At 65.2% G+C, this 113248-nt stretch carries 111 protein-coding genes, 3 tRNA genes and 1 pseudogene (1 of these 115 cut by a window edge); 84 read left to right on the top strand and 31 right to left on the bottom strand.

What is annotated here, in order from left to right:
- Positions 1 to 618 carry the 3' portion of a homoserine O-acetyltransferase MetX gene (gene metX / locus QFZ30_RS13560; RefSeq protein WP_307077019.1) on the top strand. It extends 498 nt beyond the left edge of the window, so the window shows 618 of its 1116 coding nt (coding positions 499–1116); the start codon falls outside the window, past its left edge; it ends in the stop codon at positions 616 to 618.
- A gap of 26 nt (positions 619 to 644) precedes the next feature.
- Here metX and QFZ30_RS13555 read toward each other — a convergent pair whose 3' ends face one another.
- Genes QFZ30_RS13555 through QFZ30_RS13545 form a run of 3 tightly spaced genes read right to left on the bottom strand, consistent with a single transcriptional unit; the run spans position 645 to position 3156 of the window.
- Positions 645 to 1115 (bottom strand): hypothetical protein, encoded by a 471-nt coding sequence (locus tag QFZ30_RS13555; RefSeq protein ID WP_307077017.1) that lies wholly within the window; start codon positions 1113 to 1115, stop codon positions 645 to 647.
- 13 nt (positions 1116 to 1128) lie between these two features.
- Positions 1129 to 2265, bottom strand: coding sequence for a winged helix DNA-binding domain-containing protein (locus QFZ30_RS13550; RefSeq protein WP_307077015.1), 1137 nt, complete (start codon positions 2263 to 2265; stop codon positions 1129 to 1131).
- A 39-nt stretch (positions 2266 to 2304) separates the two neighbouring features.
- The gene (locus QFZ30_RS13545; protein WP_373462894.1) at positions 2305 to 3156 is read right to left on the bottom strand and encodes an SGNH/GDSL hydrolase family protein; all 852 of its coding nucleotides are present in this window, start codon (positions 3154 to 3156) and stop codon (positions 2305 to 2307) included.
- Positions 3157 to 3250: 94 nt separating this feature from the next.
- Here QFZ30_RS13545 and QFZ30_RS13540 point away from each other — a divergent pair, with 94 nt between their 5' ends.
- A complete protein-coding gene (locus QFZ30_RS13540; RefSeq protein WP_307077011.1) occupies positions 3251 to 3901 on the top strand; it encodes an alpha/beta hydrolase in 651 nt (216 codons plus the stop codon).
- Position 3902: 1 nt separating this feature from the next.
- Here the strand turns inward: QFZ30_RS13540 and QFZ30_RS13535 are convergent, their stop codons facing one another.
- Complete coding sequence (locus QFZ30_RS13535; protein ID WP_307077009.1) at positions 3903 to 4139, bottom strand: RNA-binding S4 domain-containing protein; 237 nt, start codon at positions 4137 to 4139, stop codon at positions 3903 to 3905.
- 33 nt (positions 4140 to 4172) lie between these two features.
- Between QFZ30_RS13535 and QFZ30_RS13530 the strand changes: the two genes are divergently transcribed.
- From QFZ30_RS13530 to QFZ30_RS13520, 3 genes are all read left to right on the top strand, one after another.
- On the top strand, positions 4173 to 5168 hold the full coding sequence (locus QFZ30_RS13530) for a DMT family transporter (RefSeq protein ID WP_307077007.1): 996 nt from the start codon (positions 4173 to 4175) through the stop codon (positions 5166 to 5168).
- 131 nt (positions 5169 to 5299) lie between these two features.
- Complete coding sequence (locus tag QFZ30_RS13525) at positions 5300 to 6685, top strand: glycine--tRNA ligase (protein WP_307077006.1); 1386 nt, start codon at positions 5300 to 5302, stop codon at positions 6683 to 6685.
- Between the two features lie 2 nt (positions 6686 to 6687).
- Positions 6688 to 7722, top strand: a complete 1035-nt coding sequence (locus tag QFZ30_RS13520; protein WP_307077003.1) for a GNAT family N-acetyltransferase — start codon at positions 6688 to 6690, stop codon at positions 7720 to 7722.
- 66 nt (positions 7723 to 7788) lie between these two features.
- On the opposite strand, the gene QFZ30_RS13515 is transcribed toward QFZ30_RS13520, so the two are convergent.
- Both QFZ30_RS13515 and QFZ30_RS13510 read right to left on the bottom strand, forming a co-directional pair.
- The gene (locus tag QFZ30_RS13515; RefSeq protein WP_307080255.1) at positions 7789 to 8613 is read right to left on the bottom strand and encodes a lysophospholipid acyltransferase family protein; all 825 of its coding nucleotides are present in this window, start codon (positions 8611 to 8613) and stop codon (positions 7789 to 7791) included.
- 53 nt (positions 8614 to 8666) lie between these two features.
- Positions 8667 to 9455 carry an alpha/beta hydrolase gene (locus QFZ30_RS13510; protein WP_307077001.1) on the bottom strand — a complete coding sequence of 263 codons (789 nt, stop codon included), beginning with the start codon at positions 9453 to 9455 and terminating at the stop codon, positions 8667 to 8669.
- 54 nt (positions 9456 to 9509) lie between these two features.
- Between QFZ30_RS13510 and QFZ30_RS13505 the strand changes: the two genes are divergently transcribed.
- From QFZ30_RS13505 to QFZ30_RS13480, 6 genes are all read left to right on the top strand, one after another.
- Positions 9510 to 10970: a YibE/F family protein gene (locus QFZ30_RS13505; protein WP_307076999.1), complete on the top strand. Its 1461-nt coding sequence runs from the start codon at positions 9510 to 9512 to the stop codon at positions 10968 to 10970.
- 76 nt (positions 10971 to 11046) lie between these two features.
- Positions 11047 to 12225 carry a tRNA dihydrouridine synthase DusB gene (gene dusB / locus QFZ30_RS13500; protein WP_307076997.1) on the top strand — a complete coding sequence of 393 codons (1179 nt, stop codon included), beginning with the start codon at positions 11047 to 11049 and terminating at the stop codon, positions 12223 to 12225.
- Positions 12218 to 13507 (top strand): deoxyguanosinetriphosphate triphosphohydrolase, encoded by a 1290-nt coding sequence (locus tag QFZ30_RS13495; protein WP_307076995.1) that lies wholly within the window; start codon positions 12218 to 12220, stop codon positions 13505 to 13507. The genes dusB and QFZ30_RS13495 overlap by 8 nt, the downstream gene beginning before the upstream one ends.
- Positions 13508 to 13574: 67 nt before the next feature.
- Positions 13575 to 15491: a DNA primase gene (gene dnaG, locus QFZ30_RS13490; RefSeq protein ID WP_307076993.1), complete on the top strand. Its 1917-nt coding sequence runs from the start codon at positions 13575 to 13577 to the stop codon at positions 15489 to 15491.
- 77 nt (positions 15492 to 15568) lie between these two features.
- Positions 15569 to 15641, top strand: a tRNA-Asn gene (locus QFZ30_RS13485).
- Positions 15642 to 15766: 125 nt separating this feature from the next.
- Positions 15767 to 15839 (top strand) — tRNA-Asn (locus QFZ30_RS13480).
- Between the two features lie 87 nt (positions 15840 to 15926).
- Here QFZ30_RS13480 and QFZ30_RS13475 read toward each other — a convergent pair.
- The 3 genes from QFZ30_RS13475 to QFZ30_RS13465 all read right to left on the bottom strand — a co-directional run bounded on the left by QFZ30_RS13475 (position 15927) and on the right by QFZ30_RS13465 (position 17889).
- Positions 15927 to 16334: a hypothetical protein gene (locus QFZ30_RS13475; protein WP_307076991.1), complete on the bottom strand. Its 408-nt coding sequence runs from the start codon at positions 16332 to 16334 to the stop codon at positions 15927 to 15929.
- A gap of 99 nt (positions 16335 to 16433) precedes the next feature.
- Positions 16434 to 16613, bottom strand: a complete 180-nt coding sequence (locus QFZ30_RS13470; protein WP_307076989.1) for a hypothetical protein — start codon at positions 16611 to 16613, stop codon at positions 16434 to 16436.
- Positions 16614 to 16665: 52 nt separating this feature from the next.
- On the bottom strand, positions 16666 to 17889 hold the full coding sequence (locus QFZ30_RS13465) for a multidrug effflux MFS transporter (protein WP_307076987.1): 1224 nt from the start codon (positions 17887 to 17889) through the stop codon (positions 16666 to 16668).
- 178 nt (positions 17890 to 18067) lie between these two features.
- Between QFZ30_RS13465 and QFZ30_RS13460 the strand changes: the two genes are divergently transcribed.
- The 6 genes from QFZ30_RS13460 (at position 18068) to QFZ30_RS13435 (ending at position 23385) form a co-directional block, all read left to right on the top strand.
- The gene (locus tag QFZ30_RS13460) at positions 18068 to 18922 is read left to right on the top strand and encodes a phage holin family protein (RefSeq protein WP_307076985.1); all 855 of its coding nucleotides are present in this window, start codon (positions 18068 to 18070) and stop codon (positions 18920 to 18922) included.
- Between the two features lie 112 nt (positions 18923 to 19034).
- A complete protein-coding gene (locus tag QFZ30_RS13455) occupies positions 19035 to 19658 on the top strand; it encodes a CDP-alcohol phosphatidyltransferase family protein (protein WP_307076983.1) in 624 nt (207 codons plus the stop codon).
- Positions 19658 to 20566, top strand: a complete 909-nt coding sequence (locus QFZ30_RS13450; protein ID WP_307076981.1) for a DMT family transporter — start codon at positions 19658 to 19660, stop codon at positions 20564 to 20566. Before QFZ30_RS13455 ends, QFZ30_RS13450 begins: the two co-directional genes overlap by 1 nt.
- 109 nt (positions 20567 to 20675) lie before the next feature.
- Positions 20676 to 21872, top strand: coding sequence for a glycosyltransferase (locus QFZ30_RS13445; RefSeq protein WP_307076980.1), 1197 nt, complete (start codon positions 20676 to 20678; stop codon positions 21870 to 21872).
- A 79-nt stretch (positions 21873 to 21951) separates the two neighbouring features.
- A tRNA-Ile gene (locus QFZ30_RS13440) sits at positions 21952 to 22025 on the top strand.
- 169 nt (positions 22026 to 22194) lie between these two features.
- Positions 22195 to 23385 (top strand): acyl-CoA dehydrogenase family protein, encoded by a 1191-nt coding sequence (locus QFZ30_RS13435; protein WP_307076978.1) that lies wholly within the window; start codon positions 22195 to 22197, stop codon positions 23383 to 23385.
- A gap of 34 nt (positions 23386 to 23419) precedes the next feature.
- Here the strand turns inward: QFZ30_RS13435 and QFZ30_RS13430 are convergent, their stop codons facing one another.
- Positions 23420 to 23989: a M23 family metallopeptidase gene (locus QFZ30_RS13430; protein WP_307076976.1), complete on the bottom strand. Its 570-nt coding sequence runs from the start codon at positions 23987 to 23989 to the stop codon at positions 23420 to 23422.
- A 403-nt stretch (positions 23990 to 24392) separates the two neighbouring features.
- On the opposite strand from QFZ30_RS13430, the gene rpsB reads away from it, so the two are divergent.
- The 6 genes from rpsB (at position 24393) to QFZ30_RS13400 (ending at position 29425) form a co-directional block, all read left to right on the top strand.
- Positions 24393 to 25310, top strand: coding sequence for a 30S ribosomal protein S2 (gene rpsB / locus QFZ30_RS13425; protein ID WP_307076974.1), 918 nt, complete (start codon positions 24393 to 24395; stop codon positions 25308 to 25310).
- A 127-nt stretch (positions 25311 to 25437) separates the two neighbouring features.
- The gene (gene tsf / locus QFZ30_RS13420; protein ID WP_307076972.1) at positions 25438 to 26274 is read left to right on the top strand and encodes a translation elongation factor Ts; all 837 of its coding nucleotides are present in this window, start codon (positions 25438 to 25440) and stop codon (positions 26272 to 26274) included.
- Between the two features lie 126 nt (positions 26275 to 26400).
- Positions 26401 to 27138: a UMP kinase gene (gene pyrH, locus QFZ30_RS13415; protein ID WP_307076970.1), complete on the top strand. Its 738-nt coding sequence runs from the start codon at positions 26401 to 26403 to the stop codon at positions 27136 to 27138.
- Between the two features lie 134 nt (positions 27139 to 27272).
- Positions 27273 to 27830, top strand: a complete 558-nt coding sequence (gene frr / locus QFZ30_RS13410) for a ribosome recycling factor (RefSeq protein ID WP_307076969.1) — start codon at positions 27273 to 27275, stop codon at positions 27828 to 27830.
- Entirely contained in the window at positions 27830 to 28753 is a 924-nt protein-coding gene (locus QFZ30_RS13405; RefSeq protein WP_307076967.1) for a phosphatidate cytidylyltransferase, read from the top strand. The genes frr and QFZ30_RS13405 overlap by 1 nt, the downstream gene beginning before the upstream one ends.
- An 87-nt stretch (positions 28754 to 28840) precedes the next feature.
- Positions 28841 to 29425: a DivIVA domain-containing protein gene (locus QFZ30_RS13400; RefSeq protein WP_307076965.1), complete on the top strand. Its 585-nt coding sequence runs from the start codon at positions 28841 to 28843 to the stop codon at positions 29423 to 29425.
- Positions 29426 to 29465: 40 nt separating this feature from the next.
- On the opposite strand, the gene QFZ30_RS13395 is transcribed toward QFZ30_RS13400, so the two are convergent.
- The 4 genes and pseudogenes from QFZ30_RS13395 to QFZ30_RS13380 all read right to left on the bottom strand — a co-directional run bounded on the left by QFZ30_RS13395 (position 29466) and on the right by QFZ30_RS13380 (position 33270).
- Positions 29466 to 30932 carry a sodium/solute symporter gene (locus QFZ30_RS13395; protein WP_307076963.1) on the bottom strand — a complete coding sequence of 489 codons (1467 nt, stop codon included), beginning with the start codon at positions 30930 to 30932 and terminating at the stop codon, positions 29466 to 29468.
- A 7-nt stretch (positions 30933 to 30939) separates the two neighbouring features.
- Complete coding sequence (locus QFZ30_RS13390) at positions 30940 to 31290, bottom strand: hypothetical protein (RefSeq protein ID WP_307076961.1); 351 nt, start codon at positions 31288 to 31290, stop codon at positions 30940 to 30942.
- Positions 31287 to 32006: a LytR/AlgR family response regulator transcription factor gene (locus QFZ30_RS13385; protein ID WP_307076959.1), complete on the bottom strand. Its 720-nt coding sequence runs from the start codon at positions 32004 to 32006 to the stop codon at positions 31287 to 31289. Before QFZ30_RS13385 ends, QFZ30_RS13390 begins: the two co-directional genes overlap by 4 nt.
- Positions 32007 to 32045: 39 nt before the next feature.
- Positions 32046 to 33270, bottom strand: a pseudogene (locus QFZ30_RS13380) (sensor histidine kinase).
- 172 nt (positions 33271 to 33442) lie between these two features.
- On the opposite strand from QFZ30_RS13380, the gene QFZ30_RS13375 reads away from it, so the two are divergent.
- Positions 33443 to 33823: a DUF485 domain-containing protein gene (locus QFZ30_RS13375; protein WP_307080253.1), complete on the top strand. Its 381-nt coding sequence runs from the start codon at positions 33443 to 33445 to the stop codon at positions 33821 to 33823.
- The gene (locus tag QFZ30_RS13370) at positions 33820 to 35436 is read left to right on the top strand and encodes a solute symporter family protein (RefSeq protein WP_307076957.1); all 1617 of its coding nucleotides are present in this window, start codon (positions 33820 to 33822) and stop codon (positions 35434 to 35436) included. The genes QFZ30_RS13375 and QFZ30_RS13370 overlap by 4 nt, the downstream gene beginning before the upstream one ends.
- Before the next feature lie 111 nt (positions 35437 to 35547).
- Here the strand turns inward: QFZ30_RS13370 and QFZ30_RS13365 are convergent, their stop codons facing one another.
- From QFZ30_RS13365 to QFZ30_RS13350, 4 genes are all read right to left on the bottom strand, one after another.
- Entirely contained in the window at positions 35548 to 36165 is a 618-nt protein-coding gene (locus QFZ30_RS13365; protein WP_307076955.1) for a hypothetical protein, read from the bottom strand.
- Between the two features lie 33 nt (positions 36166 to 36198).
- Positions 36199 to 36603, bottom strand: a complete 405-nt coding sequence (locus QFZ30_RS13360) for a DUF4383 domain-containing protein (protein ID WP_307076953.1) — start codon at positions 36601 to 36603, stop codon at positions 36199 to 36201.
- Between the two features lie 119 nt (positions 36604 to 36722).
- Complete coding sequence (locus QFZ30_RS13355; protein ID WP_307076952.1) at positions 36723 to 37424, bottom strand: hypothetical protein; 702 nt, start codon at positions 37422 to 37424, stop codon at positions 36723 to 36725.
- Positions 37425 to 37582: 158 nt separating this feature from the next.
- Complete coding sequence (locus tag QFZ30_RS13350) at positions 37583 to 38056, bottom strand: Lrp/AsnC family transcriptional regulator (protein ID WP_307076950.1); 474 nt, start codon at positions 38054 to 38056, stop codon at positions 37583 to 37585.
- A gap of 195 nt (positions 38057 to 38251) precedes the next feature.
- On the opposite strand from QFZ30_RS13350, the gene pdhA reads away from it, so the two are divergent.
- From pdhA to QFZ30_RS13335, 3 genes are read left to right on the top strand one after another with little or no spacing between them, the layout of a single operon-like run.
- Complete coding sequence (gene pdhA, locus QFZ30_RS13345) at positions 38252 to 39430, top strand: pyruvate dehydrogenase (acetyl-transferring) E1 component subunit alpha (protein ID WP_307076949.1); 1179 nt, start codon at positions 38252 to 38254, stop codon at positions 39428 to 39430.
- A complete protein-coding gene (locus QFZ30_RS13340) occupies positions 39430 to 40440 on the top strand; it encodes an alpha-ketoacid dehydrogenase subunit beta (protein WP_307076947.1) in 1011 nt (336 codons plus the stop codon). Before pdhA ends, QFZ30_RS13340 begins: the two co-directional genes overlap by 1 nt.
- The gene (locus QFZ30_RS13335) at positions 40437 to 41915 is read left to right on the top strand and encodes a dihydrolipoamide acetyltransferase family protein (RefSeq protein WP_307076945.1); all 1479 of its coding nucleotides are present in this window, start codon (positions 40437 to 40439) and stop codon (positions 41913 to 41915) included. The genes QFZ30_RS13340 and QFZ30_RS13335 overlap by 4 nt, the downstream gene beginning before the upstream one ends.
- An 81-nt stretch (positions 41916 to 41996) precedes the next feature.
- Here the strand turns inward: QFZ30_RS13335 and QFZ30_RS13330 are convergent, their stop codons facing one another.
- Positions 41997 to 42659 carry an SACE_7040 family transcriptional regulator gene (locus QFZ30_RS13330; RefSeq protein ID WP_307076943.1) on the bottom strand — a complete coding sequence of 221 codons (663 nt, stop codon included), beginning with the start codon at positions 42657 to 42659 and terminating at the stop codon, positions 41997 to 41999.
- Positions 42660 to 42804: 145 nt separating this feature from the next.
- On the opposite strand from QFZ30_RS13330, the gene QFZ30_RS13325 reads away from it, so the two are divergent.
- From QFZ30_RS13325 to QFZ30_RS13295, 7 genes are read left to right on the top strand one after another with little or no spacing between them, the layout of a single operon-like run.
- A complete protein-coding gene (locus tag QFZ30_RS13325; protein ID WP_307076941.1) occupies positions 42805 to 44412 on the top strand; it encodes a carboxyl transferase domain-containing protein in 1608 nt (535 codons plus the stop codon).
- A 7-nt stretch (positions 44413 to 44419) separates the two neighbouring features.
- Positions 44420 to 46687 carry an ATP-binding protein gene (locus QFZ30_RS13320; RefSeq protein WP_307076939.1) on the top strand — a complete coding sequence of 756 codons (2268 nt, stop codon included), beginning with the start codon at positions 44420 to 44422 and terminating at the stop codon, positions 46685 to 46687.
- Positions 46674 to 47837, top strand: a complete 1164-nt coding sequence (locus tag QFZ30_RS13315) for an acyl-CoA dehydrogenase family protein (RefSeq protein ID WP_307076937.1) — start codon at positions 46674 to 46676, stop codon at positions 47835 to 47837. The genes QFZ30_RS13320 and QFZ30_RS13315 overlap by 14 nt, the downstream gene beginning before the upstream one ends.
- A gap of 20 nt (positions 47838 to 47857) precedes the next feature.
- Positions 47858 to 48670: a CoA transferase subunit A gene (locus QFZ30_RS13310; protein WP_307076934.1), complete on the top strand. Its 813-nt coding sequence runs from the start codon at positions 47858 to 47860 to the stop codon at positions 48668 to 48670.
- Positions 48671 to 48672: 2 nt separating this feature from the next.
- Positions 48673 to 49434, top strand: a complete 762-nt coding sequence (locus tag QFZ30_RS13305; RefSeq protein WP_307076932.1) for a CoA transferase subunit B — start codon at positions 48673 to 48675, stop codon at positions 49432 to 49434.
- The gene (locus QFZ30_RS13300) at positions 49431 to 50015 is read left to right on the top strand and encodes a MaoC family dehydratase (RefSeq protein WP_307076930.1); all 585 of its coding nucleotides are present in this window, start codon (positions 49431 to 49433) and stop codon (positions 50013 to 50015) included. Before QFZ30_RS13305 ends, QFZ30_RS13300 begins: the two co-directional genes overlap by 4 nt.
- Positions 50012 to 50851: an HpcH/HpaI aldolase/citrate lyase family protein gene (locus QFZ30_RS13295; RefSeq protein WP_307076929.1), complete on the top strand. Its 840-nt coding sequence runs from the start codon at positions 50012 to 50014 to the stop codon at positions 50849 to 50851. The genes QFZ30_RS13300 and QFZ30_RS13295 overlap by 4 nt, the downstream gene beginning before the upstream one ends.
- A gap of 29 nt (positions 50852 to 50880) precedes the next feature.
- On the opposite strand, the gene QFZ30_RS13290 is transcribed toward QFZ30_RS13295, so the two are convergent.
- Positions 50881 to 52347 carry a lipase maturation factor family protein gene (locus tag QFZ30_RS13290; RefSeq protein WP_307076927.1) on the bottom strand — a complete coding sequence of 489 codons (1467 nt, stop codon included), beginning with the start codon at positions 52345 to 52347 and terminating at the stop codon, positions 50881 to 50883.
- Between the two features lie 47 nt (positions 52348 to 52394).
- On the opposite strand from QFZ30_RS13290, the gene QFZ30_RS13285 reads away from it, so the two are divergent.
- From QFZ30_RS13285 to QFZ30_RS13230, 12 genes are all read left to right on the top strand, one after another.
- A complete protein-coding gene (locus QFZ30_RS13285; RefSeq protein WP_307076926.1) occupies positions 52395 to 53141 on the top strand; it encodes a sulfite exporter TauE/SafE family protein in 747 nt (248 codons plus the stop codon).
- 46 nt (positions 53142 to 53187) lie between these two features.
- Complete coding sequence (gene dxr / locus QFZ30_RS13280) at positions 53188 to 54372, top strand: 1-deoxy-D-xylulose-5-phosphate reductoisomerase (RefSeq protein WP_307076924.1); 1185 nt, start codon at positions 53188 to 53190, stop codon at positions 54370 to 54372.
- Positions 54373 to 54392: 20 nt separating this feature from the next.
- The gene (locus QFZ30_RS13275; RefSeq protein WP_307076922.1) at positions 54393 to 55724 is read left to right on the top strand and encodes a M50 family metallopeptidase; all 1332 of its coding nucleotides are present in this window, start codon (positions 54393 to 54395) and stop codon (positions 55722 to 55724) included.
- Positions 55725 to 55834: 110 nt separating this feature from the next.
- Positions 55835 to 56542, top strand: a complete 708-nt coding sequence (locus QFZ30_RS13270; RefSeq protein WP_307076920.1) for a MarR family transcriptional regulator — start codon at positions 55835 to 55837, stop codon at positions 56540 to 56542.
- Positions 56539 to 57075, top strand: coding sequence for a hypothetical protein (locus QFZ30_RS13265; RefSeq protein ID WP_307076918.1), 537 nt, complete (start codon positions 56539 to 56541; stop codon positions 57073 to 57075). The genes QFZ30_RS13270 and QFZ30_RS13265 overlap by 4 nt, the downstream gene beginning before the upstream one ends.
- A gap of 116 nt (positions 57076 to 57191) precedes the next feature.
- Positions 57192 to 57551 (top strand): hypothetical protein, encoded by a 360-nt coding sequence (locus QFZ30_RS13260; protein WP_307076916.1) that lies wholly within the window; start codon positions 57192 to 57194, stop codon positions 57549 to 57551.
- A 100-nt stretch (positions 57552 to 57651) separates the two neighbouring features.
- Positions 57652 to 57945 (top strand): YciI family protein, encoded by a 294-nt coding sequence (locus tag QFZ30_RS13255; protein WP_307076914.1) that lies wholly within the window; start codon positions 57652 to 57654, stop codon positions 57943 to 57945.
- Between the two features lie 39 nt (positions 57946 to 57984).
- The gene (ispG, locus tag QFZ30_RS13250; RefSeq protein WP_307076912.1) at positions 57985 to 59151 is read left to right on the top strand and encodes a flavodoxin-dependent (E)-4-hydroxy-3-methylbut-2-enyl-diphosphate synthase; all 1167 of its coding nucleotides are present in this window, start codon (positions 57985 to 57987) and stop codon (positions 59149 to 59151) included.
- Positions 59114 to 60004 carry a GNAT family N-acetyltransferase gene (locus QFZ30_RS13245; protein ID WP_307080251.1) on the top strand — a complete coding sequence of 297 codons (891 nt, stop codon included), beginning with the start codon at positions 59114 to 59116 and terminating at the stop codon, positions 60002 to 60004. The genes ispG and QFZ30_RS13245 overlap by 38 nt, the downstream gene beginning before the upstream one ends.
- A 404-nt stretch (positions 60005 to 60408) precedes the next feature.
- Positions 60409 to 62220 carry a proline--tRNA ligase gene (locus tag QFZ30_RS13240; RefSeq protein WP_307076910.1) on the top strand — a complete coding sequence of 604 codons (1812 nt, stop codon included), beginning with the start codon at positions 60409 to 60411 and terminating at the stop codon, positions 62218 to 62220.
- Between the two features lie 9 nt (positions 62221 to 62229).
- Positions 62230 to 63060: a sulfite exporter TauE/SafE family protein gene (locus QFZ30_RS13235; protein ID WP_307076908.1), complete on the top strand. Its 831-nt coding sequence runs from the start codon at positions 62230 to 62232 to the stop codon at positions 63058 to 63060.
- Positions 63061 to 63069: 9 nt separating this feature from the next.
- A complete protein-coding gene (locus QFZ30_RS13230) occupies positions 63070 to 64455 on the top strand; it encodes a pyridoxal phosphate-dependent decarboxylase family protein (RefSeq protein WP_307076906.1) in 1386 nt (461 codons plus the stop codon).
- A 14-nt stretch (positions 64456 to 64469) separates the two neighbouring features.
- Here QFZ30_RS13230 and QFZ30_RS13225 read toward each other — a convergent pair whose 3' ends face one another.
- The 3 genes from QFZ30_RS13225 to QFZ30_RS13215 form a co-directional block, all read right to left on the bottom strand.
- Positions 64470 to 65510: an aminoglycoside phosphotransferase family protein gene (locus QFZ30_RS13225; RefSeq protein WP_307076904.1), complete on the bottom strand. Its 1041-nt coding sequence runs from the start codon at positions 65508 to 65510 to the stop codon at positions 64470 to 64472.
- 72 nt (positions 65511 to 65582) lie between these two features.
- Positions 65583 to 66359, bottom strand: a complete 777-nt coding sequence (locus QFZ30_RS13220; protein WP_307080249.1) for a VIT1/CCC1 transporter family protein — start codon at positions 66357 to 66359, stop codon at positions 65583 to 65585.
- Positions 66360 to 66494: 135 nt separating this feature from the next.
- On the bottom strand, positions 66495 to 67613 hold the full coding sequence (locus QFZ30_RS13215; RefSeq protein ID WP_307076902.1) for a DUF4439 domain-containing protein: 1119 nt from the start codon (positions 67611 to 67613) through the stop codon (positions 66495 to 66497).
- A gap of 106 nt (positions 67614 to 67719) precedes the next feature.
- Between QFZ30_RS13215 and rimP the strand changes: the two genes are divergently transcribed.
- The 5 genes from rimP to rbfA all read left to right on the top strand — a co-directional run bounded on the left by rimP (position 67720) and on the right by rbfA (position 73696).
- Entirely contained in the window at positions 67720 to 68337 is a 618-nt protein-coding gene (gene rimP / locus QFZ30_RS13210) for a ribosome maturation factor RimP (protein WP_307076900.1), read from the top strand.
- Complete coding sequence (gene nusA / locus QFZ30_RS13205) at positions 68337 to 69317, top strand: transcription termination factor NusA (protein ID WP_307076898.1); 981 nt, start codon at positions 68337 to 68339, stop codon at positions 69315 to 69317. The genes rimP and nusA overlap by 1 nt, the downstream gene beginning before the upstream one ends.
- A 189-nt stretch (positions 69318 to 69506) precedes the next feature.
- Positions 69507 to 69872, top strand: coding sequence for a YlxR family protein (locus QFZ30_RS13200; protein ID WP_307076896.1), 366 nt, complete (start codon positions 69507 to 69509; stop codon positions 69870 to 69872).
- Between the two features lie 152 nt (positions 69873 to 70024).
- Positions 70025 to 72952: a translation initiation factor IF-2 gene (gene infB / locus QFZ30_RS13195; RefSeq protein ID WP_307076894.1), complete on the top strand. Its 2928-nt coding sequence runs from the start codon at positions 70025 to 70027 to the stop codon at positions 72950 to 72952.
- A gap of 234 nt (positions 72953 to 73186) precedes the next feature.
- On the top strand, positions 73187 to 73696 hold the full coding sequence (gene rbfA, locus QFZ30_RS13190) for a 30S ribosome-binding factor RbfA (protein WP_307076892.1): 510 nt from the start codon (positions 73187 to 73189) through the stop codon (positions 73694 to 73696).
- Between the two features lie 80 nt (positions 73697 to 73776).
- Here rbfA and QFZ30_RS13185 read toward each other — a convergent pair whose 3' ends face one another.
- A complete protein-coding gene (locus QFZ30_RS13185; protein ID WP_307076890.1) occupies positions 73777 to 74901 on the bottom strand; it encodes a ScyD/ScyE family protein in 1125 nt (374 codons plus the stop codon).
- Between the two features lie 172 nt (positions 74902 to 75073).
- Between QFZ30_RS13185 and QFZ30_RS13180 the strand changes: the two genes are divergently transcribed.
- On the top strand, positions 75074 to 75559 hold the full coding sequence (locus tag QFZ30_RS13180) for a nucleoside deaminase (RefSeq protein ID WP_307076888.1): 486 nt from the start codon (positions 75074 to 75076) through the stop codon (positions 75557 to 75559).
- An 8-nt stretch (positions 75560 to 75567) separates the two neighbouring features.
- Here the strand turns inward: QFZ30_RS13180 and QFZ30_RS13175 are convergent, their stop codons facing one another.
- Positions 75568 to 76740, bottom strand: a complete 1173-nt coding sequence (locus QFZ30_RS13175; protein ID WP_307076886.1) for a pyridoxal phosphate-dependent aminotransferase — start codon at positions 76738 to 76740, stop codon at positions 75568 to 75570.
- A 78-nt stretch (positions 76741 to 76818) separates the two neighbouring features.
- Here QFZ30_RS13175 and truB point away from each other — a divergent pair, with 78 nt between their 5' ends.
- The 11 genes from truB (at position 76819) to QFZ30_RS13120 (ending at position 88098) form a co-directional block, all read left to right on the top strand.
- Positions 76819 to 77742 (top strand): tRNA pseudouridine(55) synthase TruB, encoded by a 924-nt coding sequence (gene truB, locus QFZ30_RS13170; protein ID WP_307076884.1) that lies wholly within the window; start codon positions 76819 to 76821, stop codon positions 77740 to 77742.
- Positions 77743 to 77744: 2 nt separating this feature from the next.
- Positions 77745 to 78098 (top strand): hypothetical protein, encoded by a 354-nt coding sequence (locus tag QFZ30_RS13165; RefSeq protein ID WP_307076882.1) that lies wholly within the window; start codon positions 77745 to 77747, stop codon positions 78096 to 78098.
- 33 nt (positions 78099 to 78131) lie between these two features.
- On the top strand, positions 78132 to 78596 hold the full coding sequence (locus tag QFZ30_RS13160) for a hypothetical protein (protein ID WP_307076880.1): 465 nt from the start codon (positions 78132 to 78134) through the stop codon (positions 78594 to 78596).
- 96 nt (positions 78597 to 78692) lie between these two features.
- Positions 78693 to 79676: a bifunctional riboflavin kinase/FAD synthetase gene (locus QFZ30_RS13155; RefSeq protein ID WP_307076878.1), complete on the top strand. Its 984-nt coding sequence runs from the start codon at positions 78693 to 78695 to the stop codon at positions 79674 to 79676.
- Positions 79677 to 79713: 37 nt separating this feature from the next.
- Complete coding sequence (gene kynA / locus QFZ30_RS13150; protein WP_307076876.1) at positions 79714 to 80568, top strand: tryptophan 2,3-dioxygenase; 855 nt, start codon at positions 79714 to 79716, stop codon at positions 80566 to 80568.
- Positions 80569 to 80588: 20 nt separating this feature from the next.
- Positions 80589 to 81824, top strand: coding sequence for a kynureninase (gene kynU / locus QFZ30_RS13145; RefSeq protein WP_307076874.1), 1236 nt, complete (start codon positions 80589 to 80591; stop codon positions 81822 to 81824).
- A gap of 278 nt (positions 81825 to 82102) precedes the next feature.
- On the top strand, positions 82103 to 83065 hold the full coding sequence (locus tag QFZ30_RS13140; RefSeq protein WP_307076872.1) for a glycosyltransferase: 963 nt from the start codon (positions 82103 to 82105) through the stop codon (positions 83063 to 83065).
- A 299-nt stretch (positions 83066 to 83364) separates the two neighbouring features.
- Positions 83365 to 83634, top strand: coding sequence for a 30S ribosomal protein S15 (gene rpsO, locus QFZ30_RS13135; protein WP_307076870.1), 270 nt, complete (start codon positions 83365 to 83367; stop codon positions 83632 to 83634).
- A 247-nt stretch (positions 83635 to 83881) separates the two neighbouring features.
- On the top strand, positions 83882 to 86146 hold the full coding sequence (locus QFZ30_RS13130; protein WP_307080247.1) for a polyribonucleotide nucleotidyltransferase: 2265 nt from the start codon (positions 83882 to 83884) through the stop codon (positions 86144 to 86146).
- Between the two features lie 125 nt (positions 86147 to 86271).
- A complete protein-coding gene (locus QFZ30_RS13125; RefSeq protein ID WP_307076869.1) occupies positions 86272 to 87615 on the top strand; it encodes a M16 family metallopeptidase in 1344 nt (447 codons plus the stop codon).
- A 21-nt stretch (positions 87616 to 87636) separates the two neighbouring features.
- A complete protein-coding gene (locus QFZ30_RS13120; RefSeq protein WP_307076866.1) occupies positions 87637 to 88098 on the top strand; it encodes a DUF1579 family protein in 462 nt (153 codons plus the stop codon).
- Between the two features lie 98 nt (positions 88099 to 88196).
- Here the strand turns inward: QFZ30_RS13120 and QFZ30_RS13115 are convergent, their stop codons facing one another.
- The gene (locus tag QFZ30_RS13115; protein ID WP_307076865.1) at positions 88197 to 88478 is read right to left on the bottom strand and encodes a hypothetical protein; all 282 of its coding nucleotides are present in this window, start codon (positions 88476 to 88478) and stop codon (positions 88197 to 88199) included.
- A gap of 166 nt (positions 88479 to 88644) precedes the next feature.
- Between QFZ30_RS13115 and QFZ30_RS13110 the strand changes: the two genes are divergently transcribed.
- Positions 88645 to 89829, top strand: a complete 1185-nt coding sequence (locus tag QFZ30_RS13110; RefSeq protein WP_307076863.1) for a helix-turn-helix transcriptional regulator — start codon at positions 88645 to 88647, stop codon at positions 89827 to 89829.
- Positions 89830 to 89925: 96 nt separating this feature from the next.
- Here QFZ30_RS13110 and QFZ30_RS13105 read toward each other — a convergent pair whose 3' ends face one another.
- The 3 genes from QFZ30_RS13105 to moaA all read right to left on the bottom strand — a co-directional run bounded on the left by QFZ30_RS13105 (position 89926) and on the right by moaA (position 92902).
- Positions 89926 to 91419 carry an HNH endonuclease signature motif containing protein gene (locus QFZ30_RS13105; protein WP_307076861.1) on the bottom strand — a complete coding sequence of 498 codons (1494 nt, stop codon included), beginning with the start codon at positions 91417 to 91419 and terminating at the stop codon, positions 89926 to 89928.
- Between the two features lie 90 nt (positions 91420 to 91509).
- On the bottom strand, positions 91510 to 91776 hold the full coding sequence (locus QFZ30_RS13100) for a MoaD/ThiS family protein (RefSeq protein WP_307076859.1): 267 nt from the start codon (positions 91774 to 91776) through the stop codon (positions 91510 to 91512).
- Between the two features lie 4 nt (positions 91777 to 91780).
- The gene (moaA, locus tag QFZ30_RS13095) at positions 91781 to 92902 is read right to left on the bottom strand and encodes a GTP 3',8-cyclase MoaA (RefSeq protein WP_307076857.1); all 1122 of its coding nucleotides are present in this window, start codon (positions 92900 to 92902) and stop codon (positions 91781 to 91783) included.
- A gap of 132 nt (positions 92903 to 93034) precedes the next feature.
- On the opposite strand from moaA, the gene QFZ30_RS13090 reads away from it, so the two are divergent.
- The 9 genes from QFZ30_RS13090 (at position 93035) to QFZ30_RS13050 (ending at position 100796) form a co-directional block, all read left to right on the top strand.
- Entirely contained in the window at positions 93035 to 93844 is an 810-nt protein-coding gene (locus QFZ30_RS13090) for a response regulator transcription factor (protein ID WP_307076854.1), read from the top strand.
- Positions 93831 to 95042: a sensor histidine kinase gene (locus QFZ30_RS13085; protein WP_307076852.1), complete on the top strand. Its 1212-nt coding sequence runs from the start codon at positions 93831 to 93833 to the stop codon at positions 95040 to 95042. Before QFZ30_RS13090 ends, QFZ30_RS13085 begins: the two co-directional genes overlap by 14 nt.
- Before the next feature lie 73 nt (positions 95043 to 95115).
- Positions 95116 to 96645: a molybdopterin-dependent oxidoreductase gene (locus QFZ30_RS13080; protein ID WP_307080245.1), complete on the top strand. Its 1530-nt coding sequence runs from the start codon at positions 95116 to 95118 to the stop codon at positions 96643 to 96645.
- Positions 96645 to 97949, top strand: a complete 1305-nt coding sequence (locus QFZ30_RS13075; RefSeq protein WP_307076850.1) for a molybdopterin molybdotransferase MoeA — start codon at positions 96645 to 96647, stop codon at positions 97947 to 97949. The genes QFZ30_RS13080 and QFZ30_RS13075 overlap by 1 nt, the downstream gene beginning before the upstream one ends.
- On the top strand, positions 97937 to 98431 hold the full coding sequence (gene moaC, locus QFZ30_RS13070; protein WP_307076849.1) for a cyclic pyranopterin monophosphate synthase MoaC: 495 nt from the start codon (positions 97937 to 97939) through the stop codon (positions 98429 to 98431). Before QFZ30_RS13075 ends, moaC begins: the two co-directional genes overlap by 13 nt.
- Positions 98428 to 98964 (top strand): MogA/MoaB family molybdenum cofactor biosynthesis protein, encoded by a 537-nt coding sequence (locus QFZ30_RS13065; RefSeq protein WP_307076847.1) that lies wholly within the window; start codon positions 98428 to 98430, stop codon positions 98962 to 98964. The genes moaC and QFZ30_RS13065 overlap by 4 nt, the downstream gene beginning before the upstream one ends.
- Positions 98954 to 99430 (top strand): molybdenum cofactor biosynthesis protein MoaE, encoded by a 477-nt coding sequence (locus tag QFZ30_RS13060; protein ID WP_307076845.1) that lies wholly within the window; start codon positions 98954 to 98956, stop codon positions 99428 to 99430. The genes QFZ30_RS13065 and QFZ30_RS13060 overlap by 11 nt, the downstream gene beginning before the upstream one ends.
- Positions 99431 to 99542: 112 nt before the next feature.
- Entirely contained in the window at positions 99543 to 100313 is a 771-nt protein-coding gene (dapB, locus tag QFZ30_RS13055) for a 4-hydroxy-tetrahydrodipicolinate reductase (RefSeq protein ID WP_307076843.1), read from the top strand.
- Between the two features lie 3 nt (positions 100314 to 100316).
- Positions 100317 to 100796 (top strand): hypothetical protein, encoded by a 480-nt coding sequence (locus QFZ30_RS13050; protein WP_307076841.1) that lies wholly within the window; start codon positions 100317 to 100319, stop codon positions 100794 to 100796.
- Here QFZ30_RS13050 and QFZ30_RS13045 read toward each other — a convergent pair.
- Positions 100793 to 102031 (bottom strand): heparan-alpha-glucosaminide N-acetyltransferase domain-containing protein, encoded by a 1239-nt coding sequence (locus tag QFZ30_RS13045; protein WP_307076839.1) that lies wholly within the window; start codon positions 102029 to 102031, stop codon positions 100793 to 100795. The two genes, QFZ30_RS13050 and QFZ30_RS13045, sit on opposite strands and share 4 nt — an antisense overlap.
- Positions 102032 to 102143: 112 nt before the next feature.
- Here QFZ30_RS13045 and QFZ30_RS13040 point away from each other — a divergent pair, with 112 nt between their 5' ends.
- The 8 genes from QFZ30_RS13040 to QFZ30_RS13005 all read left to right on the top strand — a co-directional run bounded on the left by QFZ30_RS13040 (position 102144) and on the right by QFZ30_RS13005 (position 111130).
- Positions 102144 to 102671, top strand: a complete 528-nt coding sequence (locus QFZ30_RS13040) for a hypothetical protein (RefSeq protein ID WP_307076837.1) — start codon at positions 102144 to 102146, stop codon at positions 102669 to 102671.
- 31 nt (positions 102672 to 102702) lie between these two features.
- The gene (locus tag QFZ30_RS13035; protein ID WP_307076835.1) at positions 102703 to 103449 is read left to right on the top strand and encodes a carbon-nitrogen hydrolase family protein; all 747 of its coding nucleotides are present in this window, start codon (positions 102703 to 102705) and stop codon (positions 103447 to 103449) included.
- Between the two features lie 153 nt (positions 103450 to 103602).
- On the top strand, positions 103603 to 104511 hold the full coding sequence (gene dapA, locus QFZ30_RS13030; protein ID WP_307076832.1) for a 4-hydroxy-tetrahydrodipicolinate synthase: 909 nt from the start codon (positions 103603 to 103605) through the stop codon (positions 104509 to 104511).
- Between the two features lie 58 nt (positions 104512 to 104569).
- Positions 104570 to 106261 carry a ribonuclease J gene (locus QFZ30_RS13025; RefSeq protein ID WP_307076830.1) on the top strand — a complete coding sequence of 564 codons (1692 nt, stop codon included), beginning with the start codon at positions 104570 to 104572 and terminating at the stop codon, positions 106259 to 106261.
- A 164-nt stretch (positions 106262 to 106425) separates the two neighbouring features.
- A complete protein-coding gene (locus QFZ30_RS13020) occupies positions 106426 to 109356 on the top strand; it encodes an FtsK/SpoIIIE family DNA translocase (protein WP_307076828.1) in 2931 nt (976 codons plus the stop codon).
- 9 nt (positions 109357 to 109365) lie between these two features.
- Positions 109366 to 110001 (top strand): CDP-diacylglycerol--glycerol-3-phosphate 3-phosphatidyltransferase, encoded by a 636-nt coding sequence (pgsA, locus tag QFZ30_RS13015; protein ID WP_307076826.1) that lies wholly within the window; start codon positions 109366 to 109368, stop codon positions 109999 to 110001.
- A gap of 44 nt (positions 110002 to 110045) precedes the next feature.
- Entirely contained in the window at positions 110046 to 110525 is a 480-nt protein-coding gene (locus QFZ30_RS13010; protein ID WP_307076824.1) for a CinA family protein, read from the top strand.
- 152 nt (positions 110526 to 110677) lie between these two features.
- Entirely contained in the window at positions 110678 to 111130 is a 453-nt protein-coding gene (locus tag QFZ30_RS13005; RefSeq protein WP_307076821.1) for a helix-turn-helix domain-containing protein, read from the top strand.
- Between the two features lie 74 nt (positions 111131 to 111204).
- Here QFZ30_RS13005 and QFZ30_RS13000 read toward each other — a convergent pair whose 3' ends face one another.
- On the bottom strand, positions 111205 to 111732 hold the full coding sequence (locus QFZ30_RS13000) for a MarR family winged helix-turn-helix transcriptional regulator (protein WP_307076819.1): 528 nt from the start codon (positions 111730 to 111732) through the stop codon (positions 111205 to 111207).
- 41 nt (positions 111733 to 111773) lie between these two features.
- On the opposite strand from QFZ30_RS13000, the gene QFZ30_RS12995 reads away from it, so the two are divergent.
- On the top strand, positions 111774 to 111998 hold the full coding sequence (locus QFZ30_RS12995) for a DUF3046 domain-containing protein (protein WP_307076817.1): 225 nt from the start codon (positions 111774 to 111776) through the stop codon (positions 111996 to 111998).
- Positions 111999 to 112189: 191 nt separating this feature from the next.
- Entirely contained in the window at positions 112190 to 113245 is a 1056-nt protein-coding gene (gene recA / locus QFZ30_RS12990) for a recombinase RecA (RefSeq protein ID WP_131132453.1), read from the top strand.
- The last annotated feature ends 3 nt before the right edge of the window (positions 113246 to 113248 follow it).

Genomic DNA, 113248 nt, shown 5'->3' with positions numbered 1-113248 from the left:
CCGGAGCGGGTACAGCGGTGTGCCGTGATTTCGATCGGAGCCGCGAGCACCGCCGAACAGATCGCTTTCGCGCAGGCACAGACTCTGGCCATCCGCCAGGATGCCAATTTCAACGACGGCGACTACTACGGCGGTCCCTTCCCGGAGGGCGGCCTGGCGCTGGCACGGCGTATCGCCCACATCACGTATCGCTCCGCCCAGGAATTCGACGGCCGCTTCGGCCGGTCAGCCCAGGCCCCGGAAACGCCATTCCAGGCGGCAGCGCTGGGGGACCGCGGCCGCTACCAGGTGGAAAGCTACCTTGACCACCAGGGCAACAAACTGGTCCGGCGGTTTGACGCCAACAGCTACATTGCCATCACCGAGGCCCTTATGAGCCACGACGTCTGCCGGAACCGGGGTTCACTGCGTGAGAGCCTTGGCCTCGCCTCAGCCCGGTTCTTTGTGGCTGCCGTGGACAGCGACCGGCTGTACTTCCCGTCCCAGTCAAGGGAGTTGGCGGCTGCCCTGCCCGGAGAGGTTGACGTGCACCTTATTGAAGCGCCCATCGGCCACGACGGCTTCCTCACCGAGATCGGCCAGCTCGGCAGCCAGCTCCGGAATGCGTTCCTGGTCTGACCGTCGATATCCGCAGGTCCAGGTGGTCAGCCGTTCATGATGTCTGAGCGCCGCTTCATGTACTCATCCATGGCCAGCTCGCCGTTGCTGTACTGCTGGTCCAGTTCGGCCAGCTTGCGGGCCCGGTAGCCCTGCGGGGCTGACGGCGGCGGGGGAGTCGCCGGGGCGGCCGGCTGCTGCTGTGGTTCCGCGTCCTGCTGAGGCAGCGGTTGCCCATACGGCGGAAACTGCTCGTTCAGCGGTGGCAGGGGATGGCTGGGCGGCAACGGCTGGGGCCTGTCGAGCTGGCGGAAGCCGCCGCTCATGTAGTCCTGCTGCGTGTAGCCGTCGCGGGGCTGGCTGTTCTGCGGGCCTGGCCCCGCACCCGGAAACTGGTCCGGGTAGCGGCCGGAAAAACTCTGTTCCTGGTTCCGGCGGTTGACGGATTTCCGGTACATCCGCATCGCCATGGGAATCACGAACGACAAAACGATGATCCAGAAAAACAGATTGTTCACGGTGCCGTGCCTCTCATATGTGTGCTTCCAGCTTAGCCCCGGACTGCACACGCACGGCCGGCGTTCCCAGGAAGGCCGCGTATCCTGCCACCGCAGTGTCCACCGCAGCATTGAACTGCTGAGCGGATGCGGACAGGCGGACATCCACTTCGCAGCGGCCGGGCAGCAGGGTATGCCGCCACGATCCGATCATCCGTCCGTCCAGCAGCACCACATGTATGGGGGCGTCAGCCGCGGGGAAGGCCGGTGCCCTGCCTCCCATATAGTGCCTGGTGGCGGAGTATCCCATGATGTATTCGTCGTAGCACTGGACCAGGTCGATTCGGGGCCGCGCCTGTCCGGCGGCCTCGCCTGTGTCCGCCCCAGGCCTGAAGTACAACGCGACGCCGTCAATCACCGTGGTGGCCAGTACAGCCGGATCGGCGTCCAAGGCATGCTGCAGGCCTTGCCGGACATCAGCCATGGTCAGGCCCGACCAGTCGGCACAGTCCTTGACGGTGGCCGGACCGCGGCTGGTGAAGTAGCGGCGGGTCAGTTCGGCGAGGGCTTCCGCCCGGGTCAAGGGCACCGCAGGCCCGGCCGGCACGCGCTCGTCGAAGAGGGCGTAGGTCTGCTTCAGCGCTCCGCCTGCACTCCGCACGGGAGAGCCGCTGGCAAGGGCCCCGCTGATCTCCGCATTCATGATCAGGTACGCCAGTTCCAGCCCTTTCGCCGCGAAACCGGCATCCTGCAGGGTGGCCGCGAGCTGCTCCCTGGTCAGATGGTTCCCGCCGCTGACAGCCTCAGCCAGGACCTGCCCGCCCCGGAGGGCCGTTGCCGCGTCAATACCCGTCCGCCGGTACATCCCTGCGTTTCCCTGGTGAAGCCGGGGTGCGGACAGCGCCATCAGCCAGCGCAGATCATCCCGGTGGACAAAATGCCAGGTGGGCCTGAGGATATGGGTGCGCAGGATCCGCCCGTCGGCTACAGCCTGTTCCACATCGGCCGCGGTGGCGGACGGTGCCCGCTGGGCCAGAGTCCAGCGGGCATACGGAAATTCCTGCGCCTGCACGGCCAGCAGGTTCCGGAGGGCATCCTCAGGGGAAGCCGCCGCCGGCTCCCGAAGCATCTGGCCGCCAAGCCGCAGCCGTACCACCTCATCCGGATCCATCCCGGGGACCATGTACTTCCGCTGCCTCGGAGGCTCGAGCTAGCGGCGGCCGGCGTCGGTGGTGCCCAGCGGACCTTCGCCGGATCCCAACGGGACCCCGGGGCCAAACACAGGTCCCGCCGTCGGGCGTTTTGCCGTGATCCCGTCACCGGACGAGCGGTGGCGCAACCGCCGTACCACCCAGGGGACGAAGTATTCACGCGCCCACACCAGGTCACCGGTGCGGGCTTCACGCCAGGTCCGTGGCGGCAGCGGCTTGGGCAGCAGCGGTTCGAGGGTGTGTTGGACGTTAAGGGAGTCAAGGACCATGGCGGCGATGGTGTGGTGGCCCAGGGGCGAAAAATGCAGCCGGTCCTCGTCCCACATCTGCGGATCGTTAAGCTGCCGGAGGGACCACATGTCGGCGATGACGGCGTCGTGGCGGGCCGCAACGGTCCGCAGGTTCTCGTTGTAGATGGCCACTTTGCTGCGGATCCGGCCAAGGACAGACGATCCCGTGTCCGGTCCGTTGAACAGCACCACGGTGGCGCCGCCCATGCCCAGGATCTGGACCACCGAATCGAGTTTTTCCGCCAGGGTATCGGGATCGCCGCCGGGACGGATGAGGTCGTTGCCGCCGGCGGAAAGCGTCACCAGGTCCGGCTTCAGGGCCAGGCACGGGGCGAGCTGCTGGTCCACGATCTGCTGGAGGAGCCTGCCGCGGACGGCCAGGTTGGCGTAGGCGAAATCGCTGTGGCCGCGGCCCAGTTCCTCGGCTACCCGGTCCGCCCAACCGCGGTAGCCGCCTGGGCTTGAAGGCTCGGGATCGCCGATACCTTCCGTGAAGGAATCTCCCAGGGCCACGTACCGGCTCCAGGGGTGGGATTCCACGGTGGCCGCGGGATTCTGCATCGCTCTTGCTTCACTCACGGTCCTATCCTGCCTTCCGCCTCTCAGCTACGCCACCGTAAGTTGTTACCGCGGGGTAACTGTAAGAATGTAAACCATGACTGACGCCAAAGTATTTCCCGCCCCCGTAATATTGTGGTCCCAGCCGGAGGACCAGCGTGCCGGAAAGCCGCTGCTGGTGCTGCTGCACGGCTACGGCGCCAACGAACAGGACCTCCTGAGCCTGGCGGACCTGCTTCCCGGAGATTTTGCCGTGGCCTCGGTCCGGGCGCCGCTGGCCATGGGGGAGGGTTTTACCTGGTTCCCGCTGACAGCGTCCATCGACTACTCACTCGACGCAGTCAAGAAGGCAACCGACTACGTGCTCGACTGGATCGACACCATCAAGGCCGGCCACTCTTCGGTGACGCTGCTCGGCTTTTCCATGGGAATGGCCATGGCCACCACGCTCCTCCGGCAGCGCCCCGCGGACTTTGCCGCCGTCGTCGGGCTTTCCGGCTTCGTGGTGGATGCCGGCGACGATCCCACGTTCCGCGACGGTGAGCTGGATGGCTCCGTCCCGCTGTTCTGGGGCCGGGACCAGCAGGATCCGGTGATCACGCCGGACAAAATCGACTTCACCATGGGCTGGGTCCGCAAACACGTCAAGCTCACCAAGGTGCTTTATACCGGCATGTGGCACGGCATTAACCAGCAGGAGATCGGGCACGTGTCCGAGTTCCTCACGCATGAGGTGCTGAAGAAGTAAGTCAGGAGGCTTCCGGCGCCACTACCCGGACGGTCTGACCGTTGACGGTGACAGTATCGCCGCTGTGCAGCTGGCGCCCACGGCGGTCATCGATCTCGCCGTTGACTTTGACGAGCCCGTTCTTGATGAGCTCCGCGGCTTCCACGCCGTCCTCCACGAGGTTGGCGAGCTTCAGGAGCTGGCCAAGGCGGATCATGCTGTCGCGGATGGGGATCTCTTCAATGTCCTGGTTGCTCATACAAGCAATGATGCCTGACATAAGGTGAATTCAATGACCCACACCGCACGCTTGCCGCTGCTCGCCGGGCTCCCGCTGGCGGTAGGGGCAGGGCTTGCTATCCCGGTGCAGGGGCGGATCAACGGTGCGCTCGGTGCCCGGCTCAATGACGGGATCGCGGCGGCGGTGGTCAGTTTCAGCACGGGCCTGGTGCTGATGATCCTGATCTCGCTGGTGCTGCCCAGGGGACGCGCCGGTCTGGCCAGGATCGTTCCCGCGGTCCGCAGCCGCGCCTTTCCCCGTGTGTACGTCCTGGCTGGCGGGATCGGGGCACTGTTTGTCTTTGCGCAGTCCTTCACCGTAGGCCTCCTGGGCGTGGCCCTGTTCACTGTGGCCACGGTGACAGGCCAGACCATGAGCGGCCTGCTGGTGGACCGGCTGGGAATCGGACCGGCCGGCAAGAAGTCCGTGACCGGCATCAGGGTCATCGGCTGCGTCCTGACCATTGCTGCTGTGGCGTGGGCGGTCTCGCCGAGGTTCGCAGCGCCCGGCGGCGCGTCCGCCGGAGGGCCGGAGACGCTGCTCGTTCCACTCCTGCTGCCCGTCCTGGCCGGGTTCCTCATGAGTTTCCAGCAGGCCATGAACGGAACCGCCACGGTGACTTACGGCACGCCGATCGCGGCCACTCTGATGAATTTTGTGGCCGGTACCGTGGTGCTGTGGATCGCGTGGGGCATCAAAGTTGCCGTCGCCGGCGCTGGGAACGCGTTGCCGGTGGACTGGTGGTACTACCTCGGCGGTCCCATGGGCTGTGTGTTCATCGGCCTGGGCGCGCTGCTGGTCCGCAGCCTGGGCGTCCTGGTCACCGGGCTGGGCATGATTGCCGGGCAGCTCCTGGGTTCGCTGGGCCTTGACCTGCTGGTTCCCGCCCCGGGCACGGTGGTGGCCCCGGCCACAGTGCTTGGCACACTGCTGACCCTGGCCGCGATTGTGCTGGCCACCCTGCCGTGGCCCCGGGGCGCCTTCCGGAGGCAGCGGCCGGTAGGCTAGGACACGCAGCTTTCTGCATCTATTCCTTCGCCCGCCCCGCCCGGCAACCAAAGGTGCAAACACCACTGGTGCCGTGGGGCCAGATAACCGCGGACCGCACCCAGCGGCCCTGTAGAAATTGGAGTTCCACCATGGCAGCAAAATCCGTTCTCGACCAGGTCATTTCCCTTTCCAAGCGGAGGGGCTTCGTGTTCCAGGCCGGTGAGATCTACGGTGGTTCGCGTTCTGCCTGGGACTACGGACCCCTGGGTGCCGAACTGAAGGAAAACATCAAGCGCCAGTGGTGGCAGTCCGTGGTGCGCGGGCGCGAAGACGTAGTGGGCCTTGACTCCTCCGTCATCCTGCCCCGCCAGGTATGGGAAGCCTCCGGCCACGTCGACGTCTTCTCTGATCCGCTCGTGGAATGCCTGTCCTGTCACAAGCGCTACCGTGCAGACCATCTTGAAGAAGAGTACGAGGAAAAGAAGGGCCGTCCGGCCGAAAACGGCCTGAAGGACATTGCCTGCGCCAACTGCGGTACCCGCGGTGAATGGACCGAACCCCAGGAGTTCTCCGGACTCCTGAAGACCTTCCTGGGCCCCGTGGCCAGCGACGAAGGCCTGCACTACCTCCGGCCGGAGACCGCCCAGGGTATCTTCGTGAACTTCAGCAACGTCCTCACCACCTCCCGGAAGAAGCCGCCGTTCGGCATCGGCCAGATCGGCAAGTCGTTCCGCAACGAAATCACGCCTGGAAACTTCATCTTCCGCACCCGCGAATTCGAGCAGATGGAGATGGAGTTCTTTGTGGAGCCGGGCACGGACGAAGAGTGGCACCAGTACTGGATGAAGGAGCGGATGTCCTGGTACACGGGCCTGGGCATCCGCGAGGAAAACCTGCGCTTCTTCGAGCACCCGCTGGACAAGCTCAGCCACTATTCCAAGGGCACCACGGACATCGAGTACCGCTTCGGGTTCCAGGGTTCGGAGTGGGGGGAGCTTGAGGGCATCGCCAACCGCACCGACTTTGACCTTTCCACCCACGCCAAAGCCTCCGGCCAGGACCTGAGCTACTTCAACCAGGCCACCAACGAGCGCTACACCCCGTACGTCATCGAGCCGGCCGCCGGCCTGACCCGCTCGTTCATGGCCTTCCTTGTTGACGCCTACACCGAGGATGAGGCGCCCAACGCCAAGGGCGGCGTGGACGTGCGCACCGTGCTGAAGCTTGACCCGCGCCTGGCGCCGGTCAAGGCAGCGGTGCTGCCGCTGAGCCGCAACGAGGACCTCTCGCCCAAGGCCAAGGATCTCGGCGCCCAGCTGCGCAAGAATTGGAACATCGACTTCGACGACGCCGGCGCAATCGGCCGCCGCTACCGCCGCCAGGACGAGATCGGCACCCCCTTCTGCATCACCGTGGACTTCGACACCCTGGACGACCAGGCCGTGACCATCCGTGAGCGCGACACCATGACCCAGGAACGTGTTTCGCTGGACAAGGTGGAAGGCTACCTGGCCGCACGCCTGATTGGGGCGTAACGGTGGCCATTGAATACCGGGAATGGCGTGAGGGCGATGACCTGACGCTGCTGGAGATCTGGGGAGATCCGGAGACGTTCCAGGCCAGCCAGTTCCGCGGTGCCCTGACCGTCTCGTCGGCAGGCACCGACGGGACGCCGTGGCGCCGCTGCATCGTGGCCGAGGATGTCCTGGACGGTGTTGGCATTCCTGTGGCGGCAGGAGTGGTCTATGAAGCATCGCTGCATCCGGAGAGGCTCTGGACGTACATCGAAGTGGCGCGGGACCACCGGCGCTCCGGCATCGGTGCCACGCTCCTGACCATGCTGCGCCGCGAAGCCGAACAGTCGCCGTCGGGCGTTGCCAGGCTCCGGGCAAAGGTACAGCCGGGCACCCCCGGCGCTGCCTTTGCCGAAGCGTTCGGGCTGTCGCCCATCCAGCGGTCCCGGCTGGTTGTTGTGGAGCCCGGCGCCCTGAAGCTGCCGGTTTTCCCCGCTAAGGACGACGGCGGGAGGCCGGCGAACGACGAGAACGCAGGCTCGGATGTGGTGATGGACCTCGCCACCGGCTCCGTTGAGCTGACCGACGTGGTGGGACGGTACTACACGTCCATCCACGGCTGGGATTCTCCTGGTGTGCTCTCCATGGGACAGGTGCAGAAACTGTTCCTGGACGACCTGACCGGCGCCCACGGTGCCATCGTGCTGCGCGCCGAGCCGGAGTCCGCGTTCGGCGCCGGCGTCGCCCCCACCAAGAAGGGCCGGATCCGTGCGTTCGCCGTCAGCTACGCGGAAGCGGCGCAGGATCCGTTGGCCCAGGATGTTCCGGCTGACTCCAAGGCCCCGGCCACTGATGTGTTCCTGGGGCACGAACCGGCGCTCACCTCCGATGATGCCGCGGAGGCTGTCCGCGACCTGCTGTCCCTCATCGCATATCAGCACCCGGTCATGCTGGAACTGGACGATTCCATGACGGCGCTGCGCGCCGCCGTCGAGCCTTTACTCGAAACCGGCAAGGCACACCTGGCAGGTGCCGAAACGCTGATCGTCTCGGACTGACCCAACCCATCCAACTGACTCGCACTTAACGCACTCAAAACGCGGAATGACGACGTTAAGTGCCAGTCAGTTGGAGCGGGGACCACGACGGCGGCCCTTGGCTGCGTCTTCAGCGTCCAGCCTGCGCCGCTCGGATTCAGTCGGGGCGCCGCCGCCCAGGTCGGCCGGCACCCACCACGCTCCGGGTTCCGCTGGCACCGGGAAGTCCCCAATGCAGGCATCGATTCCGGCCTGCAGCCGCACCCGGAGCTCCGCGGTGGCCGCCTCCGGGTCCACGTCAGGCGGGAACCGCATCGCCTCGCCCACCTGGACCCTCACCGGGGCGCGCCAGGCCCGGCGGAGCGAGAAGCCGTGGCCACGGGTCAGCAGCCGGTGGGCGCCCCACACGGACACCGGAATGACCGGAACCCCGGCTTCGGCGGCCATTCGGACGGCCCCCGTTTTGCATTCCCGGACCTTGAAGCTCCGGCTGACACCTGCTTCCGGCAACACAGCGAGGTATTCACCCGCCCGCAACTTTGCCACCGCCGCATCATAGGCCTCCGTGCGGGATGTGAAGCCCACCACCACGTTCCCGGTGCCGCGGATGGCCGGGCCCGCAAGCCAATGGTCCGCCGCACCTTGGTGGATCATGAACCGCATCTGCGCCCGCGCGTGTTTCCACACCTCAAGTTCCGCAAAGGCGAAATCGAGGTAGCCAAAGTGCGTGATGGCAATGATGGCGCCGCTGCCCGGCGTTGCTGCGCGCGAGGTCCCCTTCCGGGGACCCGGCACGGGGAGGTTCTCAAGCCCGGAGGTAACGACCCGAATCCGGAACACCCACCGGAGGAACTGGCCGGTCCGGAGGATCAACCGGTAGAAACGGTCACTGGGCCCGGGATTCCACGGCAGGCCGCGGCTCCTTTTTGTGGATGACGTGAGTCCCTGGTGGCGACGGAAAGGGCTCACAGGGTCACCTGTATGGCGGACTCGGGCAACAGCTCATCAAAGGAACGGGATGAAGGCAGGACTGCTCCGGTCGTTTCACTGAAAGCCTTCATCACAAAGCCGGTGGCGAGTGCATGCCACAGCCGCACCCGGCGGATCATAAAGTGCCCGGCCCCCTTGAGGGACACATACTGCATGGACGCTGCATCATCGGCGGCGCGGCGGGCGAATTTGAGGGACTCCGAGGGACTGGTCCAGCGGTCGCCGGTACCATGCACAATCAGGACCTTCCGGCCGGCAACCCGTGAGGCAGGCGTAGCCGCGTTGAGCCACGGGGCCAGCGCCACCACCGCATCCACCTGCGGATCATCGGCAGCGCAGACGGCCGTCAGCCCTCCCATCGAATGCCCCAACAGATAGAGGGGAACGCCGGGGTGTTGCTCATGGATCCGCTTCAGGGCCCACCGGGCATCCTGTAGCGGGGTCATGTCCTGACCGTTCCAGCCGCGGACGCTGTTCCGCAGGGACCAGACGGCCAGCCCGTGGTTCTTCCCGGCCCGGTGCAGGTGCCTGGCGAACGGGACCATCCTGGCCGGGCTCAGGTGGCGGGCCTCCACGCGCTCATAGCTGTTGGACCGGCCGCCGTGCAGCACCAGCGCCACCCCCAGCGTGGGGCCGGAGGCCTTCAGCACCGTGAGCACCGCCTGTTGCAGGGGCCCGGACGCGCCTCCGCCGGCGCGGGGCTTGCCGTTCCCCTCAGTCCTGCCCTTGGCCACGCCGGGCTCGCCGGGGTCCTGATGCTCCATTTATCAACCCTATGGTGCCCGAAGTAGAGTTCAAGTCATGAGGTTTAACTGCTGATGGGGTCCGGTCACTCCCACGCTTCCATGGGCCATTCAGAGCTGACGTCGCAGGCAGTTGCTGCCCGGCGGAGGGCCAACCGCATCCTCGCTGCCGTGTTGGTTCCGTTGACGCTGCTCACCCTCGTCGCCATGGCCATGCTGTGGCCTTCCGGAACGAAGGAAGGCATCTCCCTCGCCAATCCTTACTCTGCAGCACCCGGCGTGACGTTCGACACCGGAAAAATCCAGAGCGTAGCGGTGGAAAGCTGCATGCAGGGTTCCAACGCGTCGGGCCCAACGTCGGACACCGGTCAGCAGGCCCAGCAGGATCCGGGCCAGCAGGGGTCTGACTGCACGTTCGCCTTCACCGAGCCGGACCAGGGCGGCAGTCCGGTCAAGGTGGTCATCAATCCGGATGTGGCCAAGTCCCACGGCGTGAAGGTGGGGGACCAGATCCGGTACCTGAACCTGTCCAACGCCCAGGGAGCGTCGGCTTCCCAGGGGTCCCCGGCCTACATTTTTGTGGACTTTGTACGGACCATGCCTATTGTGTTCCTGGCGCTGCTCTACGCCTTCGTGGTCATCGCTGTGGCACGCTGGCGCGGGTTCCGGGCACTGGTCGGGCTGGTGGGGGCCTACTTTGTCCTGGTGAGCTTTATGCTGCCGGGCCTGGTGGAGGGGAAGCCGCCGCTGCTGCTGGCATTGGTGGGCTCCACGGTGATCATGATCGGGGTCCTGTACTTTGCCCATGGCTTCTCGGCCAGGACCTCCACCGCGCTCCTGGGCACCATGTTTGGTCTGGGCATCACCGCACTGTTGGCGGCGTGGGCCACGGACGCCGCCAACCTTGCCGGCGTGGGGAGCCATGACGCCACGACCCTGATCAATACCTCCGACAGCATTTCCATCAGCGGCGTGATCCTCTGCGGCCTTATCATCTCCGGACTCGGTGTCCTCAACGACGTCACCATCACACAGTCATCGGCTGTCTGGGAACTTTACGAGCTGGCCCCCGGCACCAGCGCCCGCAAACTCTTCACCTCCGCCATGCGGATCGGCCGCGACCACATCGCCTCCACGGTCTACACCATCGCGTTCGCCTACGCCGGCGCGGCCCTGCCCATCCTTATCATCGTGATGCTGTACAACCGTCCGCTGGGGGAAACACTGACCAGCGCGGAGCTGTCCGAGGAAGTCATCCGGACCCTGGTGGGCTCCATCGGACTGGTCCTTGCCATTCCCGTCACCACCCTGATTGCCGTGCTGGTGGTCAAGGCCACCGGCATCCGCACTGCCGGACTTCCGGAAGGCGGGGCTCCCGGTGACCAGGGCACCGTCACCCACCCAGTGAACCCCGACTACGTCGACGATACCGGCGCGCTCGCCGCGGCCGCGGCCAGCAGCCGTTCCAGGCACACGCCCCCGGAAGGTTCCGAAGCGGCCGACACACGCCGGGGCCGCCGGGCAGACCGCGGCTGACGGATACTCCCAAGACTGCAGGGAGGCGGCAAGAGCGGCGGTGCGACGATTTGCCCGGCTTTGCGACAATGGACAGGTGACTGTTGTAGCAACGCCTCCCGCCCCCAAGCTGGAACTCCCGCCCCTGAAGCTGGGTCCCATCACGGTGGACACCCCCGTGATCCTCGCCCCCATGGCCGGCATCACCAATTCCGCCTTTCGTCGTTTGTGCCGTGAGTACGGCGGCGGCCTGTATGTGGCGGAGATGGTCACTTCCCGCGCCCTGGTGGAACGCACCCCGGAGTCCCTACGCATCATCTCGCACGACGACGACGAAAAAGTCCGCTCTGTCCAGCTGTACGGGGTGGACCCGGTAACGGTGGGCCAGGCCGTGCGGATGCTCGTTGAGGAGAACCGGGCGGACCATATCGACCTGAACTTCGGCTGCCCCGTACCCAAAGTCACCCGGCGCGGCGGCGGCTCGGCTCTGCCCTGGAAGATCGACCTTTTCACCTCCATCGTCCAGACGGCGGTCAAGGAAGCATCCAAGGGCAACGTGCCACTCACCATCAAGATGCGCAAGGGCATCGATGAAGACCACCTGACATACCTCGACGCCGGCCGGATCGCCCGCGATTCCGGAGTGGCCGCCGTCGCACTCCACGGCCGCACAGCGGCACAGTTCTATTCCGGGCAGGCCGACTGGGCAGCCATCGCCCGCCTGCGCGAAGCACTCCCGGACATCCCGGTCCTGGGCAACGGCGACATCTGGTCCGCGGAGGATGCAGTCCGGATGGTCCGCGAGACCGGGGTGGATGGCGTAGTGGTGGGCCGCGGCTGCCAGGGCCGCCCGTGGCTGTTCGGGGACCTGATGGCTGCCTTCGAAGGCAGCGATGAGCGCCACAAGCCGGCCCTGCGCCAGGTTGCCGAAGGCGTCTACCGCCATGCCCAGCTCATGATCGAAACCTTTGGCGACGAAGGCAAGGCGCTCCGCGAAATCCGCAAGCATATGGCGTGGTACTTCAAGGGCTACGTCGTTGGCAGCGAACTGCGCACCAGGCTTGCCATGGTGACCAGCCTGGAAGTGCTGCGCGACACCCTGGACCATTTGGACCTGGACTCCCCGTATCCCGGCGTGGACGCCGAGGGACCGCGGGGCCGTGCAGGATCTCCCAAGAAGCCAGCGTTGCCCAAGGACTGGCTGAATGACCGTGTGATGGACGCCGAGCAGTCACGGGACATCTCGGCCGCGGAGCTGGACGTTTCCGGTGGCTGAGACCCGCACCACAGCACCGGCCCTGCCCGGTTACGAGCCCCACGATTCCGCCCGCTGGGTGGAGGAACCGCCCAAGAGCAACTACCGCTCCGATTTTGAGCGCGACCGCGCCAGGGTGCTGCATTCCTCCGCCCTGCGGCGACTCGGCGCCAAGACCCAGGTGGTGGCACCGGACACGGACGACTTCGTCCGGACCCGTCTGACCCACAGCCTGGAGGTGGCGCAGGTGGGCCGCGAACTGGGCCGTGCCCTGGGCTGCGACCCCGACGTGGTGGATACTGCCTGCCTGAGCCATGACCTGGGGCATCCTCCCTTCGGGCACAACGGCGAGTCCGCGCTCAACGAGGTGGCACACGCCATCGGCGGGTTCGAGGGGAACGCCCAGACCCTGCGGCTTCTCACGCGCCTGGAGCCCAAGGTCCTGGCCCCTGACGGCCGGCCCGCCGGGCTGAACCTTACCCGCGCCAGCCTGGATGCGGCGGCGAAGTATCCCTGGTCGGCCCTGGATGCGCCCGTGATCCACGGGCAGCGCACCAGCAAGTTCGGCGCCTATGAGGATGATCTGCCGATCTTCAACTGGATCAGGGAAGGTGCGCCGGTGCGCCGGTCCTGCCTCGAGGCCCAGGTCATGGACCTCGCCGACGACATTTCCTACTCCGTGCACGACGTCGAGGACGCGATCGTGGCCGGGCACTTCCAGCTGCGCTGGATGGACAACCCGGACCACCGTGCACGCGTGGTGGGCTACGCCAAGCAGTGGTATCTCCCGCACAACGACCCCGCAGCCATTGATGCGGCCCTGGCCCGGCTGGAAGCAACCGACGTCTGGGTGCGTGAAGCCGACGGCAGCCGCAAGTCCATGGCGGCCCTGAAGGACATGACCAGCCAGCTGATCGGCCGGTTCTGCCAGAGCGCCCTGGAGACAACGCGGGCGCTGTACGGCCCGGAAAACCTGACCCGCTACAACGCGGAACTCATGGTCCCGGATGAGACGGTCATGGAAATCGCCGTGATGAAGGGCCTGGCCACCACGTTTGTGATGACCACCGAACACCGCCAGCCCATCTATGAGCGCCAGCGTGAGGTGCTCCACGCCTTGGTCACGGCGCTCAGCGCCACCGGGGACCGCCATCTGGAACCGATGTTCGCCGCAGACTGGAGGGACGCGCCCGACGACGGCGCCAGGCTCCGGGTGGTGATCGATCAGGTGGCGTCGCTGACCGACGGTTCCGCGCTGGCCATGTATGAACGGCTGGTGGGCAGCCTGCCATCGCTGTGGTGACAGTTGGCTCGGCTTCCGCGGTCATAGGGCGGCTGCCGCTGCTGGAACCCGGTACTAGGATGGCTCTGTGGCTGGCCTGATCAAACGTGAAGATATCGACGAAGTACGCCAGCGCTCGGACATCAAGGAAGTGGTTGACGGCTACGTCACGCTCAAGGGTGCCGGGTTGGGGACCTTCAAGGGCCTGTGCCCTTTCCATGACGAGCGGTCACCGTCGTTCACGGTCCGCCCGCAGGTGGGCAGGTATCACTGCTTTGGCTGCGGCGAGGACGGCGACGTCATCGCCTTTGTGCAGAAACAGGACCACACGTCCTTCCAGGAGGCCGTGGAAAAGCTGGCCGCCCGCATCGGCTTCGAACTGCGCTACGAGGACGGCGGCACCGGCCCCAACCGCGAGGAAGTGGGCCGGCGGCAGCGGCTGCTGGACGCCCACAAGATCGCCGACGAATTTTTCCGCGCCCAGCTGCTGACGCCGGGCGCCGCTGAAGGCCGCAGCTTCCTGCACGGCCGCGGCTTTGACCGCGCCGCCGCTGAGCAGTTCGGCGTCGGCTACGCCCCGCAGGGCTGGGACGCGCTCCTCAAGCACCTCCGCGGGAGGGGGTTCACGGACCAGGAGCTCAAACTCACAGGGATGTTTTCGGAAGGAAACCGGGGCATCTATGACCGGTTCCGCGGACGCCTCATCTGGCCCATCCGCGACATCGCCGGCGACACCATCGGCTTCGGTGCCCGCAAGCTCTACGAGGACGACCAGGGCCCCAAATACCTCAACACCCCGGAGACCACGCTCTACAAAAAGTCCCAGGTCCTCTACGGGATCGACCTCGCCAAGCGGAGCATCGCCAAGGACCGCCAGCTGGTGGTGGTGGAAGGGTACACGGACGTGATGGCCTGCCATCTGGCGGGGATCCCGACGGCGGTGGCCACCTGCGGTACGGCGTTCGGCACCGAGCACATCAAGATCGCCCGGCGCCTGTTGTCCGACGACGGCACCGGCGGAGAGGTCATCTTCACTTTCGACGGCGACGCCGCCGGGCAGAAGGCGGCCCTGCGGGCCTTCGAAGAGGACCAGCGCTTCACGGCCCAGACGTACGTGGCCGTCGAACCCTCCGGGGCGGACCCCTGCGAGCTGCGCCAAAGCAAGGGCGACGAGGCAGTTCACTCACTGGTGCGCTCCCGCCGGCCGCTGTTTGAATTCGCCATCCGCACCACCCTGAAGCAGTTCAATCTGGACACCGTGGAAGGGCGTGTGCAAGGACTGAAGGCCTCCGTGCCCGTTGTTGCTGCTATCAGGGACGCTTCAACGCGGACGGGTTACTGTCAGGCACTCACAGGTTGGTTGGGCATGCCGGACCCTAATGAGGTGCTGCGGATGGTCAGCGCCGCGGTGAAACGGGGTGACCAGGTACGTCCCCCGGGTTCCGGGACCCAGGCTCCGGCGACTCCGGCGCAGGCCGGCGCACCCGGCGTGGCTGCCGGGCCGGCGTCGGGCGCTGTCCCTTCCTATCACCGCCCTGACCCCCGCGACCCCGTGGCCTCCATGGAGCGGCAGGCGCTTGAGGTGGCGCTTCAGGAGCCCGCCCTGCTGGGCGGTGGCATCTGGGAGCGTTTCTCGGCTGCGCGGTTCGCCACGCCGGCCTTCCAGGCCGTCCACGATGCCATGCGTGCATCCGGACCCGGCCTGACGGGAGAACCCCTTCGTTGGGTGGAACAGGTCATGCACGAAGTACCGGAACCGCTCCGGCCGCTGGTTTCCGAGCTCTCCGTGGTTCCTCTTCCGGCGAGCACCGCGGAGGCGGTCCAGAAGTACTGCAAGGACATTCTCTCGCGGCTGTTCGAACTGCAGATCACGCGTGTGAAGGCGGACAAAATGGGCCAGCTGCAGCGGCTGGATCCTGCCGCTGATCCGGAGGAGTTCCAGCGGCTGAACCGGGAACTCATGATGCTGGAGATGGAGCGCCGGGCGCTCCGCTCTGATGCCTGAGAGCGCCTGACCCGCTTTCATTCATTTCCCGATTTCACTTTCCCCGCGGGGCCTTGCTAGGCTTGTAGCCGCTTCATTCCTCCTTAGCTCAATTGGCAGAGCATTCGACTGTTAATCGAAGGGTTGCTGGTTCAAGTCCAGCAGGAGGAGCGCGCAGTCCCCGTTCCGGCCTTCCGGAACGGGGACTTTTTTATACCCCGGGAGGGTATTTCCGCCACTCAGGACGCCGATTTCCCATAGGCGTGAAACCTTTGCTAATGTCATACCTGCTTCATTCCTCCTTAGCTCAATTGGCAGAGCATTCGACTGTTAATCGAAGGGTTGCTGGTTCAAGTCCAGCAGGAGGAGCAATCCGAAAAGATCCCCGTCCTCCAGCGTGAGGGCGGGGATCTTTGCTTTGGGTTTGCTGCGCGTCTGCTCCTGCAAAAGCAGGCCTCAGACGAAGTCCATTTCCACCTGCAGGAAGCGCTCGGCTTCCGCGATCGCTGCCAGGAACGCCTCGTGTTCAGTGGGGGACTTGCGGGGCTCGCGGGGGTGCCATTCATGCGGAGCGGAATGCACGCGGGTAAAGCCAGAGCCCGGCGGGGCGTAGAAGATGCCGAAGCGCTGGACAGGCCACTCAGGCGAGGTTTCCGGGGCCACCAGCAGTGCAGCATTGAAGGCGGGGTTGAACCACTGGGCGATGGGCCGGCGGCGGTCCTCCGTGAACAACCCTGCGGCGTAGAGCGCTGCGGACTGCTGACCGGTCTGGGCGCAGAGGCGCTCCCACCACAGAGGCAAAATGCCGGAGTCGCACCGTTGCCACGTGGCCGGGAGCGGCGGTTGGGCCTGCCATCTGGGCACGGACCCATTTTATCGCGGGAAAGGTCCCCGATGGCAGGGGTGGCCAGGCACCCAGACGCCAGTGCAAGCCCAGTGGACTGCCCAGCCCCGGCCGGAAGGTTAGGGGCGGTTCCAGGGGCCGGGGTTGACTCGGTACAGCAGGGCGGAGCCCGCCAGCATCCCCAGGACAACGCCGATGGCGGGATTGCCCAGTGCGCGGCCGGCGAAATAGCCCACGACGGCGCCCAGCACCGCGCCGAGGAAGAGTCCCCTCCGGTTCCGGTGCGGCCTGCGTGTCATCGTTCCACCATACTGGCGCGCTTTAGCGGATGTTCTTCATAGCGGATGGCGTTCAGTGGATGGACGGGACGGTGCGGGGCCTGACAACCAGCCACAGGGCAGCAATCCCGAACAGGATGCAGGCCGCCTGCACCGCACCCATGGGGGTGGCGGTCTCAATGCCCAGCCACCCCACCACCGGCGAGATGAGCCCGGCCATGAGGAACGTGGCCGCGCCCAGCAGGGAGGCCGCCGTTCCGGCCTGGGCGCCATGGCTGGCCAGCGCAAGGACCTGAACGCACGGAAAGGTGAAGCCCGTCCCCAAGATGTAGAACCAGAGCGGCACCATGACGCCCCAGAGCCCCAGCCCCACCTGGTCAAAGATCACGATCAGCACGGACATCAGGAACATCCAGGCCGTGGAACAGGCAAGGATGTACTGCGGCGGCACGCGTCTTATCAGCCTTGCACTGGTCTGTACGCCGGCCACAATGCCCAAGGAATTAATGCCGAACAGCAGGCCGTACTGCTGGGGCGAAAAGCCGAAAACGTTTTGAAAGAGGAACGGTGACGCGGAGAGATAGGTAAAAAGCCCGGCAAAGTTCATGCCGCCAACCAGCAGCAGCCCCACAAACACGCGGTCACTGAAGAGGACCTTGTAGCGCTGGCGGGCCGTCATGCCCGACTGGCCGCGCTTTTCCGGAGGCAAGGTTTCGCGGACCAGGAAGAGCGCGGCGATTATCACCAGCGTGCCGTAGGAGGCCAGGAACACAAAGATCCCGGGCCAGGGCATCACCAGCAGGAGCTGCGAGCCGATGACCGGCGCCAGGATGGGAGCCAGGCCGTTCACCAGAGCCATCCGGGAGAACATACGGACCATCGCGTAACCGGCGAACAGGTCGCGGACCATGGCCATGGCAACCACGCCGCCGCCGGCGGCGCCCACGCCCATCAGGACACGGAAAAGGCCCAGGGTGCCGATGTCCGTGGAAAGGGCTGCGCCCACTGAGGCTGCGATGTGCACCGCGGTGGCCAGGATGAGGGGAAGCCTGCGGCCGAACTTGTCGCTGAAGGGTCCCACCACCAGCTGGCCGAGGGCGAAGCCCACAGTGGTGCCGGCCAGGGTCAGCTGGACCTCGGCCTCGGACACTCCCAGGCTGGCTTCCAGGGCCGGGAACGCCGGAAGATACAAGTCGATTGTGAAGGGTCCCAAAGCGGTGAGTGCACCAAGGAGGAGGATGTACAGGATTTTCCGACGGCGGCTCAGCAAATCGCCCGGATTGGTGGGAATGGTCACGGAGATCAATCCTAGGCCTGAAACATGTTCCTTTTACAGCGTTGGAGGCGCGCCGCACCCTGTGCCCCGAAGTTCCCCCTGAACGTGAATGATAGTTTTGTGGGCGGGGACTGTGCAGCTGCACTCTCCCGCAGCACACGGAAGCCGAATCGATCATGAAACCAGTTAGGCGGAACCGATGAGCGGACGTCACAGCGGGCGGACCAGCCAGGGGCAGCGCATCACTGCGCTGCCTAAGACGTTGAAACTCCTTTTCCGGTTGGCCCCTCGACAGCTTAATGACGAGATCGCACTCGCCAAGATAGAGATCAAGCGCAAGGGCATCCAGCTCGGAGTTGCCGCAGCCTTCTTCGCTGTCGCGCTCGTCTTTGCCGCTTTCCTGGTGGTTGGACTCATCGTTGCCGCCATCATGGGGCTGGCCACCATCATGCCGGCCTGGCTGGCAGCCCTGCTGGTTTGCGCTGCCTTCCTGCTGATCGCCCTGATCGGGGCCCTGATCGGCATCCGCAAATTCAAGAAGGCCATGCCCCTGGTTCCGGAGGAGACCATCCGCGGGATCAAGCACGACCTTGGGATCGCAAAGGAAGGCTCGGACTTCAATGCCGCCCTCCTTGATCCCGCCAGCCCCGAAGCGAAGGCCGCCAAGGCTGCCAAAGCGGAAGCTGCGGCGAAAGCCAAGGCCGAGAAACAAGCCAAGGCTGAGGCCCACGAGAAGGAATTCCCGGACGCTTCCGAACCTGAGCTGCACCGCCGCCTGAACCAGCGGCGCCGCCACCTCGCCGAAGTCCGTGACGAGCTGGACACCGAACTCGACGTCAAGACGCAGGCCCAGTACCTGCTGGGCGCCGCCCAGGACAAGGCGAGGGAGGGGCAGTCGCTGGTGAACCGCGGCAGGGCGCTCGCCGAGCGGAAGATTACCGCACTGTCCGAAACCCCGGGTGGGGCCGGGTCCCGCTGGAAACCGCTGGCAGCCTTCGCCGCCGCTGCCACCGTGTTTGTGGTGCTGGTCCGCAAACTCCTTAAGAACCCGTAAGCAGTATGCGCCGGCCGCTGGAGCCGGCGCAGGGCAGCCGGTCCTACGCCGGCGGATTCACAACAGAAAACTTACGCCCATACGGGCCGCGCGGGAAGGAAAGGGGGACGGGATGAGGTTTATCGGCGCTGGCTCCCGTCCGGGCCGCCCGCAGGTCGATCATGACCTTGTCCTCACCGTCCCCAACGTGCTCACCGTGCTGCGCTTTATGGGGGTGCCGCTCTTCATCTGGCTGGTCCTCGTGCAGAAGGAATACGGCTTCGCGGTCCTGGTGCTGGCAGTCATGGCCAGCACGGACTGGATTGACGGCTACGTGGCCCGCCGCTTCGACCAGGCCACCAAGCTGGGCCGGGTCATGGATCCCATTGCGGACCGGCTGGCACTGATTGCAGTCGCTGTCACCTTGGTGATCGCCGGCGTCGTCCACTGGCTGTACCTGGCCGCACTGGTGATCCCGGACGCTGTGCTCCTGGTCCTGACGCTGTCCTACTTCCACGGCCACCCCGACCTGCCCGTCAGCCGGATCGGGAAGATCCGCACCGGGCTCCTGCTCCTGGGGACACCACTGCTGGTCCTGTCCCGGCTGGATGTGCCGTCAGCCGATGCACTGTACGTTGCGGCCTGGACAGTGCTGGGACTTGGCCTGGCCGGTCACTGGATCGCAGCCTACAACTATTTCTGGGCCATCCTGCGGAAGGGCAGAATGCAGTCACATCCCGACGGCGGCACCAGCTGATGGTGTGGGTGGCTGTTGTGCTTGCTGTGCTTGGCGCGTTCTTTCTCGCCGTCGGGGCGCAGCGCCAGGGAAGCGCAGTCAAGGCCGATACCGGCGGGCTTGCCCTGAGCTCCAACGGCTTCCTCCGCCTGCTCCGGAACCCGCGCTGGATGCTGGGCCTGCTGCTGCTGTGTACCGGAATGGGCTTGAACGCCGTCGCGTTGGTGTCGGCACCGCTGACGGTTGTGCAGCCCATCGGTGCCATCGCCCTGGTCATCACCACAGTGGTCAACGCACGGGACCAGGACCTGACCATCAACAGGGCCACAGTGGTGGCCATCGCCGCCTGTGTCACAGGATCGGCTCTCTTTGTGCTTCTGGCAGTTAACGCGACGCAGGAGAACCACCACGTCAGCCAGGAGGACGAGCTCACCATCGTGCTGCTGCTGGCCCTGGCCGTTGGCCTCTTCGGCACGCTGGCGGCCATGTTCAGGCATCGGATGAGTGCGTTCATCTACATCCTCGGGGCCGGTGTCCTCTTCGGCTTTGTGGCCGTCCTGACGCGGATCATCGGCAAGCACCTGCTGGACCCGAACGGGCTGGCGCTGCTCAATGTCCAGTGGTATTCCGTGGTTGCCATCGCCGCCGCCGGCGGGCTTGGTTCCTGGTTTGTGCAGAACGCCTATTCCGGTGGACCGCCGGACCTGGTCATTGCCGGGCTCACCGTCATCGATCCAATCGTGGGCATCGCGATCGGCATCGTCATCCTGGGTGAACTCCGGCCGGACGTCCACGCCGTGACGGCCATTTCCATGGGGACGGCGGCTTCCCTTGCTATCGTTGGGGTGATCGCCCTTTCCAGACACCATCCCGAGGTCACCAAGCGCAAGAAGGATGCGAGGAAGGCCGCGGGAAGGGCGTCCCACTAGCCGATATCCACCAACCGATTTTCACTAAGAGGCCCGGCACCACCGTGCCAGCGGCCAATCGGTGCTGTCAGCGTCAGCTGCCGCGCCGTGACCATCAGGAGCTCTCCACGTGACAACGCCCGCTGACCAGCGATCCCTGACCATCCTGATTGCCGCGGACACTTATCCGCCCCACATCAACGGAGCCGCCACCTTCGGCTATCGCCTGGCCAAGGGAATGACCGGGCGCGGGCACAACGTGCACGTGCTGGCCTGCCGTGCGGACAACGGCAAGAGCTTCACGGAGTTCCGTTCCGAGGCCACCGTGCACCGGCTGCGCTCGCACGGCGTGTTCACGCACGAGTACTTCCGCATCTGCTTTCCATGGGAAATCAAGAAGGAAATCAAGCTGCTGTTCGACCGCATCCAGCCGGACGTAGTGCACATTCAGAGTCACTACATGATCGGCGAGCATGTCCTGTATGAAGCCGCGAAGCGGGGCATCAGGATTGTGGCCACCAACCACTTCATGCCGGAGAACCTGAACCCCTTCCTGCCGTTCCCGCAATGGTTCAAGGACATCATCGGCCGGATCTCGTGGAAGGACATGGGGAAGGTCATGGGTAAGGCCGACGTCGTCACCACACCGACGCCGCTGGCGGCCAAGGCCATGCACCGGCACGCTTTCCTGCGCAAGGTGCTCCCGCTGTCCAACGGCATCGACTCTTCCGCCTATGAATTGAAGCCGGGGGAGGTCATCGCACGCCACCCGCACCCCACCGTGGTGTTTGTGGGACGCCTCGCCGAGGAAAAGCACGTGGACGTGCTGATCAAGGCGGTATCAAAGACGCCCACAGAGCTGAACGTCCACCTCGAAATTGTGGGCGGAGGGGAGGTGCGCCAGACCCTTGAAGCGTTGGTGGACAGGCTGGGGCTCGGAGACCGGGTGAAGTTCCTCGGGCTTGCCAGTGATGACGAGCTCCGCGAGACCTACATCAAGGCGGACCTGTTCTGCATGCCGGGAACCGCCGAGCTGCAGTCCTTGGTCACGCTTGAAGCCATGTCCGCTTCGACGCCGGTGCTGCTGGCAGACGCCATGGCCCTGCCGCACCTCGTGCGGGATGGCGAAAACGGATACCTGTTCACGCCCAATGACAGCGACGACCTTGCCGCAAAGATCACCCGGATCCTGGAGTTGCCGCCGGCGGAGCTTGCGGCCATGGGCAAGGCCAGCCGCCGGATGGTGGAGCCGCACAGCATGCAGGGGACGCTTCAGACCTTCGAGGATCTCTACCGGGGAGCCGGTTTCGAGGACAAGGTGGTCTAAAGGCAATCCGCGGTTTGCTAGAGTGTTTTTGCCCTGCTGAAACCGAAGTCCTTCCCGGACCACGTTGTGGCGGGGGCACGGGGCTATAGCTCAGCTGGTTAGAGCGCGGGACTCATAATCCTAAGGTCCTCGGTTCAAGTCCGAGTAGCCCTACCGAAGTACCAGACCTTGAAGGACAGAGAAACCGTGGCCGGCGTGGAGCGTCGGCCGCGGTTTCTTTTTTGGTTCCAGCGACGAATTGCGGTAAGTTACTCACCAGTAACTTACCGCTGCCGCTGAGGCCGGGCCCGCCCGGCCACTGCCGATCCTTTGCGAGGGAACCATGTCCAAAGACGCCGTTGACATCAACAACCTTCCGTACGCCGATGGTGACTTTTTCTCCTTTGAGCAGCTGCTCACCGGGAAGGAGCAGGACCGGCTCGCGGAGATCCGCGGGTTCCTGGCCCGCGAAGTGCGGCCGATTGCCGTGGATTGCTGGAACCGCGGTGAGTTTCCTATGGAGCTCATTCCCAAGCTTGCCGAGATCGACCTGGTCAGCCCGGTCAGGCGGCAGGGCCATTCCAACCTCTTCGCCGGTCTGGTCCATGCAGAGGCAACCCGTGCGGACACTTCCATCGCCACTTTCATGGGTGTCCACGACGGCCTGTTCACCGGCTCTATCGAGGCGCTTGCCTCGCAGGAGCAGCAGGAAGCCTGGCTTCCGGACATCTACTCCCTGAAGAAGATCGGCGCCTTCGGCCTGACCGAGCCCCTGGGCGGTTCCGATGTTGCCGGAGGTTCGCGCACCACAGCGCAGCGGGACGGGGATACGTGGGTCCTCAATGGCGCCAAGCGGTGGATCGGCAACGCCACGTTCTCCGACTGGGTGGTTGTCTACGCGCGGGACCTCGCCGATAACCAGGTCAAGGGCTTCATGGTGGACACGGCACTTCAAGGCTTCAGCGCCACGAAAATCGAAAACAAGATATCACTTCGCACGGTCCAGAACGCGGACATCGTCCTGGATAACGTGGTGGTTCCCGACTTCTTCAAGCTCGCCAACGCCAACAGCTTCCGCGACACCAACAAGGTCCTTAAGGTCACGCGACTGGCCGTTGCCTGGCAGGCGGTGGGGCAGCAGCTGGCAGCCTTTGATGTGGCCCGCCGCTATGCTGTTGAAAGGCACCAGTTCGGCCGTCCGTTGGCGTCCTTCCAGCTGGTCCAGAGCCAGCTGGTACAGATTTTGGGCAATGCTGTCAGCTCCATGGGCATGATGGTCCGGCTTTCCCAGCTGGAGGACGCCGGCGAGGCGAAGGATGAACAGTCGGCCCTGGCCAAGGCCTTCACCACGGCCCGGATGCGCGAAAGTGTGGCGATCGGCCGCAGCCTCCTGGGTGGAAACGGCATTGTGACCGACTTCGAGATGGCCAAGATCTTCGCCGACGCGGAAGCCATCTACTCCTACGAAGGAACCCATGAGGTAAACACCCTGGTGACGGGGCGCGCCATCACCGGGATATCGGCCATCGTTTAGCCGCCCCCCCCTGCATCCGTGTCACAGGCCTCGGCTAAGGCGGCCCGGTCAGGGGCAGGAGGATGGACGGGCGGAGGTCCACCACGAACTCCAGCGGATTGACATACTCGTCTCCACGCCTGACGCCCCAATGAACACAGGCGAGGGATCCGCAGTGGCCTGGAAGCAGGGTGCCGATTGCGTAGCCTTTCGCCACCACGGTCCCGGCAGCCAGGTCGCTCTCGACGGGCTCAAAACTGCTCCTCAGGCCGTTCCCGTGATCGATCGTGATCACCGGCCGGTCAACCACCACGCCCACAAAGCTGACGGTGCCTGCCTCCGGGGAAGTGACCGGAACGCCGTCGTGCGTTGCCCCAAGGTCCACTCCGCGGTGGCCGCTCATCCACGGCCTGTCCGGCGGATCAAAAGCGCGCAGCACCTCGGGCCTGGGGAAGAGCGGCCAGTCCCACGAGGGGCGGGGCGCTGCCGGTCCCGCGCCTGTGGTTGCCGCCGGGGAGGAGGCAGCCGTCTTCAAGGCAACCGGTCCGGCCGAAACGGCTTCCCCGGAGGGCGCTACGGACGCCGGGAGCAGAAGGAGCGCTGCGAGGAGGGCCGGTGCTTTCATCTGCCCAGCATGCCGCGCCTGACGGGGCTCCGGGAACGCCCGGCCGCGTTATGTGGAAAACCCTCCCGGCAGCGGTGAAGCTGTCCGTAGGGAGGGGGTGCCTGTAGTACACTTGGTGGAGCAGTTTGCTGTGCCCTCAACGCATTTCGCGTCAGCACGTCTCATTCAGAAGTGCGGGGGAGCGGCGGCTGACTACGCGCATCCAGCCCTCCAACTCCGAAGCCATCGGCTTCGTTTGAGGAGGATTGTGCCTCTCGCGGTCAGGCCTTCGGGCCTGCTGAGAAGCGCAATGGATGCCAGGAGCACGGCCCGCCTTGGGCCAAGCTAAATAACCGTCAACTATTGGCAGGGTAAGAGGGCCTTCGGGCTTTCTCATGAATGACCTGCCGGAAGGAGCGCCGGCATGCCCGTCGTAACTATGCGCCAGCTGCTTGACAGCGGCGTCCACTTTGGACACCAGACCCGCCGTTGGAACCCGAAGATGAAGCGATTCATCTTCACGGAGCGCAACGGCATCTACATTATTGACCTTCAGCAGTCGCTGTCCTATATCGACCGCGCCTACGAGTTCGTGAAGGCGACCGTTGCACACGGCGGCACCGTACTCTTCGTCGGCACCAAGAAGCAGGCCCAGGAATCCATTGCTGAGCAGGCAACCCGCGTTGGCCAGCCCTACGTGAACCAGCGCTGGCTCGGCGGTATGCTGACGAACTTCCAGACCGTTTCCAAGCGCATCCAGCGCATGAAGGAACTGGAAGAGATCGACTTCGACGACGTCGCCGGTTCCGCGTACACGAAGAAGGAGCTGCTGCTCCTTCGCCGTGAACTCACCAAGCTCGAGACCAACCTTGGCGGTATCCGCAACCTGACCAAGGCACCTTCTGTGCTCTGGATCGTGGACACCAAGAAGGAACACCTCGCAGTTGACGAGGCCAAGAAGCTGAACATCCCGGTTGTTGCCATCCTGGACACCAACTGCGATCCCGATGAAGTCGACTTCCCGATCCCGGGCAACGACGACGCCATCCGCTCCGTGAACCTGCTGACCCGCGTTGTTGCTGACGCTGTTGCTGAGGGCCTCATCGCCCGCAACCAGCGTGCAACCGGCACCACCGAAGCTCCGGAAGAGCCGCTGGCCGAATGGGAGCGCGAGCTCCTCGAAGGCAGCAAGGCTGAAGAGGCTGCTGCAGCTGTTGCTGCTCCGGTCGCCGAGGAAGCCACGGCTGCAGCTGTTGCTGCCCCGGCAGCCGAAGAAGCTGCCCCGGTCGCCGAGGAAGCCCCGGCTGCTGAGGCTTCGGCCGACGCCGACGCCGACAAGTAAAAAGTAAATCTGGATCCCGGGGCGCTGCTTGCAGCGCCCCGGCACCTGACAGGATGGCGGCTCACCCGGTGAGCCGCTGTCCTGTCGGTCCGTACACCACATACATTTTCTAGACAGAGGGGTTCACATGGCGAACTACACTGCCGCTGATATCAAGGCTCTGCGCGAGCGCACCGGCGCCGGCATGATGGATGTCAAGAAGGCTCTTGACGAAGCCAACGGTGACGCCGAGAAGGCCATCGAGATCATCCGCATCAAGGGCCTGAAGGGCGCTACGAAGCGCGAAGGCCGCTCCACCGCCGAGGGCCTGGTTGCTGCCAAGGTCAACAACGGCGTCGGCGTGATGATCGAGGTCAACTGCGAGACTGACTTCGTGGCTAAGGCCGACAAGTTCATCCAGCTGGCCGACAAGGTCCTGGCCGTGGCTGTGGAGTCCGGCGCTGCCGACCTCGACACCCTCCTGGCCGTCGAAGTTGACGGCAAGCCGCTGTCCGAGGTCGTCGTCGAAGAGGGCGCTGTCCTGGGCGAAAAGGTAGTTGTCCGCCGGATCTCCCGCATCGAGGGCGGCACGGTTGACGCTTACCTGCACAAGACCTCCAAGGACCTCCCGGCCCAGGTCGGCGTGCTGTTTGCAGTTGACGGTGCAGGCGAAGCGGCTGTCACAGCAGCCCACGACGTTGCCGTCCACGTTGCAGCCATGGCCCCGAACTACCTGACCCGCGAAGACGTTCCGTCCGAGCTGGTCGAGTCCGAGCGCCGTATCGCCGAAGAGACGGCCAAGGCTGAAGGCAAGCCCGAAGCTGCCCTCAGCAAGATTGTGGAAGGCCGAGTGACGGGCTTCTACAAGGGCGAGGTCCTGGTTGACCAGGCGTTCGCCAAGGACGCCAAGAAGTCCGTGGCGCAGGTCCTCGAAGAGGCAGGCGTCAAGGCAACTGCCTTCACGCGTTTCCGCGTCGGCTCCTAGTCGAATCTGCAAGGGGGTGGCCACTTCGGTGGCCGCCCCTTTTGCATGCACGGGCTAAATGTCAGATGAGACCTTTGGCCGCCCAGCACGATAACCTAGCTCAGAGTTCACCAACGGGAAGGCACCATGGAAGCCGTCAACACTTCAGTCCAGCCAGAGAAGAGCAGGCGCCGCGTCCTCCTGAAGCTGTCCGGTGAGGTCTTCGGCGGCGGCAAGCTGGGCGTGGACCCCGATACCGTCCGCGGCGTCGCCAAGCAGATCGCGGCAGCAGTCCCCGACGTCGAGGTGGCGATCGTGGTGGGCGGCGGTAACTTCTTCCGCGGCGCCGAACTGTCGCAAAGCGGCATGGACCGCTCCCGCGCAGACTACATGGGCATGCTCGGTACCGTCATGAACTGCCTGGCCCTGCAGGACTTCCTGGAGCAGGCCGGCGTTGAAACGCGGGTCCAGAGCGCCATCACCATGGGGCAGGTCGCGGAAGCGTATATTCCGCGCCGGGCCATCCGGCACATGGAAAAGGGCCGCGTGGTCATCTTCGGTGCCGGCGCCGGTCTCCCGTACTTCTCCACTGACACCGTGGCGGCCCAGCGGGCCTTGGAAGTACACGCGGATCTTGTTCTGATGGCCAAGAGCGGCGTGGATGGCGTGTACACCGCAGACCCCAAGAAGGACGCCGCCGCCGAGAAGCTGGAGACCCTGAGCTACGACGATGCCCTACGCCGCGACATCAGAGTCATGGACCAGACCGCAATGACCATGTGCAAGGACAACAACCTCTCGATGGTGGTCTTTGGAATGGAAGGCGAAGGCAATGTCACCCGTGCCATCCTCGGCGAAAAGCTGGGCACACTGGTGACACCCTAGCTGCAGCTAGGATGTTTTAGGACAGTTCCCCCTGGCCGGACAACGGATGGAACGGGGACTTGATCCAGGAACACTGAACCAAGATCGTGCATGGACCCGGCATCCCGGACTGCACCAACTTCTGAGGAGAGACCGTGATCGAAGATACCTTGCTCGAAGCCGAAGACAAGATGGACAAGGCTGTTGAGGTAGCCAAGGAAGACTTCGCCTCGATCCGTACGGGGCGGGCCAATCCCGGCCTCTACAACAAAGTGCTGGTGGACTACTACGGCTCGCCCACACCGCTGCAGCAGCTCGCGTCCTTCGCCATTCCGGACGCCCGCACCATCCTCATCACCCCGTTCGACAAGACTGCCCTGCGGGACATCGAGCGTGCCCTGAGCGACTCCGAGGTAGGCGCCAACCCGTCCAACGACGGCAACGTCATCCGGATCACCATCCCGGACCTGACCCAGGAACGCCGCAAGGAATACGTCAAGATCGTTAAAACCAAGGGTGAGGACGCCAAGGTGTCCATCCGCAACATCCGTCGCAAGGCCAAGGAAACGTTGGACAAGCTGGTCAAGGACGGCGAAGCCGGCGAGGACGAGGGCAGCCGTGCCGAAAAGGAACTCGACGCCCTGACCAAATCCCACGTGGACGGCATCGACGAGCTGCTCAAGCGCAAGGAAGCAGAGCTGCTCGAAGTCTGATGAGCCAGGCAGAGCAGGCCCCCGCACAACGGGCGCGCACGAAGGGGAAACAGCCCCGGAGGAACCCGACGCCGAAGGCCGGGCGGAACCTTCCGGCGGCCACCGTGGTGGGGTTGGCGATGCTCTTCGCCGTCCTGGGCGGATTGATCTTCCTGCCGCTCGGCTTCGTTGCAGTGACCACCACCTTTGCCGTCTTCGGGGTGTGGGAGATCTTCCGTGCCCTCGAGGCGAACGGGACCAGGATGCCCATTGTGCCGGTGATGACCGGTACCGTGGCCATGCCTTTCGCGGCCTACTTCGGCGGGATTGAAAGCCTCCTCTTTGCCATGCTCCTGAGTTGCGTAGCGGTGCTCCTGTGGCGTTCGATCGAAAGTGCGGCCGGATCGGCCAACAGCATTTTTGCCGGCGTCTTCACCCTGGGCTGGGTCCCGTTCTTCATCAGTTTCGCCGCCTTGCCGCTGCATGCATCAGGCGGCGTCACGACTGTGGGCCTCTGGCCGGGCGGCACCGTGCCCCACGGTGCCTGGCAGGTTGCGGTCATGCTCCTGCTGGTGGTTTCCAACGACACCTTCGGCTACCTGGTGGGCGCGTCGCTGGGCAAGCACCCCATGGCGCCGAAGATCAGCCCCAAGAAGTCCTGGGAGGGATTCGCCGGATCCATTGCCGGCGCCATCCTGATCGGCGTCCTCGCCAGCATCTTCCTGCTTGGCAAACCCTGGTGGGTGGGCGTGGTCCTGGCCGTAGGCCTCGTTGCCGCATCCACTGCCGGTGACCTCGCCGAGTCCATGGTCAAGCGTGAGCTGGGGATCAAGGACATGAGCAGCATTCTCCCGGGCCACGGAGGGGTGATGGACCGGCTGGACTCCATAGTCTTCGCGTCGCCGGTGGCGTTTGTCCTCTACGGGCTGGTCGCAGGAGCATGACCAGACCTGCCCGGCACCCAAGAACTCCGGCAACCCCAATAGACTGGTGCGAAACCGATCCGGCTGAAGAGCATTGAAGGAAACATAGTGGCAGTGGATTTTCAACGGCAGATTCCCGCGTCATTTGAACGCGTGCAGCGAAACGAGTACGGCTACAACGCCAAGCAGGTGGACCAATTTCTCCAGCGGGCCCGGGTCTCGCTGGAATCACCAAAGACGGCGGTCCACGGCATCAAGAGCGGCGACGTCCGTGCCGTCTCCTTTGACCCCGTCAAGGGTGGGTACTCGGCCGCCGTGGTGGATGCCGCCCTGGACAGGCTCGAAGACGCTTTCGCGCGCCGCGAGCGGGACGAACTGATTGCTGCCGGCGGCGAGGAAGCGTGGCTCCGCGAGATCGGCCGCCTGTCCGGGATCCTCCGGGGCCGGCTGCACAGGCCGGACGGTGAGCGCTTCCGGCGCCCGGCCAAGAACAAGACCCGCAGTTACAACACCCTGGACGTGGACAACCTCTGCCGCGACCTCATCGGCTACCTGGAAGAGGACAAGCCGCTCAGCGTGGACAACGTCCGCCGGGCAGTCTTCCGGCCCGCGGCAGGCAAGGACGGGTACGAGGAAAGCCAGGTTGATGCATTCCTGGACCGCGTGGTTGAACTGATGGCCGCCATCGACTGAATCGGCTGAACTGCTCCGCAGCGGCCCTGACGGACAGACCTCAACGTTCCGTAACCAACGGCCTTTCTGGAGTATGCAGGCGGGTCATGACCCGGGACATGGTCCTGGGCACCCGCCCCCTTGTGGCGCGCGATACGAGCACCATCACGGCAAAGGCGGCGGGCACGGTCCAGGCTGCCGGCTGGGCCAGCCAGAACGGGGTGCCGGCGGCTCCCGCGGCCGCACCATAAATCATGGCTCCGCCGCACAGCATGCCGCCGGTTACCATCCCGGCAATGGCGCCGGCGTCCGTGAGCCCCCGCCACCAGATTCCCAGCAGGAGCACCGGGCAGACAGTGGAGGCCGTGAAGGCGAACACCAAGCCCACGCTGCCTGCCAGGGCCAGCGAGTCCGTCATGAAGGAGAAACCCAACGGGACCACTGCCGAGATCACGGCGGCCAGCCGGAATCCCCGGACGCTTCCACCGAGGACGTCCTGGCTGATCACACCGGCCAGGGAAACCACCAGGCCCGAGGTGGTGGACAGGAAGGCGGCAAAAGCGCCGCCGACCACGAGGGCAGACAGCAGATCGCCGGCGGTTCCGCCGACCAGCTGCCCAGGCAGCAGCAGCACCACGGCATCGGCCTGCCCCGAGCGGGCAACGTCCGGGGCGAACAGCCGGCCAGCCAGCCCGTAAGCGGTGGGGAACAGGTAAAAGACGGAGAGGAGCCCCAGCACGATGAGGGTGGTCCGGCGCGCCGACTGCCCGTCAGGGTTGGTGTAGAAGCGCACCAGGACATGCGGCAGCCCCAGCGTCCCGAAGAGCAGCGCCACGAGCAGCGAGATGTTCTGGTACGGTCCGGCAGGTGCGAGGCCGGTGGGATTGACGGCGGCCTGGGCCACGGCGGGAGTCCCGTTGCCCGCCAGGACAAACGCGATGAAGATGAGGGGCACGGCGAGGGCGGTGAGCTTGAGCCAGTATTGGAAGGCCTGGACAAAGGTGATGGAACGCATGCCGCCGGCCACCACTGACAGGCAGACCACCACAACCACGGCGACAGATCCCACCCAGGACGGCAGACCGGTGGTGATCCTGATTGTCAGCGCGGCACCGTGGAGCTGCGGGACGATGTACAGCCATCCCACCACAACCACCACCAGGCTGGTCACCCTGCGGACGGCAAGCGAGTCCAGCCGGGCCTCGGTGAAGTCCGGGATGGTGTAGGCGCCGGACCGTCGCAGCGGGGCGGCGACAAAAAGCAGCAGCATCAGGTATCCGGCGGTGTAGCCCACCGGGAACCAGAGCGCATCCGTGCCCGAAAGCAGGATGAGTCCCGCCACGCCCAGGAAGCTTGCCGCGGACAGATACTCGCCGCCGATCGCGGAGGCGTTCCACCACGGCCGCACCGTCCGGGAGGCCACATAAAAGTCTCCGGTGGTGCGGGAAATCCTGAGGCCGTAGAAGCCGATCACCGCCGTGGCCAGCGAAACTACCGTGAGCGCCACAATGGCTACTGCTGGATTCACGGCCGGCTCACTGGTCCTCGGCCAGGTCGCGGTACCTGGCCTCGTTCCGCGTTGCAGTCCGGATGAACAGCCATGCGCTCAGGCCGATCACCGGGTAGATGCCCGCGCCGATCAGCAGCCAGTCGAAGGGGATGCCCGCCACCCGGGTCTCCGCAAGGCCGGGGACGGCCGCAAGTAGCAGCGGGAACGCGCCCAGGATCAGCAGGAACCCGCCGGCCACCACCAGGGCCAATCGAAGCTGGGAGCGGATGAGGGACCGGACGAAGACCTGGCCTACTTCCGATTCCTCGGCTGCCTCGCGCGTGTCCCTGGCCGGCCTGGCCGGGGACCGCGGGGCCGTGACCCGCACGCGTGTCATGCCTGTGGCCGGATGCGGGTGGCTTCCAGCTTCTCCCGGACCGTGGGCAGGTGGCGGCGGCTGATGGGCAGGCTGGCCCCAGCCACCGTGACGCTGGGCTTGTCCGCCGCCAGTTTCATGGAGGTGACATGCTTCAGGGCCACCAGGTAGGACCGGTGCGTGCGGATAAAGCCGGCCTCGGCCCACTGCTGCTCCAGATCGGCCAGCGGGACCCTGATGAGGTAGCTGGCATCCGCCGTGTGCAGTCTCGCGTAGTCACCCTGCGCCTGGACGTACGTGACGTCGTCGCGCCTGATCATCCGGGTGGTGCCGCCCTGGTCCACGGTGATCATCTCAGGAGCCGGTCCGCCATCGCGCAGCAGTTCGCTGATCCGGCCCACGGAACGGGCCAGCCGCTCGGCACGTACGGGCTTGAGCAGGTAGTCCACCGCGGCGAGCTCGAAGGCTTCCAGGGCGCATTCCTCGTCCGCCGTCACGAACACGACGGCCGGCGGGTGGCTGCTGCGGGCAATGGCGCGTGCAATATCCAGGCCGGACACCGCCGGCATGTGGATGTCCAGGAAGACTGCATCCACGGTTTCCGTGCTGAGGGCGCGCAGGGCCTCGCTGCCGGAGGACGCCCGGTGGATGATGCCGATCCGGTCGTCCCTGCCCAGGAGGTAGGCCAGTTCCTCCACGGCAGGCAGCTCGTCGTCGGCGACGAGGACATTAATCATGGTTCCTACATTAGCTGCGTTGCGTTAGCCGGACAGAGCTCAGGCGTCGTGGCCCGGCTGGGACTTGGGCACCCGCATGGTGATCAGGGTTCCTTCGCCAGGGGCTGTCTCGATCACCAGCCCGTGTTCGTCCCCGTAGACCTGCCGGAGCCTGGCGTCCACGTTCCGCAGTCCCACATGGTCGCCGTCGCTGTGGCCGGCCAGCATTGACTGGAGCTGGACAGGGTCCATGCCCACGCCGTCGTCCTCGATGGTCACTTCCGCGAAGGCACCCGAGTCGTTGGCGGTAATGCTGATATGGCCGGGGCCTTCCTTGGCCTCCAGCCCATGCCGGACAGCGTTCTCCACAAGGGGCTGCAGGCTCAGGAAGGGGATCACAGTGCTTAGGACTTCCGGTGCGATCTGCAGGCTGACCTGCACCCTGTCGCCGAAGCGGGCGCGCTCGAGCAGCAGGTACCGGTCGATGCAGCGGAGCTCTTCGGCCAGCGTGGTGAAATCGCCGTGGCGCCGGAACGAATACCTCGTGAAGTCGGCGAACTCGACCACCAGTTCGCGGGCACGCACCGGATCCGTGTTGATGAACGAGGCGATGGCGTTGAGCGAGTTGTAGATGAAGTGCGGGCTGATCTGGGCCCGGAGGGCACGTACCTCTGCTTCCATCAACAGGGTGCGGGACGCGTCCAGTTCAGCCAGTTCCACCTGGACGGCCACCCAGTCTGCCACTTCGCTGGTGGCCCGGACCAGCCCCGCACCCGCTGACGGGGCAAATGCCGCTACAACCCCTACCACGCGCGAGCCGGCCCGCACCGGCGCGATGACCGCGGCCATGGCGGCGGCATGCCGTCCCTCCGCGGCCCGGCCGCGTCCGCCTTCGCCGCCGGGAACGAGATCCCCCCGGCTGCAGCACGGTGGTCCTGCCGCCGACCAGCACGTCCGCGGCGAGGCCCATCAGCAGCGGTTTCAGTTCCTCCGCGGACCCGTCCCACGCCAGTACGTCCGCGGTGTCAGTGATGGCCAGCGCATCACAGCCGAGCAGGTTCCGCAGTTGCCGGCTCGCTTTCGCGGCGCCCGCCTGGTTCAGTCCCGTTCGCAGGTGCTGGCCCGCGCGGGACGCGGCATGCAGGGTGTTGTAGGTTGCGCGTTCAGCATCGGTGCCCAGCTCGCGGAAGGACCGCAGCACCTTGAGTCCCACGCCGACGACGACGGCAATCGCCAAGGCGATCACGGCGACGGCGGCGGCGGTCAGGAGCGGGGAGTCCGGCATGGTGCCCAGCGTAGCGGCGCGTGCCGTTTGCCGCAGCATCGAGACCGTTGAGCGACCGTTCCCGCGCTGGCTCTGGCGTGCAGCGCACGCCACCACGCATAGTGATAGCAGTCACATGGGCAGGGCTCTGTTCAGCCGGTGTGAACCAGGCAAGTCTCAATGAGGAGGAATGATGGGTAATGATGCCCAGACTCCGGACGCAGCGGCGTCCGTGGACTTCGAACAGGTCCAGTCGACAGAGCGGTTCCAGGAACTGCGCAAACGTCACCGCAGCTTTGTTTTCCCCATGGCCATCGCATTCCTGCTGTGGTACTTCGCATATGTCCTGCTGGCTGACTACGCCGTCGGCTTTATGTCCACCAAAGTGTGGGGCAACATCAACGTCGGCCTGATCCTGGGCCTGCTGCAGTTCGTCTCCACGTTCGCCATCACCGGCTGGTATGTCAGCTACTCCAACCGGAAGCTGGACCCCATTGCGGCGGAGATCCGCAACGAAATCGAAGGCCATGAGTTTGATAAGCATGGCAACCTCGTGAGCGGAGTGACCAAATGATCGGAATTGCCACGGCGGTTGATGTTGCCGCCCTCAAGGACACCACGCTCCTGAACATGGGGATCTTCGGCCTGTTCGTGGCCGTCACCATGATTATCGTGCTCCGGGCCAGCCGGAACAACAAGACCGCAGCGGACTACTATGCGGCCGGGCGTTCATTCACCGGATCGCAGAACGGAACGGCGATCGCAGGCGACTACCTGTCCGCCGCATCGTTCCTGGGAATCACGGGTGCGATTGCCATCAACGGGTACGACGGCTTTATGTACTCCATCGGCTTCCTGGTGGCCTGGCTGGTTGCGCTGCTGCTGGTGGCCGAACTGCTCCGGAACACCGGCAAGTTCACCATGGCGGATGTCCTCTCCTTCCGGCTGAAGCAGCGTCCGGTGCGCATCGCAGCGGCCATCTCCACGCTGGCCGTGTGCTTCTTCTATCTGCTGGCCCAGATGGCCGGCGCCGGGAGCCTGATTTCGCTGCTGCTGGGCATCAGCGACTGGGGCGGACAGGCCTTGGTGATCATCGTGGTGGGTGCCCTGATGATCATGTACGTACTGATCGGCGGCATGAAGGGCACCACGTGGGTGCAGATCATCAAGGCCATTCTGCTGATCGCCGGCGCCGCAGTCATGACCTTCTGGGTCCTCGCGATCTATGGCTTTAACGTCTCCGCTCTGCTCGGCGGTGCCGTTGAGACTGCAAACAACCCGGCCATCCTGAACCCCGGCCTGCAGTACGGCAAGTCTGAAACGTCCAAGCTGGACTTCATGTCGCTGGGACTGGCCCTGGTCCTGGGCACGGCGGCCCTCCCGCACGTCCTGATGCGCTTCTACACCGTCCCCACGGCCAAGGAAGCCCGGAAGTCAGTGGTGTGGTCCATCTGGCTGATCGGCCTGTTCTACCTGTTCACGCTGGTCCTCGGGTACGGCGCAGCCGCCCTGGTGGGGGCAGAAACCATCAAGTCCGCTCCGGGCGGCGTTAACTCGGCTGCACCGCTGCTGGCCTTCTATCTCGGCGGACCGCTGCTCCTCGGCTTCATCTCGGCGGTGGCCTTCGCCACCATTCTGGCCGTAGTGGCCGGGCTGACCATCACTGCCGCCGCGTCCTTTGCCCACGACATCTACGCAAGCGTCATCGCCAAGGGCAAGGCCGACGCCGACACTGAGGTCAAGGTGGCTCGGCGCACCGTTGTGGTGATTGGCGTGATGGCCATCATCGGCGGCATCTTCGCCAACGGGCAGAACGTGGCGTTCCTCGTGGCGCTCGCCTTTGCGGTGGCCGCCTCGGCCAACCTCCCCACCATCGTCTACTCGCTGTTCTGGCGCCGGTTCACCACCCAGGGGGCCGTGTGGAGCATGTACGGCGGCCTGGGGTCGGCCATCATCCTGATCGCCTTCTCACCGGTGGTCTCCGGTGCCACGACATCCATGATCCCGAGTGCCAACTTCGCCTTCTTCCCGTTGAGCAACCCCGGCATCGTGTCCATTCCGCTCGCATTCCTGCTGGGCTGGCTTGGCACCGTGCTGGACAAGAAGCGGGAGGACACCGCCAAGCAGGCCGAAATGGAAGTCAGGTCCCTGACCGGGGTCGGCGCCGAGAAGGCCGTGGACCACTGAGACACGGGAGTCCGTCAGCGGAAGGGCTGACAGGCTAAGCCAAGACGGAAAGAGTCCCTGTGCCACGGCACAGGGACTCTTTCCGTCTTGTGCGGGGACTTTTCCCTCCCCTCAGCGCTGATGATGACTCGGTAGATGGCCAGTTCCGTCTGTCTGTTCCCCGTGCTGGCCGTGCGGGACGGCATACTGTCCGGCGGTGGAAGCGGCAAGCCCCGGCGTCGCGATTCCTGCAACAAGCACCGCTCCGGCAAAGGCAGCCAGCAGGAGGCGGCCGGGCCGGACGGCGGCGGGAAATCCGCCGTCGTCAGTGCTTTTCCCTTGCGGGCCCACCCGGCGCTGTTTCGCGTCCTGTTCCTTCCGCCGAAGCCAGGCGGCCGAGGCCAGAATCATCAATGTCAGCAGCATCGCCGCAAGGTGGCTGAGGTTGAGGCCTGAGGAAGGTCCACGGCCGAGCCAAATGGCCGCGACATGGATTCCGGAAGCAACCAGCAGCAGCGTGGCCGACAAAGCCGGCGCGGGGAAGTGGCCACGGTTCAGGGAGAAGACGGTCCCCAGGACGAGCACCGCTCCCCATAGCCCGGCCAGGATGCCGAACGCTGCCTGCCCGGAGCTGCCGGCCCCCGCCCGCTCCGCAAGCAGGCTCGAGGAGACAGCCAGGTTCACTGAACCCGCCCCGAACCCTGCGAAACCGGCGAAGAGCCGGACTGCGGCGGCTGCCCATCCCTCCACGGATCCCCCCAAACCCCGGGGAGCCATGACGGCCTAGGCCCGTGCGGTGGCGGGAGACTTGTCCAGGGACAGGCCCACACCCAGGAGGAGCACGGCACTGGCAAGGTGCAGCACGTTATCCGCCCCGTTGAGGGCAATGATGTTTAGCGGCGAGCTCAGCAGGAACAGGCCCACCACGCCCACCAGGAGGTACACCGTACCCACCCCGGCGTTCACAGTACGGGCCGTGGCGGTGCTTTTGAGGCCGGCGTAGAGGAGGGCAGCGCCGATGGCCAGGTGGATGACGTTGTGGAGCGGGTTGACTTCGAAAATGATGAGGTTGTTGCCCTCGGTGGCGAAAAAGCCGATACCCGAGGTCACCGCGAAGCCCAGGAGGCCGACAAGCAGGTAGACGGCACCGAAGACGGTGGCGATAAGACGGTTCGGAGATGTGCGCATGGCCCGAATCCTTCCGGTAGGGCGGGGATCTGCCATCCCAGCCAGACTGTGGGATCCCGGATGGAACCCTCAGGAAGCAATTCGGACCATGCGTTCGTGCGGATGGGTGGGAAGTGCGGTTAAGCCTTGGGCCGCAGCTTGATGTTGATCATCTTGGGCGCATCCTTGCCCTCGAAGCGGTAGGCAAGTTCAACCGCTTTGTTGTTGTCGCAGGTGATGAGGCCGGCCACATCGGCAGAGTTGGTACCGTTCTCCGAGCTGACCTTGACGTCGTTGTACGCCGGCTTGCAGCTGTCATTCATTTCCAGGCTCTGGACCCCGGCGATGAAGTCTTCCTTGGACAGCTGCTCCTTCAAGGCCGGGTCCAGGTAGTCATCGTAGGCTTGTGAGCTTTCCCCGGCGATGACCAGCTTGGTGAAGCCATCCGCGAGGCCCTTTGCCTGGTTGGCCGCCCCGCCCACTACGTTGACCAGAATGACGACACCCAGGACCACCAGAAGCAGGACTCCGCCCACGATTCCCAGGATGACCCACAGCTTCCGGCGGTCCCTGGCCGGCGGCTGCTGGCCAGGAAGGCCGAAGGGCGCGGCCGGGTACTGGCCCGGCGCCCCGTACTGGCCCTGGGTTGGTGCTCCCTGCGGGGCCTGGGGCGCACCGTACTGGGGTGTGCCGTGAGGCTGCTGCTCTGCATATTGCGGCGTGCCGTACGGTACTGCGGGCTGGTGCTGTGGCGGTGCCGGTGGCTGCTGTGGCGGTGCCGGTGGCTGCTGCGGCACGGCGCCGGTCTGACCCGGCTGGTACGGTTCCTGAGGATTGCTCAAGATGGAGCCTTTCCGGCAACGTGCACGTGCACTGCCTTATTGCTGGGACCCGCTGACCGGCGCCCCATCGATTCAACTTGGACCAGCCTATAACCCAGCCTCCAGGGGCTGTGTATCGCTGGATGGCGCAGCCAGCCGCACGTGAGGGCAGGAACGTCCTAGCCGTCTCCGGATCTCCGCTCCAGCAGCGGCTGGATGCGGAAGGGAATGAGTTCGCCCATGGCCAGGGCCGTGTCCGTCCGGTCGACGCCGTCGCAGGCCAGGATCTTGCCGTTGATCCGGAACAGATCCTCAGCGTCCACCGCCACCACGCGCAGGAGAAGATCGGCGGATCCGGTGAGGCCGTAGCCTTCAAGTATTTCCGGAACACCGGCGAGGTCCTGGGCAAGCTGGCCCAGCTTTTGTTGCTGCACATGCACGGAGATGAAGGCCATCAGGGGATACCCCAGGGAGACAGGGTTGATCCGCCGTTCGAAGGACAGGAAGACGTGCTTTTTCTCCAGCTGCGCCAACCGGGCCTGCACCGTGTTCCGGGACAGGCCCAGCGTCTGGGCCAGCGCCACGACGGTCCGTCGGGGGTCGCCGGCGAGGGCCGAAAGCAGCCGGGTGTCTGTGCCATCCAATGCTTGCATAATGCGCAAGGCTAGCACGGTCCGGGACCACGAAACATAGCATTCTGCTCAGTTATTGCTGCAGCGGTTGTACCCATTGAGCATTGTGAGTATGGTCACAATTATCCGGGGCAACGGCGCCCGGGCGGCCGGCGGCCGGCGGGACCATAAGTCCTCAGGAGCCGGTCAAACGACGTGAGAAGGTTGCGGGCGATCGTGTCTACAGACGAAGCGGGCCAGGGCGCATCAAGCGCCGAAGGCCCCGGCAACAGTGCAGAAAACCACGGCGGATCCGGCAGGAACCTGATCCAGCTGGTCACCCCGGCGGGGGAGCGGATCAGCCATCCGGAATTCGACCCCTGGGTGCAGGACATCGCGGACGAACAGTTGTGCTCCCTCTACGAGGACATGACTGTCATCCGGCGGATCGACGTTGAGGCCACGGCCCTCCAGCGTCAAGGTGAGCTGGCCCTTTGGCCGCCGCTGCTCGGGCAGGAAGCATCCCAGATCGGCTCAGGCAGGGCACTGCGCGAAGATGACTTTGTGTTCTCCAGCTACCGGGAGAACGGGGTTGCCTATTGCCGCGGGGTGGACCTGACGGACATCATCCGGGTGTGGCGGGGGAACGCGTCCGCAGGATGGGACCCGTACACCATCAACATGGCAACGCCTCAGATCATCATCGGAGCACAGACCCTGCATGCCGTGGGCTATGCGATGGGAATCCAGAACGACGGCGCGGATTCCGTGGCCATGACGTACTTCGGTGACGGTGCCACCAGTAAGGGTGACCTCAACGAGGCCATGGTTTTCGCCGCAAGCTTCCAGGCACCGGTGGTCTTCTTCTGCCAGAACAACCACTGGGCCATCTCGGAGCCGGTCCGTCTGCAGTCGCACGTCCAGCTCGCGGACAGGGCCACCGGATTCGGTATCCCCAGCATGCGGGTGGACGGCAACGATGTCCTGGCCGTGATGGCAGCCACGCGCGTAGCCCTGGACCGTGCCAGGCGCGGGGGCGGACCCACCTTCATCGAAGCCGTCACGTACCGCATGGGTCCGCACACCACCGCCGATGACCCCACCCGCTACCGTGACGCCAACGAGCTTGAGGACTGGGCAGCGAAAGACCCCATCTCCCGGGTCGCGTCGCTCCTGGAGCGCAAGGGCCTGCTGACCGAAGAGCTGCAGCAGCATGTCCGGGACAAGGCCGACGCCGTGGCCCGCGAGATGCGCTCCGGCTGCACCACCATGGCCGACCCGGAGCCGCTGGACATCTTCAAGCACGTCTACAGCGCACCCAACACCTGGCTCGACCGGCAGCAGGACCACTACTCCCGTTACCTGGCTTCCTTCGGTGACCCCGCGGGAGCCGCTTCAGAAGAAGGTGCACGCTGATGACCCAGATGACCTTTGCCCGTGCCATCAACGCAGGCCTGCGCAAATCACTCGAGAACGATCCCAAGGTCATCCTGCTGGGGGAGGACATCGGCACTCTTGGCGGTGTGTTCAGGGTGACCGACGGGCTCCAGAAGGACTTCGGAAAACACCGCGTGGTGGATACTCCGCTGGCCGAGTCCGGGATCATCGGCACTGCCGTCGGCCTGGCCTACCGGGGCTACCGGCCGGTGGTTGAAATCCAGTTCGATGGGTTTGTCTACTCGGCCTTCGACCAGATCGTGAGCCAGGTGGCCAAGCTGCACTATCGGACGCAGGGTGCGGTGAAGATGCCCATCACCATCCGCGTGCCTTTCGGCGGCGGCATCGGCTCTCCCGAACACCACTCGGAATCACCGGAGGCTTATTTCACCCATACCTCCGGCCTCCGGGTGGTGAGCGTTTCCAATCCGCAGGATGCACACACCGTGATCCAGCAGGCAATCTCCTGCAATGATCCAGTCCTGTATTTCGAACCCAAGCGCCGCTACCACGACAAAGGAGAGGTTGACGAGTCGCTCGATCCCCGTACCGCCCTCCCCATGGACACGGCCCGGGTGCTCACCGAAGGCACTGATGTGACGCTCGTGGCCTACGGCCCGTTGGTCAAAACCGCCCGTGACGCCGCCACCGCCGCCGCGGATGAGGGCGTGTCCATCGAGGTCATCGACCTGCGCTCGCTGGCACCGGTGGATTACGCCACGGTGGAGGCCTCCGTGCGGAAGACGGGCCGCCTGGTGGTCACCCATGAGGCCGGGCAGTCCGGCGGCCTCGGCGCCGAGGTGGCGGCCAGCATCACCGAACGGTGTTTCTACCACCTGGAAGCTGCTCCGGTCCGCGTCACCGGCTTCGACATCCCGTACCCGTATTCCAAGCTGGAAATGCATCATCTTCCCGGACTGGACAGGATCCTTGACGGCGTAGACCGCGCCATGGGCCGTCCGAACTCGCTCAGCGGGCTGGAGGGATGAGCGCTACCATGATCAAGGAATTCAGGCTCCCCGATCTCGGCGAAGGCCTCACGGAATCCGAGATCCTCAGCTGGAAAGTGGGGGTTGGGGACACCGTCAGCCTCAACCAGGTCATTGCTGAGGTTGAAACGGCCAAGGCCGTGGTCGAGCTGCCATCCCCCTTCGCCGGCGTCATCACGGCCCTCCATGAACAGCCCGGCAGCATCGTGGAGGTGGGCAAGCCGATCGTCTCCTTTGAGGTAGCGGACGACGACGGCGGGTCGCCAGCCGCCGCGCCCGCTGGAGGGGGCGTGGCCGGGTCAGGCGCTGGACCTGGTACGGCCGGGAGCGGTACGAGCGGGAGCGGTACGAACGGGACCAGCGCCAACGGGGCGGGCACAGCCGAGGCGGGGACGTCCAAAAGGCAACCGAACCTGGTGGGCTATGGCGCCGTCGTCGAAAGTTTAAGCCCCCCGGTGCGGCGGCCCCGGAACTTGGTTTCCAACCCAGCAGCTGCTGAGGCTCCTCTTCCCAGCGCACCTGCTGCTGAGACGTCAACGGCGGGACTTGCTGCGCCGGCTGGTGAACGTCCCCGGTCCACGCCGCCCGTGCGGAAACTGGCCAAAGACCTTGGAGTGGAACTAGTCGAGGTCGCGGGCACCGGAGCAGGCGGGCTGATCACCAGGGACGATGTCCGGAACTTTGTCGGCGGCCGCGATCTTCCGGCCGCAGCGCACCACCTTGCCGCGGCTCCGGACCGGCCGGAGACTGGTGTGCGGCCTGGGGCGCCCCGGGAGCGCGAGGTCCGCACTCCCATCAAGGGCGTCCGCAAGTTCACGGCCGCCGCGATGGTGGCAAGTGCGTTCACGGCGCCGCACGTGACGGAGTTCCTGACCGTGGATGTCACGCCCACCATGGAGCTGCTCGCCAAGCTTAAGGCGAGCCGTGCTTTTGCCGGGTACAAGCTCACTCCGCTGACCCTGGTGGCCAAAGCGCTGCTGATTGCGCTCCGGCGGAATCCGTCGCTGAACTCGCGGTGGGACGAGGCGGGCCAGGAGATTATTCAGTTCAACTACGTGAACCTGGGCATCGCCGCGGCAACACCGCGTGGACTCACGGTCCCGAATATCAAGGACGCGGACGCGCTGTCCCTGCCCGAACTTTCAGAAGCCCTGACCGAACTGACGGAGACGGCACGCGCAGGCAAAACATCGCCGGCCGGCCTGTCCGGGGGCACCATCTCCATCACCAACATCGGGGTCTTCGGCATCGATGCCGGAACACCCATCCTGAACCCGGGCGAGGCAGCCATCCTGGCCATGGGGGCGGTCCGGAAGGCGCCCTGGGAGTACCAGGGCGAGGTGGCCCTGCGCCAGGTCATGACGCTCAGCCTGTCCTTCGACCACCGGCTGGTGGACGGCGAACAGGGTTCGCGGTTCCTGGCCGACATCGGCACGATCCTGGCCGAGCCCGGCATGGTCCTGACGATGGTCTAGCCCCCTGACCCCGCATGAGCGGCCCAAGCCCGCATGAGCGTTGCTGCCCAGCAACGGTCATGCGGGCTTGGGCCGTTCGTGCTAGGAAGCCGGCTTCACGTCGACGGTCAGGGCCGCCAAAGCCATGCTCTCCAGAAGCGGCCGGGCAGTCCTTGGTGCCATCTTGCGGCCATGGCTGCGAACCGAGTGTGGCGTGGAGTTGATCAGGCCGAAGGTGGCGTGGGCCCGCATCCGGAGTTCGGCGGCGTCGGTGGCCGGGTGCAGCCCTGCGAGTACCTCAACCCAGAGTTCAACGTAGCTGCGCTGCAGGGCACGGACGTCGGCCTGGTCCTGCTCGGTGAGATTGCTGAAGTCACGGTCCTGGACGCGGATCACGTCCGGCTTGCCCAGGGCAAAATCCACCTGGAACTCCACCAGCCGGCCCAGGGCAGCGAGCGGATCCGCCGCTTCGGCCACCACCCGACGGCCGCCGTCGAGCAGTTCGCGGCTGACGGTGAGGAGCAAGTCTCCCAGTACGGCCTGCTTGCCAGGGAAGTGACGGTACACCGCCGGTCCGCTGACCCCGGCCGCGGCGCCAAGATCCTCCAACGAGACGCGGTTGAACCCGTTCGCGGCAAACAGGGAGGCAGCCGCGGCCAACAGGGCCTGGCGCCGGTTCTCCTTGGCCTGGCTTCGCTGGGTGGCCTGGCTGCGCTCGGTCGCCTGGCCCCGGTGGCCAGATTGCGTGGCCTGGGTGGTTGGCACATTTCCTCCTTGGACCTGCAAATTCTAGCAAGGCGGCCGTGTGTTGGACATCACAGTTAATAGAGACTAACCTAAATCCCAGTTACACAACACTAACCGAGTTGGCCCCTTGTGGCTCTGAGTGGAACAGGAACGGACCCAGTCCATGGAGACCCTCGTCAGCCGGCTGGACGCAACGGGCGATGCCTTCGCGGCGAACCGCAGGGCGCAGCTGGCGCTCGCCGGCGAATTGCGGGACAAGCTGGCGGAAGCGGCCCTGGGCGGACCGGAAAAGTCGCGCGAACGCCACGTTGCCAGGGGGAAGCTGCTGCCGCGGGAACGCATCGACCAACTGCTGGACGACGGCAGCCCGTTCCTGGAGATCGCGCCGCTTGCCGCGAACGGGATGTACAACAACGATTCACCGGGCGCCGGCGTCATCGCGGGCATCGGGCTGGTGCACGGCCGCCAGGTGTTGGTGATTTCCAACGACGCCACCGTCAAGGGCGGCACGTACTATCCGATGACGGTGAAGAAGCATCTACGGGCCCAGGAGATCGCGCTGGAGAACCGGCTGCCCTGTATCTACCTGGTGGACTCGGGCGGGGCTTTCCTGCCCAAGCAGGACGAGGTGTTTCCGGACAAGGAGCATTTCGGCAGGATCTTCTTCAACCAGGCCCGGCTGTCCGCTGCGAAGATCCCGCAGATAGCGTCAGTGATGGGTTCCTGCACGGCCGGCGGTGCCTATGTTCCGGCCATGAGCGATGAAACCGTCATCGTCCGCAACCAGGGCACCATCTTCCTGGGCGGGCCGCCGCTGGTAAAGGCGGCCATCGGGGAGATCGTCACCGCGGAAGAGCTGGGCGGCGGAGACGTGCACTCAAGGATCTCCGGCGTCACGGACCATCTCGCCGAAAACGATGAGCATGCCCTGCAGATCATCCGGGACATCGTGGCCACCCTGCCCCGTCCGGCCGCTCCGGCCTGGGAGGTGGACACCGCCGTCGAACCCGTGGCGGATCCGGACGGCCTCTATGGCGCGGTGCCCACGGACGTCAACGCCCAGTATGACGTCCACGAGGTCATCGCCCGGCTGGTGGATGGCAGCAGGTTCCACGAGTTCAAGAAAGAGTACGGCACTACGCTGGTCACCGGGTTTGCCAAGCTGCACGGACACCCCGTGGGGATCGTGGCCAACAACGGCGTCCTGTTCAGCGAGTCCTCCCTCAAAGGCGCCCACTTCATCGAACTGTGCGACCAGCGGGGCATTCCGCTGCTCTTCCTGCAGAACATCTCCGGCTTTATGGTGGGCAAGGACTCGGAGCAGGGCGGTATCGCCAAGAACGGCGCGAAGATGGTCACCGCCGTGGCCACGGCGCGGGTGCCGAAGCTGACCGTGGTGATCGGCGGGTCCTTCGGGGCAGGCAACTACTCCATGTGCGGGCGGGCCTATTCGCCGCGCTTCCTCTGGATGTGGCCGGCGTCGCGGATCTCGGTCATGGGCGGGAACCAGGCTTCCAGCGTCCTGGCCACTGTAAAGCGGGACCAGTACGAGGCCCGCGGCGAGGACTGGTCCGCTGAGGATGAGGAAGCGTTCAAGGCACCCATCCGCCAGCAGTACGAGGACCAGGGCAGCCCCTACTACTCCACGGCCAGGCTGTGGGACGACGGCGTGATCGACCCGGCGGACACCCGCACCGTCCTGGGGCTGGCCCTTGACGTCGTTTCCCGCACCCCGCTGCCGGAGACCTCCTTCGGCCTGTTCAGGATGTGAGCCAAAGATGACTGAGGCACCCCAGATGACCGAAGCACCGGTAAAGCCTGGGCTGTTCGGTACCGTGCTCGTGGCCAACCGCGGCGAGATCGCCTGCCGGGTGATCCGGAGCCTGCGCGCCATGGGCATCCGTTCCGTCGCCGTGTACAGCGATGCCGACGCCGGCGCCCGCCACGTGCGCGAAGCCGATGTTGCGGTGCGGATCGGGCCCGCCGCTGCAACCGAGAGCTACCTCAAGATCGAGGCAATCATCCAGGCCTGCCGCGACACCGGCGCCGAAGCTGTCCACCCCGGCTACGGCTTCCTGAGCGAGAACGTCGATTTTGCCCGCGCCCTGGACGGGGCCGGCATCACGTTCATCGGGCCGGGCGTCGAGTCCCTGAACGTGATGGGGGACAAGATCCGGTCCAAGAACCATGTGGCCGGTTACGGCGTTCCGGTCGTCCCCGGCATCGCGGAGCCGGGACTCACCGACGGCCAGCTCACCGAGGCCGCGGCCGGCGTCGGGTTCCCGCTGCTTATCAAGCCGTCCGCGGGCGGCGGGGGAAAGGGCATGCACATCGTGGAACGTCCCGAGGAACTGGCTGCCACCCTGGCCACGGCCCGGCGGGTAGCGGCGAGCGCCTTCGGCGACGACACCCTGTTCCTGGAACGGCTGGTGTCTGCACCTCGGCACATCGAGGTGCAGGTCCTGGCCGACAACCACGGCAACGTGATCCATCTGGGTGAGCGTGAGTGCTCCCTGCAGCGGCGCCACCAGAAGGTGATCGAGGAAGCGCCGTCGCCGCTGCTGGATTCCTTGGACGACGACGGCGCTACCCGGGCCCGGATCGGTGAGGCCGCCTGCCAGGCGGCCCGGAGCGTCCACTACAGCGGAGCCGGCACAGTGGAGTTCCTGGTCTCGGACGATGCCCCGGACGAGTTCTTCTTTATGGAGATGAACACCCGCCTGCAGGTCGAACATCCAGTCACAGAGATGGTGACCGGTGTTGATCTTGTGGAATGGCAGGTGCGGATCGCCGCTGGCGAGGTGCTCACCGTGGCGCAGGCCGACGTCGAACTCAACGGACACGCGGTGGAGGCACGCGTATATGCGGAGGTACCGGAGAAGAACTTCCTGCCATCAACCGGAACAGTGCTGCTGCTCAACGAACTGCCCGGACCGAAGCAGCGCCCCAGTGCCCCCGCCAGCGTTGAGGCGAAGACCGGCAGCGGCCGCGTCCGCGTGGACTCCGCCCTGTTAGATGGCCTCGAAATATCTTCCAGCTATGACCCGATGATCTCCAAGGTCATTGCCTGGGGCGGGGACCGGACAGCCGCCCTGGACACCTTGGACGCGGCGCTCGCCGGCTACACGGTGCTGGGTGTGGAAACCAACGTTGAATACCTGCGGCTGCTGATCAACGACGCCGACGTCCGGGCCGGGCGCCTCGACACGGGTCTGATCGAACGGAAGATGCCCGGTTTCGAGTTCCGGCGGATCGGGGACGCCGAATTCGTGGCTGCCGCCATGTACGTCCAGGCCAAGGTGCAGGAGCAGGAAAGGAACGAACCGGCAGCAGGACCTTGGCAGCGCCGGGAGGGCTGGCGGCTGGGCGTCCGGGTTCCGCGGCGGATCAGCCTGGGAACCTCCGACGGCGGAATTGCAGTCGTCGCCCTGAAGGGTGACGTGACAGCGGGTGACGTTCTGGTGTCCGTTGACGGCGGGCCGGAACGGACGGCGTCCTTGGATTTCAGTGCCCGGCACCACACCGTGCTGACCCTCGACGGTGAGGCCCGGGAGTATGCCGTCGCGCCGGTTTACACAGGCCCGGTCACTCCGAGCTGGAGCAATCCTGAGCCCGGCGCGCCCACGGAGCTCTTCCTGGGCAGTGACGGCTGGTCCTGCGGGCTCCGGGTGTTGAGCCGTGAAGCGAAGCTGGCACGCGTGCTGGCCGCCATCCAACGTGAGGAAGGCGCGGCTGACCCGGAAGTGCGCTCGCCGATGCCTGGCACGGTGGTGTCTGTCTCCGTAGCTGACGGCGAGCGAGTGGAAACCGGCCAGGTGCTGCTCTCTGTGGAGGCCATGAAAATGGAACACCAGTTGCTGGCGCCGCTGGCCGGAACGGTGCACATCACCATCAGGTCAGGCGACCTCGTGAAAGCGGACCAGGTTCTCGCCACCATCCACCCGGAGCCAGACCCCGCGGCGGAGCCGGAGCCGCACTCGGAGCAAGGGCAGATACATCAGGATCCAATCAACACAGGCAGGGAGCCTAGCCATGGCAGATTTTGAACTCAGCGAGGAGTACCAGGACCTCAGCGACACCGTCCGGGACTTTGCGGACAGTGTCGTGGCACCGGTCTCCGCCAAGCACGATGAGGAACACAGCTTCCCCTACGAGGTAGTGTCCCAGATGGCAGACATGGGCCTCTTCGGGCTGCCCTTCCCGGAGGAGTTCGGCGGGATGGGCGGCGACTACTTTGCCCTGGCGCTCGCCCTCGAGCAGCTGGGCAGGGTGGACCAGTCCGTGGCCATCACTTTGGAGGCAGGCGTCTCCTTGGGCGCCATGCCCGTGCACCGCTTCGGCACGGACGCACAGAAGAAGGAGTGGCTGCCGCTGCTGGCTTCCGGAAAGGCGCTCGCCGGCTTTGGACTTACCGAGCCCGAAGCGGGATCTGATGCCGGCGGCACCAAGACCCATGCCCGGCGTGAGAATGGGAACTGGGTCATCAACGGCAACAAGGAGTTCATCACCAACTCCGGGACCGACATCACCCGCCTGGTCACGGTCACTGCGGTGACGGGCCGGAAAGAACGCAAGGACGGCAGCACCAAGAAGGAGATCTCCACCATCCTGGTGCCCACCAGCACACCGGGCTTCAAGGCGGAGAAGGCCTACAACAAGGTGGGCTGGAATGCCTCGGACACGCATCCCCTCACGCTGAAGGACGTCCGGGTCCCGGAGGAGAACCTGCTTGGTGAGGAGGGCCGCGGGTACGCCAACTTCCTCTCCATCCTGGACGAGGGCCGGATCGCCATTGCTGCCCTGGCCACGGGAGCCGCCCAGGGCTGTGTGGACCTGTCCGTGAAATACGCCAAGGAGCGCAGTGCCTTCGGCCACCATATCGGCAAGTACCAGGCCATTTCCTTCAAGATTGCCCGCATGCAGGCCCGTGCCCACACGGCCCGGCTGGCCTACTACGACGCCGCCGCGAGGATGCTCGCCGGCAAGCCGTTCAAGACCCAGGCGGCCATCGCTAAGATGGTCGCAGGCGAGGCAGCCATGGACAATGCGCGGGACGCCACCCAGGTGTTCGGCGGCTATGGCTTCATCAACGAATTCACTGTGGCACGTCACTACCGCGACTCCAAGATCCTTGAAGTGGGGGAAGGCACCACAGAGGTCCAGCTGATGCTTATCGCCCGCGAACTGGGACTGTAGCCGGCCTGAAAGGATCACTGATGATTAACAAGGTTGTTGCCAGCGTCGAGGAGGCAGTTGCGGACATTCCCGACGGCGCGTCCCTGGCCGTGGGCGGGTTCGGCCTGTGCGGGATTCCGGTGGCCCTGATTGAGGCACTGCACCGCAACGGCACCACAAACCTTGAAACGGTGAGCAACAACTGCGGCGTGGACGATTGGGGCCTGGGCGTCCTGCTCCGCGACGGCCGGATCCGGCGCACCGTCAGTTCCTATGTCGGCGAAAACAAGGAGTTCGCCCGCCAGTACCTGTCAGGTGAGCTGGAGGTGGTGCTGACCCCGCAGGGAACGCTCGCGGAAAAACTCCGGGCGGGCGGGGCCGGGATCCCGGCGTTCTACACCAAGGCGGGCGTCGGTACGCAGGTGTCCGACGGCGGCCTTCCGCAGAAGTACGACGCCGACGGCGGCATCGCGGTCGCCTCCGCCGCCAAGGAAGTGCGTACCTTCAACGGTGTGGACTACGTCCTGGAGGAGTCACTGACGCCCGATTTCGGCCTGGTCCATGCCTGGAAGGGCGACCGCCACGGCAATCTGGTCTTCCACGCAACGGCCATGAACTTCAATCCGCTTTGCGCCATGGCAGGCCGGATCACCATCGCCGAGGTGGAGGAACTGGTGGAACCGGGGGAACTGGATCCGGAGCATGTCCACACGCCAGGCATTTTTGTGCAGCGCGTGGTGGTTGCGGCCCAGGGGGAGAAGCGCATTGAAAAGCGGACCGTGGCACTGACCGCCCCGTCGGGGTACGGCAGCCCCGCAACAACCGCCCAACAGGCCCCACAGGCAGGAGCGTAGCGATGGATCCGAACACCCCACAGGCGCCCCGCCCCGAAGGCGTCCGCCACGAATACCGGCGCGCCGCCGTCGCGCACCAGGACGGCACCCTTCCCGAGAGCAAAGGCTGGACACGGAACGAACTCGCCGCCCGCGTGGCGCAGGAGCTCAGCAACGGTCAGTACGTCAACCTGGGCATTGGTATGCCCACGCTGATCCCCAACTACATTCCCGCTGGCGTGGAAGTGGTGCTGCACTCGGAAAACGGGATCCTCGGTGTCGGCCCGTATCCGGCGGAGGAGCAGGTGGACCCGGACCTGATTAATGCGGGAAAGGAAACGGTCACCGTCAAACCAGGCGCGGCGTTCTTCGACTCCGCATCATCGTTTGGCATGATCCGCGGCGGGCACGTGGACGTGGCTGTGCTGGGCGCCATGGAGGTGGCCGTCAACGGGGACCTGGCGAACTGGATGATCCCGGGCAAGATGGTCAAGGGTATGGGCGGGGCCATGGACCTGGTCTTCGGGGCCAAGAAGGTGATTGTCATGATGGAACACGTGGACCGCAACGGCAACCCCAAGATCGTGGAGCGGTGCAGCCTGCCCCTGACGGGAAAGGGGTGTGTTGACCGGATCATCACTGACCTCGCGGTGATCGACGTCGTGACCGAGGGCGGCGGTTCCCGGCTGGTGCTGCGCGAACTTGCGCCCAATGTCTCCATTGAAGACGTGGCGGCCGCCACCGGAGCGGAGCTCTTCGAAGAAGACCGGGAACTGACGGTATGACGGGTATGCCTGGGCCGGAGGAGAGCGAGCGTGGCGTCGTCGAACCGCGCGTCATCCAACAGCGCGGCCTCTACTTTGACGAGCTGGAGGAAGGCGTGGTGTATGCCCACCGTCCCGGCCGGACTGTGACGGAAGCGGACAACGTCCTCTTCACCACCCTCACCATGAACACCCAGGCGCTGCACCTCGACGCCGCCTGGAGTGCGGGGCAACCGTTTGGCCAGCGGCTGGTGAACTCGATGTTCACGCTGGCCACGGTGGTGGGCCAGTCAGTGTCGCAGCTGACCCAGGGCACCATCATCGCCCAGCTTGGACTGACCGACGTCTCTTTTCCACATCCGCTGTATCACGGTGACACGCTCTATACCGAGACCGTGATCATCCTGAAGCGGCCATCGGAATCGCGGCCGGGGCAGGGAATCGTGACCATGATCCACACCGGCAGGAACCAGGACGGCACGGTAGTGGCCCGGGCCACCAGGACCTGCCTGATGTGGACACGGGACGCCCACGCCCGCAGCCAAGAGGACAGCCAAGAGGGGAGTAAAAAGGGGAGCGGAAAGGGGACAATGGCCCTATGACCTTTGTGATGGGACCTGCCCTGCTGTTCTGCCCGGCCGACCGGCCCGAGCGCTACCAGAAGGCCGCCGAACGCGCCGATGCCGTCATCCTGGACCTGGAGGATGCCGTGGCTCCCGCGGAGAAGCAGCGGGCCCGGGGCGCCATCCTCGCACAGCTCGGTGCGGAGGCCGAAGTGCCGGAGCTGGATCCCAGCCGCACCATCATCCGGATCAACCCGTCCGGCACCGAAGAGTTCGAAAAGGACCTCCACTGCCTGGCCCACACACCCTACCGGACCGTAATGCTGGCCAAGACGGAGAGCGCCGAACAGCTGGAAGCCCTCGCGGACTTCCATGTGATCGCCCTGTGCGAGACTGCCGCCGGGGTCCTGAATGCCCCCGCCATTGCCGCAGCCTCCAACGTGGTGGCGCTGATGTGGGGGGCCGAGGACCTGCTGGCTTCGCTCGGCGGCACCTCCAGCAGGAAGGACGACGGCGGCTACCGCGCTGTCGCGCTCCACGCCCGGTCCTCGGTGCTGCTGGCCGCAGGCGCTTTCGGGAAAGAAGCCGTGGACGCCGTGTACGTCAATATCCCGGACCTCGCAGGCCTGGCCCTGGAGGCCGGCGATGCGGTGGCCTCGGGATTCAGCTCCAAGGCCTGCATCCACCCCACCCAGGTGAACGTGGTCCGGGGCGCCTATGCCCCCTCCGAGGCCGACGTCGCGGAGGCAACCGAGCTGCTGCACGCCGCCGCAACAGCTGGATCAGGCGTCTTCCAGTACAACGGCAAGATGGTCGATGGCCCCATCCTCAAGCATGCAGAGGCCACCATCCGCCGCGCCGGAGCCCACGCCTAGATCATCTTCATCAGCCGCCGCATCCGGCCCTACATCCTGCGCCCGGGCGATCGCCGGAGCGAGAGCGGCGGGATGGCTTCATAGAGCGGGGTCCGGATCCATCGTTCGCCGGTATCACGGAACTCGGTCCGGGTGGCGAAGCGGTACAGGTAGCTGCGGGCGCGCACCCAGCGCGGCGGCCCGCCGTCGAACGGGTCGTGGCGCAGTAGCCGCAGCACCTGTCTGTCCGCTTCCAGCAGCTTGGCGAGGAAGGCATAGAACCATTCCTCGTGCACCGAGCGGAGCGGCAGGAACCACATGAGCCAGTCCAGCCGCAGATGGTAGGGGGCCCACTGCCGCGGCAGCCGGCGCACGTCCCCGGGTTTTCCCTTGAAGCCGTACTCGCGCCAGTCCGCGGACTCGTCCGGGTCTTCGTCCAGGGTGCCTTCCACCACAATCTCGATCCGCTGCTTGGTGACCGTGCCAAACGCGCCGTAGGTGTTCACGAGTTGCCAGCGGTTGAAACTCGCGTTCATCAGCTGGCGCCTGGAGAGCAGGTTGCGCACCGGCCAGTAGCTCAGGACCACCAGCAGGAGAGTCGCCGCGAGGGTGATGACAAGCCACCACAGGGGAGTCTCCCCGGCTGCGTCCCCCGGATGCCAGTCCAAGGGAATGACCGGCAGCACTGCATGTGCCACGGGATCGCTGACCGCGGCGAAGGCCAGCACAATGGCAATCCAGTTGAGCCAGGCGAAATTGCCGCTGGCCACGAGCCACAGCTGGGTGAAGATGACGATGCCTGCCGCGGCGCTTGCGAGCGGCTGGGGAGCGAAGAGGAAAAAGGGCACCACAAGCTGGGCGAAATGGTTGCCCAGCACCTCCAGGCGGTGGAAGGGCTTTGGCAGGAGATGTGCCTGCCGGCTCAGCGGCCCCGGCATCGGCTGGGTCTCGTGGTGGTAGTAGAGGGCTGTGAGGTCGCGCCACTCCCGCCCTCCGCGGATCTTGATCATGCCGGCGCCGAACTCCAGCCGGAACACCAGCCAGGCCACCAGGATCAGGATGGTGCGCGGCGGATCCGTCTGGTCCGAACCCAGGAAAGCCACCGTGAAGCCGGCTTCCAGGAGGAGCATCTCCCACCCGAAACCATAGAACGTCTGCCCCACGTTCACGATCGACATGTACAGCAGCCACAGGGACAGGAAAGCAATCATCGGCAGCCACGGCGGCCCGAGCTGGGGAAGCCCGGCCACCAGCAGCGCGGAGATGGCCAGCCCGGTCCCGCAGACTGCGCGGAGCAGCCGGTCCGAATAGCGCCAGCGGAACAGGGTGGGCCTGCCGCGTGCGCTGAACGCCTCCAGATAATCGGGAACGGGAAGCAGCCCGCGTGCGCCCAGGAGTGCCGGGAACTGGTTGAGGGAGGACAGGAACGCAACGAAGTAGAGCGCCGCGACGCCACGCTGCAGCACTTGCCGGGCAAATTCATACTCCGGCGCATCGAACCAGGAAACCCAGTCCACGCATTCCACGTTACGCCCGCCATCCGCTGCACGCCCACTAGGATCGGATGATGTTCGCATGGGTGCTCATTGCCGTCGTCGCAGGGGCACTGGCCCAACGGCTGGCCGGCCTGGGGTTCGGGCTTCTGGTCTCTCCTGTCCTGGTGGTACTCCTGGGACCCTTCGACGGCGTTATGATCATCAACCTGTGCGGCGCAACATCATCCCTCCTGATCCTGTCCAGGGTTTGGCGGGATGTGCACTGGCGGCGGTATCTCGGACTGGCGCTCGCCGCCGTCGCCGGGGTGCTGCCCGGTGCGTGGTTGGCCAGCAACGTCCCCGAAGCTCCGCTGGAAATCTGCATCGGCGTGCTGCTGATCTTTGCGCTGCTGGCATCCCAGCGGCTGACCCGGAGCACGTGGCATGCCAGCGGGCCGGTTCCCCTGGTATCGCTGGGCTTTTCGAGCGGACTCATGAACGCGGCCGCAGGTGTGGGCGGCCCGGCCATCACCGCCTACGCCATCGCCACCCGCTGGGAACAGAAAAGCTTCAGCGCCACCCTGCAGCCCTACTTCGTGACCACCGGCCTGACGTCCCTGGTCAGCAAATACGTCCTCTCCGGCGGGCACGTGCCGGCCCTTGAGGGCTGGCAGTGGCTGGGGATCCTGGCCGCCATGATCACCGGAATAGTTGCCGGCGACCTGTTGACCGGCCGGGTGCGGCCCGGCGCTGTCCGCGGGATTGTGGTGGCCATCGCCTATCTGGGAGCCGTCTCCACTCTGGCCAAGGGATTTGTGGAGCTGGCAGCGGCCTGACCTGCAGCTGCCAATCCACTCCATCACCGTGCGGGATACTTAAGCAATGCAGCCACGCAGAATCGTCATCCTCGGATCCACCGGTTCCATCGGCACCCAGGCGATTGACGTCGTCGACGGCGCCCCGCACCTGTTTGAAGTTGTGGCGCTGAGCGCCGGGGGAGGGAACCTGGAGCTCCTTGCCAGCCAGGCTGTCCACACGGGCGCCAGGGCAGTGGGCATTGCCGCCGGGGACGCGAGGCGGCTTGGGGAACTCATTGGAGAAGCGGCGAGGGCCGCAGGAATGCCGGACTACCGGCCGGACATCATCGCAGGGCATGATGCGTCAACCCGCATCGCGGAGGTGGACGCGGACGTGGTGCTCAACGGCATCACCGGCTCCATCGGGCTTGCTCCCACGCTGGCTGCCCTCAAATCGGGTGCCACGCTGGCGCTGGCAAACAAGGAATCCCTGATCGTGGGCGGAGCACTGGTCAAGGCCGCCGCACGGGAAGGCCAGATCGTGCCCGTGGACTCCGAGCATTCGGCTATCGCCCAATGCCTGCGCTCCGGCTCCGCGGACGAGGTGGAAAAACTGATCCTGACCGCATCCGGAGGCCCCTTCCGCGGCCGGACCAAGGAAGAGCTCCACAACGTCTCACCCCGGGAAGCGCTGGCCCACCCCACCTGGGACATGGGCCTGATGGTCACCACCAATTCGGCCACCCTGGTCAACAAGGGCCTTGAGCTGATTGAAGCGCACCTGCTTTTCGACATCCCGCTCGACCGGATCGACGTTGTGGTCCACCCCCAGTCAGTGGTCCACTCCATGGTCCAGTTCGTGGACGGCTCCATTATTGCCCAGGCATCCCCGCCTGACATGCGGCTGCCGATCGCGCTGGGGCTGGGCTGGCCGGACAGGGTGCCCAAGGCCGCTTCCGCGTGCGACTGGACGCAGGCCACCAGTTGGACGTTCGAGCCGTTGGACGCCGGTGCGTTCCCGGCCGTGGACCTCGCCAAAGACGCCGCCAAGCAGGGGAGCACGTTCCCCGCAGTGTTCAACGCTGCCAACGAGGAGGCCGTCACGGCCTTCCATGATGGCCGCATCCGGTTCACGGACATCGTGGATACCATCGGTTCCGTTCTCAGTGAACATTCAGGATCCTCCGGGCTGACGGTTGAGTCAGTGCTGGATGCTGAAAACTGGGCACGTGCGCGCACCCACGAACGTTTAGCAGTCAGCAGTCTCTAGGAAGCAGCAGAACCACAGATATGAGTCCCGTTCTCCTTTTTGTCCTCGGTGTCGTCTTCGTGGCGATCGGCATCGCCGCGTCCATCGCGCTGCACGAAGTTGGGCACCTGGTGCCCGCCAAGCTCTTCAAGGTGCGCGTCACCAAGTACATGATCGGCTTCGGCCCCACCCTCTGGTCAAAGCAAAAAGGCGAGACCGAATACGGGTTCAAGGCCATTCCGCTGGGCGGTTACGTGTCCATGATCGGCATGTACCCACCCAACAAGGAAGACGGGACGGTTCGTCCCTCAAGTACCGGCATGTTCCAGACCCTGGCCACGGAAGCCCGGTCCATGGCCCACGAGGAGGTGGGGCCGGGAGACGAGAAACGCGTGTTCTACCGGCTTCCGGTGTGGAAGAAGATCATCGTTATGCTGGGCGGGCCTGCGATGAACCTGCTGATCGGCCTGGTGCTGACGGCCGTCCTGCTGATGGGGTTCGGCGTCGCCACGGCAACCACCACCATCTCCGATGTCTCCAAATGCCAGGTGGCTGCCGGCGAGACCGTTGATCCCGATTCCCCGGACTGCCAGCTGACGCCTGCTGCTGCCGCCGGACTCAAGCCCAACGACACGGTGACCTCCTTTGACGGAAAAGCGGTGGCAGGCTGGGACCAGCTGACGGAATGGATCCGCGCGTCGGCCGGCCGGGAAGTCAGCATCACCGTGGAACGCGACGGCGCGCCCGTCACCACCTCCGTGAAGCCGGTGCTGTCCGCGCGGCCCATCATCGGAGTGGACGGGCGCCAGGCGAAGGATGACGCAGGCAACCTCCTGTACCAGGACGTCGGCTTCCTGGGCATTGGTGCGCAGACCGAACTGGTGCCCCAGCCGGCGTCGTCCGTTCTGCCCATGGCTGGAGAAAATATCAGCCAGGTGGCCGGTGTCATCTTCAACCTTCCGGCCCGGGTGGTGGGTGTAGCGAAGGCAGCGTTCAGCGAGGAACCTCGTGATCCCAACGGCCCCATCAGCGTGGTGGGCGTGGGCCGGGTGGCCGGCGAGGTCGCCGCCATGGAACAGGTGCCGCTGCAGTCCAGGCTGGGGGCCCTGGTGGGGCTGCTGGCCGGGCTGAACTTTGCCTTGGCGGTCTTCAACCTCGTCCCGTTGCTTCCGCTCGACGGCGGCCATGTTGCGGGCGCGCTATACGAGGGTGCCCGGCGGCGCGTGGCCAAGCTTTTCGGCAAGCCGGACCCGGGCGCCTTCGATATCGCCAAACTCCTCCCAGTGACGTACGTGGTCGCGGCGTTGCTGATGGGGATGAGCGCGCTGCTGATCTACGCAGACATCGTTAAACCCGTCAATCTGTTTGGCTAGGCACCCGATACTCCCAGAGGTGATCTTTCAATATCAGCTTATTTCGACTGATATCTAATAATCAGCCGATTATGATTGATATCGCCAAGTAAGCCGCATATGGTTAAGCCATGTATGTCATGACGATCGATCAGCGCGGAAGCAGCGCGGACGTCGACCGGGTCCCGGAGCTTATCTCCCAGTTGCGCGGCCTCACCTCGGCCGCCTTTGAGCGCTCCGTCGGCGATGAACTCCAAGGCGTCCTGGAGCGGGCCGATGACGTTGTGGACATCGCCCTGCACGCATTGCGCAGCGGACATTGGTACGTCGGAGTGGGAATCGGCGCAGTGCAGCTGGCGGTCGCCGCAAGCCCCCGGGAGGGGACCGGAAGCGGATTCGTGGCTGCCCGGAAGGCAGTTGAGCATGCCAAGAGCGCGGCGGGCCAGGTCCCATTGTCAGTGGTGTCGGGCAGTATTGGCCGTGGAATGGAGGTGCCACAGCATGCCAGGGAAGGAGCCAGGGCCTGCGCCAACGCCGAAGCGGTGCTCCGCCTGATCGGACGTCTGGTCCAGGAACGCACGGACGCCCAGTGGAAGGTTGTTGACCGGCTGCGCAGTGTTGTCCAAGCCGGTGGCGGCAAGCATGGCAGCCAGAAGCACGTGGCCAAGGAATTGGGAATAACGGAACAGTCGGTGAGCCGTGCCGTGCTCAGGTCCGGCTGGCAGGAAGAATGGGCTGCCAGGCCCGCAGCGGCGATGCTCCTGGAGTACGCCCATTCCCAGATCCTCACACCCCGGACTGTTGCGGGGCCTGGAACACCTAACGAAGGAGACCGGTGAACGCACTCTGGATTGCAGCGGCCCTGCTGGTGGCCGGATTTGTGGGATGGCCGGTGACGGCGCTCGTGTTCCGGCTGGCCAGGACCATTGACGACAAAGCAGACGCGGCGACGGCAACGGATGATGCCGAGAGGAAAGCCGCTGAGGACCCGTCCGCCGATGTCACGGTGGACACCGTCGCCGGCGTCCCAGCGGGAGCAGGGGGCGCCGGCCAGGCAGTCGATGGCGAGCTCACAGCGGAACCCGGCCAGCCGTCGTCGTCCGGTTCAAGCCAGCCATCCGGGGTTTCAGGCAAGCGGATCCTCCGCGGCGGCGCGATCATTGGCATCCTGGAGCGCCTGGCCGTCTGCCTGGCCATCCTGACCGGCCAACCGGTGGCCATCGCCTACGTTGTGGCCATCAAGGGCCTCGGCAGGTTTGCTGAGCTGAAGGAAACTCCCGTGGCCGCTGAACGGTTCATCATCGGAACGCTCACGTCCATGCTGTGGGCTGCCGGCATTGCCGCCATTGTGAAGGTGCTGTTCCTTCACTGAGTGCCCCTCCGGGGCCGGCGGTTCGAATACCGGGTCATTCTGCCCGTCTGCGGGTGCGGGGCGTTCCGAGGCGGTTCGTTATGGTGGAACGATCGTTATACCCAGGGAGGGGCGTGATGACGAGCGCAGACGTGGGCCGCCGAGGGGGGACTGGCATGGGCGTGGCGGTGGCGGGGATGCTGCTGATTGCCGCCACCTATGGGATGGCTCGTTTCGGGGTGGGCCTGTTTGCTCCACTCTTCGGCGCCGGCTACATGGGCCTGTCCGCGGTGCTCATCCTGTGGGCCCGTCACGCCTGGCCGGGCAACGGAGGGGCAGGCACCTCGATCCTGTTCATCGCTCTGGCCAGTGGGCAAGCGATGGGATCCGTCGGCTTCGGAGCGGCCCAAGGGTTCCTGGGCCCGATAGTCCTGGCGTCACTCGCTGCAAGCTTGTGCGCCACGGGCGGCCTGGTGCCTTTGATGGGAAAGCGGTGACTCCACCGCGGCCCGGCTAGCTCCCTGTTGCCTGCGCTGAACATCGTCGGTGGCTGCCGCCCGGATGGGAAGGAGGCAGCCATGGCGATAGGGTAGCGGTATGACTGTTTTTGCCGTTGAGTACGTTTTTGCACCTGATTCCACCGAAGCCCGAGACAAGCACCGCCCGGCCCACCGGGAATGGCTTTCCGGTCTTTCCGGCGAGGGGAAGCTCCTGACCAGCGGACCTTACGCGGACGGTGCCGGCGCTTTGCTGATTTTCAGCGCTTCGGACGAAACCGAGCTGAACGAGATCCTCAAGCAGGATCCCTACGCGGGAGCCCAGGCCATCGCCGGGATCCGCACCACGGAGTGGACGCCCGTCATCGGCCTCCTTTCCGGCTACAACGCCTAACCCGCAGAGCTTCAAGCCACTAAGAAACTAGGAGTCCACGTGACCTCGGTCAGCCTGGGAATGCCGTCAGCACCACCGCCAGTCCTTGCCCCCCGCCGCAAGACGCGCCAGATCAAGGTTGGATCTGTGGGAGTCGGCTCGGACTCGCCTATCAGCGTCCAGTCCATGACCACCACGCCCACCACGGACATCAATGCCACGTTGCAGCAGATCGCGGAACTCACCGCCTCCGGCTGCGATATTGTCCGTGTGGCCTGCCCGTCAGCGGACGACGCCGAGGCGCTGCCCATCATCGCCCGCAAGTCCCAGATCCCGGTCATTGCGGACATCCACTTCCAGCCCAAATATGTGTTCGCGGCCATCGAGGCAGGGTGCGCCGCGGTGCGGGTTAATCCCGGCAACATCCGCAAGTTCGATGACCAGGTCAAGGAAATCGCCAAGGCGGCCAAAGACCACGGCACCTCCATCCGAATCGGAGTTAACGCGGGTTCCCTTGAGCCGGGCATCATGAAGAAGTACGGCAAGGCCACTCCCGAGGCTCTGGTGGAGTCGGCCGTGTGGGAGGCTTCGCTGTTCGAGGAGCACGGCTTCCACGACTTCAAGATCTCCGTCAAGCACAACGATCCCGTCATTATGGTGGCCGCCTACGAGATGCTGGCAGAAAAGGGCGACTGGCCGCTGCACCTCGGCGTCACCGAGGCCGGGCCCGCATTCCAGGGAACCATCAAATCTGCCACCGCCTTCGGGGCGCTGCTGTCGAGAGGCATCGGTGACACCATCCGCGTTTCGCTTTCCGCCCCGCCGGTGGAGGAGATCAAGGTGGGAAATCAGATCCTTCAGTCCCTGAACCTGCGCCCGCGCAAGCTTGAAATCGTCTCCTGCCCGTCCTGCGGCCGAGCCCAGGTGGATGTCTACACCTTGGCCGAGCAGGTCACCGCCGGCCTGGAGGGCATGGAAATCCCGCTGCGTGTGGCTGTGATGGGCTGCGTGGTCAACGGACCCGGGGAAGCCCGCGAAGCCGATCTTGGTGTGGCATCAGGCAACGGCAAGGGCCAGATTTTTGTGAAGGGCGAAGTCATCAAGACTGTCCCCGAGAGCCAGATTGTTGAGACACTGATCGAAGAGGCCATGCGTATCGCGGAAGAGATGGGGGAGGCCGATGGCGAAGATGCTGTCAAGGGTAGCCCCGTGGTTAGCGTCTCATAAGGACGGCACCGCACCCGCGGGCACCTCCGTACGAACCTTGGGCGGGTCGGATACATCTGCCCTCCGGCGCCTTGCCCTGCAGGATCCGGTAGCGAACGTTTTTATCCTCTCCCACCTGAGGGCGGCGGGTACCGCGGCGCCCACCAGTGGCGGTGCCGCCGTCATTGGCATCTTCAACGACGGCATCCTGGTGGGCGCGTGCTGGACGGGAGCCAACCTGGTTCCGGTACAGCTCGACCCAGCCTTTGCCGGCCTCGTGGCTGCGGCAGCAAACGTATCCGGCCGCCGCTACGCCTCCGCTTTTGGCCCCGCTGAGCCTGTCCTTGCATTGCATGCGGAACTGGCGGGGCTCGGCCACACGGCCCACGAGGTCCGGGCCGAACAGCCACTCATGACCCTCTCCGGGCCCCCGTCAGTGGAACCGAACAGGGAACTGGCACTGGGCCGGCTCGCCGATTTTGACCGCATCCTTCCTGCCTGCGCCGCCATGTTCGAAGAGGAAGTGGGCTATTCGCCTTTCCTTGGCGGCAGGGAGTTCTACAGCCGCCGGGTGGAGGGCCTGATCCGGCAGGGCCATTCGCTCGTCCACCTCAACCCGGCCGGCGAAGTGGTGTTTAAAGCCGAGTTGGGAGCCGTCACGCCGGACGTCACGCAGATCCAGGGAGTATGGCTGAACCCCCTCTACCGCGGGCAGGGCCTGAGCTCCGGGTACATGGCTGCGGTGGTGGAACAGGCCAGGAAGATCGCACCGGTCACCAGCCTGTACGTCAACGGATTCAACTCCCGTGCCAGGGCCGCCTACCAGCGCGTTGGATTCCGTGAAGTGGGCACTTTTGCCACGGTGCTGTTTTAGCCGGTCCTGTTCCAGCCCAGCGCGTTTAGCCATCCGTCTTCCGGCCCCAGCTGCGCGGGCGTCAATAAACTTTGGAATGGAAAAACCCTTGTCAACGTGGCGGCTATCACATAAGTTCGATCTAGCTGCGCTGGAGTGGCGTGGGCGGTCTCACCAGTCCTCACCAGTAACAAGGCGTCAACGGCCATGGAGCCACGCCCGGAAGCAATGACCAGCCCGATGGGGGCCAGGGGCTTTGCACCGCCGGGCGTGGCTCTATTGCTTTTCCGGCCCGTACCGTTCCCGGCCGGACCGCGGCCCGTCCTCCACAGCGGGGAATGTGCGTGCTTGCCGGTAGATTAGTACCCAGACGATTACCCGGCACTGCTTTTCAGCAGCAATTCCCAAGAAACGGATACCCACCCGTGGTCCTAAGAATGTCCCAGCTTTTCCTGCGCACCCTGCGTGAAGATCCCGTCGACGCAGAGGTGGCCAGCCACCGGCTCCTGGTCCGTGCCGGGTACATCCGCCGCGCGGCGCCGGGCATCTACACCTGGCTGCCGCTGGGGCTCAGCGTCCTCCGGAAAGTCGAAGCAGTCATCCGCGAGGAGATGGCCGCCATCGGCGCACAGGAAGTCCACTTCCCGGCGCTGCTGCCGCGGGAACCCTACGAGGTCACCAACCGCTGGACCGAGTACGGCGAAGGCCTGTTCCGCCTCCAGGACCGCAAAGGTGCCGATTACCTGCTGGCACCGACCCACGAGGAAATGTTCACCCTCCTGGTAAAGGACCTGTACTCCTCGTACAAGGACCTGCCGCTGAGCCTGTACCAGATCCAGAACAAGTACCGTGATGAGGCGCGGCCTCGCGCTGGGCTCCTCCGCGGCCGCGAATTCATCATGAAGGACTCCTACTCCTTCGACGTGGACGACGCCGGCCTGGACGCCAGCTATACCGCGCACCGGGGCGCCTACCTCCGTATCTTCGAGCGCCTGGGGCTCGAAGTCATTCCCGTAGCCGCAACCGCCGGAGCCATGGGTGGGTCCAAGAGCGAGGAGTTCCTGCACCCCACCGAGATCGGCGAGGACACCTTCGTGCGCTCAGCCGGCGGCTACGCCGCCAACGTTGAGGCTGTCACCACCGTGGTCCCGGCCGAGATCGACTTCACGGGAGCCCCCGCCGCCGAGGTCCTCGACACCCCTGACACCCCCACGATCGAAACCCTGGTGGCTGCTGCCAACCAGCTTGCTCCCCGCGCGGAGGCCGACGGCGGCGCCTGGACTGCCGCCGATACCCTCAAGAACGTGGTGCTCGCCGTCACCCTGCCCACCGGTGAGCGCCAGATCGTAGTGATCGGCGTCCCCGGTGACCGCGGAGTGGACCTGAGGCGGGTGGAAGCCAACATTGGCTCCTTCCTGCCCATCGCCGGGGAGATCAGCCTCGAGGCCGCCAACGACGAGGACCTGAAGAAGCAGCCCCTCATCGTCAAGGGCTACCTGGGTCCCGGCCTGACTCCGGACGAACCCCTGCTGGGTAGCGAAGGGTCAACCAAGCTGCTGTATCTCGTGGACCCCCGGGTTGTGAGCGGCACCGCCTGGGTCACCGGAGCCAACGAGACCGGCAAGCACGTTTTTGGACTTGTGGCCGGACGAGACTTCGGCTGGGACGGCGTCATCGAATGCACCGAGGTCCGCGAAGGAGACCCCGCACCGGACGGCTCCGGACCGCTCCGGACCGCCCGGGGCATCGAGATGGGCCACATCTTCCAGCTGGGCCGCAAGTATGCTCAAGCGCTTGAGCTGAAGGTCCTGGACCAGAACGGCAAGCAAGTGGTGGTCACCATGGGTTCCTACGGAGTGGGCGTCACCCGGGCCGTCGCAGCGTTGGCCGAATCAAACCACGACGGCAAGGGCCTGGTCTGGCCGCGCGCTGTCGCCCCGGCCGATGTCCACATCGTGGCTGTAGGCAAAGGCGACGAAATCTTCGCAGCAGCCGAAAAGCTGGCCCTGGAACTCGAAGCGGCCGGCCTGGACGTCATCTATGATGACCGTCCCAAGGTCTCCCCGGGCGTGAAGTTCGGCGATGCGGAGCTGGTGGGCGTCCCCACCATCCTGGCCGTCGGCCGTGGCCTCGTGGACGGCGTGGTGGAGATCAAGGACCGCCGCAGCGGCGAAGCGGAAAACGTTGCAGTGGACAAGGCGGTTGACTACGTGGTCACCGCCGTCCGCAGCAGCTGACCCGCAGCGTTGCTGTCGGGTTTTGAGTCGATCCAGCTCACCACACTCATCCTGATTGTGGTGGCTGGATTCGCTGCCGGCTGGGTGGACGCGGTGGTGGGCGGCGGCGGGCTGATCCAGCTTCCGGCGCTGCTGCTGGTTCCGGGCATCACTCCGGTCCAAGCGCTTGCCACCAACAAGATGGGTTCTATTTTCGGCACCACAACCAGTGCCGTCACGTACTACGGGCGGGTCAAGCCGGACCTGAAGACGGCACTGCCCATGGCGGTGATCGCCCTCGCGGGAAGCTTCGGCGGTGCGGTACTGGCGGCCAGCCTGCCGGTCAGCGTGTTCAAGCCCATCATTGTGGTGGCGTTGGTCGCCGTCGCGCTTTTTACGGCCCTCAAGCCCGACGTCGGGGACATCACCGTGCTGCGTCACGACGGACACACACACTACGTGGTGGCGTGCCTGATAGGGGCAGTGATTGGCTTCTACGACGGCCTGATCGGACCAGGCACCGGCTCGTTCCTGGTCATCGCGCTGGTCTCCGCCATGGGCTACGCCTTCCTGGAAGCCAGTGCCAAAGCCAAGATCGTCAACATGGCCACCAACGCCGGCGCCTTGCTGTTTTTCCTGCCGCACGGCTCCCTCCTGTGGGGCACCGGCCTGTTGCTGGGGCTGGCGAACATGGCGGGAGGCTACCTGGGCGCACGGACCGCAGTGAAGCAGGGGAGCCGCTTTGTCCGCATTGTTTTCCTGCTCGTCGTGGGCGCCCTCATCATCAAACTCGGCTACGACGTTTGGCAGGACAATTTCGGCAATTTCGCGGCTATGGTGGCTCAAATACTATCGGCGTAGCATGCATCCATGTGGGCCGATTCACGTGATTTCGAGCAGGCATTGGACCGGGCTTCCGTGCACGCCAAACTGTGGCTCCAGGGACTGCCGGACCGCCCCGTCAAGCCCTCGAAAACCGCCGATGAAGTCGAGCGAAGGTTCGGTGGACCGCTCCCCGCTACCGGGATTTCTCCTGCCGAGGTGATCGACTACCTGGCCGAATACGCCGAGCCGGGACTGATGTCCATACAGTCGGGCCGTTTCTTCGGCTGGGTCATGGGCGGCACACTGCCGGCCGCCATGGCAGCGGACTGGCTGGTCACCGCCTGGGACCAGAATACGGGCATGCGCTTCGCCACACCGGCTACGGCGGCCATCGAACAGGCTGCAGGGCAGTGGCTCCTTGAGCTCCTGGGCCTGCCGGAGGGCTGCGACGTCGGCTTCGCCACTGGCGCCAGCATGGCTAACTTCACGGCCTTGGCGGCTGCACGGTGGCGGCTTCTGGCCGACGCGGGCTGGGACGTCAACGCCGACGGTCTCCGCGGAGCGCCACCCCTCAGGGTCATCGCCGGAGCCGAGCGCCACGAAACCGTGGACATGGGGCTGCGCTACCTGGGGCTGGGACGGCCGGAGCTGGTGCCCACAGACCCGGAAGGGAGAATCGATTCCCAGGAGCTGCGGTCGGTGCTGGCTGCCCGCCCCGGCCCCGCGATTGTGTGCCTGCAGGCCGGCAACGTCCATTCCGGCGCTTTTGATCCCTTTCCACAGGCCATCGAGGCCGCGAAGGAGCAGGGCGCCTGGGTGCACATTGACGGCGCCTTCGGGCTCTGGGCAGCGGCTGCGCCCACGCTCAGGCACCTGTGCGATGGAATGGGGCAGGCGGATTCCTGGGGCACTGATGCGCACAAGACCTTGAACGTACCGTACGACGCCGGCATCGTCATTGCGCGCGATGTCACCGCCCTGCGCTCGGCTATTGGGGTGCACGCCGAGTTCCTGCCCCAGGAGGAGCACGGAGCCGGTAATCCGTTCGAGAAGGTGCCCGAGCTCTCCCGGAGGGCCCGCGGTGTTCCGGTCTGGGCTGCGTTGCGTTCGTTGGGACGCGATGGCGTGGCGGACCTGGTGGCCGGCCGCGCGGCGTGTGCCGCGGAAATGGCCGGCCGCCTTGCGGAGCTGCCCGACGTGGAGGTGCTCAACGACGTCGTATACACGCAGGTCGCCCTGGCGTTTGGCACGGATGAGCGCACCCGGGCGGTGACTGGGCACATCATGGCCGATGGCCGGGTCTGGATGTCCGGGTCGCGCTGGAAGGGGCGTGACATCCTGCGCGTCTCGGTGACCAACTGGTCTACGGACGGCGCCGATATCGACGTCGCGGTGGCCGCCGTGCGGGATGCCCTGGCAGGCACCGTGTAGCCGGCCCGCAGGTACTAGCCGAAGGCACTCTCCCCGGGTTCCGGCAGCGAATGCGCCGCGGGCAGCCCGTCCAAGGTCCGTCCGGCGAGGGTGCTGGCAACCCAGAGTGAGCGTGCCAGATCCCCTTGGTGATGCGGCTGCGAGGCGTACCAGAGCGCGTTCTCCACTTCCCGTGCGACGCCCCACTGGCGGGCAGCCTCGGCGTCCAGTCCTGCTGAGACACTGAAATCGCGGCAACGCTGCCTGAGGCCGGCCTGCGGATTGCCGGGTGGCAGGTCACCGAGCCGGTTCCAGAGCAGCGGGGCCACCGCAAACTCCGGCTCACCGATCATGGGCTGCGGGTCGATGGCGGCGAAGCCCGCACCGTCCGGCGAACCTTTCCTGTTCTGCGCCCCGGGCCGGGCCAGGATGTTCAGGAAATGGAAGTCCGTGTGCACCAGGACGTCCCTTCCCGAGCGGCGGCCGACGGCCCCACGGGTCTGGCAGACTTCCAGGGCTGCTTCCAGGAGCCAGCGTGGAAACGGGCGGCCCTGCTGTTCCCAGTCGGCGGGCAGGTCATCACTCCATTGCTCGGCCCGCGCGGCGATGTGGCCGAACTCCTGCCACTGCGGCCGTTCGTCAGGAACCAGGCTGAGCTGGCGCATCAGCGTCCCCCACACCGTCACGGCGTCATCCATCGGGACGGTCTGCAGTGACTGCGCCGCATCCAGCCGCTCCAGCAGCATGGCGCATGTTCCGGCGTCGGACTCCAGCAGCCGGACGGCGCCGCGTCCCCGCCACAAAGCCAGCGCGTGCCGTTCAACCCGGGCTTCATCGTGCGGGAAGGCAATCTTGAGGGCAGCAGGGGTCCCGTCAATCCGGCGGACTGGAACAACCACGCCGCCGTGTCCATTCCACGGGAGGGCGCCGGGAGCCAGGTCTGCTTCGAGCTCCCAATGCTCCAGCCGTCCTTGGAGCAGGCCGGGCAGTGAAGCCAGCCACGCCCGTCCCGCGCTGCTGCGGCTGTACCGGGCGCTCAGGTCTGGAGGGATTGGTACTACGGTCTGCTGTCTCATCAGCTCCAGCGTAGTTGACCTGCAGTGCGGCGGACTTAAACCAGCCTGATAACGGACCAGGTCTGCCCACGCTCAGACGACGCCGGTGGCCCCCAGCAGGTTGCCAATCGAGAACGTGGCAGCAAGAGCCAACGCGCCGCCAACCACCACCCGCACTGCGGCCCGCGACTTCGACCCACCGCCGATCCAGGCGCCCAGTGCCCCGGTAAGGGCCAGCGCCACCAACACGGCGGCGAAGGTCAACGGAACCCTGATGTCCGGCGGCGGCAGGAGGATGGCGAGCATCGGCAGGATGGCGCCGAGCGTGAAAGCCACCCCCGAGGCGAACGCAGCGTGCCAGGGACTGACGATGCCGGCTTCGTCGATGTTGAGCTCTGCGGAAAGGTGCGCCGCAAGGGCGTCGTGGCTGGTCAGTTCTTCCGCCACGGCGCGGGCGGTCTCCGGGCTAAGGCCCTTGTCGCGGTAGATGGCTGCCAGCTCGGCGAGCTCTTCCTCTGGTTCTTCGGCGAGTTCCCGGCGTTCCTTTTCGATCAGCGCTTTCTGGCTGTCGCTCTGGCTGCTCACGGACACGTATTCGCCCAAGGCCATGGAGACTGCTCCGCCCACCAGTCCGGCCGCCCCTGCAGCGAGGATGGGGCCGGTGGCCGCTGTGGCGCCCGCCACGCCCACCACGATGGCCGCAACGGAGACTATCCCGTCGTTTGCACCCAGTACCCCGGCGCGCAGCCAGTTGAGGCGCTGGGCCACGTCGTTGTCGTGCGGCTCGTTTTCCAGGTGGCGTTTCAGCCCACGGTTGTCCGCCTGTATTTCGGCCGGTTCGGTGGGCTCTGCCGGGTCATGGGAATCCATGAATTCAGCAAACCACCACTTGCGGCCCTGTACCAGCAGGTCCTGCTCCATACGAACGGCCCAGAGCCACACAAGCGGTGCAGGCTCCCTGTGTGTCAGCACCGTTCGTGCGGGCCGGGGCCGTTCCTGCATATGTCATTCAGGAAGCTGTGGCAGCCGGGATTCGTCCACGGGAACGCCAGGAACGGCTCCCGGGTCCGCACCCCAGTGGAGCGTACGCCGGGCGGCGGCCACCAGGGCCGAGATTGCCCAGCTCCGGGTGCTGCCCTCGCTCAGCGCCACCACATCGCCGTACACCGGCAGCGTGCCGGCTTCCAGCCGCCCCAGGCCTGCGGCCGGAGCATCAAGAAACGTGTCCGAGAGGGTGTAGCCGGGCTGTTGGGGCGGAACGCTTGCGCAGTGGATCCTGCTCTGGATCAGGACCTCGCCAGCCAGGTCCTGGTGCTGTTCCAGAAGGTCCGACGCCGGAGCCGCGGACGCGGAATCCAGCCGCGTCAGCGCCGCCTGGTAGCCGTACACGGCCTCCTGCTCGGCTTCAACAGCTGCGGTCAGAGCCGACGCCAGGCTCGCTCCGCCGGAGGCCGGCTCCGTGGTGCTGCAGCCGGCGGCAGGTCCGGTGGACTCCTCCGGGACGGCACTACCTTCTGCCTTCCCTGCCTCGGCAGCCTCACCGGCTTCGGCGGCGGTAGGAGTAGCTTCAGCGGGAACACCCGCGGCAACTGCGATGTCTTCGGCCGCCAAGAGCTGCGCCGCACCGGTGCCGGCGAGAAGGCGCGCGATGCCGCCGTCGGCCGTTTCTGCATCGCCAAGCCGCTTTGCCCCGCTCGCTGACAGGGCGGCCGCAAGTTCCGCGACGGAGGACACAGACGGAGCAGCCGAAGCCGCTATGGGTCCGTCCGGTGGTCCGGCCGTCGGTCCTGTCTGCGTCCCGGGAGCTGCTGAATCGTCAGGCGACATCAGTGCCCTGGCCTGAATGGTCAGCAAAGTCACAACGCGGTCCAGCGGGTCGGTGCTGGCGGCGGTACCAGTGCCGGAGGCAGCGGTGGCCAGGTCCAGGCCGGCGGCCCTGAGCGACATGGCGTCGGCGAACGCAGCGGCTCTGGCCTGCTCGGAAAACGGCGGCGCGGCGGGCGGAGCGGGCTCGTGGGGGATCAGGGCAATCCCGAGGCTGAGGACAAGGAGGGCTGTGAGCGAAAAAACGGCGTACCGGAAATAGCGTCCCCCGGGGTTGCTTTCCTGGCTTGCGTCATTCACAACAGACCATGTTGCCACGCTGGATGCGAAACTCCGTGCACCACTGCGTCCGGAAAATCGTTAGGCTAGTACACACAACATCATCTATCGGGAGGCGGCCGGCATCGTGAGTAATGCAGAAGCCACGACTTCATCAGACCATACCGGAACGGGTAGGGCTGAAGCTGCGCCTGCCTACAATCCGGAAGCCGCCAGGCTCCGGGCATTACTGGAACCCTCGGTCCAGGCCAACCGCCTGTACCTCGAGGATGTGGCCATCAACGTAGCCGGTTCGCACCGCGTAGTCCACGTAGTAGTGGACCTTCCGCAGGAGGAAACGGGCGGCGTCAACCTTGATGTGATCTCGGACATCTCCAAGGTACTGTCCGACGTCCTGGACAACGATCCCGGCGACGACGGCCGCCCCTACGACCTGGAGGTCTCGTCGCCGGGGGTCGGTCGTCCGCTGACCGAACCGAGGCACTGGCACCGGGCCCGTGGCCGCATGGTCAAGGTCAGTGTCATCCAGGGTGAGAACGTCACCGGCAGGATCCGGTCGGTGGATGATTCCGGCGTGACTATCGTCCCGGAAATTGCAGTAAAAAAGGGAATGAAGCCCAAGCAGGGCGAGCCCGTGAAACTTCCTTTCGACAGGATCCGTAACGGAAAAGTCGAGATCGAATTCAGCCACCTCGAAGAAGCTGGTCTGGAACCTGAGCACAATGGACCTTCTGAGGAGGCCTGATGGATATTGACATGAGCGCACTGAGGCTTCTGGAGCGTGAGCGCGAAATCCCGCTGGACCTCCTGATCCCCACCATCGAGCAGGCGCTCCTGGTGGCATACCACAAGTCGCCCGGCGCCTTCGAGAAGGCCCGCGCGGAACTGGACCGCAAGAGCGGCCACGTGACCATCTGGGCTGTCGAAATCGACGACGACGGCGCCCCCATCGGCGAGTTCGAGGACACGCCGGCCGGCTTCGGCCGCATCGCCGCAAGCACCGCCCGCCAGATCATCCTGCAGCGCCTGCGTGATGTTGAGGACGATAACGTCCTGGGTGAGTTCAAGGGCCGCGAAGGTGAACTCGTGGCTGGCCTGATCCAGCAGGGCAACAATCCCCACATGATCCAGGTAAACCTGGGAACCGTGGAGGCCCTGCTGCCGCCGCCCGAACAGGTGCCGGGGGAGAAGTACGTCCACGGCAACCGGCTCCGCGCGTTTGTCATCGACGTCCACCGGGGCACCAAGGGTCCGTCCATCACGCTGTCCCGCTCGCACCCCGGCCTGGTCCGGAAGCTCTTCGAGCTGGAAGTCCCCGAGATCGCGGACCATTCCGTGGAGATTGTGGCACTGGCACGGGAAGCTGGCCACCGCACCAAGATCGCCGTGAAGGCCAACACTCCCGGCATCAATGCCAAGGGTGCGTGCATCGGCGAAATGGGTTCTCGGGTCCGGGCTGTCATGACAGAGCTCAACGACGAAAAGATCGACATCGTTGACTTCAGCGAGGATCCTGCAACGTTCATCGCCAGTGCCCTGTCGCCGTCCCGTGTGAATTCCGTCACGATCATCGATGAAGCTACACGGTCCGCCCGCGTCGTTGTTCCCGACTACCAGCTCTCGCTGGCGATCGGCAAAGAGGGGCAGAACGCCCGCCTCGCAGCGAAGCTGACCGGCTGGCGTATCGATATCGTCTCCGACGCCGCGGCGCCCCGCGAAAACTGACGGAGAACCCGCGAGGGAACTGACGCCGCCCCGGTGCGCTGGCGGTGTCGGTCCGGCGCGGTGTTTCGGGCAGAAAAGGCCCTGAGGGGCTAGACTGTATAGGGACCGCGCCTTACGGCCGGCATTCGTGCGCCCTGAGCGTGCCTGTACCCGCTGACATGGGGGACGGGACAGCCTGGGCCGGCAGATATGAACGTCAGGAAGATGCTCACCGTGGCAGAAGTGCTTCACAGCGAGAATCAACCGCAGCGTACCTGCATCGGATGCCGGACAAAAGGCCCGCGGTCTGAGTTACTCCGGCTCGTCGCCGAAGGCAGCGGTTCCACCGCTGTCCTGGTGGATGAACGACGCCGGATGGCTGGCCGGGGTGCATGGCTGCACCCCAGCGAATCGTGCCTGGCTCTGGCGGTCAAGCGGCGAGCGTTCGGACGTGCCCTCAACGGCGCAACCGGGACCGCCGACGTCGAACGCCGGATCAAGCCAGGTACGAACGCTGCGGGCGCCACGGCGGCTGCAGCACCAACCGTCCAACCTGAAAGCGGGTCAGAAATCTGATGGAAACCCGATGAGTTCCCAGCGATGAGTGCGCAACGATGACAACTTTGTTGCGCTTTGCAATGGGCCCTTCAGCTGCAACCGCGGCGAGGGCCCGCAGTAAGAAGTAGACGGTTCGTGCCTGGCTCGGTGCGGACCGAGACAGGAGAAATGTGGCCAAGGTCCGCGTACATGAGCTTGCAAAAGAGCTCGGTATTACTTCCAAAGATGCAGTGACTAAACTGCAGGAACTGGGCGAATTCGTTCGCTCCGCCTCTTCCACCATTGAGGCCCCCGTGGTGCGGAAACTCCGCAACGCCTATCCCGACGCAGCCGCGAAGTCCGCAGCACCGGCAGCCGCGCCCAAGGCGCCTGCCCCGTCGGCAGATTCACGTCCCGCAGCACCTGCCCCAACGGCAGAATCACGTCCCGCAGCACCCAACGCTCCGGCTCCCCAGGCAGAGGCACCCGCTGCGCCTGCAGCAGCGCCTGCTGCGCCGGCCCGGGCCGCCGCAGCACCGGCTGCACCCGCCGCAAGTGCTCCGTCCGCCGGTGCTCCGTCAACCGGAGCCAAGCCCGGCGCGCGGCCTGCACCCAAGGCTGAAACCCCCGCTGCTTCGGCCCGCCCCGGCGGATCAACACAGGGTGGATCGGCTCCGCGTCCCGGCGGTCCCCGTCCGGGCAACAACCCCTTCGCCACATCCCAGGGCATGCCCCGTGGCCGTGGCGGCGACGGAGAACGTGCTCCGCGTCCGGGTAACAACCCGTTCGCTCCTTCGCAAGGTATGCCCCGCGCGGGTGGAAGCCGTCCCGACGGCGACCGTCCGGGTGGTCCGCGTCCCGCAGCCGGTGCGGGCGGCCCCCGTCCGGGTGGTCCGCGTCCCGCAGCGGGTGCCGGTGGCGCCCGTCCGGGTGGTCCGCGTCCAGCAGCAGGTGCCGGTGGCCCGCGTCCCGCGGGAGCCGGTGGAAACCGTCCTACTCCGGGCATGATGCCCAACCGCACTGAGCGTCCCGCACCGGCTGGTGCCGGCGGACGTCCCGGTGGCGGTGGCCGTGGGCCGGGCCGTCCAGGCGGCGGCGCACCGGGTACCGGTGGTGCTCCGGGTGCCGGTGGCGGAGCTCCCGCAGGCGGAGGATTCGGCAAGGGTGGCCGCGGTCGCGGTGGTACCCAGGGTGCCTTCGGCAAGGGCGGCGCAGGCCGTGGCAAGCAGCGCAAGTCGAAGCGTGCCAAGCGTCAGGAACTCGAGCAGATGAGTGCTCCGTCGTTGGGTGGCGTGAGCGTACCCCGCGGCGACGGCAACACCGTAGTACGGCTTCGCCGTGGCTCGTCCATCACGGACTTCGCTGACAAGATCGAGGCAAACCCCGCCGCGCTGGTCACCGTGCTGTTCCACCTTGGTGAAATGGCAACGGCCACCCAGTCGCTGGATGAGGAAACCTTCGCCCTGCTTGGTGAAGAACTCGGCTACAAGCTCCAGGTTGTGTCCCCGGAGGACGAGGAGCGCGAGCTGCTCTCCACCTTCGACATCGATTTCGAAGCCGAGCTCGAGGCCGAAGGCGACGAAGACCTCGAAGCCCGTCCTCCGGTTGTCACCGTCATGGGCCACGTGGACCACGGTAAGACCCGACTGCTTGATGCCATCCGCAAGTCCGATGTTATGGCGGGCGAGCACGGCGGCATCACGCAGCACATCGGTGCTTACCAGGTCACGCACAAGCACGAAGGCGACGACCGCAAGATCACCTTCATCGACACCCCGGGCCACGAGGCGTTCACCGCCATGCGTGCCCGTGGCGCGAAGGTCACCGACATCGCCATCCTGGTGGTCGCAGCGGATGACGGCGTGATGCCGCAGACCGTTGAGGCCCTCAACCACGCGCAGGCAGCCAATGTGCCGATCGTGGTAGCCGTGAACAAGATCGATAAGGAAGGCGCCAACCCGGAGAAGGTCCGCGGCCAGCTGACCGAGTACGGACTGGTTCCCGAAGAGTACGGTGGCGACACCATGTTCGTTGAGGTCTCTGCCCGCCAGAACCTCAACATCGACGAGCTGCTCGAGGCCGTCCTGCTCACCGCAGACGCAGCCCTGGACATGCGCGCCAACCCGAACAAGGACGCCCGCGGTATCGCGATCGAAGCCAACCTTGACAAGGGCCGCGGTTCCGTGGCCACCGTCCTGGTCCAGTCCGGTAGCCTCCGCGTCGGTGACACGATCGTGGCCGGTACGGCCCACGGCCGCGTCCGTGCAATGTTCGACGACGACGGAAGCGCGCTGACCGAGGCCGGCCCGTCCCGCCCCGTGCAGGTACTGGGTCTGTCCAACGTGCCGCGCGCCGGCGACACCTTCTTTGTGACCGCCGACGAGCGCACCGCCCGTCAGATCGCCGAGAAGCGTGAAGCAGCCGACCGCAACGCCGCCCTGGCCAAGCGCCGCAAGCGCATCAGCCTGGAAGACTTCGACCAGGCCGTGGCCGATGGCAAGATCGACACCCTCAACCTCATCCTCAAGGGTGACGTGTCCGGTGCCGTGGAAGCCCTCGAAGACGCACTGCTCAAGATCGACGTCGGCGAAGGCGTGCAGCTGCGCGTCATCCACCGCGGCGTGGGTGCCATCACGCAGAACGACGTCAACCTGGCAACAGTGGACAGTGCCGTCATCATCGGCTTCAACGTCAAGCCTGCCGAGCGGGTTGCCGAACTGGCAGACCGCGAAGGCGTGGACATGCGCTTCTACTCCGTCATCTACGCAGCAATTGATGACATTGAGTTGGCCCTCAAGGGCATGCTCAAGCCGGAGTACGAAGAGGTCCAGCTTGGCACCGCCGAGGTCCGCGAAGTCTTCCGTTCTTCCAAGTTCGGAAACATCGCCGGCTCCATCGTCCGCTCCGGTGTTATCCGACGCAATACGAAGGCACGCATCAGCCGCGACGGCAATATCATCGGTGACAACCTCACCGTTGAGACGCTCAAGCGCTTCAAGGACGACGCCACTGAGGTCCGCACGGACTTCGAGTGTGGTATCGGTCTTGGCTCGTTCAACGACATCAACGAAGGCGACATCATTGAGACCTTCGAGATGCGCGAGAAGCCGCGCGTCTAGTCGTTTGAGCCCTACAGGGTCGGGGTCGTTGGATTTTTCCGGCGGCCCCGCCCCCCGCACTTCGCGATTGAGGGGGCCCCGCCCCTACGACGGACGGCCAGCGATCTACGATCGTTGGCCGTCCGTCTCCGGCAGGCCCGATGCCACTCCCGGGCCCCCTCAATCGCTGCGCGCGTCAGCTGGCCATGTCACCTGCGCGCCCCGAACTTATCTATTTCTATCCAGGAGGATGTCATGGCTGATCCCGCACGGGCTGCCAAGTTGGCGCAGCGGATCAAGGTTGTTGTTGCGGAGGCTCTGGGCCGGAAGGTCAAGGACCCCCGGCTGGAGGGCATTACTGTCACCGATGCCCGCGTGACCAACGATCTGCAGCATGCCACGATCTACTACACCGTCTTCGGCGACCAGTTGGTGCAGTCCGAAGCTGCCAAGGGCCTGGAGAAGGCCAAGGGCGTGCTCCGCCAGGAAGTGGGACGCAACGTTACCGTCCGCCTGACGCCGACCCTTGAATTCGTGGCGGACCAGATCCCGGTCAACGCGTCGAACCTTGAGGAACTCCTCCGGGCGGCGAAGAAGCGCGACGCCGAGGTGGCGGCGTTGGCCGAGAACGCCAAGCATGCCGGCGATGCCGATCCGTACAAGAGCGACATCCCCGCGGACGTCGAGATTGACGAGGATGACTTCGACGAAGAGGACCTTGACCTCAGCGACGACGACGAACTCGAAGAAGACAGCAACAAATAGCCGTCAGACATGAGGGAAGGCCCGGACCGCAATGCGGTCCGGGCTTTCCTGCGTCTGCCAGGATTACTTCCCGACAGGGTCTACCTGATATCGACCTCGATGACCCGGCCTGCCGGCGGAGCCGTCGGATCGCCGAGGGCCTCGACGGTGGCGTACAGAGTCTCGCCGCTGATCTCAACATCAGCCGGGGTATTCTCTGCCAGGAACTGCGACTGCCTGCCGGTCCCGGCATCGATTTTTATGATCTCCCCGCCGAACATGGATGCCACGTAAACGTCACCGTTGTCGGCGACGGCAAGGCCCGTGGGGCTAAGGATGTCCTCTGCCCACAGGCGCGTGGTTCCGGTCCACGGATTGACCCTAAAGATCGCTCCGCGGGCACCCAGGGAAGGATCTTCCGGACCACCCGGCAGGGACGACACGTAGAGCCAGCCGTCAGGCCCGATCTCTACGTCGGTTGGAACTGGTTCGAAGGCGTATTCAAAGCCCACGCAGCCCGGGATCCCGAGGGCAGCCGCGGCGTCGGCGGTAATGGTTGCCGGTCGGGGCGGCAGTACCGCCAAAGTGGAGACCGCTCCCGTGGCCACGTTGACCTCGGTGATGGAGTTTGCTCCGGCATCGGCCACGTACACGGTGTTTCCTGACACTGCCGTTGCATAGGGGTGCGAGTCGATGGCGCCCATGTACTGGGCGGGCGGCGCATTCTCAATAGCCGAAGCTTGCGCGAGGCATTCCGCACTGGCGTCCGGTCCGAAGCCGTAGTGCTGGAATCCGTCCGGGTTGGTGCTGCGCTCAAGGGTCGCCAGCTCCGCAACCGTCCTGACCTCACCACGGGCGTTGATGGACTTCAGGTAGCCCTCCAGTGCGGCTGGATCCCCTCCGCCGGCACCAAGGCTCTCCACGAAGAACGCCGTCTCTCCGCTCGTTTCCACACCGCCAACGCTCCAGCCCGGATTTGTATAGAGGTCCGTCAAAGGTTCTTGGCCGTGGCCATCGTCGTCGTCCTTAACGCGGCTGAGGGTGCCGGCGAAGGTCTGGGTGACCAGGACTGTCTCGTCGGCGCCGAGGGCCAGGCGCAGCGGGGAGACAAGCCCTTCGGCTAAAGTTTCCGGCGTGGATGGACTATCGGCGGCCGCTGCGGGGCTGGCCGGAAGAAGCATGGCCGCGACGGCCAGGCAGGCAAGCAGGGTGGTCTTTCTGTACATTGCATACTCCGGAGTTGAAGTGCACCCCGATGGCGGGGCCTGGCAATGAGACCAAAGTGAATGCGGACCTGAACTACCCCCATGGCTAGGCTAGTCCTGTAGCCGGACGAAGTGGCGGGCTTTTCCCCCCTAATGTGCCCCCTAATCCTCGCTCCGTGGCTAGGATCTAGCTATGACCCAGGCGAGCGATCAACATGACGCAACGCGGTACCTTGAACGCGCCGTGAAGCTGGCTGTCCGGAACGTAGCCGACGGCGGCGGACCTTTCGGCGCGCTGGTGGTGACCGCGGACGGGCGTGTCCATGAAGGCATCAACCGCGTCACCAGGGACAACGATCCAACGGCCCATGCCGAGGTGGTTGCCATCCGGGCGGCAGCCGCCGCCACCGCAAATTTCGATCTTCACGGTGCCGTGCTCTACACCAGCTGTGAGCCCTGCCCGCTGTGCCTGGCGTCGGCGCTCTGGGCAAGGATCGACCGCGTATATTTTGCCGCCGACCGCCATGGTGCCGCCGCGGCAGGCTTTGACGATGCCGTGTTCTACGACTATTTCAACGGGACCCGGCCTGATCTGCTGCCGGTCGCGCAAACGGAGGTTCCGACGGCGGACCTTCCGTTCGAAGCGTGGCGGAGCAACGCGAAACGCACCAACTACTGACACACCAACTATTGGCCCTCGTCCCTTGGCGGACGCGCCGGCAGGCGGCCCAAGCCTTCGACGAGTTCCTCCTGGCTGCCGCAGAGCGCGATCCGCACCCAGCCTTCGCCGATGGAGCCGAAGGCGGTTCCCGGCGCCAGAGCCACTCCTGAGTCCGCTAGGAACCGGCCGGTCCAGCTACGGACATCGCCGCCGCTCACATGGGATACATCGGCCCAGAGATAAAAGGCACCTTGTGCGCTCAGGAATCGGATTCCCTTGGTTTTCAGGACCGCGGAGGCAGCGTCCCGGTTGGCACGGTAGTGGGCATGCGCATCCCGCACATAGTCCTGCGGCCCGGTCAGCGCCGCGAGCGCGGCGTACTGCGACGGCGAGGCAACGCAGGACACGATCGACTCCATCACGTTGTTCATCTTCTGCTCCAGCCCCGGCGGGCAGACCAGGGCGCCGATCCTGAGGCCGGTGAGGCCGTACGTCTTGGAGAGGGTCAGCGAGGTGAATACCCGGGCCTCGCCGGGAAGATCGCTGTCGAACCGGGCAGGGCTGACGTGGGGAACATCGTAGGTGAAGGACTCATAGCATTCGTCGGAAATGATCCAAAGGTCATGCCTGCGGGCGAGCTCCACAAGGTCCCGGGTAAGGTCCTCGCCGAGGACTGCGCCCAGCGGGTTGGACGGCGAGTTCAGCATGAGCACGCGGGTCCTGCCGGTGATGAGCGCTTCGATATCCTGGATTCGGGGCTGGAAATCCTGCGCGGGGTAGAGCGGATAGCCCACGGGGACAGCATTCAGGAGCCGGCTGGTCATGGCGAACGTGGGGTAGCCGGGATTGGGGATGAGGATTTCATCCCCGGGCGAGAGCAGCAGGCTCATGGCAAAGTGCAGGCCCTGCTGGGCGCCGTCCACCACGTAGATGCGGTCCGCGCCGATCACGCTCCCCTTATGCTCACGGAAGCTAGCCGCAAAAGCTTCCCGCAGCGCCGGAATGCCGGCGTTCGGAGTGTAGTTAGTCTCGTCCCGTTCCAGGCACGCAATTCCGGCTTCCAGGACATGCCTCGGGAGCGGGAACCCCGGCTCGCCGATGCTCAGCACAATCGCCTCCGGGGTGCGCCACGCTGCCTCGGTGATCTCGCGGATCTGGTTGACGGGGACGTCGCGGACGTGCGCGGAAAGCTGCGGCATGTCTGCCATCCTAGCCGTCGGAATTCTCGGAAGGCAGGGTGGGCCGGGGCGGGAACAGCCGCCGATATACTGGGAAGCGTGCTTTCTGGACTGGTGATAGTGGACAAACCGCAGGGATGGACCAGCCATGATGTGGTTGGTCGGATGCGGCGTCTCGCCGGTACCCGGAAAGTGGGGCATGCAGGGACCCTGGACCCCATGGCCACCGGAGTCCTGGTGGTCGGCATCAACAAGGCCACGCGCCTGCTCACCTACATCGTGGGCACCTCCAAAACCTATACGGCAACCATCCGGCTGGGCCAATCCACCATTACTGACGACGCCGAGGGCGACGTCATCACCACCGCCAGCGCTGCCGCCATCGGCGATGAAGCGATTCACGACGGCGTTGCGGCCCTCACAGGGCAGATCCAGCAGGTGCCCAGCAGCGTCAGTGCCATCAAGGTCAACGGCGAAAGGGCCTATGCGCGGGTCCGGTCGGGCGAGGATGTTAAACTCGCGGCGCGCCCGGTCACCATCCACCGGTTCGAAGTGCACGGCATCAGGCGGGAACCCGGCAGCGCGGTGGTGGATATCGACGTGACGGTGGAGTGTTCCTCCGGTACCTACATCCGCGCCCTCGCCCGGGACCTGGGCGATGCGCTGGGCGTCGGCGGGCACCTGACTGCCCTGCGCCGTACCCACGTCGGCCCCTATTCGCTGGACCAGGCACGGACGCTGGAGCAGCTGGCCGAGGAACTCAACGTCCTGGAAATGTCCCAGGCCGCCCGTGCGCTAATGCCCAACAGGGAACTTACCGCGGATGAAACCACGGAGATCTCTTTCGGCCGGCGGATTGCGGCCGGCGCAGCCGCCGGGAGTCCCCAGGCCGCAACGGCGGAGCATCCTGCAGCGGCTTTTGCTCCGGACGGGAGCCTGGTGGCCCTGCTGGCGGATGCCGGCAGCTTTGCCAAGCCCGTCCTGGTGTTCGCGCCCAGCAACGCCACAGGCCAGGAGGCCTAGGCGTGGACGCGTATTTCTACATCATCCTGGCCGTCGGCCTGATCTCCAGCGGCATCTGCCTGGTGGCCGGCATCCTGAAAAGGGCCCCGAACGACGTCACTATTCTCTCCGTGGCCGCCGTTGAACTGGCATTGCTGGTGTACCTGGTGGGCTCCATCGTGAGGGTGATCAGCGGCGAACCCATCGCAGGCGAAGCCTGGGAGTTCTGGGGCTACCTGGTCACAGCCATGCTCCTGCCGCCGGCGGCCGTCTACTGGTCCATCCTGGAACGGACCCGCTGGAGCAACTTTGTCCTGGCCGCCGTCGGGGTGACCGCCCTGGTGATGGCCGCCCGAATGAACCAGATCTGGTACTAAGTGGAAGAAGCCCGCAACGTGAAGTCCCGCCCTGTGAAAGCACCCAATTCCGAAGCGACGCCGGACAAGGCAAGCGCGTCCGCCAAGGACACCCGCAACACAGGGCCCGGCCGGCTCCTGATCGCCGTGTACGCAGTGTTTGCCATTTCGGCCACAGCGCGCGCCGGGTACCAGATCCTTACTAAGTTCTCCGAGGCTCCGCTGGCCTATCTGCTTTCGGCGTTTGCGGCCCTGGTGTACGTGATAGCTACCGTGTCGCTGGCCAAGCCCGGCCGTACCTGGTTCAAGGTATCCCTGGCCGCCGTGCTAGTTGAGCTGGTGGGCGTGCTGGTGGTGGGTGCCCTCAGCGTTTTTGATGCCGTCCAGTTCCCGCACGAGACCGTCTGGTCCCTCTTCGGCCGGGGCTACGCCTTTATCCCGCTGCTGCTGCCGATCCTGGGCCTGGTGTGGCTTTACCGGCGGCGGCCCGGCAAGCGCCCTGCCACCGCCGGGGGATAGGAAGTCGGCCACCGGGTTTGCGGGTAATCTTAGAGAGTTCCGGCGCCGGGTCAGGTTCCGGAACATGTCAGTTGCAGGCAGTAAAAGGCGAGGGTGATGGTCTACATCTGGAACGATCCGTCCGAGGTCCCGGCGGACTTCGGTCCATCAGTTGTCACTTTCGGCAACTTCGACGGCGTCCATCGTGGCCATCAGCAGGTGCTGTCCCAGCTCATCCGCTCCGCCCGCCGCAACGGGACTAAGGCGGTGGCAGTGACGTTTGATCCGCACCCTGCCCTGATCCACCGCCCGGAGTCCGCGCCCGAGCTGATCATGGGGCTGCAGGACAAGCTGGATGCACTGGGGGAGCTCGGCCTTGACGCCATCCTGGTCTTGAAATACTCGCTGAACCTCGCCAGCCTCACCGCCGAAGAGTTCGTAGGACAGATCCTGGTGGACAGCCTCCACGCCAGCCACGTGGTGATCGGCCACGATGCCCGGTTCGGCCGTGGCAATTCAGGCGACCTTGAAACCATGAAGCAGCTTGGCGAAAAGTTTGCTTTCGACGTCCAGGTCATCAGCGAGTTCGGCTCCGAGGGCTACCCCCTGCATGACGACGACGGCGAGAACCGCCGCTGCTCTTCCACCTGGGTGCGGGAGGCGCTGAAGGAGGGCGACGTCGCCACGGCCGCGGCCGTGCTGGGCCGCCCGCACCGGATGCGCGGGGAGGTGGTGCACGGCGCCGCCCGCGGCCGTGCGCTGGGGTTCCCCACGGCCAATCTCGCCAGCAACGCCAGCGGACTCATTCCGGCGGACGGAATCTACGCCGGCTGGCTCGTTGACCAGGCCGGCACCCGCTGGCCCGCCGCGATTTCTGTAGGTTCAAATCCCACATTCGACGGCGTCAGCCGGCAGGTCGAGGCCCATGTGATCGACCGCCCGCACGAAGACGTGGAGGACTTCGATCTCTACGGCCAAACAGTAGTTGTGGAATTCGTGGCGAGGCTCCGGGGCATGGTGGCGTACCGTGGGCCGGAGGCGCTTGTTGACCAGATGCGCCTGGACGTGGTCCAGGCGCATGATCTCCTGGTCCGGCGCTGACCGGGATTCCCGGAAACCATCAGGAAAGGCAAGCACCGTGTCCGTTGAGAAGAACACTCGAAAACTGGACAAGGGCATCGTCCGTGACTTCAGTTCCCGGATGAGCTACGCGTCCTACCTGCAGCTGCCCACCCTCCTCAGTGCCCAGCAGCCGGTCAGCCGGCCTGAGCACCACGACGAGCTGCTGTTCATCATCCAGCACCAGACCACTGAGCTGTGGCTCAAACTGGTGCTGCACGAACTTCGAAGCGCGGCGGCCTGGTTCCGCGCAGACGACCTCGGTTCGGCGCTCAAGGGCGTCGCCCGCGTTAAGCACATCCAAAAAACGCTCACGGAGCAGTGGTCCGTCCTCGCCACCCTGACGCCCACCGAATACTCGCAGTTCCGCGGCTTCCTGGGCAATGCGTCGGGCTTCCAGTCCAGCCAATACCGCGCGGTGGAGTTTGTCCTAGGGAACAAGAACCGCAGAATGCTTCCAGTCTTCGAATCGGACCCGGAAGCACATTCCATGCTGGAGGAGGTGCTCAATGCCCCCAGCATCTACGACGAATTCCTCGCTTACCTGGCCAGGCAGGGCTATGACGTGCCGACGTCCGTCCTGGAACGGGACGTCACCCGGGCCCACGAATTCTGCCCGGAACTGGTGCCGCTGTTCAAGCACATCTATGAAAATGCGGCGGACAACTGGGCCGCCTACGAAGCCTGCGAGGAACTTGTTGACCTCGAAGACAACTTCCAGCTATGGCGGTTCAGGCACCTGCGCACGGTGCAGCGCACCATCGGCATGAAATCGGGTACCGGAGGTTCCAGCGGCGCCGCATTCCTGCAGAAGGCCCTGGAACTGACGTTCTTTCCTGAACTCTTCGCGGTCCGGACGGAGATCGGCCAGTGACACAGGAACACCGGCCAACCATGCAAGATCCCGACGGCGTTGCGCTCCTCGAGCGGGCAGCACACCTCGATGCCCAAGACCCCCTGGCAAGCTACCGGGACCTCTTCGTCGGAACGGATGCTGAGTTGTCCTACCTCGACGGCAACTCCCTGGGACGTCCGCTCCGGCGCACCATCACCGACATCGGCAATTTCATCCAGGACAGCTGGGGCAGCCGACTCATCCGCGGCTGGGATGAAGAATGGCTGGACCTGCCGCAGACCATCGGCGACCAGTTGGGCAGGGCCGTGCTGGGCGCAGCCCCGGGGCAGACCATCATCGCCGATTCCACCACTGTGGTCCTCTACAAGCTCATCCGTGCGGCGCTGGCCGGCGTGGACGACCCCGCCCGGACGGAAATTGTCCTGGACACGGACAACTTCCCAACGGACCGCTATGTTGTGGAGGGCATCGCCAGCGAGCAAGGCCTCAAGCTGCGGTGGATCGAAGCCGATCCGGCGTCCGGCGTGACTACCGAACAGGTGAGGCAGACAACCGGACCGGGCACCGCCGTCGTACTTTTAAGCCAGGTGGCCTACCGTTCAGGGTTCCTGGCCGATCTTCCGGCCATCACGGAGGCCGCGCACAGCGCCGGAGCCCTGGTGGTGTGGGACCTTTGCCATTCCGCCGGGTCCGTGGAGCTGGACCTGGACGGCGCGAATGTGGATTTCGCCGCCGGCTGCACTTACAAGTACCTCAACGGCGGGCCGGGCTCGCCGGCGTTCGCCTACATCAACAGCCGCCACCTGCCCACACTCCGGCAGCCGGTCTGGGGCTGGATGGGACGCAAGGATGCCTTTGAGATGGCTCGGGGCTACGAGCCGGCGCCCGGCATCCGGGGGTTCCTGAGCGGCACCCCGGCCATCTTCGGGATGCTGGCCATGCGCGGTACCTTGGACCTCATCGAAGACGCCGGGATGGCAGCGATCCGGGAGAAGTCGCTGAAACTCACCGCTTACGCAGTGGAACTGTTCGAAGAATGGCTCGAACCGCACGGTGTGCACTTGGCATCGCCGCGTGATCCGGAGCGGCGGGGGAGCCACATCACCCTGGACCATCCGGCCTTCCGCGACGCGACAGCGGCGCTGTGGGAGCAGGACGTCATCCCGGATTTCCGCGCACCGCAGGGCCTCCGGATTGGACTGGCGCCGCTTACCACCAGCTATGGGGAAGTCTTCCGCGGGATGGCCGCCATCAGGGAACAACTGCGGCCATAGCTGGGGCATAACTGGGGCATAACTGTCCGTAAGCGCCGCCATCCCTGGGCGGTTTCCAACCCTACGCGCGAGCCTCCACCACGCTGAAATTAGAAGGTATGCGTGGCCGCGGTGTTAATCTTGGGAACGTGCAAATACTTTGCTCCTTTGTTGGTGGCGCCGGTCATCTCGTTCCTCAATTTCCTCTGCTTCGGGTACTCGTCGATGCGGGCCACGACCTGACCCTGGTCGGCCGAGCTTCTGGAGCTCGGTCGGCTCCTGAGGGGATGTTTCGTCGGATGGAAACTCGGCCGGATCGTCGAGCCCGTATCAGCGATGAGATCTCTCCTTTGCTACCCGTGGATCGGGATGCTGAGGTGGCTGTTGTGGCTGAGTACTTCGCAGGCGATGCTGCGCGCCAGTCGGCTGAAGCGATCGAGGCGGTGATTTCGAGCACGGATTTGATTGTGTGCGATGAGCTGGACTTCGGGGCGATGGCCGCAGGTGCACGCGCGGGCGTTCCGGTCGTTATTGTATCTGTGATCGCATCGGGATCACTAGTGCGCGCGGATCGCGTCAGTGATGCGCTTGAGCGATTGCGCCTAGAACTTGGATTGTCAGAGCCCATTAGATACCAGGGCGACCTCTTTGTTGTTCCGTTCACACCGACCATGAGAGCTCCGGACTTTCCGGCCCCGGATCACGCAGTGTGGATGCGGCCTGATCGCGGGCTCAAGCCCGACCCGAACGGGTCGATCGTGGCAACCCTCGGAACCGAGTTCAATACCGAATCGGGCGATCTATTTGATCGGATTCTCGACGCACTCGCCGAAGTGGATGCTCCGTGCGTGGTAGCAGTTGGACGCGATCTCGATCCCGCCCGATTCGGGCCCCAACCATCGCATGTGCGTGTGGAGCAGTATGTCGACCTTGATGCCCTCGTCCCACGTGCCAGCGTCGTTCTGCATCACGGGGGTAGCGGGCTCTTCATGAGATCCGTCCTGGGTGGGGCCCCCCAGATCCTCTTTCCCATGGGAGCTGACCAGCCGTTCACCGCTGATCGTGTCCAGCACCTCGGTGTGGGATGTGTGCTCGACTCGCAGACTGCGGACTCGACCGTGATCAGGGAGCGAGTAGCGGCCTTGCGGGATGACGCGAAGATGCGTGACCGCGTCACAGCCCTACGAACAGAAACGCTCGCTCTTCCGGACCCGGCGGCTGTAGTCCGCAAGGTGGAGGCCCTCGTCACTAGCGCGCGCTAAGGGCATTTATCGTTTCCGGCCCGCCGAACGTCCCACAAGTCAACAGCGCTTTTCGTCAGTGGTGCGACGTTCGCTGGAAATCGCGCCGCCGTCATACGCGCCTCCATACCGGTCCGGGTACGGCTGTTTCGACAAGATTGCAGCGCTGCCGGTAAACTGAACGTTGGATCCGGCTGCAGTCCGTGGCGGCTGGTTCCTGCCATGCGTGGAATACCCTTGGATTCCGGAGGAATTCCGCGTTGGCAGACCCGGCAGTGAGTTACTGATTCGGGCCTCACGGCACATCTCTAGGAGTTATTGTGGCACTTGACGCCGCTGTAAAGCAGACCATCATCAAGGATTTTGCAACGTCCGAGGCCGACACCGGTTCGCCGGAGGTCCAGGTTGCAGTCCTGACCCAGCGGATCAAGGATCTGACTGAGCACATGAAGGTGCACAAGCACGATTACCACACCCAGCGCGGTCTGCTGGCCATGGTTGGTCGTCGCAAGCGCATGCTCACCTACCTCAAGAACACTGACATCGCCCGCTACCGTGCGCTCATCGAGCGCCTCGGCCTGCGCCGCTAGTCAGGCTTAAGGGGCGGCCCTTTCCTCGACGGAACGGGCCGCCTTCTTCAAAAGAAAACTAAACAGGAGGATCAACCGCATCACGCATTCGCGGTCCTCGGTAGTGATCCCCGGGAACGGCTTCGAAGACTGAAGCCCCGGCCCGTGGGTCTCGATCGATGACCGGGTGCAGTGCAGGCCAGTAGACAGATGCTGGACTGGGTTGATGCGGCTGGACTCCGTGAAACAAGAAACGGAGGTGACTCTCTTGGAGGGTCCCGAAATCCAGTTCTCAGAAGCAGTCATTGATAATGGCCGCTTCGGCAAGCGTGTAATCCGCTTCGAAACCGGCCGTCTTGCCAAGCAGGCAGCCGGCGCAGCCATGGTGTACATCGACGAAGACACCGCGCTGCTGTCCGCCACTACCGCAGGCAAGCACCCGCGCGAAGGCTTCGACTTCTTCCCGCTGACGGTTGATGTGGAAGAGCGCATGTACGCTGCCGGCCGCATCCCGGGCTCGTTCTTCCGCCGTGAAGGCCGCCCGTCCACCGAAGCGATCCTGGCCTGCCGCCTAATGGACCGTCCGCTGCGTCCCGCCTTCGTCAAGGGCCTGCGCAACGAGGTCCAGATTGTGGTGACCGTTTTGGCCATCAACCCCGACGAGCTCTACGACGTGGTGGCCATCAACGCCTCCTCCATGTCCACGCAGCTCTCCGGACTTCCGTTCTCCGGCCCCATCGGCGGCGTCCGCGTTGCCCTCGTGGCTGACGAGCAGGGTTCGCAGTGGGTCGCTTTCCCGAAGCACTCACAGCTGGAGAACTCTGTCTTCAACATGGTGGTTGCCGGCCGCATCGCGGGCGACGACGTTGCCATCATGATGGTTGAAGCCGAAGCAACGGACAACTCCTGGAACCTCATCAAGGAACAGGGCGCCACCGCCCCCACGGAAGAGGTTGTCTCCGAGGGCCTCGAGGCTGCCAAGCCGTTCATCAAGGCGCTTTGCGACGCCCAGGCCGACCTCGCCGCCCGCGCTGCAAAGCCCACCGTTGAGTTCCCGGTCTTCCTGGACTACCAGGATGACGTGTACGCCGCTGTGGAGGCCGCTGCCGCTGAGAAGCTGGCGGCCGTCTTCCAGATCGCCGACAAGCAGGAACGCGACGTTGCAACGGATTCGTTGAAGGACGAAGTCACTTCCTCACTCGCCGGCCAGTTCGAAGGCCGCGAGAAGGAGCTCTCTGCAGCGTTCCGCTCGGTCACCAAGCAGGTTGTGCGCCAGCGCATCCTCAAGGACCAGATCCGCATCGACGGCCGAGGCCTGACGGACATCCGCCAGCTCACCGCCGAGGTTGAGGTTCTGCCCCGCGTGCACGGTTCCGCGATCTTCGAGCGCGGCGAGACCCAGATCATGGGTGTGACCACGCTGAACATGCTCAAGATGGAACAGCAGATCGACTCGCTGTCTCCCGTGACGCGCAAGCGCTACATGCACAACTACAACTTCCCGCCGTACTCCACCGGTGAGACCGGCCGCGTCGGTTCCCCGAAGCGCCGCGAAATCGGCCACGGTGCCCTGGCTGAGCGTGCGCTCGTGCCGGTGCTGCCGTCCCGGGAAGAGTTCCCGTACGCCATCCGCCAGGTGTCCGAGGCCCTCAGCTCCAACGGTTCGACGTCGATGGGTTCGGTCTGCGCCTCCACGCTGTCCATGCTCAACGCAGGTGTGCCCCTGAAGGCCGCCGTTGCCGGTATCGCCATGGGCCTGGTTTCCGACCAGGTTGACGGCCAGACCCGCTACGCTGCCCTGACGGACATCCTCGGTGCCGAAGACGCGTTCGGCGACATGGACTTCAAGGTTGCCGGTACGTCCGAGTTCGTCACGGCCATCCAGCTGGACACCAAGCTCGACGGCATCCCGGCTTCCGTGCTGGCAGCAGCGCTGAAGCAGGCCCGCGAAGCCCGCCTGCACATCCTGGATGTCATCAACTCCGCGATCGATACCCCGGATGAGCTCTCCGAGTTCGCGCCGCGCGTCATCGCGGTCAAGATCCCGGTTGACAAGATCGGCGAGGTCATTGGGCCCAAGGGCAAGATGATCAACCAGATCCAGGAAGACACCGGCGCGGACATCTCCATCGAGGACGACGGCACGGTCTACATTGGCGCCACCAACGGTCCGTCTGCAGACGCAGCACGCTCCGCCATCAACGCCATCGCCAACCCGCAGGTTCCGGAAATCGGCGAGCGCTACCTGGGCACGGTCGTCAAGACCACCACCTTCGGCGCCTTCATTTCCCTCACCCCGGGCAAGGACGGCCTGCTGCACATCTCCGAGCTGCGCAAGCTTGCCAGCGGCAAGCGCGTGGACAACGTTGATGACGTGGTCTCCGTGGGTCAGAAGATCCAGGTCGAAATCACCAAGATCGATGACCGCGGAAAGCTGTCGCTGTCCCCCGTAGTGGCTGAAGAGGAAGGCGCCGGCGAAGCCGAGCCCGTTCACGCTTCCGTCGCGGCAGAGGGCGCTGCAGAAGCGGAGTAGTCCACTCACGCGGAGTAGCAGCTTCCGGCACACAGCAGAAAGCGGCGGGGCCGGTGGATGATCCACCGGCCCCGCCGCTGTTACGATGGCAGCCAGATTCGGCAGCCGCTCCCCGAAAGGCTTCAATGACTGTTGTACCCCTGCCGCTTGAGCAGAACCAGCCCGGCGACACCCTTGTGCACGGATCCGACGGCGGCTCCGTTGTCAGGCGTTCCGTGTTGCCCGGCGGCGTGCGGGTGCTCACCGAAGCGATGCCCGGGCAGCGTTCGGCCACTATCGGATTTTGGGTGGGCGTGGGGTCCCGTGACGAGGCTCCGGGACAGCACGGCTCAACTCATTTCCTGGAACACCTCCTGTTCAAGGGCACCAGACGCCGGACGGCGCTGGAAATCGCCTCAGCGTTCGACGAGGTGGGCGGCGAGTCCAACGCCGCTACCGCCAAGGAAAGCACGTGCTACTTCGCCCGGGTGCTGGACACGGACCTTCCCATGGCGATTGACGTGATTGCGGACATGATCACGGGTGCCGTCCTGGATCCGGCCGAAATGGAGCAGGAGCGCGACGTCATCCTGGAGGAAATCGCCATGGACAGCGATGACCCCACGGACGTGGCGCATGAAAATTTTGTGGCGGCCGTGTTGGGAACCCATCCGTTGGGCCGCCCCATCGGCGGCACGCCCGCCGCCATCAGGGCGGTGGCGCGCGATTCGGTATGGGATCACTACCGCCGGTACTACCGGCCCGACGAGCTGGTAATCACTGCCGCGGGAGGCCTGGAGCACGACGTCGTCTGCCGCCTTGTGGTGGATGCGCTCCACGCGGCCGGCTGGCCGCTTGAGCCCAGCGCCGCTCCGGTGGAGCGCCGCCCCACCGAACGTGCCGAGATCACCGGCACCGCTGGCCTGCACGTGGTCAAGCGCGCGGTGGAGCAGGCCAACATCATCATGGGCTGCCCCACGATCGTGGCGACGGATGAACGCCGCTACGTCATGAGCGTGCTCAACGCAGTGCTCGGCGGGGGAATGTCCTCGCGGCTGTTCCAGGAAATCCGTGAGAAGCGCGGACTGGTGTACTCCACGTATTCGTTCGCGTCCTCCTACGCTGACGCGGGCTACTTCGGCATGTATGCCGGGTGCACGCCCTCCAAAGTCCGCCAGGTGCTGGATCTGCTGGGGCTTGAGCTGGACAAGCTGGCTGAGGGCGGGATATCCGAGGACGAACTCCGCAAAGCGGTGGGTCAGCTCTGCGGTGGCATCGTGCTGGCACTGGAGGACACCGGCTCCCGGATGTCCCGCCTGGGCCGCGCCGAACTGGTGTCCGGAGAGTACCAGGACATCGACGAGACCCTCCGGCTCATCAAATCGGTCACGGCGCAGGAGGTCCAGGACCTTGCCAGGGAGCTGGCCGCAGCGCCCCGGACTGTCACCGTGGTGGGTCCGTTCGAAGAAAATGAGACGTTCGGTCTCTGACCGGGACGTCGGGAGGAAGCCATGAACCGTCCGCAGCCGGGCACAGTGCATGCAGTGCTGGAGAACTTCCTGGGGCATTGGCGCGGCACCACGCGCCTCGCTGCATCAGCCTGGGGGCCCGAGCGCACTGCCGACGCTGAAGTGAGCTATTCGCGGGCCGCCGGCGGTTATGCGGTGGTCCAGAGCTACCGGCACACAGAGGCTGACGGTACCCATTTTGAGGGACACGGTGTGTTCACCGTAGATCCCGACCACGATGAGGTTCTCTGGTATTACGTGGACAGCATGGGATCGGCTCCGGGCACTCCGGCCCGCTGCACCTGGGTGGACGGCGTCCTCCGGGTGGAGCGCCACAGCGACCGGGGGACCGCCCGCCATACCTTCCGCGTGGACGGAGGCGTACTCCGCCACACCGCCGAATTACGCCTGGACGACGCCCAGGACTACGTCCCGTTCATGACGTCGGAGTGCCGCCGCGCCTGACCCACGTCCGGACTCACAGAGGGCGAACGGACACCTGCAGCCCCCGGGTTACCAAGTCTCAGCGCGAAACGGACACCGTGGTGGTGAAAATCCGCCGGTCAGCTCTCTGATTCCATAATCCTGGTCAGCGGCGCCCCGTTCAGGGCAGGCGAAGCGGCAGGAGAGTTCCACACGTTGTCCTGCAGATTGGCCAGCAACTTCTCTGCCTGGCCGCGTTCGGTGAAATCGAGTTCCACCACCACATAGTGGGAATCGCCGACGGGCCGGCCGATGCGATGGGCGACCACGCCGGAGCGGGCGCGATTCACCGGGTCCCGGTCGAAGGCCGCTTTCCACATGCCGAAGTCCTTGATTCCGTGCTCGATCTGCAGCGTAAACATTCCAGATTCTCCTTAGAAGTTGGCCAGCTGTCGAACCGGAACAGTACCGGTTCCACGGCCTTTGGTACTGCTCACCGTAGGCGCAGTCCACTTCAAGCGATATCCCAGAAATCTGGAAGACGGGCCTCGACGTGCTGGCTGTCCAGCCGGAGCGCATACTGGGTGAATGACCACAGGCTGGGCGTTGAACCGGAGCCTTGAGCGCGTCCGGCTTCTCAGCGATTCACTCTTGGATCATCGGGCATTGCGTGCAGGAGTGCTCAAGGAGCTGGGCCGAATGTTGCCTTTCAGCGCGTGCGTCTGGCCACTTTCCGACCCTGCAACAGCAACAGGAATTTCGCCTTTGGCACGGATTCCATGCCCGGAGGAACTCCCCCTCCTCATCCGACTGAAGTACTTGACACCCATGGGCAGGTGGACGCGGTTGGCCGAGAGCGCCTCTCCCGTGGCATCGCTGCTCCAGGCCAGCAATGGAGAACCGTCGAAAAGTCCGGTCTGGGATGGGGTGCTGAAACGCCACGGGGTCTCTGATGTCCTGTTCACCGTATTTGCGGACAAGCATGGGTGTTGGGGGTGGCTCGACCTATGGCGGGAGCCGGCGCAGGGCGCGTTCACGGCCAGCGAAATGGCCTACCTGGCAACAGTGACGAATGAAGTGACGCCCGCGCTGCGGCGGTCCATCGCCAGACAGTTCGGCTTGGAAGCGACTGCGATACCATCCAGGCGGGACGCTCCGCTGAAAAGCCCGCGGATTGGACAACCTACAGTCAGCGAGTCGCGAAGAAGCGCTCCCACCGATGACCTCCCGGAGCAGGCCGTGCTGACGCTGGACGCCGACATGGCCGTGATAGGGGAGACCGCGTCCGTGAGGGATTGGCTGGACCTACTTCAGCCCGGTCCGCGGCCCTATCAGGGAGTTCCGGCAGAGGTCCTGAACGTCGCTGCACAATTACTGGCACGTGAGGCGGGAGTGGATGATCATCCAGCTGCGGCGCGGGTGCACATCGGTTACGGCAAATGGGCCATCCTCCGGGCAAGCCGGATGGATTCGGCAGCCCCGGGTGGCACTCCACCATTGGCCGTGACCATCCAGGAATGCCCGCCCGAGGCGAGGCTGGACATCTTTGCGAGGTGCTTCGGCCTGACACCCCGGCAGAGGGAATTACTGGAGCTCGCGTTTGCTGGTGCGAGCACAGCGGCCATGGCAGCGGCCCAAGGAACAGGCGCCTATACCGTCCAGGACCAGTTCAAACAGATATTCGAAGTCTGTGGAGTCCGAAGCCGCGCATCACTGCTCGCCATGGCGCTGGGAGTCGTCGCTGGCGTGTCCAGCCCGCGACAGCACGAGTGACAGTCCCGGGCAGCTTCCAGTGCTGCAGCCGTCTCCCAAGGACTCCAGCTACCAAGCGGTGGCCAAAGTCCTCTAAGACACTCCGGTGGCTATGCCTCATTCGCGAAGGGATCTTCGGGCAGGGGCAGGGGTAGGTTCTAGGAATTCGTGGCTCGGATCTGAACGCAGCGGCTGGTTCTGGATGATGGCGGGCCAGTGGGGAGGTTCCCAGTCTTGGTGTTCACTGTGGTAGCGGCGCCCGGTGGGGGAAATCCAGCCGGGTGGTTCGTTGGGTCTGGCTCCGGTGGGTGTCCAGCTTGTTGTGTGTTTCAGTCGGTGGTGTTTACGGCAGGGCTGGCCGAGGTTGGTGATCCCGGTGGTGCCGCCGACGTTCCAGGCGAGGAGGTGGTCTGCTTCGTTGTCGAGGGAGTGGTTGCTGCAGCCGGGGAAGGGGCACTTGCCGTCGCGCAGGCGCAGCCATTGGCGCATGGCCTTGGGGATGCGGTAGCTGGTTCGCCCGATCTCCAACGGCGCCCCATCGCGGGGGTCGGTCAGGACCCGGTGGAAGGAATCAGCCCCGTCGGCGACAAGGCGGCGGGCCATGGATGGTGGGATGGGTCCGTAGCCGTCCAGGATGGCTGGTTCGTCGGTGAGGCCCAGCAGCGAGAACACCGGAACCGTTATGAGGACCTGCGCGGCCGGTGACGGCACCCCGCCAGGGCCGACCCCGCCAATGGTGCTGTTCTCCGCCGTTGGGTGAGCCGTGCGTAGGCCGGAAACGGATTCGCCGCCGGCGCGGAGGAGCCAGGTCGCGGCGGTGTCGGCGCGGAGCTGGGTGAGCGTCCTGTCCTCGGTCGGGCCTTGGAGGGCTCGCGCGGCGGCGGTGGCCCGGTTCCAGATCCCGGCGGCGGTGTCGGCGGGCAAGTAGGCGGAGAGCCAGGCCATGCCGTCGCGGTCCGGGGCGTACTCGAGCCGCCTGTCCTGGGCGCCTTTGGTGTGCCGTTTTTCGATGCTGTCCTGGTGGTGGCGTTCCCGCCAGGTCCTGGCCTTGTGCCGGAACCGGGACGGCACGAGTTCTCCTGCGGGGCCGCCGCGGGCGGGGTTAGGGGCGTCTGGGTCCAGGAAGTGGGCCTCCAGTGCCGCGGCGCCGGCGGGGTCCAGGGTGGTGGTTTCGTCGACCATTGCCTGGGCGTGCTGCCACGAAATCGTCCCTGCCTGCAATGCAGCGAGAGTCAGGGGCAGCGAGGCTGTCAGTTCGTGGGATTCGGACAGGAGTGCCCCGGCGGTGCGTTCACTGACGGTCATAACGCATGCGACGACCTCGGCGACGATGGCCATCTCCTGCGCGGTGCGTTCCTGCGGCAACGCCTCCGGCGCCGCCATAGCCCGTGTGGTGCCGGCGAACCCGGCTGCGGCGCGCACTACCAGGGCTGCCGTCTTGGCTTGCAGCCGGGCAGCCTCCGCCAGGATCTCCAGCCAGTCATCAGCCTGTTGCCGCAGTAGATCAACACCAGACCCGCCCCCGGGCCCCTTCCGGCGGACAATCGCACCCACGGCAGCGACGGAAGCCTCGATGGCCTCCTGCACCTCTACTGCTGCCGTGTTCTCCATACCCACAGCATCCCAGGAGCCTCCGACAATAACGGCGCAGCAGATGGCCTATGTGGATATCCTCCGACCAACCGGGCGTGCCAGAGGTTGCTAGCCCCCGGCAAAGGGCGGCAGGATATCAACCACGTCGCCGGGATTTAACACAGTGGTGTGGTCCCGCACGGCGACTTCATTGAGCAGGAAACTGCTCCGTGACAGGATGCGCGGCAGGGGAGGGGTGCCCAGGGGCGGTTCCGGACGTTCCACTCCCAGAACGGTCTGCAGCAGGTCCGCCACGGTGGCTCCCGAAGGCAGCTCGAAGCGCTCCTCTTCCACACCCGCGGCGGCGCGTGCCGCAGCGAAGTATCGTACGTTCAAAAAGTCAGCCTCCGATGGCGCTCATGCTGCGGTCCGGCTGGACGAAGTCCGGGGCGTCAAGTCCTACGTGGTCCATGCCGTGGGCCTTGGGCTTGACCCACATGGCATCCTGCCATCGTTCGGCCAGGGCATCGTCGCTCGCGCCTGTACGCAGGAGCTCGAGGAGATCAAATTCCTCACGGGAGAACAGGCAGCTCATGATCTTTCCCTCGGCGGTGATCCGCGTTCGCCGGCAATCGGAACAGAACGGCTCCGTGACGGAGGCGATGATCCCTACGGTTCCCAGTACGGCTCCCTGGGCGTCGTCGGACCCGGCCATCCGGCGTCGTACCTCAAAGCGTTCCGCCGGTGCTCCGTCGCGGGCGCGGGGGTCCGGGCTCAGCACATAGTCCACAGAAAGCAGGGAACGGATCTCGGCTGCCGTGATCATGTTCCGCCGCGTCCAGCCATGGTCAGCGTCAAGCGGCATCTGCTCAATGAAACGCAGCTCGTAGCCCCGGTCCAGCGCCCAGGCGAGCAGGGAAGGCGATTCGGCGTCATTGATGCCCCGCATCAGCACGGCGTTGAGCTTGACGGGGCCCAGCCCGGCTGCCCACGCAGCGTCCACCCCCGCCAGCACCCGGTCCAGGAAAGGCCGCCGGGTCAGCTTGGCGAAGGTCTCCTCATGCAGGGAGTCGAGCGAGACATTGATGCGCGTGAGGCCAGCGGCCTTCAGCGCGGCCGCCTTTTTGTCCAGGCCCACGCCGTTGGTAGTCATGGAGATGGGCAACTCCGGGTGGTTGCTCCGGATAGCGGCGATGATGCCGGCCAGGTCGGCCCGGACCAAAGGCTCACCGCCGGTCAGGCGCAGTTCGCGCACGCCCAGAAGGTCCACGCCGATCCGCACGATCCGCACAATCTCTTCGGCGGACATGACAGCCTGCTTGGACAGCCACTCTAGCCCTTCGGCAGGCATGCAATAGGTGCAGCGGAGGTTGCATTTGTCCGTCAGGGACAGCCTCATGTCCGTAGCGCGGCGGCCGTAGCGGTCCAGGAGTCCCGGTGGCGCGTCCGCGGGCCGGGCGGCAGGCAGCGCGCCAGGACCGGAACCTCCACGGGGTTGCGGCATGCCTAGCTGAACACTCATGAATTCAGGCTACGCCACCTTTGGCCCCGGCATCACGCCCATGACGCCGGTGAATCTTACGGAAGTCCAACGGTAGCGCCCGTCACCTCCAGGATCGGTGCCGCCGCGCTCCGGCGAACCTATGCTGGAGGAGTGAACAGGTCCCAACCGCCACAGGAAAAGGCCGACGTCGGCAACCGCCGCATTCTTCTCGTCGAGGACGAGCAGATTATCGCCGGAGTGGTGCGTGACTACCTTTTGCAGGCAGGCTTCCAGGTGGACCTGGCCAAGGACGGCTTCACCGCCCTTGAGCTTGCGGCATCCAGGCACCCGGACCTGATCATCCTGGACCGGATGATTCCAGGACTTGACGGCGTGGAGGTCTGCCGCAGGCTCAGGAGGTCCACCGCAGTTCCGGTGATCATGCTCACGGCCCTTGGCACGGAGGACGACAGGATCCTGGGCCTCGAAGTGGGCGCCGACGACTACATCACCAAACCGTTCTCGCCACGGGAGCTGGTGCTGCGGGTCAGGTCCGTGTTGCGCCGCAGCCTGCAGGAGTTCAGCCCTGAGCCACCCGTTGAGGTGGCAGGCTTCGAGCTGAATCCCGCGGCGCGTAGGGTCATTCATCGGGGCGTGGTGCTGTCCCTGACCACCCGAGAGTTCGACCTCCTGGCATTCCTTCTCCGGCGGCCCAACCAGGTGTTCAGCCGCGAGGACCTCATCAAGGCTGTGTGGGGGTGGGACTTCGGTGATCTTTCCACGGTCACAGTCCATGTCCGGCGGCTGCGGGAGAAAATTGAAAACGACCCCAGGCATCCAGCCCTCCTGAAGACCGTGTGGGGTGTGGGGTACCGGCTGGATGTGCCGGCTACACCGGACACTGAAACCCCGGAAAATGAGAACACCGGAACCAGCGTTGCCGCACCTGCCCTGAGCGAGGCCACCGATGCAAGGGAATGACCTTTTCGCCATCGTCAGCTGGGCACTTTTGTGGGCACTCGTCATCGGTGCGGCGGCACTGCTGGCCCTGAAGGTTCTGAAGCGAGCGTCGTTCGCCGTGCAGATTTGCGTGGTGGTGCTGGCTACCGTAGCCGTCCTGACCGCCGGAATCGTCACCGCTGTCAGCGCCATGTTCATTTCCGCCAGGGACGTGGAAGTCCTGTGGTACATCCTGGCCATTGCCTCCGCTGTGGCCGTTGCTATCGCTCTGATACTCGGGGCACGGGTCTCGAGGAACGCTCACGCGCTGTCCGTGGCGGCGCGAAGCATCGGCCGGGGTGAAAGCCCGGCCGTGGCAACGTCAGTGATGGGGTCGGAGTTGACCGCGCTTGCCAGCGAACTGGAACTCAGCAGCCGCCGGCTGGAAGAATCCCGGGAGCGGGAGGCCGCCGTCGAAAAGTCACGCAGGGAGCTGGTGTCATGGATATCGCACGATCTCCGCACACCGCTTGCCAGCATGCGTGCCATGGCGGAGGCGCTGGAGGACGGCATGGCCGGCGATCCGTCCGCGTACCACCGCAAAATCATCGCCCAGACGGACCAGATGGCTGTAATGGTGAACGACCTCCTGGAGCTGTCCAAGATCCAGGCAGGTACGCTGCGGCTCAATGCCGAACCCCTGGATCTTTATGACCTGGCCAGTGACGCACTCGCCGATTTGGCGCCTCTCGCCGCCCGGCGCAACATCAAGCTCGACGGCGGCGGCCAGCGTGAGAGCCTGGCCCTCGCTGATGGACCCTCCGTGGGGCGGGCAGTCCGCAACGTTGTCCTGAATGCGATCCTCTACAGCAGTCCCGGATCGAACGTCACAGTCACCGTAGGCAGCGGCCACGGCAGCGCGTCTGTGACCGTTACGGACGGCTGCGGTGGAATTCCGGCGGAGGATCTCCCGCACCTTTTCGAGACAGGATGGCAGGGAAATCCCGCCCGCCGGCGCACAGGGGACGGGGACCACCCAAGGGATGACCGTTACAGTGGCGCCGGAGTGGGCCTGAGCATGGTGGCCGGAATAGCTCGCGCCCACGGCGGAGGCATCAGCGTCGAAAACGTCGACGGCGGCTGCCGATTTACGCTCCGGCTCCCGGCGGATGGGAACGCCGCCGCTTCCGATGCGCTCCCGGATCAAGCCGAGAGGCCGGGGACGTACCATGCTGCGTGACACAGGGAACCGGTTGACCAGGAGCCATGACACCAAGAGCCGCGACACCAAGGTCCATGACACCAAGCCCTCGATGACAAAGAAACGGTGGGCGGCGGCATCCGGGATAGCGGCCGCGGGAAGTGGCGTGGTTCTGGGGGAACTGCTGGCTGGCTGGGTCAGCCCGTCGTTGTCACCCATGACAGCGGTTGGCGGAGCCGTAATCGACGCCGTTCCGCCTGCCCTCAAGGACTGGGCCATCGCGCTGTTCGGCACCGCCGACAAGGTAGCCCTGCTGGCAGGGATGGTGCTGGTCATCGCTGCCGCGGCTGCCCTGGCCGGCGTCCTGGAACAGCGAAAGCGGTTTGCCGGTGTCGTGGTAGTTGGGATCTTTGGGCTGGCGGGACTGGTTGCGGTCCTGACCCGCGCGCAGGTGACTCCCAACGCCGTCGCGGTACCGCTGGTGGCCGCTCTGATCGGGATGGTTCTGCTGCGACAGCTGATCCGCCGGCTCCAGGAGTGGAAGACTCCGGCGGCGGAAACTGATGACTTGCCGGCCCGCCGCGCCTTCCTCCAGCTCTTTGCAGGCGGTGCCGCCGTCACGGCGGTGGGAGGGATGCTCGCGGCTGTCTGGCGCGGTGCGGCGGCCGGTATCAGCGACGCCCGCGAACGGCTGCGGCTCCCAGCCGCCCAGTCAGGGGCACCGGCCATTCCAGCCGACGCTGAGGTCGCACTGGATGGCATGCAGCCGCTGGTCACCCCCAACCGCGATTTCTACCGGATAGACACAGCCCTTACCGTGCCTGCCATTGATCCGAACGCATGGGTGCTGCGGGTGACGGGCATGGTGGAAAAGGACATCGAGCTGACGTTCTCTGAGCTCCTGGCCAAACCAATGACTGAACGGCACGTAACCATAGCCTGTGTCTCCAACGAGGTGGGCGGAGACCTGATCGGCAACGCCAAGTGGCTGGGCTGGCCCGTCCGGGAACTGCTGGCCTTGGCCAGGCCTCTGGCTGGGGCGGACATGGTGCTTTCCCGGAGCTCGGACGGGTGGACCGCCAGCACCCCGCTGGACGTGCTCACGGACAACAGGGACTCCCTGCTGGCAGTAGGGATGAACGGCGAACCGCTGCCGCAGGAACACGGGTTCCCTGTCCGGCTGGTGGTCCCGGGCCTCTACGGATACGTCTCAGCAACTAAATGGCTCACGGAACTCAAAGTGACGACGTTCGCGGACGACACCGCCTATTGGACGCCGCGTGGCTGGTCAGCCCGTGGACCCATCAAGATGTCGTCCAGGATCGACGTGCCGCGCCGAGGCAGGGCCGTGACTGCAGGAACAGTGATGTTCGGTGGGGTGGCCTGGGCCCAGCACACCGGGATCGGGAAAGTGGAACTGCGAGTCAACCGCGGCCCGTGGCAGGCGGCTGACCTTGCCACCGCGATCTCCCTCGATACCTGGTACCAATGGAAGCTGGGCATCGATCTCACACCCGGTCAATACGAGGTCCAGGTCCGCGCCACGGACCTCACCGGCGAGCCCCAGCACGAAGAGCGCCGGCCTGTTGCGCCGGACGGGGCCACCGGCTTCCACACGATTAGAGTTGACGTGAAAACCTGATGGCAACCGAAAGCAGGACCATGCACAGCCCTCCGCACCAGCACGGCCACGCTTCCACCCAGGCTTCCACCCAACCTGCGCACTCCGGCCCTGCCCACGCTGACCACTCAGTCGCCAGGCACCGGGCCGCAGTGGCTGAGCTGCTGACGGGCCTGCGCTCCGCGGACCGGACCGAAACGCTGCCCCTCCACGCGGTCCTCGGCAGGGGGCTTGCCTATGACGTCAGCGCGCCCATCAGCCTCCCACCCTTTGCCAATTCCCAGATGGACGGCTTTGCCGTCAACAGTGCGGACATTCCCGACGGCGGTGCGGACCTGCCGGTGGCGGACCCCCTTCCGGCAGGTGCCACGCCAGCGGCATTGGAGTCCGGCACAGCCGCCCCCATCATGACGGGCGCGATGATCCCGGCAGGTGCGGACGCCGTCGTCCCCGTGGAGCGGGCGGTGCCGGACAGGTTCCCGGTTCCCGGCGCTGAAGCAACTGTGTGGCTGCCGGCCACGGCGGCCGGGACATTCGTGCGTTCCGTGGGCAGCGATGTCCCGGCGGGGGAGCTGGCGCTGGCCGGCGGAACTTTCCTCGGGCCCGCGCAGCTTGGATTGCTGGCAGCCCTGGGTATCTCCGAAGTCAGGGTGCACAAGCCGTTGACGGTCCTCCTGGTCACCACTGGAGACGAGGTGGTTGAACCGGGCCAGCCTCTTCCCGCGGCCAAGATCTACGATGCCAACGGCACCTTGCTGGAGAGTGCCATGCGGCAGGCGGGCCTGAACGTGCTTCGCACAGGGATCTCAACAGACCGGCCGGAGGAGCTTCGTGCCCTTCTGCATGCCCACGCACCGGCCGTTGACCTCATGGTTACCACCGGCGGCGTCAGCAAGGGCGCCTATGAAGTTGTGCGCCAGGCCATGGACGGCCAGCAGGCAGAGTTCCGCCACGTGGCCATGCAGCCGGGCGGCCCGCAGGGAATCGGCACGTTCGACGCCGTCCCGTTCCTGGGGTTCCCCGGGAACCCGGTCAGCTGCCTGGTCTCCTTCGAAATGTTCCTCCGGCCCGTTCTGGCCGAACTTTTCGGCTCGCCTGCGCCGCGGACCCCGCTCCGTGCCAGGCTTGCCCACGGACTCACTTCGCCCGGACACAAGCACCAGGTCCGCCGGGGCAGTCTCCAGGCTGACGGAACCGTCCGCTTGGAAGGCGGCGAAAGCTCGCATCTGATGCACGCGCTGGCAGGTTCAAATGCGCTGGTGCACGTGCCCGAAGGGGTCTCCGCGCTCGCGGAGGGCGACGAGGTGGAAGTATGGATGTTGTGAATGCAGAACAGAGCCCGTCCGAGCTGACGCACCTGCGCCGGGACGGCACCGCCCAGATGGTGGATGTGTCGGCGAAAGCCGAAACCACCCGCGAAGCCACCGCCACAGCCACTGTGCGCACTACCCGCGAAGTACTGGGGCTGCTGGGCTCCGGTGGCCTGTCGAAGGGGGACGCCCTGGCGGTGGCCCGGGTAGCAGGCATCATGGCCGCGAAAAAGACCCCCGAACTGATCCCCCTGTGCCACCCGTTGCCGCTGTCCAAGGTGACGGTGGACTTCGAGCTCGCAGCCGATTCCGTGGCCATCCTGGCCACGGTCAAGACCCGCGGTGTCACGGGAGTCGAAATGGAAGCGCTGACCGCTGCCTCAGTAGCCGCCCTGAGCGTGTACGACATGATCAAGGCCGTGGACAAGCACGCCGTGCTTACCGATATCAAAGTGCTGGCCAAAAGCGGCGGCAAGAGCGGGGACTGGACGCTATGAGCGGCACCACCGAGAGCATCCTGAATCTGCCTGAACCGCACCGGCATGGGGATGTGCAGGGGCGGAAGGCCGGAGTGGTCATCGCCTCCACCAGGGCCGCGGCGGGCATCTACCAGGATGAAACCGGCCCCATCATCATCGACTGGCTCACCGAGCACGGCTTCGAAACCTTCCCTGCCATGGTGGTTCCGGACGGTGAGCCCGTAGGCGCGGCGGTGCGTGCGCTCCTGACCCAGCATCCCGCCGTCGTGATCACCAGCGGAGGAACCGGGCTCAGCCCGGACGACCGGACCCCTGACGTGACGATGCCCCTCCTGGACCGGGAAATCCCGGGAATCATGGAGGCGATCAGGCGTGCCGGAGCTGCCAAAACCCCGCTGGCTGCGTTGAGCCGCGGTTATGCCGGGGCATCGGGGAAGACCTTCATTGTTAACCTGCCAGGATCACCCAAGGGAGTGATGGACGGGCTGTCCGTCCTGGACCCGGTGATCGGGCACCTGTGCGACCAGCTGGAGGGCGGCCATGGGCACTGAATCCGTTTTTGAGGTGGTCCGCGCGGTCCTGAGCGCAGAGCCCATCTCCGTGGACCAGGCCATTGCGGCCGTGGAATCGGAGACGGCCGGGGCTGTGGTCAGCTTCAGTGGAGTGGTCAGGAATCACGACGGCGGCAAGGCAGTCGAGCGGCTCAGCTACAGCGCGCACCCCACGGCCCATCAGGTGATGGCCGACGTCGTTGCGCAGCTCGCGGCGGAGCAGGAGGGTGGCGAACAGGACGCCGGAGGGTCCTCCACGCAGCCAGTGCGAATCTGGGCGGCGCACCGGATCGGCGTGCTGGAGATCGGGGACCCGGCGCTTGTTTGTGCCGTGTCAGCCGCGCACCGCGGCCAGGCCTTTGCCGTCTGTGCGGAGCTGGTGGACCGGATCAAGGAACAGGTGCCTATCTGGAAGGAACAGTTCTTTGCCGACGGCACCGTTGAGTGGGTAGGCGCGGGCGGCTGACTGCGTTGCGCGGTTGATCCGGTGCTGCGCACGTGATCCGGTTACGCGATTGCGGGGTAATGCACAGCCGCCGGTTCCGTCCCGTCCCCGGCCCGACGGTAGGGTTAACGGCATGACCGAACAACACCCCGCCTCCAGGCTCGTAGCTGTGCTGGGCGCCAACGGACGCATGGGCGCCGAAGCCGTGAAAGCCGTTGAAGCCGCCCCCGACCTGAAGCTCGTCGCCGCACTGGGCCGCGGTGATTCGCTGGACCGGCTAGTGTCGTCCGGGGCCCAGTACGTGGTGGACCTGACCGTTCCGGAAAGCACCGAAGCAAACGTCCGGTTCGCCGTCGAACATGGCATGCACGCCGTGGTGGGAACCACCGGCTGGGATGCCTCCCGGCTGGCCGGCCTTGAATCGCTGCTGTCCCAACGCCCGGACACCGGCGTGCTGATCGCGCCCAACTTCGCCCTCGGTTCCGTGCTGGCGTCCGCGTTTGCCGCCAAGGCCTCCAAGTACTTCGAGTCCGTGGAAATCATCGAGCTGCACCACCCGGACAAGGTGGATGCTCCTTCCGGCACTGCCGTCCGCACCGCCCAGCTCATCGCCGCGGAGCGCGCCGCCGCGGACGTCCCGCCGAGTCCCGACGCCACCACCAGCGAACGCTCCGGTGCGCGGGGTTGCGAGGTGGACGGGGTCCGCGTGCACAGCGTCCGGCTGCGTGGCCTGGTGGCCCACCAGGAGGTGCTGCTTGGCGGACCGGGGGAGCAGCTGACGCTCCGCCACGATTCCTTTGACCGTGCTTCCTTTATGCCTGGTGTGCTGCTTGGCGTGCGCAACGTTGCCGCGCACCCGGGACTCACGGTGGGCCTGGACGGCTACCTGGACCTGGGACTCTGATCCATGGGCGACTTCCTGGCCGCGGGCCGGAAAAACCGCACCAAGATCTGGGTGGGAGCCGTGACGCTCCTGCTGGTCTTTTACCTGGTGGTGTCCTTCCAGCGGTCCATCCTGCTGCTCCTGGACAACAACCCGGCGGCCAAGGCCATCGGCGCCGCCTACCTGGTCCTGCCCGTGATCGGTGCCTGGGCCATGATCCGGGAGTTGATGTTCGGCGCGCACACCGAACAGATGGCCAAGGTCCTCGAAGCCGAGGGTGGATTGCCGGTGGACGATCTGCCGCGCACTCCCGGCGGACGGATCGTGCGCTCCGCAGCGGACCAGGAATTCGAAAAATATCGGGTCGAAGCTGAAGCCGCTCCTGGTGACTGGCGTTCCTGGTTCCGGCTGAGCTGCGCCTACGACGCCGCCGGGGACCGCAAGCGCGCCCGCGCGTCCATGCGTGACGCCGTCCGTCTCTTCCGCAGCAAGGTTCCTGCCTAGCCGCTGAGCACGATTCTTCCCTGACGGCCCAACTGGTTCGCCCCATGGCCCAGCCATTCCAGCGGGCCCCTCCATTTCAGCAAGACAAACACCATGCCAACAACGATGGCCGTTGCGGCGTGGGCAAAGTACATACCGTCCTGGGTCCAGCCGGCGGGCAGCGGCTTCAGGTAGAACCCTGCCACCACCCACACATGGACGGTATATAGCGTCAGCGTCATGGCGCCCGGCCCGCGCAGGGGGAGCAACAGGTCAAGGTCCAGCCAGTCGGCCAGCCTGCCGAGCAGGAGGCACGCGCCCACCACGGCCGCTGCCACCGCGGAAGTGTGAATCAGGTCAAGCGTGGTTGCGGAGTGTGGCGCCGCGGATGCCAGCCACCACCACGACCCTTCCTGCTGCACCCCGGTGAGGTTGACCTGCAGCACACTGTCCAGGGGATAGTTCGGGGCGTTCAGCACGTCCTGGAGCGCAGCCCTCCCGCCCCAGCTCTCCATTGCCGCCGTGCCCAGGGCTTTGGCCAGGACGGCCAACACCGTCCCGCCTGCAAGCAGAAGCACCGGAACAGTCGCCTTCGTGAGCGCCAGCCGGCCAATGACCAGGCCTACCAACAGATATGACAGCCACTGGAACACCGGGTAGACGCCGGTAAAGAACAGGTCTCCGAGCAGCTGGGACGGCGTTAAGAGGTCCTCCCATTTCGGATTGTGCCCGAGCTTCAGGGGCGGGTAGGACGCCATGAGCCAGGGCCGGAGCAGGTAGGCAACCACCGGGGATACCAGGATCCAGCCGGCAGCCCACGCGCACAGGGGCTTCAGCTTCAGGCCCAGAAATGGCAGGACGCACAAAAACAGCACCGCGTAATGCACCAGGATGATCGCCAGGTTGACTTCCATCCCGCCAAGGGTCAGGCCGACGGCGGCGATCACCCCTGCGCGCAACGCGATGCCACGGCGGGCCGCTCCCAGCGCCCTTCCTTCAGCCGGCATCTGCTTTCCCGTTGAAAGGGCCAGTCCGATTCCGGCCAGTACGGCGAACAGGGCGGCTGCGCGTCCGGAGAACGTGAGGCCGATCCAGGTGGGGGTGAGGCTGGCGTTTGACTCGAAGGTGGGGAGCAGATGCGTGGCCATCATGCCCAGGAGGGCAAGCCCCCGGGCCGCATCAATGCCGCGGAGGCGGTCCGTGGCCGACGAGCTTCCGGGCGCCCTGGAGGGTCTAGCCATGGCACGCGAGGTCATGACCCGATCGTCTCACACCAACCTTCGGACAGGCAGGCAAGATGACCTCACGGGGCAGCAGCGTGGCTTTGGAACCTTGTATTCGAATATATGTTCGAATACAATTGTCGCCATGCAGACTCCTTCACCCCGGGTTCCTTCACCCCGGGTTCCTTCACCCCGGCTCCCATCGCAGCGGCTCCCGTCAGAGAGTCTGCCCCAAACAGAGGTGCCGGCAACTGGCGGACCCGCGCGGGCTGCCCAGGACGCCGGCGGTGGTCCGCCGCAGCCCACGGGCCTGATGAAAGCCATGACGCCCGGCGTCGTGGACTACCTCTTCCGGCAGCTCGTAGCCGGTGAATCCCCGGAGGACGTCCAATGGCAGCAGGAGGGCGTCACCCTCTCAGCGCAACCGGCGGGAGCGGAACTGGCACGGCGACTTGCCGAAACTGACCTTGAGGCCCTTACGCCCATGGAGCTTTTCGACTACGTCAGGGCGGCGCAGCGGCTGGCGTCCTGGGCTGAGGGACTGCGGGAGGAAGCGGTGGGAAGGTACTGCCGGCCTGTTGTTCAGCCTGGTGGACATGCCGGTCAGTCAGATGGCCCTGCCGTTGAGCGTAGTGGAACGGCCCCGCGTCCCGACCGATGTGCCGGATCCTGAAAACCGTGGCACCGTTCCCTAGGATGAAGGTGTGACCGATGCCCTGACTGTTTCCGCTATCCAGTACCAGGCTCTCGACGGCGGTATTGTCCCCAACGCCAGTGAGCACGTCCGTCTGATCGAGGATGCCGCATCCCATGGGTCCCGGCTGGTGGTATTTCCCGAGCTGTCCCTGACCGGTTACAACCTGCCGCTGCTGGAGGCTCCGGACAATTGGCTGGCGCCCAATGACCAGCGGCTCGGCTATATCCGTGAAATCTGCCGCCGGACCGGAATCACGGCCGTTGTGGGGAGCGCTTACCGGGAGCCGGACGGCACTCCGCGACTGGCCTCCCTGGCCATCCATCCCGAAGGCAGCACTGAGACCGCGTTCAAGACGCACCTCCATGGCCAGGAGAAGGACATTTTTGATGCCGGCGAGGGTGCCGTTCTGGTTGAGCTGGACGGTTGGAAGATCGCGCTCGCCATCTGCTTCGACGCCGCCGTTCCCGCCCACTCGACTGACGCCGCCGCAGCAGGCGCGGACGCTTACGCCGTATCGGCCGTTTACACGGGGGAGGAGGAGCACCGGCTCGGCCTGCACCTGGGTGCCCGGGCGATGGACAACAGGATGTTCGGCATCATGGCAAATCTCGGCGGAACCACTCCGCTGGGTCCTTCCTGCGGGCTGAGCGGATTCTGGGGACCGGACGGCTTGCTGATGAAAAGGGCGGCCGGAACGGGCACTGAAGTTGTAACTGCCATCCTGCAGCGGAGCGCACTCCGGAAATTCCGCTGAGTGTTCGTGACAGGGCCTCCCTGACTGTGCCACCCTGAACGCTACCCGCCACCATGGACACCGCCGCCACCATGACACCGCCAGCAGCTATTTGACGATCATCACGTCTGCGCCATTGTCCTAACCAGCCGCGGACAGGGTAACGTTTTTTCCATGCCTCACAATTCCGAGAACATTCCTGCCCTGGGTACGCTCCTGACTGCCATGGTCACGCCCTTCACCAAAGACGGTGCAGTGGATTACGCACAGGCGGCAGAGCTGGCCAGCAAGCTCGTGGACGACGGCTGCGACGGCCTGGTGGTTACCGGAACCACGGGCGAAACGTCCACCCTCACTGACGAGGAAAACCTTGGTATGTTCCGCGCCGTCAAGGAGGCCGTCGGTGGACGGGCCGCCATCATTGCCGGCACCGGAACCAATGACACGGCACACTCCGTGCATCTTTCCCAGCAGGCGGCCGCGCTCGGCGTTGATGGCCTCCTGCTCGTCACGCCGTACTACAACAAGCCCAGCCAGGCCGGGGTCCGCGCACACTTCGAGACCATCGCGTCGGCAACAGATGTGCCCGTCATGCTCTACGACATCCCGGGCCGCTCTTCCATCCCGATCGAGCCCGACACCATGATCCGGCTGGCCCAGCACCCGAACATCGTTGCAGTCAAGGATGCCAAGGCCGATATGGCGGCAGCCACCCGCGTTATGGCCGAGACGGACCTTCTCTTCTACTCCGGCGACGACGGGCTGACCCTTCCCTGGATGGCACTGGGCGCCGTCGGACTGGTCGGTGTCACCACGCACGTCGCCACGCGCCGCTTCCGCGAACTCATCGACGCCATCAATACAAACGACCTCGGAACGGCCCGCAAAATCAACTTCGAGCTGCAGCCGGTTATACGCGCCACGATGACCCGTGTCCAAGGGGCCGTTGCGGCCAAACAAATTCTTAAATGGCAGGGAGTCCTGCCCAACTCGATTGTCCGTTTGCCCCTCGTGGAGCCGGACGAAGCCGAGATCGAAACCATCCGCGAGGATTTGGCGGAAGCGGGGCTGGTCTATTCCTGATCGGGTGTTCCCTGATCGGCTACGACCTGTCCGGCGACCGCCTGGAAAGTAGTGCACTATGACCCAAACCGCCCTTCCCGGCCTTGTCACGCCCCCGAGACTCCCCAAGGACACCCTGCGGATTGTGCCGCTCGGAGGCCTGGGCGAGATCGGCCGCAACATGGCCGTCTTCGAAATCGACGGCAAGCTGCTTATCGTCGACTGCGGAGTCCTCTTCCCCGAGGAAACCCAGCCCGGCGTCGACCTGATCCTGCCCGATTTTTCCTACATCGAGAACCGCGTCGATGACATAGTCGCCGTCGTCCTGACCCACGGCCACGAGGACCACATCGGCGCGGTTCCCTACCTCCTGCGCCTGCGGAACGACATCCCCCTGGTGGGCTCACAGCTGACGCTGGCCCTCATTGAGGCGAAGCTGCAGGAACACCGGATCAAGCCACTGACCCTCACGGTCACCGAAGGCCAGGTGGAGAAGTTCGGCCCGTTCGGGTGCGAGTTCGTCGCGGTCAACCACTCCATTCCCGATGCCCTCGCCGTGTTCATCCGCACAGCGGGCGGCACCGTCCTGCACACGGGCGACTTCAAGATGGACCAGCTGCCGCTGGACGGCCGGATCACCGACCTCCGCCACTTCGCCAAGCTGGGCGAAGAAGGCGTGGACCTCTTTATGTCCGACTCCACCAACGCGGACGTTCCGGGCTTCACCACCGCGGAAAAGGAGATCGGCCCTACCCTGGAGCGGCTGTTCGGCCAGGCCTCAAAGCGGATCATCGTGGCGTCGTTCTCCTCGCACGTCCACCGCGTCCAGCAGGTGCTCGACGCAGCAGCCAAGCACAACCGCAAGGTGGCCTTTGTGGGCCGCTCGATGGTCCGCAACATGGCCATCGCCGCCAAGCTGGGATACCTCGACGTTCCGGACGGCCTCCTGGTGGACATCAAGAACATCGACAACCTGCCGGACAACCGGGTGGTGCTGATGTCTACAGGTTCCCAGGGGGAACCCATGGCGGCGCTCTCCCGCATGGCCAACGGAGACCACCGCGTGGTGGTGGGCGACGGCGACACAGTCATTCTGGCTTCCAGCCTCATCCCGGGTAATGAGAACGCGGTCTTCCGCATTATCAACGGCCTGCTCAAGCTCGGGGCCGACGTGATCCACAAGGGCAACGCCAAGGTCCACGTCTCCGGCCACGCCGCTGCGGGTGAGCTGCTCTACTGCTACAACATCCTTGAGCCGCTCAACGCGATGCCGGTGCACGGCGAGACCCGCCACCTGATCGCCAACGGCAAGATCGCCTTGGACTCCGGTGTCCCCGAGGAGAGCATCCTGCTGGCGGACAACGGCACGGTGATCGACCTGCACGACCACCAGGCCGACATCGTCGGCCAGGTCGAGGTGGGCTTCGTCTATGTCGACGGCTCCAGCGTCGGCGAAGTCACGGAAGCCGACCTCAAGGACCGCCAGACATTGGGCGATGAGGGCTTCATCTCCATCATTACGGTCATCCACCGCGCCACCGGCAAGGTGGTCTCGGGCCCGGAGATCCACGCCCGCGGGGTTGCCGAGGATGACGCGGTCTTCGACGAAATTATCCCCAAGATCAACGCTGCGCTGGAGGAAGCCGTGCTTAACCGCACGGACCACACCACACACCAGCTCCAGCAGGTTGTCCGCCGCGTCGTCGGCACCTGGGTCAACCGCAAGCTCCGCCGTAAGCCCATGATCATTCCTGTGGTGCTCGAGGCGTAACAGCCACAGGACAGATGGCCGAAATGGTCTAAGGCCCGGTTCTTCGGAACCGGGCCTTTCTGTCTGGACAGACGTTCGGTCATCCGCCGGGACGGGCAACATGGAAGGCCCGGAACTGGCGGAAATCCGCGGAAATCCGGCCCTGTTCGGGTACCGTGGGAGGTATGGCCACTCGTACCACTTCCGCGCCCAAGGGCACAGCCAAGGGCACCACCGCTGCCAAAACCGGCAGCTCCGCGGGCCGCGGAGCCGGCTCTACGGCGTCCAGGACGGGCCGCACCGGCACTTCCTCCGCCACCTCGCGCACCCGCCAGCTCCCCGCCGTCGAACAGCGCCAGCCCTGGCTCCTGCGCGTGGTGGGCGGCGCCTGGCTGGGCATCGGCCACATGGTGGGCGGGGGCGTCCGCAGGATCGGCCACGACGTCAGCGAACTGCCCGCGGAAGAACGCCGCGACGGCGCGGCCCTGTTCAACTTGGCACTGGGCGTCTTCATCGCCACCTTCGCCTGGTGGGGACTGACGGGATGGTTCCCGGACGCGGTATACAGCGTAGTCAACGGCACCTTCGGCTGGATGTCCCTGCTGCTCCCGCTCATGCTGTTTGTCTGCGCCTTCAGGCTGTTCAGGCAGCCGGCGGACGGCCGCGGGAACAACCGGGTGGGGATCGGCTTCCTCATCATGACCTTTGCGGGCTGCGGCCTCGCCCACATCCTGGGCGGCCAGCCTACCGTTGCCCAGGGCTTCGACGGACTCCGGCAGGCGGGCGGCATGCTCGGCTTCCTTGCAGCATCCCCCCTCGCAGCGATTCATGCCGCTGTTCCGTTGGCCCTTTACGGGCTGCTGGCATTTGTGTCGCTGCTCATCATCACAGCCACGCCGTTCGGCGCTATCCCGCGGCGCCTGCGGGCCGGCTACGAGCACCTCATGGGCATCGACCTCCAGGAACCCGACCAGGTCCGGGACAGCCATGACCGCAGCTATCTTGACGAAACACCGGCAGCAGCTGCGCCCGCTAAAAAGAAGAAGCGGCGCTTCTTCGGCAAGGATGAGGAGCCCGACGCCGGCCTGGAAGGCTACGTGGGCGACGAAGCCTTCGAGCACGCCGTCATTGATGATGACGAGGCAAAGGGAAGCAAGGGGCCGCGCCCGGCGCCGGGGGTCCGCCGTCCCACGCAGGCGGAAATCGCCGTCGAAAAGATCAAGGCCGCCCAGGGCCTGGGCACTGCCGCAGCATCTGCGGGGGAGAACCCCACTGAGGCCATTCCCCTGGTGACGCCCGGCATGGTTGCGGCGGGCTCACTGAACCCCGTGCAGGTCAAGGCTCCGGCCGGAGTGCCCCAGGTTCCCGCCAATCCGGTCGCCCCGGCGCCGCTGCCCACTCCCATTCCGCAGCGGACCGAGCAACTGTCACTGGCGGGCGACGTAACCTACACCCTGCCGTCGTCGGACGTGCTGACCCCCGGCTCCATCCCCAAGGAGCGCACCGAAGCCAACGATGCGATTGTCGCTTCCCTGACGGAGACCCTCAACCAGTTCAACGTGGAAGCGCAGGTCACCGGCTTCAGCCGCGGTCCCACCGTGACACGGTACGAAATCGAGCTGTCGCCGGGCACCAAAGTGGAGCGGGTCACCGCACTGTCCAAGAACATCTCATACGCCGTTGCGAGCTCGGACGTCCGGATCCTCAGCCCCATCCCGGGCAAGTCCGCCATCGGCATCGAAATCCCCAACACAGACCGCGAAACCGTCTCCCTGGGCGACGTGCTCCGGAGCCAAAACGCCCGCCGGACAGACCACCCCATGGTCATGGGCGTGGGCAAGGACGTTGAAGGCGGCTACGTCGTTGCCAACCTGGCCAAGATGCCCCACCTGCTCGTCGCGGGTGCCACCGGTGCCGGTAAGTCGTCTTTTGTGAACTCCATGATCACGTCCATCCTGATGCGGGCCACGCCTGATGAGGTGCGGATGGTGATGGTGGACCCCAAGCGCGTGGAGCTGACGGCGTATGAAGGAGTTCCGCACCTGATTACGCCCATCATCACCAATCCCAAGAAGGCTGCCGAGGCCCTGCAGTGGGTGGTCCGCGAGATGGACGCCCGCTACGACGACCTCGCCAACTATGGCTTTAAGCACATCGACGATTTCAACAAGGCTGTCCGCGCCGGCAAGGTGCAGCCGCCGGTCGACTCCAAGCGGATCATCCGGCCCTACCCTTACCTGCTGGTGATTGTGGACGAGCTCGCAGACCTCATGATGGTGGCACCCCGCGATGTGGAAGATTCCATTGTCCGCATCACCCAGCTGGCCCGCGCCGCCGGTATCCACCTGGTCCTCGCCACCCAGCGCCCGTCCGTGGACGTGGTCACCGGCCTCATCAAGGCCAACGTTCCGTCCCGCATGGCTTTCGCCACGTCCTCGGTCACCGACTCCCGCGTGGTCCTTGACCAGCCCGGTGCCGAGAAGCTCATCGGCCAGGGAGATGCCCTCTTCCTCCCCATGGGTGCATCCAAAGCGATGCGCGTCCAGGGGGCCTGGGTCACCGAATCCGAAATCCATAAGGTGGTGGAGCACGTCAAGGGCCAGCTGAAGGCTGATTACCGTGACGACGTGGCCCCCGAAGCGCAAAAAAAGCAGATCGATGACGACATCGGAGATGACCTGGAGGTCCTGCTCCAGGCCACCGAACTGGTGGTCACCACGCAGTTCGGCTCCACCTCGATGCTCCAGCGCAAGCTGCGTGTTGGCTTCGCCAAGGCCGGGCGCCTGATGGACCTGCTCGAGTCCAGGGGAGTGGTGGGCCCCTCCGAAGGGTCCAAGGCCCGCGACGTGCTGGTCAAGCCCGATGACCTGGCGGCCGTGCTGGCCGCCATGAAGGGCCAGGAGGTGCCGGCGGTTGCCGACTCGCAGACCGCTGCGCTGAGCGACAACGCCAACGCGAACATCGCGCAGGGTGGTTATGCGGAAGACCTCGTGGCAGCGGATCTTGATAAGCGCGCCCAGAACGTCGAATATTACGACGGCGCCGATTCGCCGCCGGGCTCCAATGGAGATGACGAGGACGGTTCCGAAGACGCCTGGTCACTCACCGGGCGGTAGCCTAGGAGGGTGACTAGCACCGAAGCAACAGCCGCCGGCTCCAGCAACTCGGGGATCTGGAATCTTCCCAATATCCTGACCATGCTCCGCATCGCGCTGGTGCCGTTCTTCGTCTGGTTCCTTCTCATTGATGCCCCCGGATTGCGGAGCGAGTCAGGGCTCTGGCGCTGGGCCGCCGTGCTGGCGTTCGCCGTCGCGATCTACACGGATAAGCTCGACGGCGACATCGCCAGGAGCCGCGGCCTCATCACTGACTTCGGCAAAATCGCCGACCCCATCGCGGACAAGCTCCTGATCGGCTCGGCGCTGGTCATGCTCTCCGTCCTTGGTGAACTGCCCTGGTGGGTGACAGTGGTCATCCTCGTCCGGGAATGGGGCATCACCGCCCTGCGCTTCTTTGTGATCCGCTACGGCGTCATCCCCGCATCGCGCGGAGGCAAACTGAAGACTGTGGTGCAGACCGCCGCCATCTTCCTCTATCTCGTGCCCCTCGGTGCCCTGGCCCCATGGCTCGTGTGGGTGGCTTTCGCCGTGATGATGGCGGCGGTGCTGATCACGGTGTGGACGGGAGTCGCCTATGTGGTGGAAGCACTGCGGCTCCGGACCCTGGGCAAGCGCGACGGAACGAAATCCGACACTAAATAGCACTCGCGGCGCGCATGCCGCAATGCCGAGGCAAAGGAGCCGACATGACAAATCTTCACCACCTCGCCGGGGAAACCGTCAAAAGTGCCGTGGACCGGGGACTGACGGTCGCCACCGCCGAGTCCCTGACCGCCGGCATGGTTTCCGCCATGCTCGCTGACACCGCCGGAGCCTCCGGAATGCTGCAGGGCGGGGTTGTTGCCTATCAGAACTCGGTAAAGGTGGATGTCCTGGGTGTTTCTCCAGAGCTGCTGGCCGCCGCCGGAGCCGTGGACGGCGACGTTGCGGCAGCCATGGCCGCAGGCGCCCGCAACATCCTCGGTTCGGACATCGGGGTAGCCACGACGGGTGTGGCCGGTCCGGACGAGCACGATGGCAAGACCGTCGGAACCGTGTACGTCGGCATAGCTACGGCGGACGGCTCAGCCTACTTCGAATACGGCTTTACGGGGAACCGAGCGGAGATCCGCGGGCAGGCCTGCGGGGCTGCCTTGGAAAGACTGCTCGCTGCCCTATCTTCCTGAAGCTACCGGGCGTAAAGTTGCCGGGAACAAATCCTGGTACCCATTAGTTATTACATTGTGTCGCTTCCGGGTAGCGGAGGCGCCTAGGATGAATAAACCACCACGGTTCGCTCCACGGCGGACCGGACTCATGAGGGAGCAAGGCGATACAGATGGTAAAGCAGCCCGTATCCGTTAACGGCGTTGTCCGCTGGAAGGATGTGGGCCTCGCCGATCAGGCCAAGAGCGAACAGAAGGAGCGCAAGATGGTTGTACTTCGTCACGAAATCGGTGATGTCCTGCGCGATGTCCGCCAGCGCCAGGGACGCACGCTCCGCGAAGTTTCGCACAGTGCCCGGGTTTCCTTGGGTTACCTCAGTGAAGTGGAGCGGGGCCAGAAGGAAGCTTCATCGGAGCTCCTGTCCTCTATCTGCTCCGCCCTGGACGTACCACTGTCCAGCATGCTCCGTGAGGTCAGCGACCGTGTCGCTGTCGCCGAGGGCGTTGCCGTTCCGGACACCGTTCCTCAGGAATTCTCGCAGCGTTACGGCCGCGACCTTGATCGCGACCTGAATGCCGAGCTTAACAACGAACTCTCGAAGGGCATGCTTTCCGGCGCCCTGTAGCCCCCTGAGGGACCAAACGAAGAGATTGAAATGGAAGCCTCCGGCCATGGGCCGGAGGCTTCCATTGTTTTGCGCTATTTCGAATCGTTGACCGGCGCGGGTCCGTCCTTGGGGAATCCGTCGCGTTCGTAGATGGCATTGAGCTTGGCCATGTACTCGGCGAGGGTCTGCAGCTCCTCCAGCGGCCATTCGCCCAGCCGCTCACGGAATACTTCCCGCCTGGCATCCTGGACCTGGTGCATCTTTTCTTCGCCTTTTTCCGTCAGGCGGATCGCTTGGGCCCGGCCATCCAAGGGATCTGCTTCCTTGGATATCAGGCCGATGCTTTCCAGGAAGGCGATCTGCCGGCTGACGGACGGCTTTCCCACGCCTATGCTCTGCGCGAGGTCAGTCAACCGGATGGGACCCTCCCTCCGGATCACCGTCAGCAGGCCGTAGGCTGCCGGTTCCATGTCTGGGTGGACCTGGCGCGACAATTGATGGGACACGGAACGGGCACGGCGCCAGAATAGGCTGATCTGATGTTCCACGGACTTCAGCGCCGCATCGACGGTGTCGTCTGCAGGACCTGCACCAGCCGGGACGTCAGGAGAGTTGCTCATGGCAACAATTCTAGGGTCCGGCGTCGTGAGAGACTCTATTGGTGCGAATCAGTGACTATTGGCGGCTTATGGACGACGAGTTCGGGGCAGGGTATTCCCGGGTCCTCAGCAGTACTCTGGTCCTGGCCGGAGTGGGTGGACGCACTGCTGACCAGGCCCTGGCCGCAGGTGTCAGCCCCCGGAGCGTGTGGCTGGCCGTCTGCGACGTTCAGGACGTGCCGCCGGAGCGCCGCTTGGGCCGTGACATTAAACCCCTCCGCGACTGACGCTTTTCAAGCTGACACGCCGCCGGATTGTTCGAATACCTGTTCGGGTAAAGCTATGCTTTTCCTAGTGGGTTATCCACATAGCCGATGTCATCCGGAGAGAATGTCAGTGGGTGCCATTAGCGTCAGAGATGACCAATAAACGGCCGCTGAGGCCACTCCAACGCGAGAAAGCATTAGAGGTGTGAACCATGGCCGCAGCCCCGGATCGCCAGAAGGCGCTCGACGCAGCGCTTGCCCAGATAGACAAGCAGTTCGGCAAAGGCTCAGTCATGCGCCTGGGCGACGAAGTCCGTGCACCGATCGAAGTCATCCCCACTGGATCCATTGCCCTCGATGTGGCTCTGGGAATTGGCGGCCTCCCGCGCGGCCGAGTCGTGGAGATCTATGGCCCGGAATCCTCCGGTAAAACCACCGTTGCCCTGCACGCAGTCGCCAATGCGCAGCGCCTGGGTGGCATCGCTGCATTCATCGACGCCGAACACGCCCTGGATCCAGAATATGCGGCCAAACTAGGCGTAGACACTGACGCCCTCCTGGTGTCGCAGCCGGACACCGGTGAGCAGGCCCTGGAAATCATGGATATGCTCATCGGCTCGGGCTCACTTGACGTTATTGTGATCGACTCCGTTGCTGCCCTGGTTCCGCGTGCGGAAATCGAGGGTGACATGGGCGATAGCCACGTGGGCCTGCAGGCACGCCTTATGAGCCAGGCCCTGCGTAAGATCACGGGACGTCTGAGCCAGACCAAAACCACAGCAATCTTCATTAACCAGCTCCGTGAAAAGATCGGAGTCTTCTTCGGCTCACCGGAGACCACTACCGGTGGTAAAGCCCTGAAGTTCTACGCCTCCATCCGCATCGACGTTCGCCGTATCCAGACGCTCAAGGAAGGCGCGGACTCGGTGGGCAACCGCACCAAGGCCAAGATCGTCAAAAACAAGATGGCACCGCCCTTCAAAATCGCCGAGTTCGACATCATCTACGGCCAGGGCATCTCCCGCGAGGGCGGCATCATCGACATGGGTGTCGAGCACGGCATCATCAAGAAGTCCGGTTCATGGTTCACCTACGACGGCGACCAGCTCGGCCAGGGCATGGAAAACTCCCGCCGGTTCCTGCGCGACAACCCCGAACTCGCTGCCGAGCTGGAGCGTCTTATCAAGGAAAAGCTCGGCGTGGGAGTCAAGCCTGCCGAAGCGGACTCCAAAGACACACCGAAGCTGAAGGCCGTTGACGGCTTCTAAGGA

Source organism: Arthrobacter pascens, assembly GCF_030815585.1.
GTDB classification, from domain to species: Bacteria; Actinomycetota; Actinomycetes; order Actinomycetales; family Micrococcaceae; genus Arthrobacter; species Arthrobacter pascens_A.
The sequence above is the reverse complement of the archived record's forward strand: the minus strand, read 5'-3'. Positions and strand labels throughout refer to the sequence as shown.

Excerpts from the sequence above, each read along its gene's own strand:
- QFZ30_RS13550 (WP_307077015.1), bottom strand. The coding sequence starts at position 2,265 with ATGGATCCGGATGAGGTGGTACGGCTGCGGCTTGGCGGCCAGATGCTT.
- QFZ30_RS13545 (WP_373462894.1), bottom strand. The coding sequence starts at position 3,156 with ATGCAGAATCCCGCGGCCACCGTGGAATCCCACCCCTGGAGCCGGTAC.
- QFZ30_RS13540 (WP_307077011.1), top strand. The coding sequence starts at position 3,251 with ATGACTGACGCCAAAGTATTTCCCGCCCCCGTAATATTGTGGTCCCAG.
- QFZ30_RS13535 (WP_307077009.1), bottom strand. The coding sequence starts at position 4,139 with ATGAGCAACCAGGACATTGAAGAGATCCCCATCCGCGACAGCATGATC.
- QFZ30_RS13530 (WP_307077007.1), top strand. The coding sequence starts at position 4,173 with ATGACCCACACCGCACGCTTGCCGCTGCTCGCCGGGCTCCCGCTGGCG.
- QFZ30_RS13525 (WP_307077006.1), top strand. The coding sequence starts at position 5,300 with ATGGCAGCAAAATCCGTTCTCGACCAGGTCATTTCCCTTTCCAAGCGG.
- QFZ30_RS13510 (WP_307077001.1), bottom strand. The coding sequence starts at position 9,455 with ATGGAGCATCAGGACCCCGGCGAGCCCGGCGTGGCCAAGGGCAGGACT.
- QFZ30_RS13505 (WP_307076999.1), top strand. The coding sequence starts at position 9,510 with ATGGGGTCCGGTCACTCCCACGCTTCCATGGGCCATTCAGAGCTGACG.
- QFZ30_RS13470 (WP_307076989.1), bottom strand. The coding sequence starts at position 16,613 with ATGACACGCAGGCCGCACCGGAACCGGAGGGGACTCTTCCTCGGCGCG.
- QFZ30_RS13460 (WP_307076985.1), top strand. The coding sequence starts at position 18,068 with ATGAGCGGACGTCACAGCGGGCGGACCAGCCAGGGGCAGCGCATCACT.
- QFZ30_RS13455 (WP_307076983.1), top strand. The coding sequence starts at position 19,035 with ATGAGGTTTATCGGCGCTGGCTCCCGTCCGGGCCGCCCGCAGGTCGAT.
- QFZ30_RS13450 (WP_307076981.1), top strand. The coding sequence starts at position 19,658 with ATGGTGTGGGTGGCTGTTGTGCTTGCTGTGCTTGGCGCGTTCTTTCTC.
- QFZ30_RS13435 (WP_307076978.1), top strand. The coding sequence starts at position 22,195 with ATGTCCAAAGACGCCGTTGACATCAACAACCTTCCGTACGCCGATGGT.
- QFZ30_RS13430 (WP_307076976.1), bottom strand. The coding sequence starts at position 23,989 with ATGAAAGCACCGGCCCTCCTCGCAGCGCTCCTTCTGCTCCCGGCGTCC.
- rpsB (WP_307076974.1), top strand. The coding sequence starts at position 24,393 with ATGCCCGTCGTAACTATGCGCCAGCTGCTTGACAGCGGCGTCCACTTT.
- tsf (WP_307076972.1), top strand. The coding sequence starts at position 25,438 with ATGGCGAACTACACTGCCGCTGATATCAAGGCTCTGCGCGAGCGCACC.
- pyrH (WP_307076970.1), top strand. The coding sequence starts at position 26,401 with ATGGAAGCCGTCAACACTTCAGTCCAGCCAGAGAAGAGCAGGCGCCGC.
- QFZ30_RS13405 (WP_307076967.1), top strand. The coding sequence starts at position 27,830 with ATGAGCCAGGCAGAGCAGGCCCCCGCACAACGGGCGCGCACGAAGGGG.
- QFZ30_RS13390 (WP_307076961.1), bottom strand. The coding sequence starts at position 31,290 with ATGACACGCGTGCGGGTCACGGCCCCGCGGTCCCCGGCCAGGCCGGCC.
- QFZ30_RS13385 (WP_307076959.1), bottom strand. The coding sequence starts at position 32,006 with ATGATTAATGTCCTCGTCGCCGACGACGAGCTGCCTGCCGTGGAGGAA.
- QFZ30_RS13375 (WP_307080253.1), top strand. The coding sequence starts at position 33,443 with ATGGGTAATGATGCCCAGACTCCGGACGCAGCGGCGTCCGTGGACTTC.
- QFZ30_RS13370 (WP_307076957.1), top strand. The coding sequence starts at position 33,820 with ATGATCGGAATTGCCACGGCGGTTGATGTTGCCGCCCTCAAGGACACC.
- QFZ30_RS13360 (WP_307076953.1), bottom strand. The coding sequence starts at position 36,603 with ATGCGCACATCTCCGAACCGTCTTATCGCCACCGTCTTCGGTGCCGTC.
- QFZ30_RS13350 (WP_307076950.1), bottom strand. The coding sequence starts at position 38,056 with ATGCAAGCATTGGATGGCACAGACACCCGGCTGCTTTCGGCCCTCGCC.
- QFZ30_RS13340 (WP_307076947.1), top strand. The coding sequence starts at position 39,430 with ATGACCCAGATGACCTTTGCCCGTGCCATCAACGCAGGCCTGCGCAAA.
- QFZ30_RS13335 (WP_307076945.1), top strand. The coding sequence starts at position 40,437 with ATGAGCGCTACCATGATCAAGGAATTCAGGCTCCCCGATCTCGGCGAA.
- QFZ30_RS13325 (WP_307076941.1), top strand. The coding sequence starts at position 42,805 with ATGGAGACCCTCGTCAGCCGGCTGGACGCAACGGGCGATGCCTTCGCG.
- QFZ30_RS13320 (WP_307076939.1), top strand. The coding sequence starts at position 44,420 with ATGACTGAGGCACCCCAGATGACCGAAGCACCGGTAAAGCCTGGGCTG.
- QFZ30_RS13315 (WP_307076937.1), top strand. The coding sequence starts at position 46,674 with ATGGCAGATTTTGAACTCAGCGAGGAGTACCAGGACCTCAGCGACACC.
- QFZ30_RS13310 (WP_307076934.1), top strand. The coding sequence starts at position 47,858 with ATGATTAACAAGGTTGTTGCCAGCGTCGAGGAGGCAGTTGCGGACATT.
- QFZ30_RS13305 (WP_307076932.1), top strand. The coding sequence starts at position 48,673 with ATGGATCCGAACACCCCACAGGCGCCCCGCCCCGAAGGCGTCCGCCAC.
- QFZ30_RS13300 (WP_307076930.1), top strand. The coding sequence starts at position 49,431 with ATGACGGGTATGCCTGGGCCGGAGGAGAGCGAGCGTGGCGTCGTCGAA.
- QFZ30_RS13295 (WP_307076929.1), top strand. The coding sequence starts at position 50,012 with ATGACCTTTGTGATGGGACCTGCCCTGCTGTTCTGCCCGGCCGACCGG.
- QFZ30_RS13285 (WP_307076926.1), top strand. The coding sequence starts at position 52,395 with ATGATGTTCGCATGGGTGCTCATTGCCGTCGTCGCAGGGGCACTGGCC.
- dxr (WP_307076924.1), top strand. The coding sequence starts at position 53,188 with ATGCAGCCACGCAGAATCGTCATCCTCGGATCCACCGGTTCCATCGGC.
- QFZ30_RS13275 (WP_307076922.1), top strand. The coding sequence starts at position 54,393 with ATGAGTCCCGTTCTCCTTTTTGTCCTCGGTGTCGTCTTCGTGGCGATC.
- QFZ30_RS13270 (WP_307076920.1), top strand. The coding sequence starts at position 55,835 with ATGTATGTCATGACGATCGATCAGCGCGGAAGCAGCGCGGACGTCGAC.
- QFZ30_RS13260 (WP_307076916.1), top strand. The coding sequence starts at position 57,192 with ATGACGAGCGCAGACGTGGGCCGCCGAGGGGGGACTGGCATGGGCGTG.
- QFZ30_RS13255 (WP_307076914.1), top strand. The coding sequence starts at position 57,652 with ATGACTGTTTTTGCCGTTGAGTACGTTTTTGCACCTGATTCCACCGAA.
- QFZ30_RS13245 (WP_307080251.1), top strand. The coding sequence starts at position 59,114 with ATGCTGTCAAGGGTAGCCCCGTGGTTAGCGTCTCATAAGGACGGCACC.
- QFZ30_RS13230 (WP_307076906.1), top strand. The coding sequence starts at position 63,070 with ATGTGGGCCGATTCACGTGATTTCGAGCAGGCATTGGACCGGGCTTCC.
- QFZ30_RS13225 (WP_307076904.1), bottom strand. The coding sequence starts at position 65,510 with ATGAGACAGCAGACCGTAGTACCAATCCCTCCAGACCTGAGCGCCCGG.
- QFZ30_RS13220 (WP_307080249.1), bottom strand. The coding sequence starts at position 66,359 with ATGGATTCCCATGACCCGGCAGAGCCCACCGAACCGGCCGAAATACAG.
- nusA (WP_307076898.1), top strand. The coding sequence starts at position 68,337 with ATGGATATTGACATGAGCGCACTGAGGCTTCTGGAGCGTGAGCGCGAA.
- QFZ30_RS13200 (WP_307076896.1), top strand. The coding sequence starts at position 69,507 with ATGAACGTCAGGAAGATGCTCACCGTGGCAGAAGTGCTTCACAGCGAG.
- rbfA (WP_307076892.1), top strand. The coding sequence starts at position 73,187 with ATGGCTGATCCCGCACGGGCTGCCAAGTTGGCGCAGCGGATCAAGGTT.
- QFZ30_RS13185 (WP_307076890.1), bottom strand. The coding sequence starts at position 74,901 with ATGTACAGAAAGACCACCCTGCTTGCCTGCCTGGCCGTCGCGGCCATG.
- QFZ30_RS13180 (WP_307076888.1), top strand. The coding sequence starts at position 75,074 with ATGACCCAGGCGAGCGATCAACATGACGCAACGCGGTACCTTGAACGC.
- QFZ30_RS13175 (WP_307076886.1), bottom strand. The coding sequence starts at position 76,740 with ATGCCGCAGCTTTCCGCGCACGTCCGCGACGTCCCCGTCAACCAGATC.
- QFZ30_RS13155 (WP_307076878.1), top strand. The coding sequence starts at position 78,693 with ATGGTCTACATCTGGAACGATCCGTCCGAGGTCCCGGCGGACTTCGGT.
- kynU (WP_307076874.1), top strand. The coding sequence starts at position 80,589 with ATGCAAGATCCCGACGGCGTTGCGCTCCTCGAGCGGGCAGCACACCTC.
- QFZ30_RS13140 (WP_307076872.1), top strand. The coding sequence starts at position 82,103 with ATGGAAACTCGGCCGGATCGTCGAGCCCGTATCAGCGATGAGATCTCT.
- QFZ30_RS13125 (WP_307076869.1), top strand. The coding sequence starts at position 86,272 with ATGACTGTTGTACCCCTGCCGCTTGAGCAGAACCAGCCCGGCGACACC.
- QFZ30_RS13120 (WP_307076866.1), top strand. The coding sequence starts at position 87,637 with ATGAACCGTCCGCAGCCGGGCACAGTGCATGCAGTGCTGGAGAACTTC.
- QFZ30_RS13115 (WP_307076865.1), bottom strand. The coding sequence starts at position 88,478 with ATGTTTACGCTGCAGATCGAGCACGGAATCAAGGACTTCGGCATGTGG.
- QFZ30_RS13110 (WP_307076863.1), top strand. The coding sequence starts at position 88,645 with ATGACCACAGGCTGGGCGTTGAACCGGAGCCTTGAGCGCGTCCGGCTT.
- QFZ30_RS13105 (WP_307076861.1), bottom strand. The coding sequence starts at position 91,419 with ATGGAGAACACGGCAGCAGTAGAGGTGCAGGAGGCCATCGAGGCTTCC.
- moaA (WP_307076857.1), bottom strand. The coding sequence starts at position 92,902 with ATGAGTGTTCAGCTAGGCATGCCGCAACCCCGTGGAGGTTCCGGTCCT.
- QFZ30_RS13085 (WP_307076852.1), top strand. The coding sequence starts at position 93,831 with ATGCAAGGGAATGACCTTTTCGCCATCGTCAGCTGGGCACTTTTGTGG.
- QFZ30_RS13080 (WP_307080245.1), top strand. The coding sequence starts at position 95,116 with ATGACAAAGAAACGGTGGGCGGCGGCATCCGGGATAGCGGCCGCGGGA.
- QFZ30_RS13075 (WP_307076850.1), top strand. The coding sequence starts at position 96,645 with ATGGCAACCGAAAGCAGGACCATGCACAGCCCTCCGCACCAGCACGGC.
- moaC (WP_307076849.1), top strand. The coding sequence starts at position 97,937 with ATGGATGTTGTGAATGCAGAACAGAGCCCGTCCGAGCTGACGCACCTG.
- QFZ30_RS13065 (WP_307076847.1), top strand. The coding sequence starts at position 98,428 with ATGAGCGGCACCACCGAGAGCATCCTGAATCTGCCTGAACCGCACCGG.
- QFZ30_RS13060 (WP_307076845.1), top strand. The coding sequence starts at position 98,954 with ATGGGCACTGAATCCGTTTTTGAGGTGGTCCGCGCGGTCCTGAGCGCA.
- dapB (WP_307076843.1), top strand. The coding sequence starts at position 99,543 with ATGACCGAACAACACCCCGCCTCCAGGCTCGTAGCTGTGCTGGGCGCC.
- QFZ30_RS13050 (WP_307076841.1), top strand. The coding sequence starts at position 100,317 with ATGGGCGACTTCCTGGCCGCGGGCCGGAAAAACCGCACCAAGATCTGG.
- QFZ30_RS13045 (WP_307076839.1), bottom strand. The coding sequence starts at position 102,031 with ATGACCTCGCGTGCCATGGCTAGACCCTCCAGGGCGCCCGGAAGCTCG.
- QFZ30_RS13040 (WP_307076837.1), top strand. The coding sequence starts at position 102,144 with ATGCAGACTCCTTCACCCCGGGTTCCTTCACCCCGGGTTCCTTCACCC.
- dapA (WP_307076832.1), top strand. The coding sequence starts at position 103,603 with ATGCCTCACAATTCCGAGAACATTCCTGCCCTGGGTACGCTCCTGACT.
- QFZ30_RS13025 (WP_307076830.1), top strand. The coding sequence starts at position 104,570 with ATGACCCAAACCGCCCTTCCCGGCCTTGTCACGCCCCCGAGACTCCCC.
- QFZ30_RS13020 (WP_307076828.1), top strand. The coding sequence starts at position 106,426 with ATGGCCACTCGTACCACTTCCGCGCCCAAGGGCACAGCCAAGGGCACC.
- QFZ30_RS13010 (WP_307076824.1), top strand. The coding sequence starts at position 110,046 with ATGACAAATCTTCACCACCTCGCCGGGGAAACCGTCAAAAGTGCCGTG.
- QFZ30_RS13005 (WP_307076821.1), top strand. The coding sequence starts at position 110,678 with ATGGTAAAGCAGCCCGTATCCGTTAACGGCGTTGTCCGCTGGAAGGAT.
- QFZ30_RS13000 (WP_307076819.1), bottom strand. The coding sequence starts at position 111,732 with ATGAGCAACTCTCCTGACGTCCCGGCTGGTGCAGGTCCTGCAGACGAC.
- recA (WP_131132453.1), top strand. The coding sequence starts at position 112,190 with ATGGCCGCAGCCCCGGATCGCCAGAAGGCGCTCGACGCAGCGCTTGCC.